This is a genomic window from Paenibacillus residui (assembly GCF_042677205.1).
GTDB classification, from domain to species: domain Bacteria; phylum Bacillota; class Bacilli; order Paenibacillales; family NBRC-103111; genus Paenibacillus_L; species Paenibacillus_L residui.
This window is the reverse complement of record NZ_JBHTIU010000022.1, coordinates 1-86,121: the sequence shown is the minus strand read 5'-3', so window position 1 is coordinate 86,121 and position 86,121 is coordinate 1. Positions and strand designations below refer to the sequence as shown.

The window sequence follows — 86,121 nt, the reverse complement described above, 5'->3', positions numbered from 1 at the left end:
AGAGAGGAATTGTATACATGGTTATTTTTTTATGGTGCGGACTCCGGAATTAGGGGGCCTAGCCGCAATCGCTCTAGAATCCGGCATCGCGCAGATTTTTCCCCGAAAGACCTGCACTTTTGCTTTTCTTTATGAAATAGAAGAGCAGAACCTCGGAGATTCCTTCATCAAACGATTTTCAAGTGGAGTGCCGGAGACTTTCCGCTTATGGCTACAACTCCTAAAATGAGCACAAGAAGCGCCAGAAGCGCCAGAAACGCCAAAAGCGCCAAAAGCGCCAAAAGCGCCAGAATCCCAGAACGCCAGAATTGGCAAACACTGTGCACAAATTTGCTCTTTTGTTCATGTATGCGCTTTAGCGAGCTTATTTTCCCCCTATAAAGAAAGCCCTCTCTATTTTTAACAAGAAAAAGAATAGGAAGAATATCGATTTTATATTGTGGATCGTTAAGAATACTGTTGACAAAAGGGATAGAACTGGAATAATCTATTATCGAGTGGATATAAGCACAAATTTAATTCAAATGAACATAAATAAATGAGTGAATTATTTTATCAAGGGGGGATCAGGATGCTGGCGGCCGAACGAAAGCTTCGAATAGTGGAGTATGTCAAGCAGAAGAGAGTGGCGACGGTATCAACGCTTGCCAAAGAATTTCAGGTCCATGAGGCGACGATCCGCCGGGACCTGGCTGAAATCGAGCAGGAAGGTCTGCTGCGGCGGACTCACGGTGGAGTCATTGTGGACAGGGGAGCCAATAAAGAGCCCTCCTTCTCCGAGCGGGCCTCCGATCAGCTGGAGCAGAAGATGCGCATCGGGCAGAAAGCGGCTGAACTGATCGAGGACGGAGATCACATTATATTGGATTCGGGTACGACCACCATCCATATTGCCCAGAATATTAAAGACCGGTCCAACATTACCGTAGTCACCAACGATATGAATGTCGCAGCCGAGCTGCGTGATGCGCCCGGTATCAAGGTAATTGTGACCGGGGGGGAGCTATACCCATCCAGCTTTATGCTTAACGGCATGTTCACGGATAGGGTGCTGGAGGGGTTGCATGTGCAGAAGGCTTTCATCGGTACTCCAGCGATTCATCCCAAGCACGGGCTCACTCATCCCGAGGCCCAGCTCGTTCCGACGAAGCAGGGAATGATTGCCGCCGCGCAAGAGATTATTGTTGTGGCGGATGATACGAAGATCGGCAAAGTATCACTGCATACAGTGGCTCCCATTCAATCCATCCATACATTTATAACGGGAGAGGAAGCATCGGAATCTTATATCAAGCTGTTCAAGGATATCGGTGTCCATGTGATTGCGGTTTAAATGGTTGAAGCATCGCTAGTTTGCTTAGGCAAAAGCTTTCGAATGACGGCTGGTTGATAGTCCATAGGGGAAATATCCGGCATGCCAATGTTATGGCTTGAACCGAACGCATTCGTTTCCGCTCTGGAATGTGGCGGGTCGCCTCTGCCTCGAAAGGAGGTGATAGTTTTGATAACCGAAAACAAGGATGAGGTTTGCTCGCGCGCATACAGATTGATTCGGCCCGGACATATGGAGGAAACCTTCCTGGAAACGCCAATTCCCGAAGGACATGTAGTCATTGAGCCGACCTTGGCCAGCATTTGTCACGCCGACTTACGCTACTATACCGGACAGAGACGTCCCGAAGCGCTGGCGAAGAAGCTGCCCATGGCTCTTCTTCATGAAGGAGTGGGGCGGGTGGTGCACAGCACAGTCCCGGAATTACAAACAGGAGAACGGGTTGTCATCGTCCCTAACATACCGGGGTATATGCAGGACGGCATAACTCCTGAAGAATGCTGTCCGGTGTGCAAGGATGGGCCGGGAGGAAATTACTGCTCTCGGGGTTATTTTCTGGGGAGCGGTATAGACGGGATAGCCCAAAACCGCCTGGTCATTCCAGCTTCCTGCGCCATACCGATTCCATCGGACCTGCCGGACGAAATTGCCGTATTGTCGGAGCTGTGCTCCGTATCTTACCAAGCCCTCCAACGGGTTCGGGACAGATGGGGCCGGGCACGCGCAGCCGTATTTGGAGACGGTCCCGTCGGATACTTGACGGCCTCGATGATTCATCATTTGTTTGGACTGGATAAAGATCGGCTTAAGGTCTTTGGGGCAGATCCGAACAAAATCGATAAGTTTCATTTTGCCGATTGCGCCATGGTTCAAGAGTATGATTTCGCTGCGGCGGAAACGGTGGACATTGCGGTGGAATGTACGGGCGGAAGATTCAGTGAAAGCGCCGTTAATCAGGCGATAGATATTCTTAATCCGGGCGGAATTCTGATTCTGATGGGAGTTACGGAGGAACGCGTCCCTATCAACACGAGGGATGTGCTGGAGAAAGGCTTGACTCTGATAGGCAGCAGCCGCAGCTATGCCCCCGACTATTATCAGGTGCTGGAGGCAATGAAGGATCCTTCCTACCAGCAAACTTTACGGCAAATATTGCCGGAAGAATGGACCAGAATAAGCAAGCTGGAAGATTATATAGAGGCCATGAACGATGCTGCAGAGCATCGCGGGTGGAAAAAAACGGTACTGGCGTTCCAATGGTAGCACCTATGGAAACGGACCAGCACCATAAAAAGAGAAAAAATAGATACAAGGTTATTGTACACCAGATTACAGAGGAATTATAGTCGAACCTGATTTTGCAGGGACGAATTTGTTCAAGAAGAAGCCGGCGGCATTCCGAAAAAACGCGTTTTTTGGAGCCTGTCGGCTCTTCCTGATGGGAACATCAAGACTAGAATGATATACTGGAAATAATACGCAAATGCTTTGTTTGCGCTTACAAAAATGAGGGAGGAAGTTCGCGAATGGCTATCTTTTTAAATTTATTACCGTACATGAACCGGATTGAAGACAGTGCGGAGTTGTTCGAGCGGTGGAAGGGCGGAGTGGAGATTCCGATGGATGGCCCCAATTGGAGAGAGCCTGTCAACTGGCATCATGAATTTTCACGATTTGCCGATCATCCGGGTCCGATTAGCGTTCATTCTCCGATCTGGGAGCTGAATCTGGCGACTCCCCGTTTCGATCTCCTGAGAAATTATTCTTTGGACGTCTATAGGGAATGCCTCGCTTGGTCTGCCAAGATAGGGGCCGAACAGATGGTAATCCATCCGAGTTTTCCCGTGACCCCGTTATTTCTTCGCAAGGAATCCCAGGAATGCTCCAAGGACAGTCTTAGGAAACTGGGGGAAGAAGCCCGAAAGCTCGGCATCGAGCTGGCCGTGGAGAACGTCGGCTTCCGCGAGCACGCACTGTTCGACCAGGAAGAGTTCGTCCGCTTGTTCGAGGAAATTCCGGAAATTACCGCGCTGGTCGACGTAGGACATGCCCATATTAACGGATGGGACATCCCGCAGTTGATCCGTCAATTGGGAACCCGGCTTAGCGCCCTCCACCTTCATGACAATGACGGGTATGATGATTTGCATCAGCCGGTAGGAGAAGGAACAATCGATTGGGAACCGATTTGGGAAGCTCTGCGGGAATTGAATCACGGCTATCGCGCCATTCTGGAATATCAGTGGGATACTCCATTGGAAACGATGCTAAAGGATGCCGAAGCGATAGAGAAAAAGCTGTAATTTCCGGGAACCCATCTGAAAAAGACTGATATTGTTCCTTAACGAACAAAATGAACTTACAAAGTTTCCCAAATTATTAAATGACCGCCCTATCTACCGGTCGCCTCTTTTTGATATGATGTAGGAAACAATCCCAATGAATGTCAGACGGACGATTTTCTGCATCATTATTTCATTAGTGAGGTGGCGCTATGACCGAGGCAAGAAGTAATTCCGTTCAACAGTTTGAAGGAGAGGTCAGCTTTCAACCTGGTACTCCCGGATTCTATGCTAATCCGCATGTCCTGTACCGCGCTTTGCGTGAACGCGATCCCGTCCATGCGGTGCCGGGTTCGAGCTCTTGGCTGGTAACCCGTTATGAAGATGTGGCCCATGTGCTGAAGGATGCCCGATTCGGCAAAAGAATGGATCATTCGGGGCCTCCCCCGGAGATTGAAGCGGATATCCGGCCGGCCGTGGAGCTTCTCAATCGGTTTATGCTTTTCCGGGATCCCCCGGACCATACGCGGCTGCGCGGCCTTGTCAGCAAGGCCTTCACACCGAGAATGATCGAACTTTTGGTTCCGAGAATCCAGGCGATTACCGATGAATTGCTGGAGGAGATTGCCACGCGTGAGGAGGCGGAGCTGGTCGCGGATTTTGCTTTCCCGCTGCCGGTCATCGTTATTGCCGAAATGCTGGGGGTTCCCGCCGGCGACCGGCAGAAGTTCAAAGATTGGTCGAACCTTGTGGCCTGCCTGATCGATTTCAATGCGTCACGTTCATTGTTCGTTGAAGGCAGTCAGGTCGTTCAGGAATTAACGGAGTATCTGCGGGGCATTGTAGCCGAGCGCAGACGCAGCCCGCAGAATGACTTGATCAGTGCGCTCATCCGCGCGGAAGAGAATGAGCAGAAGCTGACGGAGGAAGAGTTGATCGCTTCGTGCGTCCTTCTTCTGGTCGCCGGTCATGAGACGACGGTCAATCTGATTGCGAATGGAGTATATACTTTACTGACTCACCCGGAGCAGCACGCTTTGCTTCTGGAGAAGCCCGAGCTTATTCCCGGGGCGGTGGAGGAAATATTGCGCTATGAAAGCCCGGTGCAGATGACCTCCCGTTTGGCGCAGACCGATGTTATCATCGGCAGCCGGACGATAACGAGAGGCCAGGAGGTTCTGGTTTCGTTAGGTGCGGCCAATCGGGATCCGGCTGTATTTGCCGAGCCCGACCGTTTCGATATTACCCGGCAGCCCAATCCTCATCTGGCTTTCGCCGCGGGCATTCATTACTGTCTTGGGGCCGCCTTGGCCCGGATGGAAGGTCAGGTAGCTATCGGTTCTCTGCTGCGCCGGTTCCCGAATCTGGCATTAGCCGAGCCGGCAGTTACATGGAAGGAATCGGTCGTCTTCCGTTCTCTGCAATCGTTGAAGGTCAGACTGATCCCTTAATGGAGGAGGAGAAAACATGCACGAACGCCGTTTTAACCCGGACAATTTGGAGAGATTGGATAACCCGGAGCGCCGGAGGACGATCCCTCCCGAGCAAGTGCTGAAGCTGCTTCCGATAGAAGGAAGCGACGTCATCCTCGACGTAGGGGCCGGCACCGGTTATTTCACGATTCCCGCGGCACAGATGACCGGCGGAACCGTGTATGCTCTTGATGTGGAGCCAAGAATGCTGGAGCTGCTCAGAAACCGGGTGGAGGAGCAGGGACTGTCCAACATCGAGAGCAAGGAGGGGCCACTGGAGGCCATTCCGATGCCTGACGGGAGTGTGGATCATGTCATTGCTTCCATAGTGCTTCATGAAGCGGAGCCGTATACGCAGGGGTTGGCCGAAATCGGACGGGTGCTGAAGAAGGGCGGGCATCTGCTCTGCCTGGAATGGGAGCACAAGGTGACGGAATCGGGTCCGCCGCCGAGCCATCGCATTCCTTCGGAGCAGATGGAGGAGTCATTGAAGGAGGCCGGCTTCGAATTGGTCTCGAGACAGGATCCTTCCGATGCCTTGTACCTGATGATTGCCCGCAAGATTTAGCTTGAATTCTTAATCTTGAAATTGCAAGGGACTGCTCTCAGCGGCAGTCCCTTATTTGATGGACCCTAGTCCTCGCCTATTTACGGGCCTTGTAAGTGCCTTTGATAAACTGATAGGTGAGATCATACACTTCGCGTGCGTCGGGATCGTCGGACTGCGCCGCTTTCAGCAACGTTTTCACTTGCTGGTAGTAAGCGTTATAAGATCCCTTCATATAGCCGTATTCCACGCCTTTATCCAGATATGTGTAATACTTGTCACGAATCTCAGGATTGGTCAGTACGGCGTCGCTCATCTCGATCTCGACACCCATGCCGTGAGCGCGGGCGGCTTGAGCAACGGCATCGACACGATCTGCCGTTGTGTTATGGAACGTATAATTCGGCTGCATCAGGGCGGAATCGAAGCCAATGTCCTTCCATTCGTCCCAGCCTCGGCCGAAGTAATAAGGAATCCACTGCAGCCTCGCTCCTTTGGAACGGACGTAATCGCCTGTGCGGCGGATCAGCTCCCCGTCTTTCTCCGCAAGCTGGTAGGCAACGAATTCGTTGTACCAATAGAAGGAGACCAGCTCCAGCTCGGTATATCCGGCCTGCTGCCAGCGATCATAAACTTCGTCCACGAACCAGCGGACGACCTTCTCCCGGTTGGCCAACGCTTGGTCTTCCCCGACCTCGCTTACCTTCATGTTTTCACTGATGCCGTCCCCATCCACATCGCCAAAATCGTTCTGATCGGTACGCGGATATGGAATGGCTATCGCTACTTTAGCCTTATAAGCAGGATTCCCCAATTCCGCTTTGGCTTCCTGGACAGCCTGGTTCAACGCCCCCAGCTCATAATCGTCGCGGAACAGACGATCCAGGAACGACTCGAAGTGGGCTTTGTTGGTCGGCTTTCCAGTAGTTGGCCCGAAGTTGGCGCCATCCAGCAGCGGCGCGTAGGGGAGGAACAAATAGCCGTCGAACATGTAATCGACCCTGTTCATATCGGTATCCACATAAGAGACATAGGGCTTGAAGTCCTCTTTAGTAAACGAAATCCAGTCTGCGGGCTCATATTGCCATTCTCCGGTGTAGATCAGCACTTCGCTGCGAATGCCTCCGGCTTGCTCAGATCCGGGAGCAGGATATTTGATCTTGTCTTTGGGCCCTTGAGGTGAAGGTGTAAGCGGCCGTCCGGACCGGTCCGGCGTTCCCCAGACTTCGATTTCATCCATGAATACCCAGGAGTCGACGGTAATCTCTGCTTTAACATAACGGGCTACCTTGTTAACTCCTTGCAGAGTGAGCTTTTGGGTGAGCGGGCCCTTCTCCGTAGTGGAGATTTCGTTGTTCACCGTGTCCAGCTTCTCCCAGACCTTCCCGTTATGGGAGATGGAGAATTGGACCTGCTTGGGAAAGAAAATGCCGACCGGCAAATCCTGCAGCACATTCACGGAAATTTCCTGAATCGTAGATACTTGCTCCAGATCGATGGTGACGATCCGGCTTCCCTGCCAGATGCTGCCGACATATGCCTTGTTCGAGAAGGTCGTACCGCCGTATTCCCCATCGGTTAATTGCCGGCCTGTATCATCCGGATGGGCGGCCTCCACCGTACTGAAGTGTGAATCCCGCGGATAAGGGGTTTCCAGCGTATAGCTCTTGCCCAGCGCCAAATTGACCAAACCGCCGTCCGGTTCGGAGTGAGCCGGTTGGGCGAAACCGGCCGCAGGGACGAGAGAGATGGCCAGCATCGCTGCTAGGCATAATGAAAACCATTTGCGTAATTTCATAATTTTTATCCTCCTTTGTACCCATGAAGTTTAATAGCTATGAGCTGCCCCTTCAGCCTGCTTCTACTTGAGGCCTGTCAGGGAAATGCCTTGGATGAATTTCTTCTGCACGAAGAAGTACAGGACGACAATCGGAACCGTGAACATCGTAGCCGAGGCCATCAACAATCCCCAGGAGACCTTATGTTCTCCGATAAAGGCCCGCAGGCCGACTGACAAGGTCCACTTGTCGGGATCATTCAGATAGATGAGCGGACCGAGGAAGTCCTTCCATTCATTCAAGAAAGCAAACAGCGCCACCGAATACAGCGCCGGCTTGGCCAACGGCATAATGATTTGCCAATAAATCCGAAATTCCGAGGCCCCGTCGATCTTGGCCGACTCCGTTAATTCATACGGAATGGTCAGGAAAAACTGCCGCATCAGAAAGATGTAGAAGGGGATCCCGAACAGGTTCTGAAGAATGATCGGCCAGTATGTATCGACCATGTTCAGCTTGTTGAACAGCACATAAACCGGGATCATCGTCACCTGGTAAGGCAGCATCATGGAGCCCATCATGATGAAGAACATCAGATTGCGGCCGCGGAATTGAAGCCTGGAGAATCCGTAAGCGGCCAGCGGTGCGGAAATAAGCTGGCCGATCACCGCCAGGGCGCACAAAAACAGCGTATTCAACGTATAGCGAAGAAAAGGAATGGCCTGCACAGCATTGGAATAATTGAGCCATTCGAATGTACTCGGCCACCATACGACAGGCAGCGAGAAGATTTCTTCCTCCGACTTAACCGAGGTTAAGACGAGCCAGACGAAAGGAAGCAGGAACAGCAAGCCGACGAGAGCAAGCCCAAGATGCGGCACCAGGCTTGTGCGGATGGAACGTGCAGCGGATGGTCGGGCCATTATTTCTCACCCCCGTAATAAACCCAGCGTGCCGAAGTTTTGAACACAAGCAGGGTAAGCCCCATAACGAATAGAAACAGAATCCAGGCCATGGCGGATGCATATCCCATATTCAGGAACGAGAAAGCGGTCTGGTACAAATAAATGGCGTAGAACAGCAAGGAATTCTCCGGTCCTCCGACCGACTGGGACGCTTCCGCGAAGATCATCCCTTCGGTGAAAAACTGGAAGTAGCCGATCAGCCCCATAATCAGCAGGAACAATGTGACCGGAGAGATGGAGGGAAGCGTAATGTTCCAGAACTTGCTCCATCGTCCGGCTCCATCGATCTCCGCAGCTTCATAGAACGATTGCGGAACGTCCTGCAGGGCGGCCAAATACAGCACCGTATTCGTTCCCGTCGCCCAGAATCCCATCAGGATGATGGCGGGCTTGGTCCATGCGGGATCGACCAGCCAGTTCGGCCCGTTAATGCCGATGCTCCCGAGCAGATCGTTGACAAGGCCGTATTGCGCATTGAGCAGCCACATCCACAGCAAGGAGCTGGCAACCGCCGGAACGAGAGTGGGCAGGAAATAAATCGTGCGGTACAGAGCCTGCCCCTTTACCTTCGTATTCAACAGCATGGCCATGGCTAACGCGAAGGCCAGGTGGGGAATCAGGCCGAAGACGATCAGGTAGCCCGTATTGAATAAAGACAGATAAAATTTATCATCGGCAAAAAGATTAACGTAGTTCTCCGCTCCGACGACATCGGGCGGGGAGAATAAATTGTATTCCGTGACGCTGTAATAGAACGACATCAGGATCGGATACAGCTTGAAAACAACGAAGCCAATCCACCAGGGACTGGTGAACAACAGGCCGATTAGGAAAGCTTTGAACGCCCTGTTCCGTTGCCCGGCCGTTCTCGTTCGATTGGTCATCAGTTCTTCCGGCCTCCTTCAATGGCTGAATCATAGATAGGGCTTGAACGGCGGCGGACGGACGGCCGAAGAACGCGGAGCATCATCCATGCTGCTTCCCGGCGTCCGCCTGCTGCCTCCCGGATTATTTATTCGCTTTGTCCGCCAGCGGCTGGATCTTCTCCGCCACTTTATCCATAGCTTCCTGGGCGGAAGATTGGCCTTTCAGAGCTTTCTCCGTTTCTTCGCTCAACGCCTGTAAATATTGATTGATATACACGTTGTTGGGGAAGCCCTGCAAATTCTCGCTCTTGGCCCGCTCGTAGAAATCCCACATCGTTCTCAGCTCTTCGTTCTTCGTCAGCCTTTCGTCATCCAGTGCTTTCTTGACGGTCGGAATGACTTTGGACTCCTGGGCGAATGCCACTTGCGTATCGACGCTCATTAAATATTTCAAGAATTCCCACGCTTCGTCAGGGTGCTTCGCTTTCTTCGGAATGAAGACCCCGCGCGGGGAAACCATACCCGATCCCTTCAGGTCGGGGCGATCCGCCGGATAAGGGAATGGGGCGATGCCGATAGGGCCGTCAGCGGTTCTTTCCTCGGTGAAGTTATATTCCCACCCGATGATCATGGCGATTTGACCGGTCAGCATCGGATCCTGCGGCGTGCCTCTTTGGCCGAGCCCGGACTTGAATTTGCCGACGGCATCGTTGCCGTACAGCTCGTAGAATTTGCGCTGATACTCGATGGAGGCAACGTTCTCCTTGCGGTTCGGGGTTACCTTGCCGCTATCGTCCACCCAGGAGCCGCCGAAGATAACGGGCCAGAAAACGTTATCGATCCACGGATAGTCCGGCAGAAAGCCGATGTTGGTCAGATTGCCCGATCCGTCTTTCTTGGTCAGCTTCTGGGCGTAATCGAGAAGCTGGTCCAAGGTCTCCGGCGGTTCGGTAAGGCCGGCTTCCTGGAAGGCTTGCTTGTTATACATAAGGGTGTTGGCCATGCTCATGGTAAAAGGAACGCCGTAGTATTTGTCGCCTACCTTCATTCGTTCCATAGCGGCAGGGACGACCGAGCCGATATCGAAATTGTCCTTGGAGAAATAGCTGTCCAGATCCAATACGGCTCCGGCATCGGCCCAAGGGCCGATGTTGTTCCAGAAGGTCAGGGCCACATCAGGCGGATTGCCCCCTGAAATCGCTGTCAATTGTTTCGTGGCGTCCTGATTACCGAGCACCTTCACCTTGATTCGGTCTTGACTCTTGTTGAATGCTTCCACCGTCGCTTCGATTGGTCCGGAGTCTTTCTCGGACCAGACATGCCAGAACGTAATCTCCACCGCATCCTTCGGTTTATCCGCCGGCTTCTGGGATGGCTGCGTTTGCGGCGATGTTCCGGGCGTGGCTCCGGCGTTGCCGGAAGGGGTTGAGCCGGAACCGGAGCCGGAGCCGGAGCTGCAACCGGCTGCCAAAGAACCGATTAATAAACTAATCAGAACAGGAGAGGTAATTTTTTTGAATCTCGCTTTCATAGACCGAACTCCTCCTTCTTAAAGTCACTGACATAATTTTTTATCTTTTTGCCGCTTTGTCCCGAATCTTGCTGTTGAGTAACACCCTCCCCCTTTTTTACGGACAAGACTGAATCCGCTTACATCGTTTTTCAAAAAAATCAGATAAATTCGGTGCTACTAAAAATATAGCACAGAATGGAATTAAATTCCGCTATTATTTTAAAAAATAACGGTTTTTTTCACCTTGTTCTTAGAAAGAGTGAAAAAAGCTTGCTGCCGGATCTTCAAAAAGTCAGTGAAGGTTAGGAGAGTGTGCCAATATTTGCTATAATAAATGATATATTTTGCGATGGAGAGATTTTCTTGAACGCGAGCGCTTTCTTGAAATACTCCGATTATCTCATACATATTAATATCTATATATAGAAAGAAGGGCTGGCAGAATGAATATTTATTCAGTGAAATATACATCAACCGAAACCTTGTTTGACGAAGAGAAGCAGAGAAAGCAAAACATCGTATCCGTTCGGGCCAAGGACGAGGAAGATGCCAAGCAGAAGGTGCTGGAGAAGCTTAAGGCGGAAGGCAGGCACAGCCAGATCGTGATCCACTCGGCTAGGCTGGAAGGCAAGGTGAAACGAAGCACTCCGCTGCTGATCGGAGTCGTGATCGTTGTTATTCTGATTTTGTTATCGATATTTAACCGTTAATGGAGGGTTCTATGCATATCAAAGGGAACCCGCAAGTAGCTGAAATCCCTCTGACCATGATCAGGCCTCATTTGCAGGGCATTCCGGATGTTGCTCTGCCGGCCCCTTACCGGATTCGTTCCTTCCGGCCGGGAGATGAGCATCTATGGGCAGCCATTGAGTGGCGGGCCGGAGAGTTTCCGAGCCAAGAGCAGGCGGAGCTTCATTTTAACCGCGAGTTCGGGAAGCATCTCGATGAAATGCAGCTTCGGTGCTTCATTCTGGAAGACGGGCCGGGAACCGCCGTCGGAACAACAACGGCATGGTACAACACGTTACGGGGAGAACCGTATGGGAGAATACACTGGGTCGCCATCGTACCGGAGCATCAGGGCCGGGGGTTAGCCAAGCCTCTGCTTTCCCATGTGATGAAACGTCTGGCCGATTTCCATGACAGAGCATATTTGACCACGCAAACGACAAGCTGGAAAGCGATTCAGATGTATCTTCAATTCGGTTTCGAGCCTTGGGTTGTCGAGGAGTCCTGCAGGGAAGGCTGGGCCATGATGGAGGAATTGCTGCAGCGAAAATTACTTTAACGGACCGGATCGGCTGCCAGGCCGTGAAAGCGTTATAGCGAGAAAGACGGTTAGCTGCAACCGGCAAAAGACCCGCAAAAGTGCAGGTCATTGTCGGGTGGGTTGGCTAAAACCGCAAAAGACGAGCAAAAGTGCAGGTCTTTGGAAGGTGGTTGGCTGAAACCGGCAAATGACGAGCAAAAGTGCAGGTAAATTTGGATGTTTTGCTGATTTTACGCATTTTGGCCGGAAAGACCAGCAGATTTGCACGTCTTCTTCGGGATTTACCGAATTTTTGCAAAAAGACATGCACTTCTGTCTGTCCTTGCCCAAGGAAAAGCTTTTATCACCTAATGGACAATCCGAGTAAGGCGAGTATCCGATAGAAGAGGGAAAAAACAGAACAACGCGCGCTGTTTCCAGCGCGCGTTGCTGCTTGATAACGGCGGGACGGGCGCTAACGGCTAATCCCCCCTGCCCCCGGGACCGGCTATCGGTCCAGCTTGACCTTCAATCCGACCTCGAACATTCGCTTCCAAGGCATTTCCACCTGCTCCAGATGAATTCGTTCCGGCTGCAGATCCTGCAGGTAGGTTTCTACAAATTCGGTGAGCTTCTGCCAAACAGTTGCGGTCACTGTATCGTATACGTGAGCGACATCGAAGTAATTGGCCCCGAGACCGGGCAGAACATTCTTCGTAATGTCGGAGCGGACAAGCGCCTGATATCCCCAGTCCTCTATCAGGCGAAGCAGATAGAATTCCCGGCTAAGATGCAGGCGGTCCTCATCTTGCCGCAGTCCGGGACGGCGGTAGTAAGACTCGATAATTCCGTGGGCAATTACCGTTCCCAAAGTATTCCCGGACGTATTCCAGGCCGAATAACCTGCCAGCTTCGGCAGAAGTCCGGAGCGGGACACCATTTTCATGAAGGTGTGGTCGCTGCCGTTGGAATTGGCCACGTCCGCGAGCGCTACGGTCTTGCCTTTGGATGTGTAGTTGCGCATCGCTTGAATGAATTCATTGAAATGAACCTCCGAGAAGTAGGAGCGGTGCCGGTCGCGGAAAGCTCTCGACGATTCGGCGGCATCCTTCTGTCCGACCGGCGGCGAATGGACCATCAGCACTAAATCCGCCTCATGCGATGAGTCCGCCATGAAGGCTCCCCCTGCAGTAATATGCGATTTGATGCTTTCATTCAGGCTGCGGTCCTCATACCGGGGAATCACGAAAGGTCCTTGGGTAGACGAGTACCGGACGAAGATTTCCGGATGGTAGTCCATAGTTTCGCAGAACACTCTCGCGACCAGCGTACACCCGATTTCGTCCGCTCCCGGATATAGGAATACCCGGTCCATGAGGCCCAATTCCTCAGTCAGGAAAAGCAGCCTGCGCTGCTCCATAGCGGAGAAGCCATAATGGGCATTATCATCCAGAGGAATGATCAGGAAGTCTATAATTCCTTCCTCGGCCAGCCGGATGGAATATTCATTGACATAGGAATTAACGCTCCTGCGATGCAGATGCTCTGTCAGCACTTCCTCCGGAATCTTGCGTAGCAGTTCTTCCCATTCCTGCTGTTCTTCAGCATCGAGCTCCTCGCGTTCCTGCTTGTCCTTAAGCCAGGAATAGCGGAAGATGGAGCTTCCGTACTCCGCGTAATAATCCGGCTCTTCATCGTTGCTGCTCGCGGCCGGCGTCCTCATGATCAAATTAAAGGCATAAATTTTCAAATTCGGACGACTCAGCTTTAATTCCCGAAGCAGATCGATTCTTTCTTGGCATTGCTCGGGGCTGTAATGGTGCAGCCGAGAGGGGACGATGCCGCCATACACGAGCATATCGATCGAAAGGATAAGGCTGTCTGCCTGTTCGGCCTCTTGCTTCAGCCATTGGGCGAGTTGATCACAATCCGCCGGGCGTTTCTTATCCCCCAACATGGAAAACGGCGGTACGGAAAGAGGCAGGCCGCCCAAACGGGCAAGCTGCTCGGGATAATCTACATTGCACGGTCTTTCATCCAGCGGCAGTAAAACAATACGATTCAAAATAAATCCTCCTTAAGCTGTAAGTTCTGGGGCTCCCCGCAAAGTACCCGGAATACGCTTCGTAGGCCACGCGTCACTTTGTGGGGAATGTTTGGGGCTCCCCGCAAAGTACTGTATAAACCTTTATCGAAGCAAATCATGAAGAACGACCGCGATTAGAGGAAGGTATAGACGCCGACTCCGTTGGAGTGCAGACGGAATAAGCTGCGAAAGCTATGCGTCACTTTGTGGGGTCATCCTATGAGCGTTTGCCCACATTATAGCATGATTGACTCGGTTACAGCCGAACAATTTTATTTGATTTTGACATTTGCGGTGGAATATTTCTTCAAATGGCGGTGGAGATGAGAACAGGCGGACAGAAGGTGCAGCGCAAAAACAATGGCAGTCCGGAACAAAGGGCCGCCGCTGAGGTCGTTAACAGCGCTTGCTTTCCCGCTTTATTTGAACTATAATTAGAGCAACTTTCAAAATATAGGGGATGTCTTGATGTCGGCGGTTGTTCTTAACTAATCAATTTCATAAGGTCTCTTCCATTTCCATGAGGGATACCACAATATCAGGGCAAGGGCAGACTGGTTCTTTTCCGTTCTGATATTTCTGTGCGACGTCTTCTGTCGTCTGTACGCTGGACGGGTGAAATTCGCGCATTTGAGGTGGTTTATTTCCGTATGGATTCGTGGGAGGACCCATTAGTTAAGAACAACGGTCATCTACCATACCTAACGGATAACGGAGAGCCGTGCTTCTTGAGCACGGCTTTACTGTTGCTTATTTTGCGGGAGAAGTGTAAGGATTTCCATCCTTTTCTTTCGCGATAAGCCGATTCGGGCAGAGGGTGAACGCTTATGTTCATCCTCTGTTTTTTTATGTTTCGGGGCTCCCCTCAAAGCAATGTATAAACCATTATCGAAGCAAAGCAAGAAGAGCGACCGCGTTTAGAGGAAGGTTTAGAAGCCGACCCTTTCAGGGTGTCGGACGGATACGCTTCGAAGGCCGAGCGTCACTTTGTGGGGAATGTTCGAGGCTCCCCGCAAAGTAAGCAAGAAGAGCGACCGCGTTAGAGGAAGATTTAGACGCCGCCCTTTCAGGTTGCGGACGGATACGCTTCGGAGGCCATATGTCACTTTGCAGGTAGTTCTACCTATTTTGAAAGTAAGAGAGGTTATAACCATGAAGGATTATATAAATGAAGCCAGTGCCCATGTACAATTGCAGGAAGGAATCCGGGTGATCGAGCAGCTTTTCCTGGAATGCTATTTAAGACCGGGAATTTCTACGAAGGAGTTGGCGAGAAAAACTTTGCTTCCGCTTCCCGTTGCGGCCGCCATCAAGAAGGAATTGATCCGTGCGGGAGCCTTGCAGCAGGAGCGCGGGGTTCATTGTACTCCGGCAGGCCAAGCTTATATTGAGCGGGAACGGAAGTACGAGGGAATCGATAAGCGGCTGTATCTGAGGCTCATGGAGAAGGAATTCGATTGGAAATCGGAATTGGCCGAGCTTCTGGCGATGCTGCAGGAATGCTTCCATCGCCGTCCGCAGGTTAATGTGCAGATCGATCAATCCAAATGCACCTTGGAGACCAGCTTGAGCCGGGCGGTTCTATGCTTGAGAAACCATACTCTCATAGGTAAAAAAATATTATGCGTAGGCGATGACGATCTTGTCAGCGTGTCGCTTGGCTTTTTGCTCAAAAGACTGTTTCCGTCAGCCTCCGGGCCGAAGGGTATGATCGATGTTGTTGATATTGACGAGCGATTTTTAAGTTATATTAGTGATATAGCAGAGAGGGAAAATCTGCCGATCACCTGTCATCACGCTGATTTGCGCGAGCCTCTGCCGGAGAAGCTGTACGGGCAATACGATTGCTTCTTCACCGATCCGCCTTATACTTTGCAGGGAATGGTTCTTTTTCTCTCGCGGGGAATTAGCGCATTGAAGCCGGGGAAGGGGCTGCCTGTGTTCTTCTCCTTCGCTCATAAGTCACCCGACTTCATGCTGGCCATGCAGCGTGAATTCATTCAGATGGGCTTGACCGTCAGTGAAACGATTCCCTCCTTTAATGAATACGAGGGAGCCGAGATGATCGGAAACCGCGGACAAATGTTCATTCTGAAGTCAACGGAGCATACTCGCCCCGATATTAGCGGTCGTTTCGAGGATGCGATCTATACCGGAGAGGTCAGGAGGACTATGCGCACTTACGGGTGCAAGCAGTGCGGGGAACCGATCCTGGTCGGGATTCAAGGGAGCTATAAGACGATTGAAGAGTTGAAAAACAAAGGCTGCCCCCGCTGCAGCCATGCAACGTTCGAGCTTAAGGAAAAGAAGTCAATATAACGGATTGGATACTCCGGGGAGGAAAAACAGAATATGAAAATACGTACCATACAAGAGAGCGATCTAGAGATTATAGCGGAATACGAGAAAGAGATTTCGGTGATTTCCTTCGGCAGTGAGGCGGTAACGGATCTGGAATTCCACCGCCGCAAGCTGGCCAAGGCCATTCCCCAGGAACAGCAGGGGATGCTGGTGGCAGAGATGGAGGGACAGTCGGCCGGCTGGCTCTGGATGACCCCCAAGGTTAATTTCGTCACCAAGGAGAAATATATTATGTTCAAAAGCTTCTATATTGCCGAGCCTTACCGGGGATCCGCCTGTGCCGAGGCTTTGTTGGATGCAGGGATGCGGCTCTGCAGAGAGCAAGGGGCGAAGCGTATTGTCGGGCATGTCCATGTAAGCAATCTTCCGATGAGGGTGCTGTACAAAAATTATGGGTTCGAGCCTACTCATCTGACGATGGAATATGTAATGGATAATCCGCCCAATCCTGCGGAGGATGGGGGGATGTCGGAATGATCAAATGCCTGATCTGGGATTTGGACGATACGTTATGGGAGGGAACTCTGTCCGAGGATCGCAGGGTGACCTTGCGGCCGGGGATCATTGAAGTGCTCCGGAGCTTGGATGAGCGCGGCGTGCTGCTCAGCATTGCCAGCCGCAATGATCATGAGGACGCGATGGAGAAGCTGAAGGAGCTGGGGCTCGCCCATTATTTCATCTATCCGCAAATAGGATGGGCACCCAAAGCGGAAGGAATACGCCGAATCGTGAGCCGGTTGAACATTGGGATGGATGCCGCCGCCTTCATCGATGATAATCCTTTCGAGCGGGAGGAAGCCCGGGCCTGCTTGCCGGGGTTGGCCGTGTATGAAGCCGGTGTCTATGGGCAGCTTCCTGATTTTCCGGAGTTTCAAGCTCCGGCCATAACGGGTGAAGCCGGGAGACGAAGGGAGCTGATGCTGATCCGGGCTGAGCGGGAGGACGCAGAGAGACAGTTTCCCGGTATGCGGGAAGAGTTCCTGCGTTCCTGCTCCATGGAATTGATGGTACGCCCGGCCCGCCAGCAGGATTTGGCCAGGGTCTATGAATTGGCCGCACGAACGAATCAATGGAACAATGGGCTCGAAAGGGTCTCGCAGGACGTTGTGCGTAATTATATGGAAATGGGAGATAAGAGGCTATATGTGGCGGAGCTCAAGGACCGATTCGGTGACCACGGCATTGTCGCGGTAGCTATGCTGGATCTGCTGGAGGAGGGGCTGGCGGAAATTCGCTTGTTCTGCATTTCCTGCCGGATAGAAGGGCGCGGGATTGGAAATGCCTTCCTGGGGACCGTGCTGGAACTTCTTCAGCTCGATCATCCTGAGCTGCGGGAGGTGCGCTGCGGGTATAAATCGGAAAGCCGGAACCGCCCGGCCTTAATGCTGCTGAAGCTGCTTGGATTCACCCTCCAGGAGAGGAAGGATGACTTTTCCGTGTACGGATTGCCGCTGCCTGTTTCTTATCTGACGCCGGATTGGATCCATGTTCACAGCCCGCGCAAAGCGACAGAACCAGTGGAAGAGAGGAACGGCGATGAGGTGGAGCGAAGAGTGATCAGCTTGGTAGCCAAGCTATGGGGGCGGCCGGAGGTCGGACCGGAGACCGTGCTGCTGGGCGGCCGCGGGATTCTGGATTCGGTGACGGCCGTTCAACTGATTGCGGAGCTGGAGAATGAATTCCGGGTCGTTTTCGATGAAGACGATCTGCTGCTGGAGTCCTTGTCAACTGTCGGAAACGTGGTCCGCTTTATTGAAGCGAAGCTCAACTAGGGACTTCAAAACGGCGATTTCACCTTTGATTCCCTTTCCTCCCTTTACGGGAAGCAAACTATAAGTCCGGCCCGAGCGGAAAGATTTTACGCGGTCGTTCAGTTCGGATGCCGGGGTGCTTCATCTGTATCTCCGTCTATTTATCGAAAAAAGACAAAGAAATGGTTCCAATTGGCGGCGTAACATGATTAAATGAAAAGGAGAGTAGGTCATTCACGGAGACAAGGAATTTTGGCCTAATTTGGGGCGGGTCCAAATATTTCCATTTGCCGCGTTTCGCGTGGCTAATAAAAACTGAGTGAGGTTTACGGTCATGAAGAAAGACAGAGACAGCAATCTGTTGGTCAGAAGATTGTGGTTCAAGACAAAACGGGCTCTATTAAAAACTGCCGCTGTATTAATGATTATTTGGAGTATTCTTTGGTTTATTGTTATGCTGACGAACGGAGTGGATGAAATCGGGTTATTTCTCATTATGATTCTTCTGTTCGGGATTCTTCCGCTCGGCGTTGCCCTCTATATTCTCGGTCATCTGAAGAAAACAAAATATGACCTGCCGGAGCCGGATTATGACCCCTCCAAGGATCAGCAATTGGAGAAAATCGTGCTGGCCATTGCCGTATCCCAGGACGGTCTCGTCACTCCTGCAGATATTGCCTTGGGATCCGAGTTCTCGCTGGAAGTAGCGAAGCAATATTTGGAGTCTTTAAGAGAGCAGGGATTCGCTCATTTGAAGATCGCCGAGAATGGGACTTACGTCTATCACCTTCCCTATGTGCTTTCGTATGACCAGAAGAAAAACGCGGAAAGCATATAGGCCGCCCGGCCCGTTCCGTTGTGGCTTGCCATCTATGCATTATTCATGCGGCTTCCCTGAGTAAGCCGCTTTAATATTTTCGGGCAAGGGCAGCCGCAGTGAATCCGAAAAATAGGAAACAGGCCATATTTTAGCAAAATAAATAGCGGCCAAATTCTAGTTCTGAAGAACTTAAAGACCACTTTTGGACTAAACGGACATCACCGGAACAGACAGCCTTAAGTCGTAATTTCCAAGCGATTAATTTACGTTTTTCGCCAAAACAAGAGACTTTTGACGCTGATAAAAAAACTTTGTCAAATCCTATGAAAGCGCAATAATATTTTGGGTTTTCAAAACTGGAAATCATTATATAATAGAGGTAGATTATTAAAAATATTAACAACATCAAGGATTACCGACCTGAAAAATTGTATAGGGGAGCGTTGAAGTCTATTCCTTATGTGGGCACTTGGGATAGATGGAGCTAGTAGTGCAACCGACCATCTTTCATTTTAATTGAGAGGTGGTTTTGTGTTTTTTTTGGCCCCTATCTAAACCGTGAGGCTGAAAATATGACTATTCGGAAGGTGATTTTTTGAATCGGTACATTAAGAACGATAGTGATTTTGTACTGGCGCTCATAACCAAACAGCGTGTCTCTATCTGGGATAAGGATCATCTGATCGATTCCGGAGGCGAGGTGGAGTGGGTGACGGCCAATACCGTGAAAATTAACAGCCGGGCATATCCTAGAGAGTTCTATCAATTTAGACTGGATTTTTCAAAATGTTCGCAGGATAAAAAAGGATTATTATAAGTTATGTAGAATATCTTCTATATTATGTAATAGCTGCTTCATCTATATTATCTAATAACTGCAGTAAATCAGGATGGTCATCATCGGTTATGCGAATCCGTATGGCTTCGGGGATTGACGATCTGCTTCCATATTCCTTTCTTTGAAGACCTTTACATAGCCTGGAGGAACTATGAAGCCAATTCCGCCGGAACAATGTAACGGGTTGCGAGCAATGAATGGCTGGCGGATTGACATGCTCTGACAGAAATCATCAGGCGGGGAGCATTGGGAAGATTCCGATACGGACCAGATGGACGCTGCAAGCTTTGATCCGATGATTGTGTTAACTGAATAGGTTTACTTCCGTAATCAAAGTTTCGGTATATAGAGAAAGAGCCTAATCCGGTGTACAGCTCTTATATCAGGATATAAGCCCTAATAATCAATAGTTTATTCGCAGCAGCACTTCAATTAAACGCGGAGGTTAATGGCATTGGATCGAGTTGTTATAACGGGCTATGGATTAAAAGCTCCTGGTATTGGTAATAAAATTCATTTCAGGGATATATTAGAGAACGGGGTTTGTACACAACAGCTCGTTTCCGGCTTGGGACCTAATGGATCTGACATCATTTGCGGCAGAATTGATGATGAGCTGATTTCACTTCCCGATCGCAAATATCGATATTATCCTCGTGTGGCCCGAATGGCCATTGCCGCCTCGGAGGAGGCTGCCGAAATGGCCGGGCTCAAGGGAGATGAGCAGCAAGCGGGCATTATCATGGGAACATCCGTCGGGGGATTGAAGGAGATTGAGGAATACGCGCTTATCAGCGGCAGTCGGCAGTACCGGAAGTTTCCGATCTCCGGCGCCGGAGCCGGCAACCCGCACAGCATTACGGCTGCGATCTCCCAGCACTTGGGTATAAAGGGCCAAGCCTTCACCCTGAGCACTGGCTGTACCGCCGGAGTCGATGCGATGATGATGGGGAAGCTGCTTCTGGAGAGCGGGCAGTGCGAAATCTGCATTGTCGGCGGATCGGACGCGCCAATTACGGTTGGCAGCGTATACAGTTTCATGAGATTAGGCGCTATGTCACGAGAGACCGATATTTCCAGTGCCGGAGTGCCCTTCTCCCTGAGGAGCGACGGTTTTGTCGTCTCTGAAGCAGCGGCGGTTCTGGTTATGGAGCTGGAGAGCCGCGCCAAGAGGCGGGGAGCCCGAATATACGGAGTGCTGACGGGAATTCATAGCAACAATGATGGCCTATCCATCTTCGAGTCGGATACGACAGGACAGAATATGATCGCTGCGATGAAGGGAGCCGTTGGAGGTATTCAACCGACCTATGTGAATAGTCAAGCTCTGGGAATGAAAGTTAACGACCAGGTGGAGGCCATTACGCATCGCGCTCTGTTCGGCTCATCGGTTCCGATTACTTCTATTAAAGGAAATATCGGACACTCCTTCGCCTCGATCGGCAGCCTGCAAGTCATATCGGCTCTTCTATCCATGGAGTACGGATTTATACCGCCAACGATCAAGACAGAGGGGGATGGCTACGAAGACCTTCCCATCGTGAAGTCGGTCCGGTATGAAACAGTGAATCATGTAGCGATAACAACTCATGGGTACGGCGGGAACAACACATGTCTTCTACTGTCTAATTCTCAAGGAGCGAATTAAGCGGATGCTTTTTATTACAATGATCGCTTTTGCTGTCGTACCGCTATTTCTCGGTGTGGCTACAGTATTTACATTCAGGAAAACCCGATTAGCCAGAGGGTTCTTCATTTTTATGCTGTTTATCAGCGTCTGGCAGTTGGATGTGGCCATTCTATATGGATATGAATGGTGGACCCCGGAACAAATCGACAGGTTGTTCCGGTTTTTTCGCTTTGGTTTTATTATGCTGGGGCCGGCTTCCTTATATATAGCCCACATTGTTTATCATGATCTGGAAGGGCCCAAGACTGTCAAACGCCGTTTCGGCAGATTAGTCGAACATTTGGTAAGCATCCGGTTTATATTGATCTATTATGCGTTTTCTTTTATTGTCTATCTGCTGGGCTGGAGTTCCAAGGGAATCGAGAAGCTTTATTATGTGGAGCATCCGCAAAATGCCAAATATTTATACCCGATCTACGGTGAGTTCCAATTTCTGATCGCGGTAGTTCTTGTAATCTTTTTGTGCAGCTTGATCCTTTGTCTCGTTATCAGCCGTTCCGTAATCAATCGTCATATGCGCTTTTTCTTCCTGGTCTTCTGCGTTGTCTCCTTCCTGGCAGGAATAGTAGGAGTCTTTAACCTGGCAGAGGACAAGGGATTGTATCCGAGCGGGATTGCGGTGATGATATTCTCCATTACGATCTTCGCCGTCTATAACCGGATGAACGCAAATACGATACAGGATATGAATACGGAATTACTAGGGCAGAAGGAATTTCTGCGCAAGATGATCGATATGAATCCCAACTATATTTATGCGAAGGATTCGCAGGGAAATTTCTCCCTGGCTAATCTGGCCATGGCCCGCTTGTATGGCAAAAGTCCGGACGAACTGATCGGCTGCAATGAGAGGGAGTTGTCCGCCATTAGCGGCTCTTCCTCTTTCGGTATCTGGGATCGCGACCGCCGGCTTCTGGAAGGAATGGAGGAAACCGTCGGCCTGGAGGAGAAGTTTGTAGACGCGCAAGGTCATTTAAAATGGGTCCGGGTCTCCAAGATGCCGATCCATACCAGCGGGGGCAAGCAGCTTCTCTGTATCGCAACGGATATAACAGACTACAAGAGATACCAAGAGCAAATTATAAATCTGGCGTATCATGATTCATTGACCGGGCTGCCTAACCGGCTGCTGTATAACAATCGGTTGGCAGAAGCGATCACCACCTCGGAGCCGGGGCGGCTCGCGGTGATGTTCCTCGATCTGGACCGGTTCAAGCTGATCAACGATACGTTCAACCATACTACGGGGGACCTGCTCCTTAAGCTTGTAGCCGAACGGCTGCAGAAGTGTCTGCGGCCATCGGATACCGTATCGCGGCGTGGAGGGGATGAATTCAATATTATATTGAAGGATGCCACCCGGGAGGATGCTATACAAATTGCCAATGCCATTCTAAATGTATTCGATAAGCCTTATTGGCTGGACGGTCTTGAGCTTTATGTCTCAACCAGCATAGGGATAAGCATATACCCGGAGGACGGGGATGATGTCGAAACGCTGATTCGAAATGCGGATACCGCGATGTACCGCGCTAAGGAAAAGGGGAAAAATCATTATCAGTTCTATACGCCGGATATGAACGAAACGAACATGAGGAGAGTGCTGCTCGAGAAGGAAATGCATAAAGCATTGGAGAAAGGGGGATTCGAGTCGTGTATGGTGGTCTATCAGCCGCAGGTAAATGTCGCCACCGGTTTACTGACGGGAGTGGAAGCACTTCTGCGGTGGGATCATCGGGAATTAGGAATTATTTCTCCTTCTGAATTCATCCCGATCGCGGAGGAAAGCGGGCTGATTGTTCCGTTAGGGAAGTGGGCGCTGCGAATGGCTTGTTTGCAAAATGTAGCCTGGCGGAAAGCCGGTTACCTGCCTGTTCGGGTATCCGTTAATTTGTCCCCCCGCCAATTCCGGGATGAACGATTGATGGGGATGATTGAAGAGGTGCTGGAGGAGACAGGTATGGATCCTGCGTGCCTCGAGCTGGAAATAACGGAAAATATGGCGGTGCAGGGTGCCGACTACTTCGTGCGCAAACTGGCGGAGCTGAGAAGTCTCGGGGTGCAGCTTTCCATTGATGATTTCGGGACAGGCTATTCGTCCCTCAGCTATCTTAATAAGCTGCCTGTGCATAAGCTTAAGATTGACCGGTCGTTCATCCGGGATCTGAACACAAGTGTTGAGAATGCTGAAATCATTACCAGCATCATATCCATGGCCCATAAATTGAACCTTAAGGTAATAGCCGAAGGTGTGGAAACCGAAGAGCAGTTGAATTGGCTGGCGGGGAATGGCTGTGACGAAATCCAGGGATTTCTGATCAGCCGGCCTTTGCAGGCCGCCCAGCTGGAACGGAAGGGGATGTTAAGGCGCTGAGCGCGCCATCCCCTTGCCGAGTTTCCATAAGGAAAGCAATGCAGATGCAGTCGTCTGGTCCTATATAAGGAGCCGGATCAGATGACTGCTTGGTCGGAAGAATGCTGATACGTATCGGAGCTGGCCACTTCCTCCCTGGTGATTCGGTCCACAACCCGGTAATTCCAGCCCAGGAAGTTGAGAAGCGCCTTTTTGTGATTGCTTTCCATCATCGTGATCCACATTCCACGGTTGGTATGGCCCACTGTTAGCTTTTGCAATACATATCTCTTCACTTTGGATCACCGCTCCATCTCTGTAATGATAATGCCTTGACCATCCTAAGTATATGACAGCTTGATAGAAGAGTATGTCACGCAAAAAAAGTTAAAATTTTTAATTAAATTCCTCATAATTCGACAAAAATTGTTTCCGATTTGCTATATAATGGAGACAACTGTTAAAATAATGTATAACTTAATATCCTTTACCTGATTGGGAGTTTTGAAGTCTATTCTGTATCTGGGCACTTGGAATAGATGGAGCTAGTAGTGCAACCGACCATCTTTTGTCATATATCATGACGAAAGATGGTTTTTTGTTTCAAAGGGGCAAACAAGCTTTAGTTCGTATGTCCTTGAAGCATGGGGAAAGGAATTAAGTAGAAGGTTTGGAACGCCTTTATCATCGGATTTCAACTCCTGTGGTAATTCATTCATAAATTGTATAAGGAATCTGAGGATTAACTTAAGATGGGACGTCCGAACCTGGCGTGAAGTATTAATTAGCCGCTGCTTAATCAAGAATGAACCGATCCCTTAGGCTGCTGCCGTTCTCTATAAAGAGAGCGGATCGCTTATCCCGGCTGTACATAGGGCAGAAAATTTAGAGCGAGACCGGCAGACAGGGCAACGGGTTGTGAAATCAAGCAGGCAGGCATAGCTTCATCCGCAGTAAAAGGACAAAAGGAACAGAAGGTGAGATGATGAATAGAAAGTGTACCATCCCGGGGTGTGACAAGCCGTTGAAGGCGAGAGGGCTATGCTCTATGCATCACCAGAGATGGTGGAGAAATGGCGATCCGTTAGTGCTGAAACAGCAAATCATGAAGATTTGCAAAGTGAAGGACTGCGGGGAGCCGGCCAAATGCAAAGGCTATTGTTCTGTACATTATGCCAGATGGAGAAAGCATGGCGATCCGAATCATGTGCGTGAAGTTATCCGTATATGTACGGTCGAGAACTGCGGCAAAAAACATCGGGCCAGAGGTCTATGCGCTTCCCATTACCAAATCTGGGCCAGGAACAGAGACCTGCTTAAATCAGGAGACAGCAATAAAATCAATTTTCGGAAATTGCTTTATCGAAACATGCCTTAGAGGCATGTTTTTTTGTTTGGAAACGCTGCTGAATGTCTGGTCCCCGAATAGCATCCGGGATAGGAATCTAACAATTGGGCTCCATTTTGTGGGATTATGTTGGCTGCGAAGACGTCTTTGAGAAGACTTATGTAAAGTTCTTATTAATTTAATAAGATTACTCAACAATTTTCTACATGGATTTAAGACAACGCAGTCACAGGTTTTCAACAAAAAACGTGACTAACGCTCTACGATTTATGGATTTTTCGATTAATTATTGATGGGATCACATCCTAGTTTATGCCAGCGGAACTAATTTCTATCGGAGCTACTATAGTCTGTTTGTAGCTTGTGAGCTTTTTGTTCCCTATGTATAATCTTGGCAAATAACGCAGTTGTTAGCTTTCCGGTCAAGATAATAAGTCGAATCGGATAGCATAATCCCGGATAAGCCGACATCCGTTGACAAGAGACAACAAGGCAGGGAGGCCATCCCGGTTAATCTATTTGTAGAGAATTAACGGTATGGACAGGGGCAATTCTGTGAGTAAGCTCCTTGAGAAAGCCCTTCCTTCGGGGATGAATGCCGCTTGAAGAGATTGTTGTGAAATCGCATTCGGCAGCAGCTTTGTAAGGATATCACGGGGAATCTCTTGTTGGAACACAACTTCGATCCGTCTGCGGCGGCGACGAGCGGCATGTCCGACGACTGCCGGTTAGTAGTATGAACCGGGAGAATGGTTGCGGAATGAAAAATTTCATTCAGGACACTAATAGGGTCCTAAGAATCAACTTTAGGAGATTAAGACGAATTTTGCGGCATGTCTGTTTCTTGTTGTCGGTTTTGGTTAATAACAACACTGCAGGATCTTCTTTATGAAAAAGCTCCTAAGGAGGGATTAGGGATTGAGTTATTCAAAAAGATTGATACTGCTGATGGGTATCGATTCTGTCATCGTCATCTTCGCGATTTACGTAAGCAATTATGTGGCGTCATCTTCCTTCAGCCCATTCTCCTACACACTGGCGGTTAGCGCAGCAACTTTGTTTACATGCCATCATTTGTTTGCCTATAGGTACAAGCTGTACAAAAAGGTGTGGAGATACGCAAGCGTCATGGAGCTGCTCTCGATTTTCAAAGCGGTTACTTTCTCTGCAGCGATCACGATGCTGGTTCAGGGACTGCTGGCCGGACAAATTTACTGGAAGATCATGCTCATTACTTGGATGATGCACATGATCCTGATCGGCGGACTTCGCTTCTCCTGGAGGATGTACCGCGACAAATTTGTCCATAGAATAGGCAACCGCAAGCGAACCTTGATTGTCGGAGCCGGTTCCGCCGGGACGCTGGTAGCCAGACAGCTGATGCAGAACCCGGATGTGGAGCTCTATCCGCTGGCATTCATCGATGACGATGAGACGAAGCATCGGTTCGAGATTGCAGGCTTGCCGGTGCTTGGCGGGCGGGACAAAATCAGGGAAACGGTGGACAAGCTCTCCATTACGAATATCGTTATCGCCATACCGTCATTGAAGAAGAGAGAATTGAACGAAATCGTTCAGGAATGCAGCCGGACTGGCGCCAAGGTACAGATTATTCCTATGTTCGAGGATTTGGTAGAGGGCAAGGTATCCGTCAATGAGATGCGCGATGTTCAAGTCGAGGATTTGCTGGGCAGGGATCCGGTAGAGCTGGATACGGAATCGATCCGTAAATATATTACGGGCAGCACGGTTCTCGTTACCGGGGCCGGGGGCTCGATCGGCTCCGAGATTTGCCGGCAGCTTGCGGTTTTCTCTCCAAGAAAGCTGATTCTGCTCGGACACGGCGAGAACAGCATCTATACGATTGAGATGGAGCTGCGCTCCATTGTGGGAGATTCGATAGAGTTAATTACCGAAATTGCCGACATTCAGGATCGGGCCAAGATGTTCAGAATCATGAGGATGCACAAGCCGAGGGTTGTGTTCCATGCGGCGGCGCATAAGCATGTTCCGTTAATGGAACGGAATCCCGAAGAATCGATCAAGAACAATATTATAGGCACGAAAAACACGGCGGAGGCCAGTCATGAGGCAGGGGTGGAAACCTTCGTCATGATCTCCACGGATAAAGCCGTCAATCCGACCAGCGTCATGGGAGCGTCCAAACGGATTGCCGAAATGATCATTCAAGAGCTGGATGGCCGCAGCCGTACCCGGTTCGTGGCGGTCCGTTTCGGCAATGTGCTGGGAAGCCGCGGGAGCGTCATTCCCCTCTTCAAGGAACAAATTCGCAAGGGAGGTCCTGTAACCGTTACTCATCCCGATATGGTCCGGTACTTTATGACCATTCCCGAAGCCAGCCGTCTCGTCCTGCAGGCCGGAGCACTCGCCCGGGGAGGGGAGATTTTCGTCCTGGACATGGGGAAACCGGTGAAAATCGTCGACCTCGCAACGAATCTGATCAAGCTGTCGGGCTATGATCTGGACGAGATCGGCATCCAGTTCAGCGGGATGCGCCCGGGGGAGAAGCTGTTTGAAGAGCTTCTTAACGAGAATGAAGTTCATGAGGAGCAGGTCCATCCCAAGATCTATATCGGCAAAGCTACTTTGAGCGATGAGATGGCGGAGATTACCGAGATTCTGCAGCATTATGAGAAGTGGGACCGGCTGGTGATTCAGGATAGGCTGCTGCAGTTGGCCAATCGAAAGCAAACCAAGAAACTAATTGTGGTGTAAGGGAAAGGAGCAACATGGAACTAGAGATCCGCGATTACATTCGGGTAATTGGCAAACGAATCTGGTGGCTTGTCGGGATAGTCTTGTTGGCTACGATCATTACCGGAGTGGTCAGCTACTTCTTTCTGAAGCCGGTGTATCAGGCTTCCACCAAAATAATTGTGAATAAAACGAATTCATCCGCTTCCTTGGAGCAATTGGGACTAAGCGAAATCAATTTCCATATCAAGATTATCGATACCTACAAAGAAATTATTAAATCTCCCTATATTATGGAGATAGTCGCGAAGGAACAGGAACAGCTTGGAGTGACGGCTGGGGAGTTGATCCGCAGAGTGAAGGTCAGCTCGGTCAACAACACCCAGGTGATGACTGTATCGATTACAGACGGTTCCCACGAAAGAGCGGTTCAACTGGTGAATGCGATTTCTCACGTCTTCGAAAGGGAAATTGTGAATCTTATGTCCGTAGACAATGTTTCCATTCTGAGTGAAGCCAAGCCGCAGAGTCATCCGTCTCCTATCAAGCCTAACGTGAAAATGAATATTGCCATCAGCTTCGTCGTTTCGCTAATGGCGGCCCTAGGGCTGATATTCCTTCTTGAATACCTCGATGACCGGATCCGGACAGAAAAAGATGTTCACCATCATCTGGGTCTGCCGGTACTGTCTATCATCAATAAAATGAAACCGGAAGATGTTGTTAATGTGGCTTCTTCCGCCATTCCCAAACAGGCAGGTGAGCCGCATGTCACGCTTGGACAGCAAGAATAGACCGATTATAGCCGATATCAACAAGAAGTCACCGATTTCCGAAGCCTATCGGACGCTGAGAACGAATATCGATTTTTCGTCGATCGATCATCAAATTCAAGTCATCATGGTTACCTCGCCTGGGCCAGGAGAGGGGAAATCGACGACGACGGCCAATCTGGCCACAGTGTATGCACAGGCTGAGAAGAAAGTATTGGTCATCGATGCGGATTTACGCAAGCCGACGATGCACCAGACCTTCGTCAAGACCAATCGATGGGGATTAACGAGCGTATTGGCCGGGCAGTCCCCGTTCGCCAAAGTGATTGCGAAAACGCATATAGATAATCTGGATCTGCTCACCTCCGGGCCGGTTCCGCCCAATCCGTCGGAGATGCTCTCCTCCAAGAGATTGAGCGCACTTCTCGAGGAGCTTCGCACCCAATACGATGTCATTCTGATGGATACTCCTCCCGTATTGGTTGTGACGGACGCCCAACTGATTGCCGCCAAAAGCGACGGGGTCCTGATGGTCATCGATTCGGGGAAGGTTAAGAGGGAATCCGCACTGAAAGCCAAGGCAAGCCTTGAGTTGGTGCAGGCCAGAATGCTGGGAGTCGTTCTGAACAACGTCGATCAGCGCCGCAATGAGGACAGCTATTATTACTACTACGGGACCCAAGAGTAGCTGAACCAGTTGGAATGAGGCCTACTGCCCGTAAAATACCAAGTATTCGCATATCTTTAATAATAATTTTTTTAATAAAAAATAACCGTTTCGACATAAAGGCGATTTCGCGGTTTTCAGCTGCGAAGGCCAAGGAAACAGGTAAAGTCTGCTGCACCTCTATCACTGCAGGCACTCGGTCATGCTGTGGGCGCCCGGCGCCTTAGACGTAAATCGTCGAGGGTATGATGTGAGGAAGGGTTGAATGCCCTATGTCAGCATGAACCAATTAACGTTAAAAACAGCATCAAACGGTTTTGGTTCTGCTTTTAACGTTAATTCTTACACAACAAAAGGCAGTTTCAGGTTTTATCATCTATACAAAATAATTGACGAAAAGGGATAAGAAATGGGCAAAAAAATATCATTGAAGAGAAATTTCAAATGGATGTTTGCGGCAAATCTCCTATACGCTTTTTTGCAGTGGCTGATGCTGATCATCATGGCGAAGCTGGGTAACGAAGAGCTTGTCGGCTACTATACATTAGCTCTTGCGGCCACCACTCCCATTATGCTGTTTTTCAGCTTTCAATTACGGGGGATTCAAGCTACAGATGCCAGGGATGATTACCAATTCAGAGACTATTTTTCCTTAAGAGTTATCGGAGTTTTCCTGGCTCTGCTTGTCTGCATAGCGGTTTCATTCTTAAGCGATTATTCCTTCGAAGCGAAAATCATTATATTTCTAATTGCCATAAGCAAGATGATCGAAGGAATCAGCGATGTCATCTATGGTTTGCTGCAAAGACACGAAGTGATGAATAAAGTGGCCGTGTCCATGATTTCCAGAGGGGCGATAAGTTTATTACTGTTCGTTCTCTTTTATTGGGTTACTCGCAATTTTTATCTGGCGATTCTAGGTTTTGTCCTGGGTTGGCTTCTCGTCATGCTGTTTTATGATTTTCCTAATGCCATGAAGTATATCGACAAACCCTATTTGACGTTTAATTACAACAAGCTATGGCGGCTGTTTCTTCTGGCCCTGCCTTTGGGTGCCATCATGATGATGGGAGCGTTGAGCACGAATATTCCAAGATATTTTATTGAGAATTATTTAAGCATAGAACAATTGGGGATATTCGGGGCGATTTCCTACATTTTGGTTGGGGCAGCGAGGTTTACGACAGCGATCTCCCAGACGGTAAGTCCGCGTTTAGCCAAATATTACGCAAGCGGGAATAAGGGAGCTTTCGTCAAACTATTGGCGCTCGTGCTGCTGGTCAATGGTGCTCTGGGAATGGTTGGGCTTGCCGCGGCAGTTCTGTTTGGCGAACCCATATTGACGCTAGTCTATACGGAAAGCTATGCGGTATATTCGGATTTATTTGTATGGGTAATGCTTATTTCTCTATTTTCTTTTCTGGGAAGCGCGTTGGGAGTCGGGGCCACGTCTATGAGGATTTTTACTTCACAGGTCCCCATTCACATTACGAAGCTGGTTGTCACGATTATTTGCTCCGTATGGCTGATCGAAGATTACGGATTGAATGGAGCTGCATGGACTTTGGCTGTTGCCGCTTTTGTTTCCATGGTCTTTTACACCACGTTGATTCATAAAGGCTTGAAAAATATCCGACAAGTTGAGGTAGGAATATGAAAAAACTGATGGATGGGCAAATTTTAATGCAGAATAATGTGGGCGGATTGTACCCATATATGTTTAAGAAAGAGGATGGGATCTATTACTCGGATCAATGCCAGTCTGCCGTCAGCCTACTATCGGAAGAAGAAAGAGTAATAGACGAGGCATCAGTCTACTCTATGCTATGTTACGGGTATATTTGCGGCGAGCGTACCTTGATCCGGAACTTGTTTCGCTTGCCTTGGCTAACCGAATTTCACTCCTCCGGAGAGATTGTTCATCACAGCGTAGAGCCGTATAATCAGGAAGAAAGTCCGCCGAAGGAAATCGCCAAACAATTAATCGCAGCTTTATCTAAGGAAATTAGGGAGCAGTGCCAAAATTATGATCATATCTATCTCTTATTAAGCGGCGGGATGGATAGCCGTGTTGTAGCCGCCATTCTTAGGCAATTGGAGAAAAACGGGGAAATTCAGGGCCGCATTCATGCGGTGACTTGGGGGAAGAACAATAGCCGGGATGTTGTGTATGCGCAAAAAATTAGCGAGCTGTTCCAATGGGAGTGGCATTATGCGGAATTGAACGAAAGCTATCTCCTTTCCAATTTTGAATTGGCCGCTGTGAAGCTTGGCGCGGAAATCAGCCCTGCCCATTTGCATCGTTTTAATTGGTTCGAGCGATTGGGGAAGGACAGCATCGTTCTGGCCGGCAGTTATGGAGATAGTATCGGGAGAGCCGAGTATTCATCGGTTCACGCTTCCAGGCTGAAGCCGCATTGCCCCAGAGAAAGATACAGTCTGCTGAACACGGAGCTTCTTAATGACGTCGATGCAGAGCTTAAGGAAGAGCTGGCCCAATTTAGAGCAAGATATAAGGAAGCTTCTTACGAGCAGCTTAACGAATACGAGATGCAGGCACATTATTTGCGAAGAATGCTGGGCAATGCGGCCAACCTGATCATGAATTGGACCCATTTCTATCAAGCTTTTACCGCCAAAGAAGTTTTTACTTTAATGTGGAAATATAGACACACCGTGCGTAATGACCAAATATATTTCGAGCTGCTGCAAATGATCGAGCCCAAATTGTTAGATCTCGCCTGGGCCCGTACGGGAAATAAATACGGGGGAGATGGCGAAGGAGACACCTTGTCCAAGAAGCATCATGATTACGGGTTATGGCTGAGGAGGCATTGCTCGGATTTCATGGAAGAACATCTGTTTAATCAACAAATGCACAAATTAAACTTGTTTGATATGAAGCAGTTGGCTTTTATGTACAAGGAATGGAGAAAAGAACCCGCGGCCATCCATTCCAAGCTGGGCGACCGTCTTAGCTGGATTACGGTCTTATCGTTGTTCGTCAACCATTACGGACTTCAGAGCCGCAGCCAGCGGGTGAAGAGGAGTATAATCGATATTCCCAAATTGAAGGCCAAAATTTATGAGAAAACCTATCGAATAGGGAAGAGTATCCAATATAAGGCGTGATAATGTGGCAAACAACCAAATAAACATTCTTCATATTTTCAGTAAAATGAACCGGGGAGGAGCCGAGCTGAGGACGATCGATCTGCTGGACAAAATCGACCTAGATGCTTACTCCTTTTATTTTTGCGCCTTAAGCGGTCAACGCGGCGAGCTGGATGATCTCATTGCCGGCATGGGCGGACAAATGACCTACTGTAAATTTAGAAGCATCACTTTTCCTTACAGGTTTATCAAACTGTTGAAACAACATCGCATTCATGTCGTCCATTCCAACATGTACTATTTCTCCGGATTAATATTAATGTTGGCGAAAATCGCCGGAATTAAAGTAAGAATCGCTCATTTCAGAACGACGGATAGCGGCAAAAAGGGAGGCAGGCTGCAGCGGTACAAGTACAATCTGATGAAGTCCTTGATCAATCGTTATGCGACGATAATCCTGGGCGTGAGCAGATCCTCTATAGTATCCAGCATGGGCAAGGATATAGTAAACGACAAGCGGACAGAGGTTATCTATAATGGCATCGACTTGAACAAAATTAATGGGCCGGTGGATGAGGAAAAATCGTTGAGAAGTAAGTACCGCCTAGGGGAAGACAGTAAAATCGTTATTCATATCGGGAGATTGGTGGAAGCGAAAAACCACATTAAATTAATTAAAGTATTCAAAGAAATGGTGCGAAAGGGGGATTATTATTTATTCTTGGTTGGCAAGGAAAATGAACCGACAGCCGGTCTGATAAGGGAGAAAATAGAAGAGTATGCGATCCGGGACAGAGTCTTCTTTCTGGGAGTTCAGAGTAATGTATACGAATTATTGCAGCAAGCCGATCTGATGATTTACCCTTCAATCCGTGAAGGGCTTCCCGGTGCGGTTCTCGAAGCATTGGCTTGCGGGGTTCCGGTATTGGGCAGCAGCATTGATCCTATAGTGGAATTGGCCTCTTACTTTAAAGTTCTTAAGTATCTGCCTTTAGAGGCAAATGACGAGCTGTGGGCATCCGAAGCGGTCGGGTTAATAGGAGAAAGTGAGAGAATGTCTTTCAAAGATCATGCTTATGAAGAGTTTCGGAATACTCCCTTTACCATCGACAAAGCCGCTGAGCAATATGTTCAACTAATGGATAAGGCCATGAAATGATCTTGCTGCCGGTAAATTTATGATCGGATAAATGTGTCATAAGAGGGTGGTTAACATAAAGGTGCTTTTTGTTCATTCGCATACTTTCCAATATGATGATGAGGGTGTCGTTTATTCCGACGGCAAATTGCCCTATGAGGTCTGGCGAAGATACCTTAACCATTTCGACGAGCTTGTCGTTGTGGGAAGGGGGAGGAAAATCAAAGACAATAAAATATTAAAGGAAGCGAACGTATCCAGCGGTCATCGCGTTAAGCATATTTTCCTGCCTTCTTTGACGGACATCAAGCGGAGAATTCGCAACAAGGCAATTGTAGTTAATCGTATGGAGGAAATAATCAGTGAAGTGGATGCGGTCATCGCCAGAATGCCGAGCGAGTATTCCGAGATCGCCATTCGAATTGCAGCCAGGAACAAGAAGATGTACGGGGTAGAGCTGGTGGGGGACGTTTTCAACTCGTTATGGAATCATGGGCATATTTTCGGAAAGCTGTTGGCCCCGATCAGTATGCTGAAGAACAAAAAAATAGTGAAGCAAGCCCCCTTCGTGCTATACGTCACCCAGAAGCAGCTGCAGGAAATCTACCCCAATACAACAGGAAGGCAAGTCGGCTGTTCTAATGTAGAGATCCCAAGTGTCGATGAGGCAGTTCTTCTGCAGAGATTGGAGAGAATTAACGCTACTACGGCCGGCAAGAAAATTCGAATCGGTCTCATCGGCTCCTATGCGTCGAAATATAAAGGAATCGATACGGCCATCCGAGCTCTGGATATCATCCGTCAATCCGGGCATAACGCGGAATTGAGAGTGTTAGGGAATGGCGATCCTGCCCGTTATATAAAATTGGCCAAAGAACTTTATCTGGAGGATAAAGTTTTTTTTGATGGGTCGCTGCCGGGGGGAGGCCCCGTACTGAGATGGTTGGATGAAATAGACCTCTATATTCAGCCCAGCAAGACCGAGGGGCTGCCCAGATCCTTAGTGGAGGCTATGAGCAGAGGCTGTCCATCCGTGGCTTCCAGTGTAGGGGGGATTCCCGAATTGCTGCCTCCGGAGCATCTTCATCCGGCTGGGGATTACAGACAGTTGGCGGGCAAACTGCTTCATTTGTTGAAGGATCAAACTTCCATGGCGGAAGCTGCCCGAAGAAATTTCGCCCACGCCTCCCAATATTCCTCCCCTTATTTGAACAAAATCAGGGATGAATTCTGGCATGAATTTGCGGCAGCGGTCAGAACCGGGAGAGATAGAGTAGAGACAATATCAAAAATGGATGAATTCGAGGTGCTGTAAGGATGAGCAAAAAAATAATGGTAACGGGAGCAGCCGGTTTCATAGGCTTTCATTTGTCCAAGAAGCTACTGCAAAACAACGATCAGGTTATCGGAGTCGACAATCTCAATGACTATTATGATGTTCAGCTAAAGAGAGACCGTCTGGAACAGTTGGAGAAGAGCAGCTCGTTTATCTTCCATCAGGAATCGTTGGAGAATCGGGAAGCGATTCAAGCTGTTTTCGAACGGCATCAACCGGAATTGGTCGTCAATCTTGCCGCCCAGGCGGGAGTGCGCTACAGTCTAACGAACCCTTATGCCTATATCGATTCCAATATTGCAGGCTTCATGAATATACTGGAAGCCTGTCGCCACAATAACGTAAAGCATCTGATCTATGCCTCCTCCAGCTCCGTCTACGGGGCCAATACGAAGATGCCCTTCTCGGTTCACCAGAATGTGGACCACCCGCTAAGCTTATATGCGGCTACCAAGAAGGCCAATGAATTAATGGCCCATACCTATAGCCATCTATATGGATTACCGACCACCGGTTTAAGATTTTTTACCGTGTACGGTCCTTGGGGGCGCCCGGATATGGCGCTCTTTTTGTTTACGAAAGCGATTATAGCCGGAGAACCTATTAAAATATTCAACCATGGAAAAATGAGAAGGGATTTCACTTATATCGATGATATCGTGGAAGGAATATTCAGACTGACCCGGAGACAGCCGGAACCGAACTCCGCTTGGTCAGGGGATCATCCAGACCCCGGTACAAGCTATGCTCCGTACAGGTTATACAATATCGGGAACAATCAGCCTGTAGAGCTGCTCAGATTTATAGCAGTGCTCGAGGAGAAGATCGGGCTCACGGCCAAGAAAGAGTTCCTGCCCCTGCAGGACGGAGATGTTCCGGCAACGTTTGCCGATGTGGACGACCTGATGCGGGATGTCGGTTTTAAACCGGGAACGAGTATCGAAGACGGAATCGGCAGGTTTGTAGATTGGTATAAGCAATATTACCAAATAAGCTCCTGATGTATTGGCGCCAGGGGAGACAGGGGGGTGACACGATGAAAATTAAAGTGGTCCATGCAGTGACCATCTCACAAAGCCTGAATTTAATGAAGAGCCAAATCGGTTATTTAAAAGAGCGGGGCTATGAAATGACTTTGGTATCTTCGCCCGGAGAAGAACTGGAAGCGGCGGCCCAAGAAGGGACGCTTACTTATGAAGTGCCTATGGAGAGGGAGATTTCGCTTCGCCGGGACATCCTCTCGCTGCTGCGGTTAATCCGATTTTATCGGCGCTATAAACCGGCCATCTCTAATGTCGGCACCCCGAAAGCCGGCTTGCTGGCGGGAATGGCCGCTTTCTTGACCAGGGTTCCGTGCCGGATCTATACGTTGAGAGGGCTTCGGCTGGAAACGACAAGCGGCTTTAAAAGAAAAGTACTCCTATTCATGGAGAAAATAGCTTGTCTATGCGCACATAGGGTCATCTGCATAAGTGAGAGCTTGAAAGAACGTGCGATAGAATTAAAGCTTGCGCCCCGGGCCAAAACGATAGTTCTGGGGCATGGCAGCAGCAACGGGATTCAAGTCAGCAAATTCGAAGCATGCCGGCACAGCGAAGAAGCGGATAATCTGAGACGGAAGTACGGCCTGAAAGATTGCTTCGTGTTAGGTTACATAGGCCGAATTACGCGGGATAAGGGGATAGTTGAGCTCATAGATGCCTTTCTCCAGGTTCATAAATCCCGGCCCGAAGCAAGACTATTATTGGCAGGAACGTATGATAATGCCGCAGCTCTGCCGGAGAAGACAGTCAAAGCGATCGAACAGGAGCCATCCATCATCTATGTAGGCCGCGTCAATAATCCCGCGCCTTACTATTATTTGATGGATGTTTTTATTTTTCCCACTTATCGCGAAGGATTCGGGAATGTTTCGCTCGAAGCCGCCGCATGCCGAAGGCCGGTAATAACGACTAACGCCACCGGTGCAAGAGATACGGTGGCGGATAACGAGACAGGAATCATCGTTCCTGTGCGGAATGCCGATGAGCTGGCCATGGCCATTCATCGATTGGCTGATGAGCCGGAAACCCGCCAAAGAATGGGGGAAGCCGGATATGAGAGGGTTAAGACCTGCTTCCGGTCAGAGATCATCTGGGAAGGGCTGGATCAGCTCTATCAATCCATGTTGGCCGGCTTAAATCAAAATCAAGTCAATATTTCTAAATTAGGGAGAGAGAAGAATGGATAGGACTATTGGAGTTGTAGGACTAGGTTATGTTGGTTTGCCTGTTGCAGTAGCTTTCGGAGAATCTTATCCAACGATCGGATTCGATATTAATGAAGGAAGAATCGCCGCTTTACAATCGCATAATGACTATACCGGGGAGGTTTCCTCGGAAGAGCTTAAGAACAGCAAAATTCAATTTACCGCGGATGAGACGAAATTAAGAGAGTGCGATTTTATTATCGTGGCGGTTCCTACACCTATTGATGATTCGAAGCAGCCTGATTTCCGCCCGTTAATCAGCGCATCGGAGCTGGTTGGCCGGAATATGCAGCCGAATACGATCGTCGTCTATGAATCCACGGTTTATCCGGGGGCAACGGAAGAAATATGCATCCCTGTCCTGGAGAAGCATTCGGGTTTAACCGCGGGTAAGGATTTCTATGTGGGCTATTCTCCGGAGAGGATCAATCCGGGAGACAAGGAGCATACCTTTAAGAAAATTACCAAGGTAGTATCCGGTCAGAATGAGGAAGCCTCGAATATCATTGCCGATGTTTACGGATCGGTAGTGGAGGCCGGAGTCTTCAAGGCTTCCACCATTAAAGTGGCGGAAGCGGCCAAGGTGATAGAAAATACTCAACGCGATTTGAATATCGCACTTATGAATGAATTATCCATTATTTTCGATAGACTGGGGATCAACACGTCGGAGGTTCTTCAGGCCGCCGGGACGAAATGGAACTTTCTGAAGTTTACCCCGGGACTGGTGGGCGGACATTGCATCGGGGTCGATCCGTATTATTTGACGCATAAAGCCGATGCCGTAGGCTATCATCCGCAGGTGATTCTGGCCGGACGAAGAATTAATGACGGAATGGGCCAATTCATTGCCACCTCCCTGGTGAAGCAGATGATCCTGAAAGGAAATCCGATCCAGGGATCGCGTGTAACGGTGCTCGGCCTTACCTTCAAAGAAAATGTGCCGGATTTGCGGAATTCGAAGGTTATCGATATAATCCGGGAGCTGCAGCAGTTCGGGGTAGATGTTCAAGTATCCGATGCCCGCGCCGAGGCGGAAGACGCTTACCGGATTTATGGAATAGAGCTGGTTCCCTTCGAACAGCTGCGCAAAGCGAATGCGGTCATTCTGGCGGTGCCTCACCAAGAGTACAAAGATTTGGGATGGGACGGGTTGAAAAAATGCCTCTACGGCGAATCCGGGGTATTCGTGGACGTCAAATCGGCTTTGGATGCTTCACAGGCTCCTGCTCATATTTCTTATTGGAATTTATAGTTTCACTATCGATAGTGATAATAAGGAATAGCGGTGATACGAATGTTTATCAAGAGGACTTTGGATTTGGCCATATCGATTGCGGCTCTCCTGGCGCTGTCCGTTCTGATGATCTTTATCGCTCTGTGCATTTACATCAGAATGGGTAGGCCAATTTTTTATACTCAAATTAGGGCCGGGCAAGGAGGCCAGCCGTTCAAGATCATTAAATTCCGAACGATGAGGAATGAAATGACGAAAGACGGGGTGAAGCTCACCAACGAAGAACGGGTCACCAAGCTGGGGAAAATCTTGCGCAAATACAGTCTGGATGAACTGCCGCAGCTTTTTAACATTATTAAAGGTGATATCAGTATCGTCGGTCCCCGTCCGCTCCTGATGGATTATGTACCGCTGTACAACGGGGAGCAGGCGAGAAGATTGGAGGTCAAGCCGGGTCTGACAGGCTGGGCTCAGGTGAACGGAAGGAATACCCTTACGTGGGAGGAGAAGTTTGCTCTTGACGTATGGTACGTTAACCACCAGTCTCTATGGCTGGATCTGAAAATAATCATACTTACTTTTGTCAAAGTGATTAAATCCGATGGCGTAAATCAAAGCAATGAAGTCATTGTGCAGAGATTTACGGGAAGCAAAGAGGTGTAGGCTGATGAATTTGCGCTCTCTCTATATTGTTGGGACAGGGGGATTGGGCAGAGGGATAGCGGAGCTGTTGAAATCGATCAATGCGTCGGATCCGAGGTGGATCATTGAAGGCTTTATTGATGACAACACCGGGACGGTCGGCCGGAAGGTCAACCATTTGTCCGTAAAGGGAACGACAGACCGTTTGCTGACGGTGGAGAAGCCGTCCGATGTAGTTCTGGCGATCGCGAATCCGGCGGTGAAGGAGAGACTCATCCGCAAGTTGAAGCTCAACCCCTATTTGAGTTTTCCCAATATCGTTCATCCACGAGTTGAGCTAAATGAATTCGTTGCGATGGGACAAGGAAATATCGTGACGGAGGGGGTCGTCTTCTCCGCGAATATTCAGATCGGAAGCTTTAATCTTATTCACTTCAATTCGACCATCGGTCATGATGTCGTAATGGAAGATTACTCTACTATTTATCCGGGGAATAACATTTCCGGCTATGTCAAGATTGAGAGCCGTGCAGTTATCGGCACCAATGCAGCAGTTCTGCCCTCGGTCCGGATCGGCAAGGATGCCATAATCGGGGCAGGCAGCGTTGTGTTAAAGGATGTAGAACAGGGAGCTACGGTAATAGGCTCCCCCGCTAAGCCGATAAACAAAATCAGTAACTCTATAAGGGGCGATAATTCATGAATACACGTATTCTTCTATCTCCTCCTCACATGGGAGGGTTCGAGCGTCAATTTGTCGGGGAAGCGTTCGACACGAACTGGATTGCTCCTCTAGGTCCTAATGTCGATGCATTCGAGCAGGAAATGGCCGCCTATGTGGGCAGCCGGGGGGCGGTAGCGCTCAGCTCGGGGACCGCCGCCATTCATCTGGCTCTCCGTTTGCTCGGAGTGGGGGAAGGCGATCTGGTGTTCTGCTCTTCCCTCACCTTCGTAGCCAGTGCCAATCCAATTGTATATCAAGGGGCCAAACCGGTCTTTATCGATTCGGAGCCGAACACCTGGAATATGTCTCCGGAGGCGTTGCGTAGAGCATTTGAAGATCATGCGGCCCAGGGAAAGCTTCCGAAGGCGGTTGTCATCGTCAATTTGTACGGTCAAAGCGCGGATTTCAAACCATTACTCCGCATCTGCAATGAATATGGGGTGCCTATCGTTGAAGATGCGGCGGAATCGCTGGGGGCGACTTACTACAGCAAGATGAGCGGAACACTAGGCAAGTTTGGGATCTTCTCCTTCAACGGCAATAAAATCATTACAACATCCGGAGGCGGCATGCTGGTCTCCGACGATCTGGCCGCTTTGGAGAAAGCCCGTTTCTGGGCAACCCAGGCCAGAGACCGGGCACGGCATTACCAGCATAGTGAAATGGGCTATAACTATCGTTTAAGCAACATTCTGGCAGGTGTGGGAAGAGGGCAATTGAAAGTGCTTGAAAATCGGATACAGCTGCGAAGAGACATCTTTAAGAGGTACTTCGAGGCACTGTCCCGAATAGACGGGGTGCAGTTTATGCCGGAGATGGATTTTGGCCGTTCCACCCGCTGGCTTACTGCCCTGACCGTGGACAAGAGGAGATGCGGGATATCTGCCGGGGAGCTGATTAATGTTCTGGCGGATAGGAATATAGAAACCAGGCCCGTGTGGAAGCCGCTGCACCTGCAGCCGTTGTTCGAGGGCTGCGCATTCTATCCCCATGAACCGGGATTCAGTGTGTCCGATCAATTATTTGAGAGAGGGATCTGCTTGCCTTCCGGCTCCAGCCTGACAACGGAGGATCAGATGCGGGTCATTAATCTGCTTAAAGCATGCTTGAACCGTACGGTCAAAGTAACGGGCTAACTATCCGGTATATTTGATGAGAAAGGAGGTGTCTTTTTTTGAATATATCACCAGCCGCAAGAATAACGACATGCAAAGTTTTTCCGTCTGTTTTACTTTACTTTCTAATCTCTTCCGCCATTACTTGCGTTGTCATTTTTAGGGTGGATGAATCGCTGGGGTTTTTGCTTTCAATCCTTCTAATGACAATCGCATCCATGTTATTAAACTGGGAATCCCGATCACACTTTTTAATGATTTCCATATGTTATTTCGGGTTAATTAAAATCTTGTTCTTTTTAACTTTGGATCCTATTACAGGCCCTGATGCCACAAGGTACTATGCACAAACTTTCCGATTCGGGGATTTAGATAGTTTCTTCACTGCCGTCGTGAATGATATTCAACGGAATGGTTTCTTCAATGCCACCTCTTATTCTCAGTATGGATTAGTGTACATGCCTTTTTACAGCCTATTAAATGCAGAGTCGCCGCAGGCCATAGCCATCCTTAATGGTGCTTTTATTATCATGGTCATTTATTTATGGGGCAAATTAGGATCGGAATTCATGCCGGATAATTCTAAGTATGCCAAAATGGTCGTGCCTCTTTTGTTTTTCAGTTCTTCTTTATCTTATTGGTCCTCGACTTTCTTGAAAGACTCGCTAAGTTTAATGCTAGGTGTTTGTGCCTGCTACTTTATGATAAGAAAGAAATATGTGAGATGTTTGCTGTTTGCTGCGTTGGCTATTGCTTTAAGACCGTATGCCGTTGCTTATATTTTTTGCTACTGGGTGTTTATAAAGCGGAAATATAAAACGGCGCTAGCGGCAACCCTGTTATCCCTCGCGTGGACGCTTAAAACCGCCGGTATCCTCGGCGTCATCAACGCGTTTCCGATGTCGGCCAGAATATTGATCAGTCCTAATCCGTTGTCGATGGAAAACTGGAGTAATTTCTTTCTTCCGACGATCGAATCATTTTTTACCGCTCTCATCCTGCTGTTTTCTGTTATCAATTTCTGTTTAAACAGAGACACTCGATCCACCTATTGCTTATTCGGGCTGACATTGCTGATCTACGCTTGCGTATTGACGCTTGTTGGCCATAGCAACCTTATGTATAGAGACATGGGGTATGAGTTTTTATCCGGGGGAGATGATATGTTCAGAAAAAAACTCCCTTTTATTTTAATTATTTACTCGGCAGGAGCTTATACCTTATCCACGTTTAGAATTAAGATCCAGTCAAATTTCCGGTTGAAGAAATAAACCTTGACCTTGTGCTTATAGCTCATAATGACATGTTTTTATCCGATAGTAGTTATCAGTCTGCTTCAGTCTGCCGGAATAGTAGAATGGATATACTTAATAGAAAACATATTTTCTGGAGGGTAAACCGATCAAACGAAAGCTTCTCTATGGCATTCCTGTTTTGCTTTGGCTGGGGCTCATTTTCATTCTGTCGTCCCAGCCGTATCAGGCGCAAAGCCTGAAGCCTCTACTGAACCAGCAGTTCTCGCAGGATAAATTGCAGGAAGTGCTCCCGGATGTGTCCTTCCCGTATCGCGAGAGTATTATTTCTGCGAAGAAGGACCCCGTTCATTTCATCGAATTTGTATTTCGCAAAGGGGCGCATCTCTTCATATATGCGATGCTGGCAGTGCTGGCTTTTATCGCCCTGCTTCCATACCGGGAGCCCCTGTTGGTGAAGGGATATTTCATCCTCACAGCCGTCGGGATGATCGCCATTCTCGACGAATGGAATCAACTGCATCGCGCCGAGAGGACCGGAGCCGTTCAGGACGTGTTCATCGATTTGTCCGGCGGGCTGATCGGCCTGCTGCTGGTTAGCCTTGTATATCTCCGCCTCCGGGCAAGCCGAAGAGAGAGCGCGTTGCGGGGAGGACGGGAGTCCGGGCAGCCGTAGAATTGGAGGATCATAAGTCCTTGGAGCATGAGCATAAGCATAAGATCCTCCCATTCGTCTCTGTTTCCCCCGCCATCCGCAAGAATAAAATACTCGCAGAATTCGCGTTGTAAGATTCGCGATGCAACCCCGATTCCTCCACATCCCGTGAAAAAGGGGTTACCAATTTAACCCATTAAACCCAATTAGATCCAAATAGTGATTTGCGATGCAAGCCCGTTTTCCCTCAATCCCGTGAAAAAAGGATTACCAATGTAACCCATTTAATCGAATTCGCGCCCAATAGCGATTCCCAATGCAACCTATTTTCCCTGATTCCCACCAAATAGTGATTCGCAACGAACCCCATTTCCCTAATACACGCCAAAAAGGGTTCGCGATGCACCTCCATTTCCCCAATCCCGGGAAAAGGGATTCGCGATGCAAGCCCGTTTTCCCTCAATCCCGTGAAAAAAGGATTACCAATGTAACCCATCCCACCCAATTGGCGCCAAATAGTGATTTGCAATGCACCCCCATTCCTCAAATCCCGCCAAAGAGTGATTCGCGATGCAGCCTCGTTTCTTCCAATCCTCGCAAAAAGGGATTACCAATGTAACCCATTCCACCCAATTGGAGCCAAATAGTGATTTGCGATGCACCCCCATTCCTCCAGTTTCCGCTAAATGGGTGTCACCAAAGCAACCCATTCTACCCAATTGACGCCAAATAGTGATTTGCGATGCACCCTCATTTCCTCAAATCCCGCCAAAGAGTCGATAACCCGGTCGCGCAACCGCTAACCTTCAATCATAATCGGGAGCATCGTCCCATGCTTTTGATTTCCAGTCACCGAAGGATCAGAGCAGGAAACCGAGCGGACCCCGGAGCATATGTCTTCACTTAGATTGAAAAGTAAGCGCATACATGTTAATGTAATAAAGTAAATATAGGCAGGGGACAAACTTAGCCGTAAGCAAACACATTGCTTCGTTCTTTTGTTTGTCGGACATTTAGAAGGCCTGCGGCCAAAAGAATGAAGATCCGAGTTTGTCGGACTTTTTGAAATCCCACGGCTCAAAGAATGAAGACCCGCAAAAAGACATGCACTTTTGTTCTTCTTTGGGAGGCAGGACTGGTAAAGCACGCCGGGTATCCGAAAAGACCAGCAAAAGTGCATGTCTTTGGACCGATTTTAGCTGAAATCAGCAAAAGACCAGCAAAAGTGCAGGTGAATTTGGCGATTTCGTCGATTTTCTGCATTTTCCGGAAAAAGACCTGCAGATTTGTCCAGCTTTCCGGAGATTTGCCGAATATCCGCAAAAAGACATGCACTTTTGTTCTACTTTGGGAGGCAGGACCGGGAAAGCGCGCCGGGTATCCGAAAAGACCAGCAAAAGTGCATGTCTTTGGACCGATTTTAGCTGAAATCAGCAAAAGACCAGCAAAAGTGCATGTGAATTTGGCGATTTCGTCGATTTTCTGCTTTTTCCGGAAAAAGACATGCAGATTTGTCCGTCTTTCCGGAGATTTGCCGAATATCCGCAAAAAGACCTGCACTTTTGTTCTACTTTGGGAGGTAGGACCGGGAAAGCGCGCCGGGTATCCGAAAAGACCAGCAAAAGTGCATGTCTTTGGACCGATTTTAGCTGAAATCAGCAAAAGACCAGCAAAAGTGCAGGTGAATTTGGCGATTTCGTCGATTTTCTGCATTTTCCGGAAAAAGACATGCAGATTTGTCCGTCTTTCCGGAGATTTGCCGAATATCCGCAAAAAGACCTGCACTTTTGTTCTACTTTGGGAGGCAGGGCTGGCAAAGCACGCCGGGAATCTCCAAAAGACCATCTACATTTCCAGTTTATGTATCCACCGGATATGGTAAGAGACTTCGAAGCCATGGACATCAGGAGGCCACATGTTCATCCAATTTAAAAACAAGCTGCTGCCGAATCTGTTCAGAACAAGGCAAAGCGGATTTTACCGCAAGAGCCTTATCATCCTGCTGCTGGTTACCAGTATTCCCACGGCCTTGCTCGCCCTTGCAACCTATTATGTAGGCACGAAGCAGATCGAGCAGGAGGTTCACCGTGCCCATGAGTTCCGCTTGGAGACGATGGCGGGCAAGCTTGAGGAACAGCTTTTGCAGCTGGAGAAAATGTCGACGATGTGGACCTTTTTTCCGATTCTTCAAGGAAACCTGGGACAAATGACGGTCGAATCGTTCAAGAAAGAGATTGTTTTTACCCACGATTTGGCCAAAATGCTGCTGATTATGGGGGACTCCAATCCGCTAATCCGCGAAGTCCGGTTGTTTCTGCCCGACTCCGGCCTCTATATTTCTCCGCTCAAAGCCAACGTGGCCGTGCCGATCGACAATCCGGAGGAGCTGGAGTTTTTTCGCTCGCTGTATATTAAAGACATGCCCCAGTACTGGACGGTGGCCCAAGGCTATTTATCACTCGTGCGGCTCGTTCCGGACGAAGCGCCATACGGCTACTTCTTGACGATGATAGACGAGACCGCCATGAATAAACTGATTCAGACGGAGCACGATTCCCAGTCGACCGCTTTCATGCTCAGGGCCAACGGGGATTGGCTGGACCCACAATACAGCAAAGAGGCGGAGTATCGTCCTTTCGAATATATGCTGCGCAGGCAGGTGAATGAGCAGAATCAGGCAAGCGGTTCCTTCTATACGAAGTGGAACGGGGAGAAGTATACCGTATCCTTCGGCACGATTCCGCGGACCGGCTGGATCTATGTATCCGCCACTTCTCTGTCCAACCTTACGCAGCCGGTTGTATATACGTCCCGGATTCTGCTGGCAGCGGGCGGGCTTGGAATCGCCATCGCCGTTCTCCTCTCCTGGTTCGCTTCACTCCAGCTGTATCAGCCGATTGTCCGGCTTATGAAGCTGTTCCGCTCGTCCAGGAACGAAACGGGGGATCTCCCTAAGGACGAGATCGAGTTTATTGAACGGCAGTGGCAGTTCCTAAACAGCGAAAGCCAACTGCTGCATGAGCGGATGGAGCAGAACCTGGCCACTCTGCGGGAAATTTTCCTGTTCCAGCTTCTGCATGATCATCTGAGCCATTTGCCCGAGGATGATCTGCTTAGACGAATGGAGCAGTATGGCTGGGAAACCGAAGGAAGAACCTATTATCTGATGGTGGTCCGCCTGCTCGGATTCTCCAAGCTGCTGGACCGGTTCAGCGAAGGCGACGAGCAGCTGGTGACGTTCGCCGCCTCCAATGTCATTGCCGAGCTTGCGGCAGGCCGATTCGATCAGGCGGAAGTGGTGAACGAACAGGAGCTGGCGGTCAGCGTCCTCGTGCTTATGCCGGAGGATACCGGGCATGAGGAGGCCAAGCGGCAGCTTTATGAGTTCGGAGAGAACCTGATTCAGTCGCTGTCCTCGGTGCTCAAAATGAACATTCTCATCGGCCTGGCCGGACAGTCGTCCGCCGTCTCCGATCTGCCGGAAGCGCACAGGGAGGTTAATCTGCTGTTCCGGTTCCGGAATGTGCAGGAGAGCAACCAGATTCTCGATCTGGAGCAAGCGGGGCTGCATTCGCAGGAGAGCTTGTATCCGTTCGCCCTGGAGAAGGAACTGATCCGCAGCGTCCGCTCGGGAGAACGTACGGAAGCTCTTCATAAGTTGGACCGTTTCGTGGAGGAGCTGACTACAAGCGGAGGGAAGGAAATGATCATCCGCCAGGGGATGAACCAACTGCTGGGCGTTCTGCTGCAGCAAATCATTCTGTCCGGCATCAGTCCGCAAGGGCTCTATAACTCCCCGGATCTGTATAACGATCTGAACAAATTGCGCGAGCCGGAAGAAATGTCCGCCTGGTTCAAGGAGAAGCTCATCCTATACATGAATTCCCTGAACGAAACGATGAGCCAGGTCCAGGACCAATGGATGCAGGAGACGGTGGATAAGGTCATCGCCCTTATGGAAGAAGAATACGCACAGGATATTTCACTGGAATCATATTCCGACCGGTTCGGTGTCAGCATATACAAGCTAAGCTCTGGATTCAAGGAAGTGACGGGCATCAACTTCATCGATTACTTGACCCGGCTGCGGCTGGACAAATCGAAGGAGCTGCTGCTTACGACGAATGACAAAGTGAATGACATTGCTTACCGTGTCGGTTACCAGCCTTCCTATTATTATCGGGTATTTAAGAAGCATGAAGGCATTACGCCGACCAAATACCGGGAAATGTACAGAGAAGGGCCGTGACGCATCTACCTGCGTTAACGGGCCTTTTTTAAAATATAAGAAAGTATAAGTTTTCATCTATATCTGTTCTTACCACATTAGAAAGTTTAAGTTCATTAAAGCATTAAAATGGGACAAACTTTCTAATTGGCATAAAAAGCTACCTTTAAAACCGGGTTATTCGTCTTCGAAGAGGCTCCGTTAGGAGCTTTTTTTATATTTCATCGGTAAACGCGCCCGTCCTAAGGACGGCGATAGCCGTTTATCCTTGCCACATTAGAAAGTTTAAGTTCATTAAAGCATTAAAATGGAACAACTTTCTAATTGGCATAAAAAGTTACCTTTAAAACCGGGTTATTCGTCTTCGAAGAGGCTCCGTTAGGAGCTTTTTTTAATTTCACCGCAAGCGGACTATAAGCATGACGGAAATCGCCCAACCCCTTGCGGCATAAGGGAAAACGGGTCAAGTGCATATTTTTGAAGGAAGTGCAGTTTTTTGTACAGCGAAAAAATGCAGTCCTTACAAATCTTTCATGTTGAGCGAATATAGCGCTTTCATGTATAGTCGGTTCTGCCGGTACTAGACAGAGTGGAGGTTGAATCATGGCTGAGATTTCCTTGAACAAAAATACGCGGCATACGGGGAAAGGTTCATTAAGAAAGCATACCCTCCGCAAGCATCTATGGTTTTATTTGTTGGCGGCGCCGGGCATCTTATATTTTCTGATCTTTCATTACGGACCGATGTGGGGAGTGCTGCTCGCGTTCCAGGAATACAGTCCCTACCTTGGATTTTTGAAGAGCGAATGGGTGGGGCTGGAGCATTTTCAGAGATTTTTCAGTGAAACCACCTTCCTGGAGCTGCTGAGGAATACTTTGCTGCTGAGCTTGTATAATCTTCTGTTTTACTTTCCTCTTACCATTATTCTGTCGCTCTTGCTTAATGAGGTCCGTTCCAGCCTATACAAACGTTTCGTGCAGACGGTGCTGTATCTTCCCCACTTCGTGTCATGGGTCATCATCGTCGGAATTACGTTCATCTTCCTGGGCCCGTCCGGAGTGATCAATCACTATCTGGAAATCTGGATTCAGAACAATCTTCCGTTCCTGATGAGCAACGAATGGTTTCGTCCGGTCGTGCTGTTCCAGCAAATCTGGAAGGATGCAGGGTGGGGGACGATCATTTTCCTGGCGGCGCTGGCCGGAGTCAATCCGGAGCTGTATGAAGCGGCCAAGGTCGATGGGGCCAACCGGTGGCACAACATCTGGCACATCACTCTTCCTTGTATAAGAAGCACGATCATCATTCTACTCATTCTCCGCCTCGGATCGGTCATGGACTCCAACTTCCAGCAGGTGTTCCTGATGTGGAACAACTTCAACGAGAACGTCTCGAACGTATTCGATCTCTATGTGTACAAAGTCGGATTACAGCGATTCGAATTCAGCTACAGTATAGCGATAGGCTTGTTTAATTCGGTAGTCGGCCTGATTCTGATGCTGATCGCCAATTTCATGGCCAAGCTGTTCAACGAAGAGGGAATATTCTAGGGAGGACCAACCATGAAGCTACGGAAACTATCGATATTTGACGGCGTGAATGTTCTGTTCCTGCTTGGGCTTTGTTTGCTGGTCATCATACCCTTCTGGTATATGCTTGCCGTTTCCCTCAGCCCGGTCAGCGAATCGGTCGGCGGCAGATTCTATCTGTTTCCGAAGGAGTTCACGCTGGAAGCGTACCGCTACTTGTTCTCGACGAACCAGTTCGTCAACAGCCTCGGAAATTCGATCTATTTAACGGCGCTTGGAACGGTCGTCAATCTGATCGTTTCCATTACATTGGCCTATGCCATCTCCAGGAAAACCCTTCCGGGACGCAAAATCATGCTGCTCCTGATGCTGTTTACGATGGTCTTCAGCGGCGGCATGATTCCGAAATACTTGCTTGTCAAAAGCTTGGGCTTGCTGGACAGCTATTGGGCTCTAATTTTGCCCGCAGCGACGAATGCTTTCACCATACTGGTGATGAAGACCTTCTTCCAAAATTTGTCGGAAAGCCTGGATGAAGCGGCCCGGATCGATGGAGCGGGGGAGATGAGGATTCTGTGGTCGGTCGTTATTCCGCTGTCCATGCCGATCATTGCGACTTTCTCATTGTTTTTCATGGTCTCTTACTGGAATGATTTCTTCTCCGCCATTATTTATTTGAGCAATCCGGAAAAATGGCCGATCCAGGTGCTGCTGCGGCAAATGGTTGTCGTCGGCAATTCCAACTTTGCCAATGAGGCGAATCTCGATTTCGAGCTGGCCAGCCAGGTCGGAGATAACGTGAAAATGGCGGCGATTATCGTTGCTATGATTCCCATTGTGCTTGTATATCCGTTTCTGCAGAAGCACTTCGCGAAGGGGGCGATGCTCGGGTCGATTAAAGAGTAGGCACAGGATTTCCGGTATGCTTCGCTTGCAGAACTGCAGAAGGTTCAATATTCAAAGAGGGGAGTTAATCGATATGAAGATGAAGAAATGGGCAGGGATTTCACTGGCGCTTACTTTGACGATGGGCACCGTGGCCGGATGCGCTTCCGGCGGCAAGGAGGGGCAGGGGGCTTCCGTGAAGGACGGGGGAGGTGAAGGCCAGCCGACGCAGATCAAAGCATTGACTATCCTCGCCTCGGGAGAGCCGCCTGTTCTGGAGAACAACAAGACGCTGGAGGAAATCGAGAAGAGGGCGAACATCAAGCTGAATCTGGAGGTCGTCCCCGGTGACGTCTACACCGATAAGGTCAATATTGCGATTGCGGCCGGAAATCAATACGATCTTATTCTGCTGACAGACGGCAAGGATGACAAGTATGTGAAGCTGGCCAAGCAAGGGGCCTTCCACGATTTGAGCGAGCTGGTCAAGAAGAACGAGAATCTTCAGAAAATCCCCGAATACACCTGGAACAATACGACGGTAGACGGCAAAATATTCGGCATTCCGAGACCGAGGGGGATCTACGGCGGGGGGAACTCCAACATTTTCATCCGCAAGGACTGGCTGGACAAGTACAATTTGCCCGTTCCGAAGACGCTGGATGAATTTACGAACGCTCTGAAGGTGTTCAAGGAGAACGATCCCGCCGGCGGGGGTAATACGATTCCTATGGTGGCCGGGCCGTTCAACTCTCCGTGGTTCGGTTCGTTGAACCCGATCGGGTTCTCCTTCGGGCTGCCGTACGTGTATAAAGTGCAGGACGGAAAGCCGGTCGCTTATTTCCAAACTCCGGAATATAAAGAGTATCTGGACTGGATCCGAATGGCTTATACGAGCGGGCTGATCGATAAGGATGCCCCGGTGACGAAAACCGTCCAATCCAAGGATAAGTTCAAATCCGGGATGGTCGGAGCCATGGTGGACAATGTAGGGATGCTGGATGACAGCAATACGTCCGTCATGAAGAAGGCCGATCCGAATGCGGAGCTGGTCGGCATTCCGATTCTTGAAGGTCCGAAGGGCCACAAGGGAGTGCAGATGATCGAAGGGTATTTCGGCATCTGGGTCATTCCGTCCAACGTGCCCAAGGACAAGGCGGAGAAAATCGTCGAGTTCCTGAATTGGAGCGCCTCCGAGGAAGCGACCATCATCTCCAAAGCGGGAATCGAGGGGGTCCATTATAACAAGTATGATCTGGCGACCGGGGCGATTGACCGGACGGATGAGCAGAAGAAGCTCTATGATAAAGAGAAGCCGGGCATTCTCGTTCTGCAGAATGAATATGACAAATACTACTATGCCTCCTCCCTGATTCCGGAAGTCCGCCAAGCGCAGAGAGCGGTGCTGGACGAATTTGAACAAGCGGGAGTGGAAAATCCGTTCCTGTCCATTCTGTCCCCGACATTGGGTAAGAACCCGGATCACTTGAAAAAGCTGACCGAGGCATCAACCAATTATGTGCTGGGCAAAGGGGAATGGGATGCCGTACAGGCGGAAATTGACGCCTGGAGCAGCGGTATCGGCGCCCAAATTCTGAAGGAATATATGGATGAATATAACGCAAGCAAGAAATAAGGGAGAATCGCCCGTCCTTGCGATACGAGAGCCGGAAGCGGGGACATCCAACTTCCGGCCTTCCGGTTATTGCGCTGATGAGCCTGTCCGGCTAACGCATTAAGACGATGACTTACTTCTTCCCGTGCGAGAGGATAGTGATCTCCCAGGGAAAAAGCCGTCCCAAGGACGGCATACATAAAACAGGGCCGAGATGTGCAGCACTAGCAAAGTTTTCCGCACTATGGATGACCGTGCCTAAACGGGCAATCCGATGGACAGCCTGCGGCTTTCCTCGGACAGCATAAACAAACTGGCCGATCGGCTGTCGGGGAAATCATAAGGCTCCGACAGCCAGGCTTGCAGATGGGGGGGACCTAGATGTACCCATTGGGAACAGCGGAATGGAAGAACGACCTGAGATGGCGGGTGTCCAATTATGACTGGGCCGGGAGAGCATTGGCCCTGCTGAAGGAAGAGATGGAGCCGGTCCTGGAGCTTCCTCTCGATATTCCGCTAATGCCGAGCGGCTTCGTTCATAATTACTTCTGTCCGGATGATGGCGCCCGGCTTCAGCGAATAGATCGCCATCATCATCTCTGCCGCCTCTGTTCGAAGGTATGGAGCGGTTCGCCCTGGGATGAAGCAGCCGTTGAACAGGAGCACAGCTCGTACAGCCGTCGCACACGGCTGGCCGCCATCCTCCATGCGGTGACCGGGGAAGAGAAGTGGGCGGCTTGGGCGAAACAGGTGCTGCTCTTCTACGCTGAGCGGTATTCTTCCTTTGTCCTGCACGATATCTTCGGCAAGCAAGGGGAAGAGGCGGGGAAGTACGGCGCGAGGGTGCAGAATCAGACGCTGTCCGAGGCGGCCTGGCTCGGGCCGTTGGCCCAGGCGTTTACCGTGCTTCGCTTGAATGGCCGGCTTACGGAGGAGGAGCAGAAGAGGATAGCGGGCAAGCTGTTCTATCCGGCGGTCGATGTCATTAACCGGAATCCGCGCCGTGAGTCGAACTGGCAGGCTTATCATAATTTCGCCATGGCCGCAGTGGCCGAAGCCGTACAGGACAGGCCGCTGCTGCACCGCGCCATTCATGACCCGGATAACGGTTTTCTGTTTCAGATGGAGCGCAGCGTCGGGACCGATGGGTTCTGGTTCGAGGGGGCATGGAGCTATCATTTTTACACTTTGGAGGCGCAGCTGCAGATCGTCTGGTCCGCCCTTGGCCTGGGAGAGAGGCTGTATGAGCATGACCGATTTGCGGCCATGTTCCGCATTCCTCTCCAAGCCTGTTGGCCGGATTATACGTTCCCGGCTATTCACGATTCCGTTGAAATTGCTTTGCGGGATCACGCCCATCTCTTCGAATTCGCATTCGCGCAGTATGGAATCGGGAAGGAGCTGCTGCAGAGGTCGGAGCGCACATCGCTGTACAGCCTGCTGTTCGGGCGGCCGCTCGCATCCAGAGAGGGCAAGGAGCTCGGCGTGTCCGCCGGCGATGGCGCAAGCCGTCCTGCAGGCAGGTCATCGGTCTGCCTGCTGCGCAAGCCGGGAATGGCGGTGGCCCGGACCGGTGACAGCCCGGCTGCGCAATCGGTGTATCTCGATTACGGCGGGCATGGCGATTGGCACGGTCATTACGACAAGCTTCATCTCATGTATTATGCGCGGGGACGGAGCTGGCTGACCGATGCCGGGATGCTGCCGTACAACAATCCGCTGCATGACGCCTGGTTCCGGCAGACGATCGCCCATAACACGATCGTCATCGGGGGGCGTTCGCAGAACGCTTCGAACGGGGCATTGCTGATCGCCGAGGAGGATAACGGCGTCATCCGGCTTACCGCAGAAGTCGCGGACGCTTACGAAGGGGCGAGAATCGAGCGGAGAGTGACGCTGGCTGAGGGGATACTGATCGATATTTGCACCGTAGCCTGCGACCGTGAGCAGGTTATCGATTGGGTCGTGCATACTCCGGGGGTGCCCGTCCCTAACTCTTCGCATCGTTTGTGTCCGGTGGAAGCGTCCGAGCTGTCCTTCGAGGACGGATATCCTTTCCTTAAGGAAATCGTCCGGATCGACAGAACCGGAAACGAATGGATGCTGGAATGGAAATGGGACGAGGGCGAAGGAGCGGACGAACGCATGCAGGTATACGGCTGGGATGGGGAAGTCTCTCTCCTTTATTTGGCCGAATCGCCGGCTATGCCGGAAATCGGACGGAGGAGCGCTCTGATCCGCAGACGATCCGGGGTCAGACATGCTGAATTTGTGACGGTATTCCGGCCTTGCCGCCAGGGAGATGGGCCGCTGGACTTCCGTCTTTTTAAAGAAAGGGCACACGGTAATTAGAACAGGTTTCTCCTCGCGGACGCCGACGGGGAAGACCGGGCGAAGCTGGATAGGTTTGCACCACGAACGATTCCCGGCTATTCGATTTGGAAGCCATTGATTTGGAAGTCAAATTTGTCTGACAAGGGTGAGCAATGATGGATGAAGTGAGAATCGGAATCATTGGATTGGGGAATATGGGCTCGATGACCGCCAATTATTTATTGAAAAATGAGGTGGCGGGAGCACGGCTGACGGCCGCTTGCGATATCGATCCGGCGAGATTATCCTGGGCGAAGGAGCATCTGGGACAGAGCGTGCGCTTGTTCAATAGTGCGGATGCTCTGCTGGAGGCGGACTGCGTGGACGCGGTCTATATTGCCACTCCGCATTACGATCACCCGCCGATAGCTATCCGGGCGTTCGCGCGGGGACTGCATGTGCTGACCGAGAAGCCTGCCGGGGTGTATACGAAGCAGGTCAGGGAAATGAACGAGGCGGCCGCCGCATCCGGGAAAGTGTTCGGCATGATGTACAACCAGCGTTCCCTTCCAATCTATCAGAAGCTGAGGGAGCTGGTCCAGGCCGGCGAGCTTGGGAATATTCGCCGGACCAACTGGATCATTACGAACTGGTACCGGCCCCAGAGCTATTACGATTCGGGAACGTGGAGAGCGACCTGGGCCGGAGAGGGGGGCGGAGTCCTGATTAATCAGGACCCGCATCAACTGGACTTGTGGCAGTGGACCGTCGATATGATGCCGAAGCGAATGAGAGCGTTCTGCCACTTCGGGAAATATCGCGACATTGAAGTGGAGGACGATGTGACCGCCTATGTCGAGTACGAGAACGGCGCCACCGGCTTGTTCGTGACGACGACGGGGGAGGCCCCTGGAACGAATCGCTATGAAGTGACCGGAGACCGGGGGAAAATCGTCATCGAGAACGGAACGATGACGTTCTGGCGGCTGACGGTTCCCGAGCCGGAGTTCAATCGGACCTTTACCGGAGGATTCGGCCAGCCGGAATGCTGGAAATGCGAAATCCCGGTGCGCCAACCGGCCAAGGACGGGCATATCGTTATTTTTCAGAACTTTGTGGACGCGGTTCGCAGCGGTACTCCGCTGCTGGCTCCGGGAGAAGAAGGGATCAAAGGACTGTCTTTGTCCAATGCGATGCATTTGTCCACATGGATGGACGACTGGGTGGAATTCCCGATAGACGAAGACTTGTATTACGAGAAGCTGCAGGAGAAGATTGCGGGCAGCCGGATGAAGGCGGGGGCGACCGCCCGAACCCTCGATGTGAACGGAACGTTTAACAGTTGATTACCCGAAAGATAGTTAAGGGAGAAAGGACGGAGGCCATTGTCGAACTCAACGGAGGTTAAGCAAGCACAGCGTATGAAGTGGTGGACGGAAGCGAAATTCGGAATGTTCGTTCATTGGGGGTTATACGCCATCCCCGGACAAGGCGAGTGGCAGATGTACAGCGAGAAAATACCCGTGAAAGAGTACGAGAAGCTTGCCGGGCAGTTCAACCCGGTACGGTTTGATGCACGGGAATGGGTGCGGATCGCCAAGGAAGCGGGAATGAAGTATATCGTCATAACGGCCAAGCATCACGACGGTTTTGCAATGTATTCTTCCTCTGTCGAGCCGTTCAATATCGTCGATGCCACTCCGTTCAAGCGGGATCCGATGAAAGAGCTGGCCGAGGCTTGCCTTGAGGAAGGCATTCGGTTGTGCTTCTACTACTCGCATGTCATCGATTGGCATCATCCGCATTCGGTGCATAACGCGGCGAACAATACTTGGGATTACCGGATGGAAGAGAAGGATTTCCCCATATATTGGAACAGTCTGGCGAAGCCGCAAATCCGGGAGCTGCTGACGCAGTATGGACCCGTCGGACTCCTCTGGTTCGATACGGCGGGCGGTTTGTCCAAGGAGGACAGCGAAGACATGGTCGCTCATGTGCGCAGCCTGCAGCCGGAATGTCTGGTTAACAGCCGGGTGAGCCATTTCAAGGGAATGGGCGATTACCAGTCCAAGGGAGATAATGAGACTCCGATGTATGGCGAGGATGAGCGGCCGTGGGAAACGCCGATGACTCTGAACCGGACCTGGGGGTTCAGCCCGAAGGACCAGGTGTGGAAGACGACGGAGTCGCTTGTTCGCAAGTTGGTCCATATCGTTAGCAAGGGAGGCAACCTGCTTCTCAACGTGGGGCCGTCTCCGGAGGGGACGATTCCCGGAGAGTCGGTGGAGCGGCTGAAGGAGCTGGGAGAATGGACCGGCCGGAATGCGGAGGCGATCTATGCGGCATCGGCCAGTCCGTTTCCGTATGAATTCGATTGGGGAGCGATTACGGCCAAGCCTGGGAAGCTGTATCTGCACATCCACAATGACAAGTGGCCGAAGACAGGCAAGCTCGTGCTAAGAGGCGTGCGCAACCGGGTGAGCCATGCGTATCTGCTGGCCGACCCCGGGAAGCGGGCCTTGGAGACGGAGCAGACCTTCGACGATGGCCTGCAGCTTCATACGCTTGCGATCGGCCTTCCCGCGCAAGCGCCGGATTCGTATGTTTCCGTTGTCGTTCTTGAGCTGGAGGGAGAGAACGACATCGACAGCGGATTTACGGTACTGCCTTCCGGAAGTCTCAAAATGGATATCCCGTCCGGCCGCCTGACGGAAGGGTATGTAATAGCAGGTTTCGAAGGCGGTGGTCCGGTGAGGAATGCTGAATGGAGCGTTATGGTTCCGCAGCCGGGAACCTATCGGTTGTCGCTGGTCAGCTTCAGGCGGACAGATGCCGTGCTGGAGGAAGGATTCAAGGCTGGAGTGGAGCTTGTCATGAACGATCGGCCGTTCGTCGGCATTCCGAAGGAGGACCGGATCATCACGGATTCTCCGGCTTGCCAGCACCCTTATTCGGAGGTCCATTCCATAATGGGTGAAGTGGAGATTCCTCGGCCGGGCCACTATTCGTTAACGCTGAAATCGGCCTTGATCAAAGAGCGCCATTCGAAATTCACCGAGATATGGCAGGCGGATCCGGTGAAGCTGCGCTCGGTCATGCTTGTTCGGATATAAGGGGATTTAAACGGGTTAAATCCGGGTATCTTTTTATCCGCAGGGAATCATCAATGGCTTGTACGGATGCTTATGCTAGAATAGGGGGAAATCCAAGGAAAGGAATGAGCTTGAATGGATGGAATGGGCGAGAAAGCGGTACCGGAGCCGAGAGTGGAGCGATTCGAGAAGCTGGGCTTCGGCATGTTCATTCACTGGGGATTGTATTCCCAGCTCGGGCAGGGCGAATGGATTCAAAAGATCGGCGGCATTCCCGGAGCGGAATATGCGAAACTGAAGGAGAGCTTTACTGCCTCCGAATTTGATGCGCGGAAGATTGCACGAACGGCCAAAAGGGCCGGGATGAATTATATTACGATCACGACCCGGCATCACGACGGCTTCTCTCTGTATGATACCCGGGGGGTGAGCGAGTATGATGCTCCCCACAGCGCCGCCAAGCGCGATCTGATTGCCGAATTCGTCCACGCCTGCCGGGAAGAGGGGCTGCTGCCGGTCTTCTACCATACGACGCTCGATTGGCATCAGGAGAGCTATAAGTCCGATTTTGACGCTTATTTGGATTATCTGTACCGGTCGGTGGAAGTTCTGTGTACCCATTACGGGCCCATAGGCGGCCTCTGGTTTGACGGGAATTGGGACAGACCCGATGCGGACTGGAAGCTGGACCGGCTGTACGGAATGATTCGCAGGCTGCAGCCGGAAGCGATGATCATCAACAACACGGGACTGGAGCATAGGGGCGAGGTAGGGCATCCCGAGATCGACAGCGTCACCTATGAGCAGGGGCGCCCGAAGCCGATGGACCGCAGAGGAATGAGCAAGTATGTGGCTGCCGAAATGTGCGAGACGATCAACGATCATTGGGGAATCGGCCGAGCCGATTTCATGTACAAGTCGGTGCCGGCACTTATCGAGAACCTGTGCGCATGCCGCAAAGTGGGAGCGAATTATTTACTCAATGTCGGCCCGACCGCCGAGGGGGCCATTCTTCCGATTCAACAAGCGATGCTCGAGATGATCGGAGACTGGCTGAACGTATTCGGCAAGCCGATTTATGAAGGCAAGCCCAGCGATGTACAGGGGGAAGGCGATCATTTCGTATTGGAGACCCCCGACGGGAAGCTCTACCTGTTCATTTACCATCTTAAAATCAGCGGCCACGCAAATGTAACCGTTAACGGGGGCGGGGCCGGGGAGAAAACATTCACAGGCCTGAAGCGGAAAGTCGCGTCCATTCGTTGGCTGGACAACGGGGAAGAACTGTCATTCACCCAAGACGAGGAAGCCGGAACGCTCCGTTTCTATGCTACCGGTTATCCCTATGGAGTCAATTATGTCGTAAGGGTCGCGGAAGTTTCTATGGCATAAATAATGGAGGGGATTAGGACATTGACAACTCATGTGGCGGATGAAGGGATTTTGGACAGAAGCAAATATGCGGAGCCTCCCGTATGGACTCAGGCATCAGTCGAAAGGGCGATCCACTATGTTCTTGCGCAAATAGACCGCAATCTGGACGTGTTTACGGACAGGTTTCCGTCCCCGGCCAGCAAGGGAAACGTCTACGAGCCGTGGGAAAATATCGAGTGGACTCCCGGATTCTGGACGGGTATGCTGTGGCTTGCCTATGAGGTGACAGGGGACGACAAATACCGCAGAACAGCGGAAATCCAACTGGAAACGTATCGCAGACGGGTCGATGAAAGGATCGGCACCGAAACCCACGATCTGGGGTTTATTTATTCGCTGTCCTGTGTTGCCGCCTATAAGCTTACAGGCAACGGGCAGGCCAAGGAAACCGCGCTTAAAGCGGCGGATCTGCTGATGGAGCGTTATTTCGAAACCGCCGGTATCATTCAAGCATGGGGAAATCTGAATAATCCGCAGCAGCGCGGGCGGATGATTATCGATTGCTGCATGAACCTGCCGCTGCTCTATTGGGCTTCCGAAGAAACGGGGCGTCCGGCTTATCATCGCGCGGCTGAGAGGCATGTCCGGCAGTCGGCCCGGTATTTGATCCGGAACGATTCCTCCAGCTATCATACTTTCTATATGGACGTCGATACGGGCGAGCCGAAATACGGCAGAACGGCGCAGGGCTACTCCGACGATTCGTGCTGGTCACGAGGGCAGGCCTGGGCGGTCTACGGCTTTCCTCTGAGCTACCGTTATACGGGGGATACGTCGCTCATCGATCTAGGGCAGAAAGTGACTCATTATTTCCTGAACCGGCTTCCGGAAGATTACGTTTGCTATTGGGATCTGATTTTTACCGAGGGAGAAGAGGAGAGGGACAGCTCGGCTGCGGCCATAGCCATATGCGGGATGCTGGAGCTTGCCGGACATCTTCCCGTTATTAACGAGAACAGGCGCCTGTATGAGAATGCTTCTCTTCATATTTTAAAATCGCTGACAGAGCGCTACACGACGGAGAGCACTCCCCATTCGAACGGAATCCTCCTCCATGCCGTTTACGGCAAACCGTTAAACAACGGGGTGGATGAGTGCTGCATCTGGGGGGATTACTATTATTTCGAGGCACTCGTACGCGTGCTTAAGGATTGGAAGCTTTACTGGTAGGCGCCGGGCTTTCCGGCGGGGACAATGGAGGCCGATGCTTTATTAGCAAGAAACAATAAGGGGATCCCTTAGCCGGGACCCCCTGTCTTACCTTATAATGGCCGATCTTCGCGCTGATCGGAATTAGGGTCGAGGGAAGCATCTGCAGAAGATGAACCTCCTGCTTCTTCCGCTGTCTCCTTCTTGCCCAGGAATCTCTTGAACAGTCCCCAGAGTGCGCCGATTCCTGCGATAACGACAATCCAGAATTTTTTCAGGAACAGCAGCAGGGCTGACAGCAGACCTAATTTCTTGGCAGCCATAACTCCGGCCCCTCCAAGAATGAGTCCGCTCAATCCGTACTCTGCTTTTTTGTCCGTACTTGGATCGAAGTCGTCATATCGGTGTCCTTCCTTCAGCGAGAATGCGGAAAGCACCTGCTCTTCCATCACTTTGCGATCGGCTTCCAAATTGTCGGGATCCGATACGAGGATGACGGAAACTACGCCTACGCGAGTCAGGATACGGGAATTGTAGTTGATCAGCTTATTCCCCATGCCGTCGCGCGCCAGCAAGGACCACGATAGGTTGTGCGTTTTCTCGTCATAGAAGGGGGGAGTATCCCAGCCATCTACATATAAGCGGTTTTCTTCGGATAATGACTTGTTGCTCTCTTCTGTGCCATCTTGATAGCTTTTTAGAAGCTTTTTAGCGTCGATCTTGTCTTTTTCCTTCTCACTGATATGGCCGGTTTCTTCATACTCGAAGTACACTGCCCATAGCTGATTCTCATCTTCCGGGAAGACAACCCCGATCTCTTTGTTGGACGGCATGCCGCCGGTGATTGTCTGATAGCTTCTGGCATCGGTGCTGTTCAAAAACAGGAAACCTTCGTTCAATTTCAGTTCGGCGAGGCCATCGCCCATTTCTATTGTTTGCCCGCTGCCTTCCACCCAATTCAGAGCTGAAAGCTTTGCCGCGATATCATTACTGCTTGTCTCGGCGAATGCGGCAGCCGGCCATAATGTCGTTACCAAGGTAAGCATAATAAGGTGTAAAAAAATACGTGTGCTTCGAATGATCTTCATTTTCTGGTTAAACCCTCCACTGATATGTTTTCCAATTTGCAAAAAAAACCGGGCGCAGGTCCGTTGTCCTATGCCCTTTCCATTGCCATAGACCGTTGTCCTTTCTATACCTAGGATTTATGAATGAACACTAGATTCTATTATCGGGGAAAATATACCAGAATGTGACAGTCATTGAGAACTATTTATTTCTAGGACTTTTGTAATGAAAGCAAAAAAAATGTTATTTTATCACTTATTTTGGTCAGTTAGAGTTTGAATTTTTTTGATAATTGATTATAAATCGACCTTTTTCGACAAAGAAGGACAGGAAAATGTTGTCTTGCTAAAGTAGGGAAGAAGATGGATAATAGGCCTTAAGGGTATTATTGAGTCTATGGGACTACTAAGCTGAGAGCAGGCGGACGGATGCTATTGCGGACAAATCCGGTTTGCTTTGATCTTGTGTATAGAGGGGAAAATTCCCCAATAAGGAAAACAATGGGGGTTAATGAGGCTGGCAACGGAAAGGGGAGAATTCCCGTGGAATGGCCAAGCAAGAGCTATACCGCAAATATTATTAATTCATCCAGAGAAGGGCAGGCATCACGGGATCAGATGACAAAGAGCAGTGGTTCGAACGGAAAGTTTCATAAATTTAACATTCATGTATCGATCGAGAACATGGATGAACAGCAGGCGATAGATTATCTCCATGTTCTCTTTCGTCATGCGGGCGTAAGAGATGTGGAGATTATCCCGGACCGTCCCGACGGCATCTCTGAAGGAGCGGAGAATGCCGAGGCATCTAAACAGCATCATGAGGAGGACCGGAATAAGGAACGGATTCGCGGTTGGATGGCCAGCGGCCGGCTAATTTGGCTGGTAGTCAACCGGAACAGCGAAGCGAGAGGACGGATTCCGTGTCGGATACTAAATTACGATGAAAGCAGCCGCTTATTGACCATCTATCATGTGGATGAGAAGAAGGTATACACTTATAAACTTGATGAAGTGGAAGATTTCATAGAGTAGTGCGGAAGGCTAACGGCGTGATTCCGGCCGGGTGAGGTTAGCGGAGAACCAGTAATAAAGCGGGGATAAACCGGGGAAAATCAGGGATTCCGGTGTAATTTGAGAAAAACTGGGAAAAACAAGGAAAAACCAAAGGGCACCGAAAAAAAACGAGAAAGACCAGGGAAACTGAGAAAAACCGTCGGCAAAAATGAGCTTCGCGCAACTCGAGGTGTATGTCCATACTTTGGCGATTGGTGCACTTTAATCTGCTTTTTTTCTGGCCGTTCCTTCCAATTTTTAAGAGAAAATCCGCTTATAAGTAAAAGGGCTGATTAACGTGCATTATTGGATTATTATATGATCGCTTCTTCGCAGCCGTTCGAAGATGCTCAAAGATTGTTGAATCGGGGGCCATTCAGGTTCCCGGTATTTTTTTGTCTATTTTGCCTGATGCGATAGGTAATGTGATGGAGAGACTGGTCCAGAGAATCAATATGTGCAATTCATAGTCTGTTCTCTGATGAAAATCCACCTCCGATATTAATGCTCCCTCGCCGCCTCAAGGAGGAACGGAGGAAAGAAACATCGAAGCGGCGGGCTCCGCAAAAAAGATGCGAAATGCCAGGAATGACGGGCATTGTAAAGAATTGCATATCGGCGTCCGTGCTGCCGATGGACAAAAAAACGCGATGCAAGGTACAGTGGTGGAAACATGAAAGGGGGAGCGGAGTTCTTAGGGAACAAAAGTCGAAGAAGAAATCTCAAAGAAGAAATCTCAAAGATGAAATGATAAAGAGAAATAAAGAGGAGAGCAAATATAGCATCATGCCTTCGATGGATAGTGGAGGGAATAGGTGACCGAACTGATTGGAATGGACCTATCCATGGATTAGGAGGAAGAACAATGTGTAAGAACAGAATGAATTTCATAATTATGCCCATTCTTGCGTTCATCCTGATGATCAGCATGCTGGCGACGGATTCTGCCATAGGGCTGGCGGCAGCAGGGGCAGCCCCGGGCAAGGACACCGTCAATTTCTCCGTCGAACTAAACGGCGACTCGGTTCCCCGCAATCCCCGCTTCAAGCTGGAGCTGGTGTGTAACGGCAGAACAGAAGCCTTGGCGGTATTGAACTCCCAGAGCAAGGCTCCGGTCAATCTGCCGCATCATGCCGCAGGGCAGCTCTGTACTGTCCAGGCTTCTACCGATGGAGGCGCTGTGCTGGGGAATGAAGTTGTCTTTACGATTCGACAAGACGAGGATGTTCTCGCCCGGCGTGTAGTCTATCCGGATGGGCAGCAGGCTGTTTCGACCGACTTCCATGTTCCGCATGGGGAATTAACCGTAGAAGTATCTCATGAATTCACCGAGGGACCGTTGGGCACTCCGGTGCGCGCCATGGTTTGGAATTTGTGGGGAGGAGGCCGGTCCGCCGGCGGGGAAGAGAACGTTCAGCAGATCATTGATGTGATGCGCCATGAGAATCCGGACATTCTGTTTACTGTAGAGACCTACCGGTCCGGGGAGAAAATATTGGCGGGGCTAAATGAAGGATTGCCTGAAGATCAGCAATATACGGCGGTCCAGGTAACGAATGAGCCGGTGCATCAGCCGGATAATGATAACCTGTGGATTTTCAGCCGTTTTCCGGTGGTCAAGCAGTATCCCGTTATGAAGCATCCGGGACTGATGAACAGCTTCCATTTCGGCGGAATCAAGGTACAGCTTCCCGACGGGCAAGAGGTGAACGTATTCAATACTTGGATCTACCATGAGGGCTGGGCCTGGGATTATGTGAACCGCACAGTGGGCGAAATTACGTACGGACTTCCGCGTACTTACACCAATGCGGAGATTGTGGCTACGGACTTGGTCCGCCGGATAGAGCATATCCGCAAGATTCTTACGGTCAATCTTCCCACTCTTCTGCAGGGCGATACTTCGCCGATTCTGCTGGCCGGAGACTTCAACACTCTGTCCAGTACAGACTGGAGCGAGAGGTTTGCCGATGCGCCGGGCCATGCCGGGCTTGTGCTGCAGTGGCCGGTCACTTCGCTGATGGAGGAAGCCGGATTTATCGACTCGTACCGCTGGGCGAACCCGGATGCGGCCCGTTATCCCGGAAGCACCTGGAGCCCTTACCACGGGTATGGCATGGCTCCGGGACGCATTGATTACATATGGGCCTACGGGCAGGAGATGAGGATCCTCGGCTCGCATACCCGGGATCAGCGGCTGCCGGAGCATGGGACGGATCGCCTCTTCTATTCCGATCATGCCGCGGTCATCACCGATCTGATCATTCGGAATTCGAATACTCTTCCCGATCCGCCGGAGCCGCAGCCGTCCTATGTGCCGCATAGTCAAATGACGGCCTACTCCACCAGCGAGCATGTAGGCTACGAAGCCTCCAAAGCGATAGACGGGAATCTGAAGACGATGTGGCATTCAGAGTGGGCTCCGAAAGACCCTCTGCCGCAATCGATTACTCTCGACCTCGGAGGAGTTTACGATGTTACCGGCCTGGACTACCAGACTCGCGCGGATTTCAAGCCAGATGGCATCATTACGGGTTACCGGGTGCTTGCCAGCGCTGATGGAGCCCAATTTGCCGAGGTCGCTTCCGGAGTATGGGATCGTGATTACTATCTGAAGAAGATCGAATTCTTCGCTCCGGGCACCCGATATCTTCGCTTGGAAGCGACCGAGGGGAGCGGCGGGGTGGCTTCGGCGGCAGAGATCCGTGTCCGTTATGAACCGGGTAAAGTGCAGGAATCCGTTGTGAATGCTGGTGAATAAGGGTCTGGGCGCGTGGGCGGCAGCAAGTATAAAGAGCCGCGGATAAAGCCGGATTGCGGAAGAAAAACACAGTGAATTACGTAACGAAGCTAACGGGCTGGCCAACGGCCGGCCGGATGAATTTTGAGAAGGAGAGGATAGGAATGAGGGGGAAAAGAGCAGGCTGGATGTCGCTGTCCATGGCGGCGGTCCTGTTATTAACGTCTGCATGTCAAAGCGGTGGCGGAGCAGCCGGCCAGAAGAAGGGGGAGGGCCCTTCGGAACAGGAAAGCACAGGTGCCGCTGTTAACAAGACCGGGTTTCCAATCGTGAACGAGCCGATCAAGCTCAATATCGTAGCGGGCAAGGCTACGGCGAACGGCCCGGACTGGAATGACATTATGCTGTTTAACGAATATGAGAAGATGACCGGCATCGATGTCGAATGGCAGATGATTAATAAAGAGATTTTAAGCGAGAAGCGGAATCTGATTCTGGCAGGGGGAGACCTCCCCGATGCTTTCTACGCGGCGCTGTTGTCGGATAAAGATGTAATGAAATATGGAGAGCAGGGTGTCTTTATCAAGCTTAACGAGCTGATAGAGGAATATGCCCCCAATATCAAAAAGCTGCTGGACGAAAATCCGGACATCAAGAAGGGGCTGACGATGCCTGACGGCAATATCTACTCGATCCCGAGAGTGTATGATCCGGGCTTCACCTCGGTACTGATTAACCCGAAGTCTTGGATTAATCGAGAGTGGACGGACAAGCTGGGATTGCAGAAGCCCGAAACGACCGAGGAGCTGTATTCATTTCTCAAAGCCATGAAGGGGCAGGATTTGAACGGAAACGGGGAGGACGACGAGATTCCGCTCGGGTCCGAGAGCATCAATTATTTGATCAAATGGTTTTACGGCCCTTGGGGCTTGCAGAACAGAGGGTCGCGCCATTCTTATGTGGACGTGAATCCGCAGACGGACGAATTGCGCTTCTTCCCCATCGACGACAACTATAGAGAGATGCTGGAATATGTTCAAAAATTATATCAGGAGAAGCTGATTGACCCGGATATCTTCACGATGAATTCCGCGGAGTTTCTGGCGAGAATGCAGTCGGGCCGGTACGGATCCTATATCGGCTGGGACCCCGTAGGCTGGGCGAACCTCAAGCAATTTGAAGGAGCGCCGGCGCTGGAGGGACCGCATGGCGATAAGACGGTCGTCAAAAATTCCTCTCTGGTTACGCTGGGAACCTTCGTTATCACGAACAAGAATGAGCATCCTGAAGCGACGATGCGTTGGATCGACCACTTCTTCGGGGAGGAAGGCAGCAAGATGTTCTTCATGGGCTTCGAGGGAGTGACCTACAAAGAAGGGGCGGACGGCAAGGCGGAATATCTGGACGAAATCTCCAATCATCCGGGAGGCTTGTCGCTGGACGAGGCGGTCTCGCAATATTTGATTTGGCCGGGAGGCGGAACCCCGGGAATCATCTCCGAGCAGTATTTCAAAGGGGGAGAGAGCCTGCCGACCTCCATGGAGACAGCCAAGCTGCTGGAGCCCTATGCCGGCAGCGAAGTATGGCCGCCCTTCTCCTTCACCTCGGAGGAAAACAGCCGAATGGCGGGCTTGAGCTCGGATATCGGGACTTATGTGACGGAGATGCGGGCCAAGTTCATTACCGGAGCCAAGCCTCTGTCCGAATGGGATGAATATGTACAGACCATCAAGAAGATGGGGCTAGAGGAGTATATGAAAATTTATCAGTCGGCCTATGAGAGATACAAGAACGGCTAATCCTGACCTGAACCAAGACTTTCCGGCCGCCCTGTCCGGACGCTAAGTGCCAATGGACAAGCACCGGGCGGCCCCTATAACTACTTATCGGTTCCTTTGATGTCCGTATGGTCAAGGGAACCGGGTTAGGGGGCAAGGGTGGAAACCTGAAACCTTTGGGGATAGTTTTCTACGAAAATATATAGGAGGAGAACGAGTCATTGGCCTATACGCATTCGAATATCCGCAAGACGGCTAACTCCATGCCTCCGCGGAAACACCGCCGGCATCCTGCGATCCGGTCGGTCTGGAGAAATTGGGAGCTTTATTTGCTGCTCCTTCCGGTGATCGCCTACTTCGTCATTTTTAAATATGTTCCTATGTATGGCGTGCAAATTGCTTTTAAAGATTTTATGGCGGCCAAAGGGATTTGGGACAGCCCCTGGGTCGGGTGGGATCATTTCGAAAGATTATTCAACAGCTATTACTTCTGGCGTCTCATCAAGAATACGCTTGGCATCGGAATTTACGAGCTGGTGGTAGGCTTTCCGGTTCCCATTATTCTCGCCTTGATGATTAATGAAGTAAGGGCTGCATGGTTCCGCAAGACGGTACAGACTGTTACCTACGCGCCGCATTTTCTGTCTACCGTCGTCATGGTGGGGATGGTATTTATTTTCCTGTCTCCGGGCAGCGGACTGATCAATCAGTTAATCAAACTCTTCGGATTGGAACCGGTTTCGTTCATGACCGAGCCAGGGTGGTTTAAATCAATTTTTGTGTTATCGGGCGTATGGCAGAATATGGGCTGGAGCTCTATTATTTATCTGGCCGCTCTGACCGGCATCGATCCTCAGCTGCATGAAGCCGCCAAGGTGGATGGGGCCAGCCGGCTGCAGAGAATTTGGCATATCAACCTTCCGGGCATTATGCCGACCATCGTCATCCTGCTTATTCTGAACGTGGGAAATTTGATGGGAGTCGGTTTCGAGAAGGTGCTTCTGATGCAGAACGATTTGAATATGGAAGCTTCGGACGTGCTATCGACTTATGTTTATCGGAGCGGGATATTGGAGGCGCAGTACAGCTTCTCCGCAGCGGTAGACCTGTTCAATGCGATAGTCAATTTCATTCTGCTGGTTTCGGTCAATTACCTGTCCAGAAGAGTGAGTGAAACGAGCTTGTGGTAAGGAGGGAAGAGCAGTATTGGACAGAGAATCATGGGGAGACAGGCTGTTCGGGCTCATCAACGGGTTCATGCTGGCAGTGGTACTCATTGTCGTGCTGTACCCGTTATGGTTCGTGGCCATGGCTTCGATCAGCGACCCGATGGCCGTTTTAAACGGCAAGGTATGGTTATGGCCGCAAGGCCTGACACTCGTCGGATATGAGAAAGTGTTCGCGAATAAAGATATTTTGCAAGGATACGGAAATACGCTTCTCTACACGGTTCTGGGAACGGCGATCAACCTGGTGATGACTGTGCTGGCCGCTTACCCGTTATCCAGAAGAGATTTGTATGGCCGCAACAGCGTGATGGCGTTTCTGGTGTTTACGATGTTTTTTAGCGGGGGAATGATTCCAACCTACTTGCTGGTGAAAGACCTGGGGATGATCAATACGATCTGGGTCATGGTGATTCCCAATGCGGTGTCCGTATGGAATATCATCATTATGCGGACGTTCTTTCAGCAGAGCCTGCCTCACGAAATTCAGGAGGCCGCCCAGATCGACGGCTGCTCCAACATCAAAATATTATTTAAAATCGTACTGCCCCTTTCGACCCCGATTCTGGCCGTCATGGTCTTGTTCTACGCAGTCGGGCATTGGAACGCCTTCTTCAACGCGCTGGTTTATTTGACGGAAAGAGACAAGTTCCCTCTGCAAATCATTCTGCGGGAAATTCTCATCCAGGGCCAGACCGCGCAAATGATGGATATCGGTGCACAGGAGGGCATGGCCAAGAAGCTGATGGAAGCCGAATCGATCAAGTATGCCGTCGTGATTGCCGCCAATCTGCCGGTGCTTGTGCTGTACCCGTTCCTGCAGCGATATTTCGTCAAAGGGATTTTCATAGGATCACTAAAAGGCTAATCTTAACGAAATCTAAACATAAAATTGACATGGGTTACAAATTCGTGGTGTATTATACCTGTTGTAGCCCGTGTTTTTACATGTGTATACGCTTACATAATCTGGTAAAAAGTTTTTAGGCCATCCCTGCTCTCATCTATAACCTTAGTCAACAGAAGACCAATATCAGGCTGCAAAAAGGGGGAAAGCGCTCATGATGCGAGCGGTTCTGAAACGGATATTTCGCGTGCCCTCATGGTCCGGACGCTTCTATCAGTATTTGTTTTCTTATATATTACTGATCGTGATGCTGCTGGTTATCGTCGGCAGCGTCATATACGGTTCCTTTATTTCGGTGCTGCGGGAGGAAGTCGAGGGCTCGGTCATTGCGACCTTGACCCAAATTAAAGAGGCGATGGACACAAGAACGAGTGAAATGAACCGGATGGCTCTGCAAATTGCCGCCAATCCCCTGCTGACCCCATTCATGGTTGCCGAAGGCGGTTACGGAACTTATCAGGCGGTTCAGGATTTGAAAAAATACCGGTCGGCCAATGACTTTGTTCATGAAGTCGTTCTGTACTATGGAGATGGGCAGGCCTCCACGATGTATGCGGCAAGCGGCATTCACAGCATCGATTATTTCTTTAGATTCGCCTACCCGTTTAGCCAGTGGGGCAAGGAGGAGTTCGTCTCCACCTTGTCTTCCCTGGAGAAGCCCGTGATCCGTTCCGTGGAGCAAGCGGCCGCCGGAGGGGCGCCTTCCTCCGGTTATGTGCTTTATCTGCATCCGTTGTCGGTCGATGCCAGCCGAGGGTATGGGGTTGTTCTGTTTATCATCAAGGAAGACGAATTGAATTCGATGATCAGCAAGGTTCTCAAGGATTACAGCGGATTTACATTCATACTGGACGAGAACGGCAGACCCGTAACGAAAGTGCTGTCCAACATTTCGGAAGAGCAGGCGGGCAGCATTCTCGAAGCGTTCCCGCCTTCGGAATCCGGTGAGGCCATCCAGTCGGTATCCGTCAATCGAACGGATTACTCCATGGTTCAACTGAAATCCGAAACCAATGGCTGGTCCTATATTACGGTTATGCCGACGGATCAATTTTTGGGGAAGGTGAATGAAACCCGCGCTATTTTTCACTACACGGTGGTCGCTGTCCTGTTGCTGGGCTTGCTGCTGGCCCTTGCTTTCTCGATCCGGAATTACCGGCCTCTTCTCAAGCTGGCCGGCGGGCTGGCCGACAGACGAATCATCAAGGAATGGCCGAGGAAAACCGATGAAATCAGCCTGATTTCGAAAGCGATCGGCGAGGTGACCCGGGAGAACCAAGGGCTGCTGGAGAAGCTGAACAGCCAAGCCAGTTTGTTAAAGGCGAGTTATGTTCTGTCACTTGTAGAGGGCAAGGTGAAAAGCACCGAAGAATGGGATGAAATCCGGGAAGCTCTGGATTGGCCTGCGGAGTACCCTCATTATGCCGTTATGCTGCTGCTGATTGATAATTACGACCGGTTTGTCGGAGAGAATACAAAGCCTATGCAGGATATAATCAAGTACAGCTTGATCCAGATGGCCGAGAATTTGTCCCAAAGGCTGGGCGCCGGATGGGGGGCGGAATACAAGGAAGGGCGGGGCATCGTCATCCTGCTCAATATCCGCGAAGGCTTGGACGAGCTTAACGATTTGGCCGACCTGGGGACGAAGGTAAGGCTGTTTGCCAATCAGCACTACCAGGTTGGCGTCACGGTTGGAATCGGCGGGATGTTCAATAATATCACCAAGCTTCCCCAATCCTTGACGCAGGCGGACCATGCGGCCCGATGCCGGCTGGTCAAGGGAGGCAATCAGGTCATCTGCTATAGCGAAGTCGAGAAGTCGAAGGAAAGCATCATCTGGTATCCGTTGGAGTCGGAGAAGCTTCTTGTCAAAGCGATTAAGCAGGGGAATAGCGATGAGGTCCAGACCGTCATCCGGGATATGATGAGCAGCATGGTCAACCAGCCTATATCGATTGAGAAGGTCGAGTTTATAGGCTTCGATATGATCAACACGGTCATGAAAACCTTGCTGGAAATGGATATGAAAATCGAGGCAGCGGATCTGGCGATGGAGCGTTTTTTCGTGTCCCGGTTTGAAACGGTAGAGGCGCTGGAGCATAAAATGATCGAATTCTGCGACCGGGTATGCGAGTACGTGGAGCGGCATAAGGAAAGCAAAAATATAGCCTTGTTAGATCAATTGGTCGCCTATGTGGACCGGCATTATCATGATAATACCATCAACCTGGAGCAGATTGCTGGGGAATTCGGATTTTCCCCATCCTATCTGACCCGCTTCTTCAAAAACCAAACCGGGGATTCCTTGATGCGCTATATCGACCAAATCCGGATGGAGAAGGCGAAGGAGCTCCTGAGGACGACCGATATGAATTTGGGGGAGATTATAGAGCGGGTCGGTTATATTGATCCGACCAATTTTATCCGCAAGTTCAAAAAGCTCGAAGGAGTGACTCCCATTCAGTACCGGAATCTGATCCAGGCCGGCCGGCTATCGCTGCCCCAATAATTACTGAGGATCGCTGACAAAATTCGACATTCATGGACGGACGCATATGTTAAAATTAGTCATAACGAATCCGGAGCAGGGTGAGCACGAGGGACAGCTGTGATTGACGGCTGTCCTTTTTTGGCATTGGGGCACTCTGCAAAGTATTTGGAGTAAGCTTCGAAGGCATGCGTCACTATCGTGGGGGATTTCCCGGGGCTCCATCGAAGCCCATCGGTCACGTTGTGGAAGAGTTGCGGGGTACACGGCAAAGTAACGTATTTTTTGAAGGAGGGGCAGGAAGGGGAGACCGCTTTTGACGTTGGTTTAGACGCGGGTCCGGGCAGGTGCGGACAGAATAAACTTCGAAGGCCACCCGTCACGTTGTGGAGTTGCGAGGGGTACACGGCAAAGTAACGTATTTTTGAAGGAGGGGCAGGAAGGGAAGATCGCTTTTGGCGTTGGTTTAGACGCTGGTCCAGGCGGGGGTGATCTTGATTAGGCTTAGATGCATTAGAGCGGACAAAATTCCTGCGATAATACATCAATTTTGGCTCGATTTGGACCACTCCGGAGAAAAGGCGGCGAAAGTGCACTAATTTTCGTATTCAACGGTCTGATCACCCTTAAAACGAGAAAAAGATGTATTTTTTCAGGCTTTGCATATGGATATGGAACAATATGGACAAAAGGCTGCAGATTTGCAGCTTTTAATTACCGGGCCCCGCATAGTACTGGATAAATCTAAGACAGGCTACAAATCCAAAGCCGCCAAGGGTTAACGCTGTGAAACTCAGGTGATCGCGGACAGACAGAATGACGCCTAGAGGAAAAGTAGACTCCACCCAGTTAGGGTGCGAACGGACTAACTTGGAAGGCCATATGTCACTTTGTGCGGTTATGTTTTGCCGCAAAGGACATTGAGTTCAGCCGGAAAACGGATTACAATATTTCTTGTATGAAAAATGATTTTCGAAATGGGGAAATGTTGTGAAAAAAGAAGAAAAGCCAGTCGTCGTCAAGTCGGCCGACCGGGTCCTCGATATCTTCGAGTTATTTGCGGAAGAGAAGGAGCCGATGAGCTTGATGGATATTTCGCGCAAGCTGGGGATGCCCGCGAGCAGCACCTACAAAATTTTGCAAAATTTGCAGGCAAGAGGCTACTTGGAAACCGACAAGCAGGAGAGAGCCTTCTATTTGGGCTACAAACTGTTTGAAATCGGCTCCAAGTATTTGCAGAACACCAGCCTGTCCGCCGAGTTCCATCAGGTGGCCCAGAAGATCGTCGACGACTTGAATGAATCCGTTTTCCTGGCGATTCGCGATGGGGGAAACATTCTGTACATAGCGGAGAAGCAAAGCTCCCACGCCGTCCGGTTCGTTTCGCACCTGGGAATGAAGCTGCCCCTGCACGCAACCGCCATGGGGAAGATGTTCCTGAGCTCATTGGATCAGGAAGAAATCCGCAAGCTGTATCCCGATGAAGAGCTGGGAGCCCTGACAAGCAGCACGATACACAGCTACCGGGATCTGCTCAGCCAGCTGGAGGAAATCCGTTCCGCCGGGCTGTCCTTCAGCCAGGGAGAAGCCGTTGAGGGGGTGCGTTGCGTAGCAGGACCAATCTATGATTCCTCGAAGCAGCTGGTAGCTTCCTTAAGCATCTCGATTCCATCCGCCCGGATGGACGATGAGCTGTGGAGCCGGGCGATCGAATGGGTCCGCCAAGCGTCCAGGGAGCTGAGCACGAAGCTGCAGTTCCAGCAGTAGAACCTTGTCGTGGGGCCGCGAAACCGCTGTCCGGATGGACGATGAGCTGTGGAGCCGGGCAGTCGAATGGGTACGCCAAGTGTCCAGAGAGCTGAGCACGAAGCTGCAGTTCCAGCAGTAGGACCTTGTCGGGGGCGCGGAACCAATGACAGAATGGGTCCGCCAAGCGTCCAGGGAGCTGAGCACGAAGCTGCAGTTTCAGCAGTAGGACCATGTCGGGGGGCGCGAAACCGCTGACCGGATGGACGATGAGCTGTGAGGCCGGGCAGTCGAATGGGTCCGCCAAGCGTCCAGAGAGCTGAGCACGAAGCTGCAGTTCCAGCAGTAGAACCATGTCGGGGGCGCGAAACCGCTGACCGGATGGACAATATGCGTGGGCCTTACACGGAGCCTGTTCGTGCTTGGTTACTCAACTTTTGCAGCTTAATTTCGGTAGATAAGCCTTGATGTACCTGATTCTAGAGCAATAGTGCACGTCTTTTTGGAGAAAAGTCGCCACATACCTGATTCTAGATCAATAATGCACGTCTTTGGAGCGATTTTTTGCGAAATGGCCCTATTTTGTGAAAAAGACCTGCACATTTGAGCGTCTTTCGCCTTCTTTTTGGAAAAAGGCACGATTTTAATGTATTTTTGCTCGTCTTTGTGATGTCTTCACCGGCCCGGATGAACGATCGCGTACAAAGAAGATGGTGACGGGTATCCCCTTGCTGTTTTCAAGTGTTGCAGCACTTTCAGTTCTTTGAAAGCCGGTTTAATTTCATTTGGAAGTTGATTCGGCTGTACGATTTGCTCTATCATATAGAGGACACCTCTTCTTTATGGTAGTGATTGCTTGACACTCTCACTTTACCAAACGAAGTGGTGTTTTTCTATTTTTCAACTTTTGTATTTAATCCGCTGCTTTTTCAGTTGTATCATGCATTTAAGCCGATTTTCGCTCTGCGAAATTCGAGTTAGTTAGGTGAGAAACTGTATCGAATAAGGCGCAGGTACTTGTACCGGCGGCAATGAAGATTTCTCTATACCGTATCTATGGATCTGTGATGGGAGGGCGTAGGATGAAGCAGAGACAATTGGAAGGCAAAGTAATTTGGATCACGGGGGCTCTGGGGATGCTGGGGCAATCCGCTGTCACCCTGTTTCTCGAGAGAGGAGCGAAGGTGGCCGCAACGGATCTCTTGCCCCTGGAAGGCTGTCCGGAACTGAAGCAAACCGCTGAAAGTTATGGTGCTGATAGCTTCCTGTTCATGCAATCGGATGCCTGCAGCGAAAATGAGGTGCAGGAGGCCATTGCGCGAATAGAGGAGCATTTCGGCAGATTGGATGGGGTTTATCACAACTGCTACACGCATGTACGCAAGCCGGCATTAGAGCTCGCCCTGGATGAATGGGAAGCGACGATTCGCGGGACGCTGACAAGCACATTCCTCGTCAACAAGTACTCGCTGCCCCTTATGATCCGAAGCGGGGGAGGGTCCATCGTGAATACTTCCTCGATTCTGGGCCACCTTCCCCAGAAGACGTGCCTGGCTTATGGCGCAGCCAAAGCGGGGGTCAGCCAGATGACCCGGGTGATCGCCGTCGACTATGCGAAGGATGGAATTCGCGCCAATGCTCTTGTGCCGGGTGATTTTAATACCGAGCAGGCGTGGCAGGCAATGCCGGAGGTAACCCGGCAATTTATCCGGGATAATACTTTGCTGCGCAGAACCGGGCGACCGGAGGAAATTAACGAGGTGGGGGCTTTCCTGCTGTCGGATGCCGCCTCCTACGTAACAGGTTCTCTTTATACAGTAGATGGCGGGTATAGGATTTGATGATTCATAATTTTCTTAATGTAAAATAATTTTCTTGATAGAAAATGACCTCCGTGATACGATGAGCATAAATGGATAACATCCCCAAATAAGGGTGAGAAAATCGTATTCACTTAAGGAGGTTCAATCGTATGAAAACCGATAGATCCAGACAGATGCTGGCAGAAGCAAACCAATATTTGGCCGGAGGGGTGGCCAGCTCCCTGAGGGCGGCCATGAAGCCGACCCCGCTCTATGCAGCCGGCGGCAAGGGAGCGCGTGTATACGATGTAGACGGCAACGAGTACATCGATTATTTGCTGGCGTATGGTCCACTGATTCTCGGGCATTCGCATCCTTTGCTGAATGAGAAAGTATATCAAGCCATGCAGAAGGGCTATACCTTCGGGCTCCAGCATGAAGGCGAGATCGCCTTGGCCAAGCGGCTTACGGAGATTCTCCCCTGCGCGGATAAAGTCGTGTTCAGCGGCTCGGGAACCGAAGCGGTAATGATGGCGCTCAGGCTGGCGAGAGCCTATACGGGCCGGCAGAAGGTGGTCCGATTCCACGGGCATTACCATGGCTGGTCCGATGCGATCTTTACCTCCTTCCCGAGCGCGGATATGAAAAGCCAGGCGGCCGGGTCCGCAGCCGGGGAGGCGGTTCCGGGAACGGGAGGGCAGAGCGTCAACAGTCTGGAGGACGTCATTCTGCTGCCGTGGAACGAGCCCGATGTGCTGGAACGCACGCTGACGGAACGGCGGGAGGAGATTGCCGCTGTGATCACCGAACCGATCATGTGCAATTCCGGCTGCATTTCTCCCCGGGAGGGCTATCTGGAAGCGATGCGGAAGCTGACGGAACAATACGGCATCGTTCTGATCTTCGACGAGGTCATTACCGGCTTCCGCCTCGGTCTGGGAGGAGCCCATGAACGATTCGGCATCACTCCGGATTTGATGACGATGGGGAAGGCGCTGGCAGGCGGAATTGCGCTGAGTGCGGTGGCCGGCAAGAACGAGATTATGAACCTCGTCGCCGAAGGCCGGGTGGACCATCTCGGAACTTTAAACGGCAATACGGTATCGACCGCTGCGGCCATGGCGGTTCTGGATGAGCTCGGGCGCGACAACGGGGCGGCCTATCGGCAAATGGAGCGGATCGCCGGACAACTGGCGGAGGGAATTCGCTCCCTGATGAAGAAATATAATGTAAACGGCGTCGTTAATCAGCCGGGGCCTGTGTTTCATATGATGTTTACCGATCAGCAGGAAGTGGCGCATTTCGATCAGTTCGGCCGCCGGGATGCGGCGAAATACGGTCTTTTTGCCGAGCTGATGCTGGATGAGGGAATCCTGCTCCGCCCGAACGGGTTATGGTATGTATCTGCCGTACACGGGGATAAAGAAGCAGAAGAGACTTTAAAGGCGGTTGAGAACGTTTTCGCAAAACGTCCGGAATTTACTGCCTAGGAGAGGGGTTATGTATGGAGGCGGATATTGTCATTAAAAATGCAACGATTGTGGACGGAACCGGCGGCGACCGGTTTCGCGGATCGATTGCGATTAAGGATGGGAAGCTGGCCCGAATTAGCCGGCAGTCGAACCTAGAGGAATCAGCAGCAGACAGTCGGGAGGCTTGGGAGGGCGCCAGAGCCGCGAACGGCCCGGGAAGCTCAGATGTTAGCGGGCTCGGGCTGGAAGGGGTGGAATCGGCCCGGGAAGTGATTGACGCCCAAGGAATGATCGCGGCGCCGGGCTTCATCGATACTCATGTGCATTCCGACCTTATGCTGCTGTGGGACCGCCAGCATGCATCCGGTTTGGCACAGGGCATAACTACGGAGGTGTTGGGGCAGGACGGGTTGTCGTATGCTCCGCTCAGCAGGGAGAATTTGCTGATGAATTACAAGTTCCTGGCGGGCTTGAACGGGGCGCCCGATATTCCGCTTGATTGGTCTTCGGTGCGGGAATACCGGATGAAGTTCGACCGAACGGTTGCCATCAACACGGCGTATCAGGTTCCCCATGGCGCCCTGCGGCTGGAGACCTTGGGAATGCGCGATTTGCCGCTGACCGGCCAGCATCTGGCCAAGGCCAAGCAGCTTCTCGATCAAGGGTTGAAGGAAGGAGCGGTCGCCTTTTCCACCGGATTGAGCTATTATCCCTGTTCATATTCCGACACGGAAGAAATGGTGGAACTATGCAAGGTAGCGGCGGCGAACGACAGTGTCTATGTAACCCACTATCGGACGGTATTCCGCGGCGAGCCGATAGACCCGGTGCTGGAATCGATTGAGATTGCCGAGCGTTCGGGGGTGAAGCTGCACTTCTCCCATTACCGGACGAACCTGGAGAAGGCGGGCCAAGTGCAGCAAGTAATGGCGGCGATCGATGCTGCGTATGAGCGGGGAGTCGATCTGACGCTGGAGCTGTATCCTTATCCGTCCGGAAGCGGATATGTGGTGATTTGGCTGCCGCTGTGGTGCTTCGAAGGAGGCTTCGACGCCATTCTCGAGCGGCTGGCGGACCCGAAGCTTCGTCCGCGTTTTATAGAAGGGATGGAGCAGAATACGATTCCGCTGCGCGGATACTTCACGAATCTGCCTAACCATTCGCAATATGTCGGGCGAAGCTTCCGCGAAGTCGCCGAGGAGAGGGGGCAATCGGTCCCCGACATGCTGTGCGACCTGCTGCTGGCGGAGAAGCTTCAGGTAGGCTATCACGATTCTCCGGAATGGATGTTCGAGGAGGCCAGCCAGGAAGCTTGGGACCGCTTCAACCGGGATTGCCTGGAGCTGCTGTCGCGGCCCTATTATATGGTAGGCTCGGACGGAATTCCGCTCGGGAAGAACCCGCATCCGAGGGCATTCGGAACCTTCCCGCGCCTGTTAAGGTTCTGCCGGGAGTATGATTTCAGGCTGGAAACGCTCGTCAACCGGATGACGAAGGTGCCCGCAGACCGTTTCGGCCTGGCCGACCGCGGAGTATTAAAGGAAGGCTATGCCGCCGATCTTGTTATTTTCGACGAGCGGAGGGTGACGGATACGGCGACTTACCAGCAGTCGCGCAGCGGCCCGGTTGGCATTCCTTATGTATTGGTCAATGGCGAGGTAGCCGTTCGCGGAGAGCAGGTCACCGGAGTGTTCGCCGGCAGAGCATTGGAAAGGGGACGATAACATGACAGATTTCCATCCTATTCCGTTAGAGGAAATCGAGACGCCCGCCGTGCTGGTTGATCTGGATGTGCTGGACCGGAATTTGCGGGACAAGGCGCGGTTAGCTGCAGAGGCCGGAGTCAAGCTGCGGCCGCATACGAAGACGCACAAGTCGGTCTGGATTGCCCAGCAGCAGATCAAGTACGGCGCTTGCGGGATTACGGTAGCCAAATTAGGCGAAGCCGAGGTGATGGTCGAGGGAGGAATCCGCGACATCCTGATCGCCTTTCCGATCGTCGGCAAGAAGAAGCTCCAGAGGCTGGCGAAGCTGCTGGAGACCGCGGATATTAAGGTGAGCGTCGACCATATCGATGTAGCCCGGGGGCTTTCCGAATTGGGGGAAGCGATGAAGCGGAGAATTCCGCTGTATGTTGATGTGAATACCGGCTTGAATCGCTGCGGATTGGAGCCCGGTGAGGAAACCGGCGAGCTGGTGAAGCAAATTGCCCAGCTTCCCGGGGTCGAGGTAAGAGCGCTCATGACGCACGGGGGCTATTCCTACAGCAAAACCACCGCAGAGGACTTGCGCGCTGCCGCAAGACAGGAGGCGGAGCTGCTGGTGCAGACCAAGGAGTGGCTCGCGCAGGAAGGCATCGATGTCCCGGAAATCAGCGTCGGCTCCACGCCAACTTCGGTCTATGTCGGGGAACAAACCGGCGTGACGGAAATACGCCCCGGCTCCTATGTATTCGGAGACGGCACTCAGCTGTCGACCGGAATTATCGATGAATCCGGCTGCGCCATGAGTGTCATGACGACGGTCGTCAGCGCGCCTCGTCCCGGAACGGTCATCGTCGACGGAGGCTCCAAAACCTTCAGCGGCGATACCAATCCGCACCGCCCGGGATATGGAATCGTTAAGGGGAATCCCGGCGTTTATCTCGAAAGATTAAGCGAGGAGCACGGCAATGTGCGGGTCCCGGATGAAGCCGTTTATGAAATCGGGCAGCGCCTGTTCTTCATCCCGAACCATTGCTGCACCACGACCAATATGCATGACCGGGTGTACGGCCTGCGGAACGGCAGGGTCGAATCGATTCTGACGATCGACGCCCGCGGCAAAATTACTTAACAGGAGTGATCATTTATGTCGAAAACAATTCATGTCTCTAAAGCTCCCCAGTTTCCGCTTCCTTTCTCCCATGCGGTTAAAGCGGGGGACTTCGTGTATGTATCCGGACAGGTAGGGGTAGACCCGGAAACGCTGGAATTGGCGGGGGAGACGATTGAAGAGCAGACCGCCCGCTGCATTCGCAATGTGGAGCTGATTTTGCAGGAGGCCGGGCTGACGCTGGACCACGTGATCAAAGCGAATGTGCATCTGAGCGATGGGAATCTGATTCCTGCATTTAATGAAGTATATGCACAGATGTTCCAGGCTCCGTACCCTACCCGTACGACGGTGGTCAGCGGTATCGGGAAATATTTAATCGAAATGGATGTTATCGCATACGCCCCTTCGAAAAGGAGCTAAGAGATGGAGCTTTATATCAGCAAGGAGCTAACCGCCCGCCATTCCTTTACCAGCGGGATTGAGGGTCCGGCTTGCGATCGCGAAGGCCGGATTTATGCCGTTAATTATGAGCGGCAGCATACGATTGGCCGGGTGAAGCCTAATGGTGAAGGAGAGGTTTTCCTTGAGCTGCCGGGCGGCAGTATCGGGAACGGGATCCGGTTTGACCGTGAAGGAACGATGTACATTGCTGATTATGTCCATCACCATATTTTCAAAGTCGATATGACGACGAAAAAGCTGACGGTCCATGCTCAGGAGCCCCGGATGAATCAGCCCAACGACATAGCGATTTCCCGGAGCGGCATCCTCTTCGCCAGCGATCCGAATTGGCCGGAGCAGACGGGCCAGTTGTGGCGGATCGACCCGGACGGGAGCGTCGTGCTGCTGGAGGCAGGCATGGGGACGACGAATGGAATCGAGGTCAGCCCCGACGAGCGGGTGCTGTATGTGAACGAGTCCGTGCAGAGGACCGTATGGGCGTATGATCTGAATGAAGCCGGGGAGGTCAGCGGCAAAAGGCTGTTCTTCCAGTTCCCCGATTACGGGCTGGACGGAATGCGCTGCGATATGGACGGCAATCTATATGTCACCCGCCATGGCAAAGGAACCGTAGCCAAGCTGAGCCCGGCAGGCGAATTGCTGCTCGAGGTGAAGCTGGCGGGCACCGATTGCACCAATTTGACCTTCGGCGGGCCGGATGGTCGGCAGTGCTACGTTACCGTCGCGGACACCGGCAACATCCAGACCTTCACGGTGGAGACACCGGGAAGGTGCTGGGGCATGTGGGGGTAGCGCGGTGCTTCCGTGGCCGCGGCCCCGCAGCTCGCGCGGCGTAGCCAGTAGCCCGCAGCGTTAGATCGTTCGGGCAGATGCTTTCAAAGACCTGCACTTCTGCACGTTCTGGCAGGCTTTACATTCACGTGTTATATAACGGAAAGGGAGTTACCGCATGCGATTTATCGTTGCCCCGGATTCGTTCAAAGGCAGTATGAGCTCGCTGGAAGCCGGAGACACCATCCGCAGGGCGATTCTCCGGGAGATGCCCGATGCGGCGGTTCACGTGATTCCTATCGCGGATGGCGGGGAAGGTACCGTCGAAGCCTTGCTTCACAGCACCGGTGGCGAGCGGATCGAGCTTCAGTTGCGGGGGCCTTACGGGGAGCCTGTCTCCGCTTTTTACGGAAGAATAGGAGACGGGCAGACGGCCGTCATCGAGGTTGCCGCCGTGGTCGGCCTGCCTTTCGTTCCGGCGGATAGAAGGAATCCGCTCCAATCGACATCCTACGGCGTAGGTGAATGTATCCTGCATGCGCTCGAAGGCGGTGTTCGCCGGTTTATTATCGGGCTGGGAGGGAGTGCTACGAACGATGGCGGAATAGGGATGCTTCGCGCCCTTGGGGTAAAATGTCTGGATGCGGCAGACCAGCCGATCCCGCCTATAGCGGCCAACCTGAATCAGGTCAGCACCGTCGATTTCAGCGGCCTGCACCCGCTGCTGGCGGAGGCGGAGTTTCGCATAGCCTGCGACGTGGACAATCCGCTATGCGGTCCGGACGGAGCCTCAGCCGTGTTCGGTCCGCAGAAGGGAGCCGCTCCGGCACAAGTGGAGGAGCTGGACCGGGGGATGCGAGTCTATGCGCAGGCCGTGGAAGAAAGCTTGGGACGGCCCGGGCTGCAGAATGCTGCCGGTGCCGGCGCAGCCGGCGGCTTAGGGTTTGCTCTGTTGGCCCTTGGCGGAAAGATGCAATCCGGGGCCCAATTAATTGCTGAGACGGCCCAAATCGAGGCATTACTGGCCGATGCCGATTGGCTGTTCGTTGGAGAGGGGCGGACGGATGAGCAGACGCTGCATGGCAAGGCACCGTTCTATCTGGCCTCACTGGCCAAACGGTATGGAGTGAAGACGGTGCTGCTGTCGGGCAGCCTGGGCGATCATCTGGATGAGCTGTACTCCGCTTTTGACAGTATGCATTCGATTGTCAACCGTCCGATGACGCTGGAGCAGGCCATGACCCATGCTGAAGAATTGCTGTTCAATGCCGCCCGCAATATAGTTCGGCTTTGGAAGTGAGGCGTGGGTTCTGACGACCGCCATGGAGTGCCGCATACGCGCCGGGAAGAGACGGGAGTTGAAGAAAACAGACGCTTCCTGATGGCCGGAGAAACCGGAAATATACCGGGCTCTTATTATTATGGAGAGACCGATGATTATGCAAAGCCGACGGAGGCAGGAAAAAAAGGAGGATGTCATGTGAAAATCGGGGTCATTGGCATGTTTCACGAAACAAATTCCTTCGCGCCGGGCCGGACGGAGCGGCATCACTTTCTGAACGAGTGGGTGGCGGGAACGCAGTCTTATCGGGAACGCTACGAGAATACCCGCACGTCCATGGGGGGAGTGATCGATGGAGCGAAGGAGCTGCAGGCGGAGCTGATCGCCGGTGCTTACGTCGCGGCCACCCCAAGCGGCATGGTTACGGCGGAGTGCTTCGAGGAGCTGGCGGGGGAAGTGCTCCGGTCGATTCCGGAGGGTGTGGATGGCCTTATTGTTATACTGCACGGCGCGATGGTCTCCGAAGCCTGTCGGGACGTAGAAGGAGAGCTGCTGAGACGGGTCCGGGACAGAGTGGGGCGGGAGCTTCCGATCGCCATCACGCTGGATCTGCATGCCAACATCAGTCCGCAGATGGTCGAGCATGCCGATATTCTCATCGGCTACGATACCTACCCGCATGTGGATGCTTATGAGCGGGCGGTAGAGGCGACCCGGCTGCTCGGACGGATGATCCGGTCGGAAATTCGGCCTGTTCATGCATATAAGCATTCCCGTCTGTTGGTCGCGCCCCAGGCGATGGTGACTCATGAGGGGTTCATGAAGGAGCTTATGGAGGCGGCTTTCGAACTGGAGAAGGACCGACGGGTGCTCAATGTGACGGTGGCCGGCGGGTTTCCGTACAGCGATGTCGAGGACGCCGGACTGACCTTCGTTGTCACGACAGACAACGACCCGGCCTGGGCCGGGCAGTGCGCGGAGAAGCTCTGCCGGCTGGCGCAGGAGCGGCGAGAGGAATTCGCCGTGGAAGGCTATCCTGCGGAGGAAAGCATTCGGCAAGCCATCCGGCTAGAGGCCAAGGGCCCGGTCATCCTGATTGAAGGCTCGGACAATGTGGGCGGCGGGGCACCGGGAGACGCGACTCATCTGCTGCGGCATCTGCTCGATACACCGGCGAAGAGCCTGATGGTTATCTGCGACGCGGAAGCGGTCGGTCTGGCCCTGCGAGCGGGAGTCGGCGGTTCCTTCGAAGCGGCGGTCGGCGGAAAGAGTGATTCATTCCATGGCGATCCGGTTCCGGTCCAAGGCAAAGTCCGGCTGTTGTTTGACGGCAAATACCGTCATATCGGCTCCTATATGACCGGGCAATGGGCTGACATGGGACGCACGGCAGTGATCGAAACAAGGAATGTCACTCTTGTCTTGACGGAGCAAAGAGTCGCCCCTTGGGATCCGGGCCATGTTGCTTCGATCGGTCTGAATCCGGCGGATTTCGACTTGATCGCCGTGAAATCCGCCGTCGCCTGGCAGACAGCCTTCGGCTCGTACGCAGCCGGAACCGTGCAGGTGGATACCCCGGGCTGCTGCGGCTTTAATCTGCGGCACTTTACCTATCAATATCTGCAGCGTCCAATATATCCATTGGATTCAGAGATATAAACTTATAGAGTTAGAGGCCTTGGGGCTCAGCGCCCGGGGCCTTTTATTTGTAAAACCGGGGCTCCCCGCAAAGTATAAACGCGCCTTCCAAAGGATGGCGATAGCCGTTTATCCTTTAGCTGCAATCCGCATGTTTGATGCCTATAATCACAGTACCAAACGGCGGATTGTAAATCGCCCGGGAGATGGTTCCAGTGCCTCTTGACGACCGAGCGGTTATTGCCTACAATTTATTTGCGCAATATTCAGAATATTGAATCATAAAATAACGCCTTTGTTGCCATGAAATTAAAGAAGCTAGGGGGGATGCGTGACTCTTTACGCTTGTCGAAAGACGAATATTTTTCAGGTAATTATGTAATCGCTTACTTTATGTCGAAAAATAGGAACCTGTTCAGCCCGCTGTCCTGAAGATGATGAAGTCTGCGAGGAAAGTCCGTATCAGGAAGAAGCCTGCTAAGCTGAATCGACGATTCCAAAGGGAGGCGTATATGGTTAGAAAAAGAAGATTGATGAAGAGCACCGGGATGGTTGTCCTCACGGGCACTTTGCTTGCGGGCTGCGGAGGAGGGGGAGGGGCGGTTAGAGACGAAAGCGTGCTGGAGAATTTGAACCCCTCCGGAATGCCCATAGTTAAGGAAAAGATAACGATGAAGGGGTTCGCCGGCAAATTCTTCGCCTCTGCGGATTGGAGCAATCTGATGCTGTGGCAGGAATACGAAAAAATGACGAATATCCACATGGAATGGGAGACTGTGCAGGTCGATACGTTGGCGGAGAAGCGCAATCTCCTGTTGGCCGGAGGGGATTATCCGGAGATATTGTACGCTACGGCGGTAGGTAAGGCGGATTTGATCCGGTATGGCGGGGAAGGGGTGTTCATTCCGCTTAACGACCTGATTGAGAAGTATGCCCCCAATTTCAAGAAGCTGATGGACGATTACCCCGTCGTCAAGAAAGGGATTACGATGCCGGACGGGAATATTTACTCTTTCCCCACCATTCGCGATCCGGAATTCATGTCCGTGCGGACCCGTACGCCCTGGATGAAGAAGGAGTGGCTGGATAAGTTGGGGCTTCAGGAGCCGACGACTCCGGATGAATTTTATCATGTTCTGAAACAGATCAAGGAGGGAGACCCGAACGGAAATGGCCAGGCGGATGAAATTCCTTATGGGGCCGTAGGTATTACCCAGCTATTGGACTTTCTGAAAGGTTCGTACGGGCTGAACACTCATGGAACCGCGAACGGGCATGTGGATGAAGACCCGGAGACGAAGAAGCTGCGTTTTATCCCGGCGCATCCCCGTTATAAGGAAATTCTGGAGTTCGCCAACAAGCTGTACGGCGAAGGATTGATAGATAAGGAAATCTTTTCGATAAAAACGGCGGAGTTCACGGCCCGGGCATCGGAAGGGGTTTACGGGTTCGTTTCGAACGTGAATCCGGAGTCCATTTTCAACCAGAAGGGCTATATCGGAATGCCTGTGCTCAAAGGGCCACACGGGGATCAGAAAAATACGGCCATCGGCTCACCGCTGGGTAACCTGGGCCAGTTCATCATCACCGACAAAAACCAGAACCCGGAGGCCGCAGTTCGCTGGCTTGATTTCTTCTACAGCGACGAGGGAGCGAAGATGTTCTTCATGGGCTTCAAGGATATCACCTATAAAGAAATGCCGAACGGAGAGGTCGAATATACAGACGAAATTATCAACAATCCGAAAGGGCTTAATCTGGACCAGGCGGTCAGCCAGTATTTGATCTGGCCGGGGGGCTATTATCCCGGTATTATTAAGCAGAAGTTTTTCAAAGGGGCGGAAGGACGCCCGTCCTCGATAGAAAATACGCAGAAAGCCATGCCTTATACGCTTAAAGACGAGGAAATCTGGCCTGCTTTTAACTTTACGTCGGAGGAGCAGGATGAGCTGACTACCATTCAATCCGATCTTCACGTGTTTATTGACGAAATGAGGGATAAATTTATTTCCGGCGCCGCACCGTTCTCGCAATGGGACGATTACGTCAAGAACATGGAAAAGATGGGGCTCGACCGGTATATGGCCATTTACGAAGCCGCTTATAAGCGCTACCAGGAGCAGTAAGCAGGCGGATGGCGTATCTGATCGATGCGAAAAAAGCTGGAACCGAGCTGACGATTCGAGTCGATGTGAAGGATTGCAAAAGGAACCGTTCGAGGATATCGGACGGTTTTTTATGTTTTTGATTGGAGGATAGGTTGCTTGACAGGTTCCCTCAAAAGAACAGAGGTCCCGTCCCTATAGAAGCTGGCTGTGATTAAAAGGCTCTTAGCCGGTAAACAATGGATACTATCGGCTGTGCAGCTAAAAGCCTGTCTCCCTTGTCGGGGGCTCACCCTTCTGTGCCGCCGGAGCATATACTACGGCAAAGGGGCGATGCAGAATGGAAGATAGAGAGACGGGACTCACCGGTTTGTTCTGGGGCGTGCTGTTCAGTATCCCGCTGTGGATGTCCATTTTCGGCTGGGTGCTCATCCTTCGTGATTGGTTGTTTTGATGGAGACTTCTTGCCGGGAAATTTAGAAAGAAATCTTCCTTGAAAAATGATAAGCTGCAAGCTTGTAGCAATAAACCGATTTCAGAAGAATGCTTATTTGGAGGGGATATTTTCAACCATCACGCAGATATCTGAAAAAGACGGAAGCTGATCGCTGTCTTGTCTTTCCCTTTCCGGTTAAAAAGGCATGAAGCCATCTCGGCTGATCTTAAGCTGCTCCGGAGCGAATACGACTCCCATGGCATTGGCCACTTGCAAATAAGCCTCAGGATGATACCAGTCCTCGTATCCCATTCCTTCGTACAGGGAGCGCAAACCAAGCTGCTTCGTCCGTTTGCCCCCGCTGCCGTCCCCCATGAAATAATCATCGATGCATACTCTATCTGTAGCTGCTTTCAACAAAGAGGGGAACTTGTCGCTGGAGGGCAGGACAGGGGCTACCGCCGCTTGGGTGGGAAGGCCGGCCTCCGTCAGCTCCCGCAGCGCTTTAAGCCTCGCCTGGATCGGCGGCGCGTAGGGCGAGAAAACTTTGCGCACTTGGTCGAGATCCGTCTCTATCGTTACGCTGATCCGAATTTTGTCCCGCAATTTCTCGAACAAATCGATATCCCTCGTCACCAGCGGACTGCGGGTCTGCACGAACAGGAAGTCCGGCTGCGCCTCCGCCTCTTCCGTCATCGCCTCCAGCAGCGAACGAGTGACCTTCTCTTTATACTCCACAGGCTGATACGGGTCTGTACTGGAGGACATGAAGATCGTAACCGGGCCTTTGCGCTTGGCATTGCGCAGTTCCTTCAGGAGCTGTTCCCGGGCACCGCTTTTGATATCGACCCAGGTCCCCCATTCCTGGTCCCGAAACAAGCCGACGGGCATCCTCCGGACATAGCAGTAGGAACAGGCAAAGGAACAGCCGGTATAAGGGTTCAACGTATGCGAATACCCCTGCAGAAAGCCGCTCCCCGGATTCAACAGTTTCCCGGGTTTTTTATATTCCAGGCTGATCTTCATGTGGATCCTCCTTCTGGTTCTTAGCAATCCATATACTATATTAAAAAGGTTGTTAAACAGTCCTGTAGAAATATGGGCGACGCGCTCGAGTTGCTTCGAAGAGCTGGCAAAAGCTCCACGGCCCCCTAACGAAACTGGAGTCCTACCCTACAATATATTATTGTATTTCTTAGGGAGGCGACCA

The 86,121-nt window shown here is 51.1% G+C and carries 65 protein-coding genes and 2 riboswitches; of the genes, 56 read left to right on the top strand and 9 right to left on the bottom strand.

Annotation, left to right across the window (positions count from 1 at the left end):
- From ACFQ03_RS06260 to ACFQ03_RS06235, 6 genes are all read left to right on the top strand, one after another.
- Positions 1–229 (top strand): hypothetical protein (locus tag ACFQ03_RS06260; RefSeq protein ID WP_379286837.1); only part of this gene is annotated, 229 nt, incomplete at its 5' end.
- A 342-nt stretch (positions 230–571) separates the two neighbouring features.
- A complete protein-coding gene (locus tag ACFQ03_RS06255) occupies positions 572–1,333 on the top strand; it encodes a DeoR/GlpR family DNA-binding transcription regulator (RefSeq protein ID WP_144938023.1) in 762 nt (253 codons plus the stop codon).
- A gap of 159 nt (positions 1,334–1,492) precedes the next feature.
- Positions 1,493–2,596 (top strand): alcohol dehydrogenase catalytic domain-containing protein, encoded by a 1,104-nt coding sequence (locus tag ACFQ03_RS06250; protein WP_379286839.1) that lies wholly within the window; start codon positions 1,493–1,495, stop codon positions 2,594–2,596.
- 263 nt (positions 2,597–2,859) lie between these two features.
- Positions 2,860–3,636, top strand: coding sequence for a sugar phosphate isomerase/epimerase family protein (locus ACFQ03_RS06245; RefSeq protein ID WP_144938025.1), 777 nt, complete (start codon positions 2,860–2,862; stop codon positions 3,634–3,636).
- A gap of 191 nt (positions 3,637–3,827) precedes the next feature.
- Complete coding sequence (locus ACFQ03_RS06240) at positions 3,828–5,066, top strand: cytochrome P450 (protein WP_379286834.1); 1,239 nt, start codon at positions 3,828–3,830, stop codon at positions 5,064–5,066.
- 16 nt (positions 5,067–5,082) lie between these two features.
- Positions 5,083–5,655 (top strand): class I SAM-dependent methyltransferase, encoded by a 573-nt coding sequence (locus tag ACFQ03_RS06235; protein ID WP_379286832.1) that lies wholly within the window; start codon positions 5,083–5,085, stop codon positions 5,653–5,655.
- 76 nt (positions 5,656–5,731) lie between these two features.
- Here the strand turns inward: ACFQ03_RS06235 and ACFQ03_RS06230 are convergent, their stop codons facing one another.
- The 4 genes from ACFQ03_RS06230 to ACFQ03_RS06215 all read right to left on the bottom strand — a co-directional run bounded on the left by ACFQ03_RS06230 (position 5,732) and on the right by ACFQ03_RS06215 (position 10,774).
- Positions 5,732–7,432, bottom strand: coding sequence for a DUF4855 domain-containing protein (locus ACFQ03_RS06230; protein ID WP_379286830.1), 1,701 nt, complete (start codon positions 7,430–7,432; stop codon positions 5,732–5,734).
- A gap of 63 nt (positions 7,433–7,495) precedes the next feature.
- Entirely contained in the window at positions 7,496–8,335 is an 840-nt protein-coding gene (locus tag ACFQ03_RS06225) for a carbohydrate ABC transporter permease (protein ID WP_144938033.1), read from the bottom strand.
- On the bottom strand, positions 8,335–9,261 hold the full coding sequence (locus tag ACFQ03_RS06220) for a carbohydrate ABC transporter permease (RefSeq protein WP_144938035.1): 927 nt from the start codon (positions 9,259–9,261) through the stop codon (positions 8,335–8,337). The genes ACFQ03_RS06225 and ACFQ03_RS06220 overlap by 1 nt, the downstream gene beginning before the upstream one ends.
- 124 nt (positions 9,262–9,385) lie before the next feature.
- Entirely contained in the window at positions 9,386–10,774 is a 1,389-nt protein-coding gene (locus tag ACFQ03_RS06215) for an ABC transporter substrate-binding protein (protein ID WP_379286827.1), read from the bottom strand.
- 425 nt (positions 10,775–11,199) lie between these two features.
- Between ACFQ03_RS06215 and ACFQ03_RS06210 the strand changes: the two genes are divergently transcribed.
- Positions 11,200–11,466, top strand: a complete 267-nt coding sequence (locus tag ACFQ03_RS06210; protein WP_144938039.1) for a hypothetical protein — start codon at positions 11,200–11,202, stop codon at positions 11,464–11,466.
- A gap of 11 nt (positions 11,467–11,477) precedes the next feature.
- Positions 11,478–12,044, top strand: coding sequence for a GNAT family N-acetyltransferase (locus ACFQ03_RS06205; protein WP_379286824.1), 567 nt, complete (start codon positions 11,478–11,480; stop codon positions 12,042–12,044).
- Between the two features lie 469 nt (positions 12,045–12,513).
- Here ACFQ03_RS06205 and ACFQ03_RS06200 read toward each other — a convergent pair whose 3' ends face one another.
- Complete coding sequence (locus ACFQ03_RS06200) at positions 12,514–14,070, bottom strand: DUF4127 family protein (RefSeq protein ID WP_379286822.1); 1,557 nt, start codon at positions 14,068–14,070, stop codon at positions 12,514–12,516.
- Between the two features lie 1,173 nt (positions 14,071–15,243).
- On the opposite strand from ACFQ03_RS06200, the gene ACFQ03_RS06195 reads away from it, so the two are divergent.
- The 7 genes from ACFQ03_RS06195 (at position 15,244) to ACFQ03_RS06165 (ending at position 23,925) form a co-directional block, all read left to right on the top strand.
- Positions 15,244–16,410, top strand: a complete 1,167-nt coding sequence (locus ACFQ03_RS06195) for a bis-aminopropyl spermidine synthase family protein (RefSeq protein WP_379286820.1) — start codon at positions 15,244–15,246, stop codon at positions 16,408–16,410.
- 33 nt (positions 16,411–16,443) lie between these two features.
- Positions 16,444–16,929, top strand: a complete 486-nt coding sequence (locus tag ACFQ03_RS06190) for a GNAT family N-acetyltransferase (RefSeq protein WP_379286818.1) — start codon at positions 16,444–16,446, stop codon at positions 16,927–16,929.
- On the top strand, positions 16,926–18,224 hold the full coding sequence (locus ACFQ03_RS06185) for an HAD-IIIC family phosphatase (RefSeq protein WP_379286816.1): 1,299 nt from the start codon (positions 16,926–16,928) through the stop codon (positions 18,222–18,224). Before ACFQ03_RS06190 ends, ACFQ03_RS06185 begins: the two co-directional genes overlap by 4 nt.
- A 313-nt stretch (positions 18,225–18,537) precedes the next feature.
- Positions 18,538–19,041, top strand: coding sequence for a hypothetical protein (locus ACFQ03_RS06180; protein WP_379286814.1), 504 nt, complete (start codon positions 18,538–18,540; stop codon positions 19,039–19,041).
- Between the two features lie 409 nt (positions 19,042–19,450).
- A riboswitch (cyclic di-GMP riboswitch) is annotated at positions 19,451–19,534 on the top strand.
- Positions 19,535–19,618: 84 nt separating this feature from the next.
- Positions 19,619–19,840 carry a hypothetical protein gene (locus ACFQ03_RS06175; RefSeq protein WP_144936288.1) on the top strand — a complete coding sequence of 74 codons (222 nt, stop codon included), beginning with the start codon at positions 19,619–19,621 and terminating at the stop codon, positions 19,838–19,840.
- Between the two features lie 475 nt (positions 19,841–20,315).
- Complete coding sequence (locus ACFQ03_RS06170) at positions 20,316–21,509, top strand: beta-ketoacyl synthase N-terminal-like domain-containing protein (RefSeq protein WP_191964309.1); 1,194 nt, start codon at positions 20,316–20,318, stop codon at positions 21,507–21,509.
- Between the two features lie 4 nt (positions 21,510–21,513).
- On the top strand, positions 21,514–23,925 hold the full coding sequence (locus tag ACFQ03_RS06165) for a putative bifunctional diguanylate cyclase/phosphodiesterase (RefSeq protein WP_186328335.1): 2,412 nt from the start codon (positions 21,514–21,516) through the stop codon (positions 23,923–23,925).
- Between the two features lie 77 nt (positions 23,926–24,002).
- Here ACFQ03_RS06165 and ACFQ03_RS06160 read toward each other — a convergent pair whose 3' ends face one another.
- A complete protein-coding gene (locus ACFQ03_RS06160; RefSeq protein ID WP_144936295.1) occupies positions 24,003–24,185 on the bottom strand; it encodes a hypothetical protein in 183 nt (60 codons plus the stop codon).
- Positions 24,186–24,393: 208 nt separating this feature from the next.
- Positions 24,394–24,476: riboswitch (cyclic di-GMP riboswitch) on the top strand.
- A gap of 413 nt (positions 24,477–24,889) precedes the next feature.
- Here ACFQ03_RS06160 and ACFQ03_RS06155 point away from each other — a divergent pair.
- From ACFQ03_RS06155 to ACFQ03_RS06080, 16 genes are all read left to right on the top strand, one after another.
- On the top strand, positions 24,890–25,282 hold the full coding sequence (locus ACFQ03_RS06155; protein WP_144936298.1) for a hypothetical protein: 393 nt from the start codon (positions 24,890–24,892) through the stop codon (positions 25,280–25,282).
- An 888-nt stretch (positions 25,283–26,170) separates the two neighbouring features.
- Positions 26,171–27,988, top strand: coding sequence for a polysaccharide biosynthesis protein (locus ACFQ03_RS06150; RefSeq protein WP_144936301.1), 1,818 nt, complete (start codon positions 26,171–26,173; stop codon positions 27,986–27,988).
- Between the two features lie 14 nt (positions 27,989–28,002).
- Complete coding sequence (locus ACFQ03_RS06145; protein ID WP_379286812.1) at positions 28,003–28,761, top strand: YveK family protein; 759 nt, start codon at positions 28,003–28,005, stop codon at positions 28,759–28,761.
- The gene (locus ACFQ03_RS06140; protein WP_150959487.1) at positions 28,736–29,428 is read left to right on the top strand and encodes a CpsD/CapB family tyrosine-protein kinase; all 693 of its coding nucleotides are present in this window, start codon (positions 28,736–28,738) and stop codon (positions 29,426–29,428) included. Before ACFQ03_RS06145 ends, ACFQ03_RS06140 begins: the two co-directional genes overlap by 26 nt.
- Positions 29,429–29,816: 388 nt before the next feature.
- A complete protein-coding gene (locus tag ACFQ03_RS06135; RefSeq protein WP_150959488.1) occupies positions 29,817–31,064 on the top strand; it encodes a lipopolysaccharide biosynthesis protein in 1,248 nt (415 codons plus the stop codon).
- Positions 31,061–32,539, top strand: coding sequence for an asparagine synthase-related protein (locus ACFQ03_RS06130; protein ID WP_379286809.1), 1,479 nt, complete (start codon positions 31,061–31,063; stop codon positions 32,537–32,539). The genes ACFQ03_RS06135 and ACFQ03_RS06130 overlap by 4 nt, the downstream gene beginning before the upstream one ends.
- A gap of 4 nt (positions 32,540–32,543) precedes the next feature.
- Entirely contained in the window at positions 32,544–33,680 is a 1,137-nt protein-coding gene (locus ACFQ03_RS06125; RefSeq protein ID WP_379286807.1) for a glycosyltransferase, read from the top strand.
- Positions 33,681–33,741: 61 nt separating this feature from the next.
- A complete protein-coding gene (locus ACFQ03_RS06120) occupies positions 33,742–34,974 on the top strand; it encodes a glycosyltransferase (protein WP_186328336.1) in 1,233 nt (410 codons plus the stop codon).
- 2 nt (positions 34,975–34,976) lie between these two features.
- Positions 34,977–35,996, top strand: coding sequence for an NAD-dependent epimerase (locus tag ACFQ03_RS06115; RefSeq protein WP_144936322.1), 1,020 nt, complete (start codon positions 34,977–34,979; stop codon positions 35,994–35,996).
- 35 nt (positions 35,997–36,031) lie between these two features.
- A complete protein-coding gene (locus ACFQ03_RS06110) occupies positions 36,032–37,225 on the top strand; it encodes a glycosyltransferase family 4 protein (protein ID WP_150959493.1) in 1,194 nt (397 codons plus the stop codon).
- Entirely contained in the window at positions 37,218–38,498 is a 1,281-nt protein-coding gene (locus ACFQ03_RS06105) for a nucleotide sugar dehydrogenase (protein ID WP_144936328.1), read from the top strand. Before ACFQ03_RS06110 ends, ACFQ03_RS06105 begins: the two co-directional genes overlap by 8 nt.
- A 42-nt stretch (positions 38,499–38,540) precedes the next feature.
- A complete protein-coding gene (locus ACFQ03_RS06100) occupies positions 38,541–39,143 on the top strand; it encodes a sugar transferase (RefSeq protein ID WP_144936331.1) in 603 nt (200 codons plus the stop codon).
- Positions 39,144–39,147: 4 nt separating this feature from the next.
- Entirely contained in the window at positions 39,148–39,825 is a 678-nt protein-coding gene (locus tag ACFQ03_RS06095) for an acetyltransferase (RefSeq protein ID WP_186328337.1), read from the top strand.
- Positions 39,822–40,982, top strand: a complete 1,161-nt coding sequence (locus tag ACFQ03_RS06090; protein ID WP_144936337.1) for a DegT/DnrJ/EryC1/StrS family aminotransferase — start codon at positions 39,822–39,824, stop codon at positions 40,980–40,982. Before ACFQ03_RS06095 ends, ACFQ03_RS06090 begins: the two co-directional genes overlap by 4 nt.
- 38 nt (positions 40,983–41,020) lie before the next feature.
- Positions 41,021–42,232, top strand: coding sequence for a hypothetical protein (locus tag ACFQ03_RS06085; RefSeq protein ID WP_379286803.1), 1,212 nt, complete (start codon positions 41,021–41,023; stop codon positions 42,230–42,232).
- A gap of 163 nt (positions 42,233–42,395) precedes the next feature.
- The gene (locus ACFQ03_RS06080) at positions 42,396–42,890 is read left to right on the top strand and encodes a VanZ family protein (RefSeq protein WP_379286801.1); all 495 of its coding nucleotides are present in this window, start codon (positions 42,396–42,398) and stop codon (positions 42,888–42,890) included.
- A 1,056-nt stretch (positions 42,891–43,946) separates the two neighbouring features.
- Here the strand turns inward: ACFQ03_RS06080 and ACFQ03_RS06075 are convergent.
- Positions 43,947–44,714, bottom strand: a complete 768-nt coding sequence (locus tag ACFQ03_RS06075) for a hypothetical protein (RefSeq protein ID WP_379286799.1) — start codon at positions 44,712–44,714, stop codon at positions 43,947–43,949.
- 70 nt (positions 44,715–44,784) lie between these two features.
- On the opposite strand from ACFQ03_RS06075, the gene ACFQ03_RS06070 reads away from it, so the two are divergent.
- The 9 genes from ACFQ03_RS06070 to ACFQ03_RS06030 all read left to right on the top strand — a co-directional run bounded on the left by ACFQ03_RS06070 (position 44,785) and on the right by ACFQ03_RS06030 (position 59,136).
- On the top strand, positions 44,785–47,118 hold the full coding sequence (locus ACFQ03_RS06070; RefSeq protein WP_379286797.1) for a helix-turn-helix domain-containing protein: 2,334 nt from the start codon (positions 44,785–44,787) through the stop codon (positions 47,116–47,118).
- Positions 47,119–47,700: 582 nt separating this feature from the next.
- The gene (locus ACFQ03_RS06065; RefSeq protein ID WP_144936352.1) at positions 47,701–48,648 is read left to right on the top strand and encodes an ABC transporter permease; all 948 of its coding nucleotides are present in this window, start codon (positions 47,701–47,703) and stop codon (positions 48,646–48,648) included.
- 12 nt (positions 48,649–48,660) lie between these two features.
- The gene (locus tag ACFQ03_RS06060; RefSeq protein WP_150959502.1) at positions 48,661–49,533 is read left to right on the top strand and encodes a carbohydrate ABC transporter permease; all 873 of its coding nucleotides are present in this window, start codon (positions 48,661–48,663) and stop codon (positions 49,531–49,533) included.
- Between the two features lie 73 nt (positions 49,534–49,606).
- Complete coding sequence (locus tag ACFQ03_RS06055) at positions 49,607–51,148, top strand: extracellular solute-binding protein (RefSeq protein WP_379286794.1); 1,542 nt, start codon at positions 49,607–49,609, stop codon at positions 51,146–51,148.
- A 360-nt stretch (positions 51,149–51,508) separates the two neighbouring features.
- The gene (locus tag ACFQ03_RS06050; protein WP_379286792.1) at positions 51,509–53,479 is read left to right on the top strand and encodes a heparinase II/III domain-containing protein; all 1,971 of its coding nucleotides are present in this window, start codon (positions 51,509–51,511) and stop codon (positions 53,477–53,479) included.
- 137 nt (positions 53,480–53,616) lie between these two features.
- Complete coding sequence (locus ACFQ03_RS06045; protein ID WP_150959505.1) at positions 53,617–54,786, top strand: Gfo/Idh/MocA family protein; 1,170 nt, start codon at positions 53,617–53,619, stop codon at positions 54,784–54,786.
- A gap of 39 nt (positions 54,787–54,825) precedes the next feature.
- The gene (locus ACFQ03_RS06040; protein WP_379286790.1) at positions 54,826–56,553 is read left to right on the top strand and encodes an alpha-L-fucosidase; all 1,728 of its coding nucleotides are present in this window, start codon (positions 54,826–54,828) and stop codon (positions 56,551–56,553) included.
- 114 nt (positions 56,554–56,667) lie between these two features.
- Positions 56,668–57,924, top strand: a complete 1,257-nt coding sequence (locus ACFQ03_RS06035) for an alpha-L-fucosidase (protein WP_379286788.1) — start codon at positions 56,668–56,670, stop codon at positions 57,922–57,924.
- Positions 57,925–57,927: 3 nt separating this feature from the next.
- On the top strand, positions 57,928–59,136 hold the full coding sequence (locus ACFQ03_RS06030; RefSeq protein ID WP_379286786.1) for a glycoside hydrolase family 88 protein: 1,209 nt from the start codon (positions 57,928–57,930) through the stop codon (positions 59,134–59,136).
- A 92-nt stretch (positions 59,137–59,228) separates the two neighbouring features.
- On the opposite strand, the gene ACFQ03_RS06025 is transcribed toward ACFQ03_RS06030, so the two are convergent.
- Complete coding sequence (locus ACFQ03_RS06025) at positions 59,229–60,203, bottom strand: DUF2167 domain-containing protein (RefSeq protein ID WP_144936373.1); 975 nt, start codon at positions 60,201–60,203, stop codon at positions 59,229–59,231.
- Between the two features lie 522 nt (positions 60,204–60,725).
- Between ACFQ03_RS06025 and ACFQ03_RS06020 the strand changes: the two genes are divergently transcribed.
- From ACFQ03_RS06020 to ACFQ03_RS05945, 16 genes are all read left to right on the top strand, one after another.
- The gene (locus tag ACFQ03_RS06020) at positions 60,726–61,217 is read left to right on the top strand and encodes a hypothetical protein (protein WP_144936376.1); all 492 of its coding nucleotides are present in this window, start codon (positions 60,726–60,728) and stop codon (positions 61,215–61,217) included.
- An 886-nt stretch (positions 61,218–62,103) separates the two neighbouring features.
- The gene (locus ACFQ03_RS06015) at positions 62,104–63,999 is read left to right on the top strand and encodes a discoidin domain-containing protein (protein ID WP_144936379.1); all 1,896 of its coding nucleotides are present in this window, start codon (positions 62,104–62,106) and stop codon (positions 63,997–63,999) included.
- 143 nt (positions 64,000–64,142) lie between these two features.
- A complete protein-coding gene (locus ACFQ03_RS06010; RefSeq protein ID WP_144936382.1) occupies positions 64,143–65,777 on the top strand; it encodes an extracellular solute-binding protein in 1,635 nt (544 codons plus the stop codon).
- A 242-nt stretch (positions 65,778–66,019) separates the two neighbouring features.
- Entirely contained in the window at positions 66,020–66,946 is a 927-nt protein-coding gene (locus ACFQ03_RS06005) for an ABC transporter permease (protein WP_144936414.1), read from the top strand.
- Between the two features lie 16 nt (positions 66,947–66,962).
- Entirely contained in the window at positions 66,963–67,850 is an 888-nt protein-coding gene (locus ACFQ03_RS06000; protein ID WP_379286782.1) for a carbohydrate ABC transporter permease, read from the top strand.
- 193 nt (positions 67,851–68,043) lie between these two features.
- Entirely contained in the window at positions 68,044–70,401 is a 2,358-nt protein-coding gene (locus tag ACFQ03_RS05995; RefSeq protein ID WP_379286780.1) for a helix-turn-helix domain-containing protein, read from the top strand.
- 969 nt (positions 70,402–71,370) lie between these two features.
- Positions 71,371–72,147 carry an IclR family transcriptional regulator gene (locus ACFQ03_RS05990; protein ID WP_260982064.1) on the top strand — a complete coding sequence of 259 codons (777 nt, stop codon included), beginning with the start codon at positions 71,371–71,373 and terminating at the stop codon, positions 72,145–72,147.
- 1,061 nt (positions 72,148–73,208) lie between these two features.
- Complete coding sequence (locus ACFQ03_RS05985; protein WP_379286777.1) at positions 73,209–73,967, top strand: SDR family NAD(P)-dependent oxidoreductase; 759 nt, start codon at positions 73,209–73,211, stop codon at positions 73,965–73,967.
- Positions 73,968–74,098: 131 nt separating this feature from the next.
- A complete protein-coding gene (locus ACFQ03_RS05980; RefSeq protein WP_150959510.1) occupies positions 74,099–75,418 on the top strand; it encodes an aspartate aminotransferase family protein in 1,320 nt (439 codons plus the stop codon).
- A 14-nt stretch (positions 75,419–75,432) separates the two neighbouring features.
- Positions 75,433–77,124 (top strand): N-acyl-D-amino-acid deacylase family protein, encoded by a 1,692-nt coding sequence (locus tag ACFQ03_RS05975; protein WP_379286774.1) that lies wholly within the window; start codon positions 75,433–75,435, stop codon positions 77,122–77,124.
- A 1-nt stretch (position 77,125) separates the two neighbouring features.
- Positions 77,126–78,235, top strand: coding sequence for an alanine racemase (locus tag ACFQ03_RS05970; protein ID WP_144936396.1), 1,110 nt, complete (start codon positions 77,126–77,128; stop codon positions 78,233–78,235).
- 15 nt (positions 78,236–78,250) lie between these two features.
- Positions 78,251–78,637 (top strand): RidA family protein, encoded by a 387-nt coding sequence (locus ACFQ03_RS05965; RefSeq protein WP_144936399.1) that lies wholly within the window; start codon positions 78,251–78,253, stop codon positions 78,635–78,637.
- Positions 78,638–78,640: 3 nt separating this feature from the next.
- Entirely contained in the window at positions 78,641–79,471 is an 831-nt protein-coding gene (locus tag ACFQ03_RS05960) for an SMP-30/gluconolactonase/LRE family protein (RefSeq protein WP_144936402.1), read from the top strand.
- 157 nt (positions 79,472–79,628) lie between these two features.
- Positions 79,629–80,750, top strand: a complete 1,122-nt coding sequence (locus ACFQ03_RS05955; protein WP_144936405.1) for a glycerate kinase — start codon at positions 79,629–79,631, stop codon at positions 80,748–80,750.
- Positions 80,751–80,753: 3 nt separating this feature from the next.
- Positions 80,754–82,391: a M81 family metallopeptidase gene (locus ACFQ03_RS05950; protein WP_379286771.1), complete on the top strand. Its 1,638-nt coding sequence runs from the start codon at positions 80,754–80,756 to the stop codon at positions 82,389–82,391.
- Between the two features lie 491 nt (positions 82,392–82,882).
- Positions 82,883–84,496 (top strand): extracellular solute-binding protein, encoded by a 1,614-nt coding sequence (locus ACFQ03_RS05945; RefSeq protein ID WP_379286769.1) that lies wholly within the window; start codon positions 82,883–82,885, stop codon positions 84,494–84,496.
- 610 nt (positions 84,497–85,106) lie between these two features.
- On the opposite strand, the gene ACFQ03_RS05940 is transcribed toward ACFQ03_RS05945, so the two are convergent.
- Positions 85,107–85,937 (bottom strand): SPL family radical SAM protein, encoded by an 831-nt coding sequence (locus ACFQ03_RS05940; protein WP_379286767.1) that lies wholly within the window; start codon positions 85,935–85,937, stop codon positions 85,107–85,109.
- Between the last annotated feature and the right edge of the window lie 184 nt (positions 85,938–86,121).

Bases quoted from the DNA above. Each gene is read 5' to 3' on its own strand.
- ACFQ03_RS06215 (WP_379286827.1), bottom strand. From the start codon at position 10,774: ATGAAAGCGAGATTCAAAAAAATTACCTCTCCTGTTCTGATTAGTTTA.
- ACFQ03_RS06115 (WP_144936322.1), top strand. From the start codon at position 34,977: ATGAGCAAAAAAATAATGGTAACGGGAGCAGCCGGTTTCATAGGCTTT.
- ACFQ03_RS06095 (WP_186328337.1), top strand. From the start codon at position 39,148: ATGAATTTGCGCTCTCTCTATATTGTTGGGACAGGGGGATTGGGCAGA.
- ACFQ03_RS05965 (WP_144936399.1), top strand. From the start codon at position 78,251: ATGTCGAAAACAATTCATGTCTCTAAAGCTCCCCAGTTTCCGCTTCCT.
- ACFQ03_RS06030 (WP_379286786.1), top strand. From the start codon at position 57,928: ATGGAGGGGATTAGGACATTGACAACTCATGTGGCGGATGAAGGGATT.
- ACFQ03_RS06185 (WP_379286816.1), top strand. From the start codon at position 16,926: ATGATCAAATGCCTGATCTGGGATTTGGACGATACGTTATGGGAGGGA.
- ACFQ03_RS05955 (WP_144936405.1), top strand. From the start codon at position 79,629: ATGCGATTTATCGTTGCCCCGGATTCGTTCAAAGGCAGTATGAGCTCG.
- ACFQ03_RS06140 (WP_150959487.1), top strand. From the start codon at position 28,736: ATGTCACGCTTGGACAGCAAGAATAGACCGATTATAGCCGATATCAAC.
- ACFQ03_RS06255 (WP_144938023.1), top strand. From the start codon at position 572: ATGCTGGCGGCCGAACGAAAGCTTCGAATAGTGGAGTATGTCAAGCAG.
- ACFQ03_RS06190 (WP_379286818.1), top strand. From the start codon at position 16,444: ATGAAAATACGTACCATACAAGAGAGCGATCTAGAGATTATAGCGGAA.
- ACFQ03_RS06065 (WP_144936352.1), top strand. From the start codon at position 47,701: ATGGCTGAGATTTCCTTGAACAAAAATACGCGGCATACGGGGAAAGGT.
- ACFQ03_RS06180 (WP_379286814.1), top strand. From the start codon at position 18,538: ATGAAGAAAGACAGAGACAGCAATCTGTTGGTCAGAAGATTGTGGTTC.
- ACFQ03_RS06050 (WP_379286792.1), top strand. From the start codon at position 51,509: ATGTACCCATTGGGAACAGCGGAATGGAAGAACGACCTGAGATGGCGG.
- ACFQ03_RS06195 (WP_379286820.1), top strand. From the start codon at position 15,244: ATGAAGGATTATATAAATGAAGCCAGTGCCCATGTACAATTGCAGGAA.
- ACFQ03_RS06135 (WP_150959488.1), top strand. From the start codon at position 29,817: ATGGGCAAAAAAATATCATTGAAGAGAAATTTCAAATGGATGTTTGCG.
- ACFQ03_RS06230 (WP_379286830.1), bottom strand. From the start codon at position 7,432: ATGAAATTACGCAAATGGTTTTCATTATGCCTAGCAGCGATGCTGGCC.
- ACFQ03_RS05940 (WP_379286767.1), bottom strand. From the start codon at position 85,937: ATGAAGATCAGCCTGGAATATAAAAAACCCGGGAAACTGTTGAATCCG.
- ACFQ03_RS06005 (WP_144936414.1), top strand. From the start codon at position 66,020: ATGCCTCCGCGGAAACACCGCCGGCATCCTGCGATCCGGTCGGTCTGG.
- ACFQ03_RS06155 (WP_144936298.1), top strand. From the start codon at position 24,890: ATGAATAGAAAGTGTACCATCCCGGGGTGTGACAAGCCGTTGAAGGCG.
- ACFQ03_RS06235 (WP_379286832.1), top strand. From the start codon at position 5,083: ATGCACGAACGCCGTTTTAACCCGGACAATTTGGAGAGATTGGATAAC.
- ACFQ03_RS06010 (WP_144936382.1), top strand. From the start codon at position 64,143: ATGAGGGGGAAAAGAGCAGGCTGGATGTCGCTGTCCATGGCGGCGGTC.
- ACFQ03_RS05945 (WP_379286769.1), top strand. From the start codon at position 82,883: ATGGTTAGAAAAAGAAGATTGATGAAGAGCACCGGGATGGTTGTCCTC.
- ACFQ03_RS05985 (WP_379286777.1), top strand. From the start codon at position 73,209: ATGAAGCAGAGACAATTGGAAGGCAAAGTAATTTGGATCACGGGGGCT.
- ACFQ03_RS06025 (WP_144936373.1), bottom strand. From the start codon at position 60,203: ATGAAGATCATTCGAAGCACACGTATTTTTTTACACCTTATTATGCTT.
- ACFQ03_RS06075 (WP_379286799.1), bottom strand. From the start codon at position 44,714: ATGGTCTTTTGGAGATTCCCGGCGTGCTTTGCCAGCCCTGCCTCCCAA.
- ACFQ03_RS05995 (WP_379286780.1), top strand. From the start codon at position 68,044: ATGATGCGAGCGGTTCTGAAACGGATATTTCGCGTGCCCTCATGGTCC.
- ACFQ03_RS06055 (WP_379286794.1), top strand. From the start codon at position 49,607: ATGAAGATGAAGAAATGGGCAGGGATTTCACTGGCGCTTACTTTGACG.
- ACFQ03_RS06100 (WP_144936331.1), top strand. From the start codon at position 38,541: ATGTTTATCAAGAGGACTTTGGATTTGGCCATATCGATTGCGGCTCTC.
- ACFQ03_RS06035 (WP_379286788.1), top strand. From the start codon at position 56,668: ATGGATGGAATGGGCGAGAAAGCGGTACCGGAGCCGAGAGTGGAGCGA.
- ACFQ03_RS06060 (WP_150959502.1), top strand. From the start codon at position 48,661: ATGAAGCTACGGAAACTATCGATATTTGACGGCGTGAATGTTCTGTTC.
- ACFQ03_RS06245 (WP_144938025.1), top strand. From the start codon at position 2,860: ATGGCTATCTTTTTAAATTTATTACCGTACATGAACCGGATTGAAGAC.
- ACFQ03_RS05970 (WP_144936396.1), top strand. From the start codon at position 77,126: ATGACAGATTTCCATCCTATTCCGTTAGAGGAAATCGAGACGCCCGCC.
- ACFQ03_RS06225 (WP_144938033.1), bottom strand. From the start codon at position 8,335: ATGGCCCGACCATCCGCTGCACGTTCCATCCGCACAAGCCTGGTGCCG.
- ACFQ03_RS06110 (WP_150959493.1), top strand. From the start codon at position 36,032: ATGAAAATTAAAGTGGTCCATGCAGTGACCATCTCACAAAGCCTGAAT.
- ACFQ03_RS05975 (WP_379286774.1), top strand. From the start codon at position 75,433: ATGGAGGCGGATATTGTCATTAAAAATGCAACGATTGTGGACGGAACC.
- ACFQ03_RS05960 (WP_144936402.1), top strand. From the start codon at position 78,641: ATGGAGCTTTATATCAGCAAGGAGCTAACCGCCCGCCATTCCTTTACC.
- ACFQ03_RS06045 (WP_150959505.1), top strand. From the start codon at position 53,617: ATGGATGAAGTGAGAATCGGAATCATTGGATTGGGGAATATGGGCTCG.
- ACFQ03_RS06145 (WP_379286812.1), top strand. From the start codon at position 28,003: ATGGAACTAGAGATCCGCGATTACATTCGGGTAATTGGCAAACGAATC.
- ACFQ03_RS06210 (WP_144938039.1), top strand. From the start codon at position 11,200: ATGAATATTTATTCAGTGAAATATACATCAACCGAAACCTTGTTTGAC.
- ACFQ03_RS06240 (WP_379286834.1), top strand. From the start codon at position 3,828: ATGACCGAGGCAAGAAGTAATTCCGTTCAACAGTTTGAAGGAGAGGTC.
- ACFQ03_RS06070 (WP_379286797.1), top strand. From the start codon at position 44,785: ATGTTCATCCAATTTAAAAACAAGCTGCTGCCGAATCTGTTCAGAACA.
- ACFQ03_RS06205 (WP_379286824.1), top strand. From the start codon at position 11,478: ATGCATATCAAAGGGAACCCGCAAGTAGCTGAAATCCCTCTGACCATG.
- ACFQ03_RS06130 (WP_379286809.1), top strand. From the start codon at position 31,061: ATGAAAAAACTGATGGATGGGCAAATTTTAATGCAGAATAATGTGGGC.
- ACFQ03_RS05980 (WP_150959510.1), top strand. From the start codon at position 74,099: ATGAAAACCGATAGATCCAGACAGATGCTGGCAGAAGCAAACCAATAT.
- ACFQ03_RS06165 (WP_186328335.1), top strand. From the start codon at position 21,514: ATGCTTTTTATTACAATGATCGCTTTTGCTGTCGTACCGCTATTTCTC.
- ACFQ03_RS06220 (WP_144938035.1), bottom strand. From the start codon at position 9,261: ATGACCAATCGAACGAGAACGGCCGGGCAACGGAACAGGGCGTTCAAA.
- ACFQ03_RS06015 (WP_144936379.1), top strand. From the start codon at position 62,104: ATGTGTAAGAACAGAATGAATTTCATAATTATGCCCATTCTTGCGTTC.
- ACFQ03_RS06105 (WP_144936328.1), top strand. From the start codon at position 37,218: ATGGATAGGACTATTGGAGTTGTAGGACTAGGTTATGTTGGTTTGCCT.
- ACFQ03_RS06090 (WP_144936337.1), top strand. From the start codon at position 39,822: ATGAATACACGTATTCTTCTATCTCCTCCTCACATGGGAGGGTTCGAG.